This window comes from Labrys monachus, from assembly GCF_030814655.1.
GTDB classification, from domain to species: Bacteria; Pseudomonadota; Alphaproteobacteria; order Rhizobiales; family Labraceae; genus Labrys; species Labrys monacha.
The window spans coordinates 5,082,094-5,195,846 of the sequence record NZ_JAUSVK010000001.1 but is presented as its reverse complement, the minus strand read 5'-3'; the positions used below and the strand labels follow the sequence as shown (position 1 = coordinate 5,195,846).

Sequence of the window (113,753 nt, the reverse complement as noted above, 5' to 3'; positions counted from 1 at the left end):
CTGAAGGGCGAGGGCGAAGAGGCCGACAATATCGTCGGCGGGCCGGAATGGTCGACGCTGGCGAACGACGCATTCCCCTCGCGCGAATTCGATTTCATGCTGTCCAATCCGCCCTATGGCAAGAGCTGGAAGAGCGACCAGGAGCGCATGGGCGGCAAGGCGGGGATACGCGACCCGCGCTTCGTCATCGACCATGCGGGCGATGCCGAATACAGCCTCGTCACGCGTTCCAGCGACGGGCAGATGCTGTTCCTTGCGAACATGCTGTCGAAGATGAAGCACAGCACGCCACTCGGAAGCCGCATCGCGGAGGTCCACAACGGCTCGTCGCTGTTCACCGGTGACGCCGGCAGCGGCGAAAGCAATGTGCGGCGCTGGATCATCGAGAACGACTGGCTGGAAGCCATCGTCGCGCTGCCGCTGAACATGTTCTACAACACCGGCATCGCCACCTATGTCTGGGTGCTGAGCAACCGCAAGCCGGGCCATCGGCGCGGCAAGGTGCAACTCATCGACGCAACGGCGTGGTTCAAGCCGCTGCGCAAGAATCTCGGCAAGAAGAACTGCGAACTGGCCGACGCCGACATCGGGCGCATCGTCGAGACGTTCCTGGCGTTCGAGGAGACGGAGCAGTCGCGCATCTTCGACAATGCCGAATACGGCTACTGGAAGGTGACGGTCGAGCGGCCCTTGCGCGCCACGGGAATCGACGCGACTCGCGCCTATGCGCCGAAAGAGATCAAGGCGCTGAAGGAGGAGGGACGGATATCGGAGGATGGCAAGCCTGTCATCCGGCGCGTTCACAAGCCCGGCAAAGTGACAGCCGATCCGCTGCGCGGGCTGTTCCCTGTGACGATCGGCGGCAAGCGCTGCGTGGTGGAATATGAGCCCGACAGCGATCTGCGCGACACCGAGACGGTGCCGCTCAAGGAGCCCGGCGGGATCGAGGCGTTCATCCGCCGCGAGGTGCTGCCGCACGCGCCGGACGCCTGGATCGACGAGGCCAAGACCACGATCGGCTACGAGATCAGCTTCACCCGCTATTTCTACAAGCCGCAACCTCTGCGCCCGCTGGAGGCGATCCGCGCCGATATTCTGGCGTTGGAGCGCGAGACCGAGGGGCTGATGGCCGACATCATCGGGGTTGGGCGATGATCGATGGGTTGCGCCCCTATCCTGAGATGAAGCCGAGTGGCGTGGATTGGCTCGGTGAAGTGCCCGTCGGTTGGGATGTTCACCGCGCGAAATACGCTTTCCGTGAGGTCGATGACAGATCCGAGCAGGGCGACGAGGAATTGCTTTCGGTTTCGCACAAGACCGGTGTGACCCCTCGCAGCCTGAAGAACGTCACGATGTTCATGGCTGAGAGCTACGAGGGCCACAAGGTCTGCCGGCCGGGGGACATCGTGGTGAACACGATGTGGGCATGGATGGCGGCTCTCGGTATCACCCGACAGATCGGTATTGTAAGCCCAGCCTATGGGGTTTATCGGCCTCGAAGCTCGGCCCATTTTGAACCCAGGTTTCTCGATTACCTGCTTCGGACGGATGTGTATCGGGCCGAGTACGTGCGCAGTTCGCGCGGCATTACGACATCCAGGCTGCGCCTCTACCCGCCGGACTTTCTCGATATTCCTTTCATTCAGCCCCAGCTCGACGAACAGCGGCTGATCGTGCGGTTTCTGGATTGGCATGGGGCGCAGACGGCGAAGCTGGTCCGCGCCAAGAAGAAGATCATCGCGCTGCTGAACGAGCAGAAGCAGGCGATCATCCACCGCGCCGTCACTCGCGGTCTCGACCCGAACGCCAAACTCAAACCATCGGGCGTTCCCTGGCTGGGCGATGTGCCGGAGGGGTGGGAGGTGAAGAGGCTCCGCAACATAAGCCGAAGCATTACGAGTGGCTCGCGCGGTTGGTCGCGCTATGCCGCAGATCAAGGCCCTTTGTTTATTCGAATCGCCAATTTGTCTCGAACAGGCCTTCATCTTCGTTTTGACGACGTTGTACGCCTAGCACTGCCCGCCGCCGAACTCGGTGAAGCGGCACGCACGCGAACGTCGGCCGGTGACCTGCTGCTCTCCATCACAGCTTATATCGGGTCGGTGGCGATTGTGCCCGATGACATTGGGGAGGCCTACGTCAGCCAGCATGTCGCTTGCTGCCGGCTCATTCCCCAGGTGAACGCTCGTTGGATTGGATATGTATTACTATCGCCGGTCGGGCAAGCCCATGGCACCCTGTCGATGTATGGGGGAACGAAGCAAGGCCTGTCTCTAGGTGATGTCAAAAATTATATAGTCCTTCTACCGCCTGTAGAAATGCAAGACAACATTGCGGATTGGATTGATAAAGCCACCCGTCAAATTTCAGACTCTATTTCCGCGTTTGAGCACGAAATCGCCCTCATCCAGGAATTCCGCACGCGCCTGATCGCCGATGTCGTCACCGGCAAGCTCGATGTCCGCGCCGCCGCGGCCCGCCTGCCCGAGATTGCCGAGATTGAGCTCGTCGACGATCTGACCGAGGGCGACGACCTCGACGAAGCAATCGACGATACCGAGAACGAGGAGGTGGCCGCCTGACCATGCCCGTTCCGGCCCACCCGAAAGTCTACCACATCGTCCATGTCGACAACCTCGCGTCGATCATCGCGGAGGGCTGCCTGTGGTCGGACGCGGTGATGGTTCAGCGGCAGGGCGGCACGGTCATCGGCATGGGAAATATCAAGCAGCGCCGCCTTGGCCTTCCTGTCTCCTGCCACCAAGGACTGCACGTTGGTGATTGCGTGCCATTCTATTTCTGTTCTCGATCGATCATGCTCTATGTCATCCATTGCGCGAACCATCCAGAACTTGCCTACCAAGGCGGCCAGCAGCCGATCGTCCATCTGGAGGCCGATCTGCATGGCGTCGTGCAATGGGCGGCGGCGAGCGGGCGGCGCTGGGCGTTCTCGCTGTCGAACGCGGGGGCTTTCTATACCCAATTCCGCGCGGAGTTGGCGCAGTTGGGCGAGATCAACTGGGACGCCGTCGCGGCTTCCGATTTCCGTCCGGCGGATGTCAAGGAAGCCAAGCAGGCCGAGTTTCTGGTCGAGCGTTCGTTTCCCTGGCACCTTGTCGAGCGTATCGGCGTGCATTCCCAGGCCATCGTGTCCAGGGTGGTGAACGCCATGCAGGGGACGACATATCGGCCGGTGATCGAGATCAAGCGGGACTGGTACTACTGAAGGGAGATGGCGATGATCGAATTCACGACCGGAGACATCTTGCGGGCCGACGCGGAAGCGCTGGTCAACACCGTCAATTGCGTCGGCGTCATGGGCCGCGGCATCGCCCTTCAATTCAAGAATGCCTTTCCCGCGAACTTCAGAGCCTATGAAGCCGCCTGCGTGCGGGAGGAGGTGCAGCCGGGCAGGATGTTCGTTTTCGAGACCCGCACCCTGGGCAATCCGAAGCTCATCATCAACTTCCCCACCAAACGCCATTGGAAGGGCAAGAGCCGGATGGAGGACATCGACTCCGGTCTGAAGGCGCTGGTGGAAGAAATTCGCAATCGCGGCATCCGCTCCATCGCCATCCCGCCGCTCGGCAGCGGCCTCGGCGGGCTGAACTGGGCAGAGGTGCGACCCCGCATCGAGGCGGCGCTGCGCGGGTTCAACGATCTCCACGCCGTCATCTTCGAGCCGAGCAGTGTGCCGGTAGCGACGAAGTCGCGCGAAGTGCCGAACATGACGCCCGGCCGCGCCGCGCTGGTCGTGCTGATGAATCGCTATCTCGGCGGCCTGATGGACCCGTTCGTGACGTTGATCGAGGTCCAGAAGCTGATGTATTTCATGCAGGAGGCCGGCGAACCGCTTCGGCTGAACTACGTCAAACACCATTACGGCCCCTATGCCGACAATCTGCGCCATGTCCTGACGAAGATCGAAGGGCATCTCGTGTCCGGATATCACGATGGCGGCGACGCACCCGACAAGCAGCTTGAGCTGGTTCCGGGGGCCGTGCGGGACGCCGAAGCCTTCTTGGCGGAAGACAGCGACACGCGCGGCCGCTTCGATCGGGTGGGCAGGCTGGTCGAGGGGTTCGAGACGCCGTTCGGGCTTGAATTGCTGGCGACCGTCCATTGGGTCGCGACGCGTGAGAACGCGACCGACCCGGAAGATGCAGCGGCAAAGGTCTATGCCTGGAACGAGCGCAAGAAGCGCTTCTCGCCGCGTCAGATCGGGATCGCCTTCGAGACCCTTCGTATGAATGGGTGGCTGGCGGCGGCATGAAAACCGATACGTCGGAAAAGGGCCTGGAAGCTCTCATCGTCGCCGACATGACGGGCCGCGCGGTGGTCTCGGCCGGCGTCGGCTTTTCCGAGGAGCCGGAGCCTTTCGTCGGGCTGCACAATTGGCTCCTGGGCGATCCGAAGGCCTATGATCGGGCATGGACTATCGATCTTGTCCAACTGCGCGCCTTTGTCGCGGCGGCGCAACCGCTCATGCTTCCGGCGCTCGATCTCGATAACGACGGCCCGATACGCCAGAAAGCTCTCGCCCGCCTGCAAGGCGAGATCGGCAGACGCGGCGTGATCGACGTGCTGCGACATGGCATCAAGCATGGCCAATACGATTTGGACCTGTTCTACGGCACTCCGTCACCGGGCAATTCGAAAGCCGCCGAGCGCTTTGCGCTGAACCGCTTCTCCGTCACGCGCCAGCTTCGCTACAGCCGGGATGATACCGCCCACGCGCTGGATCTGGCGCTGTTCATCAACGGCCTGCCCGTGGCGACGTTCGAACTCAAGAACAACCTGACCAAGCAGACCGTCGAGGACGCAGTCGAGCAATACAAGCGCGACCGCGACCCGCGCGAGAAGCTGTTCGAATTCGGCCGGTGCATGGTGCATTTCGCCGTGGACGACGCCCAGGTGATGTTCTGCACGCATCTCAGAGGCAAAGCATCCTGGTTCCTGCCCTTCAACAAAGGCTGGAACGACGGCGCCGGCAATCCGCCCAATCCGAACGGCTTGAAGACGGACTACCTCTGGAAGGACATCCTGACGCCGTTGGGGCTGACCGATATCATCGAAAACTATGCGCAGTTCATCGAGCGCAAGGACGCCAAGACCGGCAAGGCAAAGCGCGATCAGCTCTTCCCGCGCTTCCACCAGCTCGATGTCGTCCGCAAGCTGCTGGCCGACGCCCGGTCGAAGGGCGCCGGTCGGCGCGTGCTGATCCAGCATTCCGCCGGCTCGGGAAAGTCAAACTCGATTGCATGGCTGGCACATCAGTTGGTCCGCCTCGCCAATGACGCGGCCCAGGTGTTTGATTCAGTGATCGTCGTAACCGATCGGCGGATACTCGATCATCAGATCCGCGACACCATCAAACAGTTTGCCCAGGTAGGCGCGACGGTGGGGCATGCCGAGCATTCCGGCGATCTCCGGCACTTCATCGCCGATGGGAAGAAGATCATCATCACGACGGTCCAGAAATTCCCCTTCATCCTGAATGACATCGGTACCCAGCATAAGGACCGGCGTTTCGCGATCATCATCGACGAGGCCCATTCCAGCCAGGGCGGCAAGGCTGCCGCCGCATTGAACGCCGCCCTGACCGGGGCGGATGATGGGGACGAAGACGAGACCGTCGAGGACAGGATCAACGCGATCATGGAGCGGCGCAAGATGCTCCCCAACGCGAGCTATTTCGCCTTCACCGCAACGCCGAAGAACAAGACGCTTGAGATATTCGGCGAATCCTGTCCCGAAGGCGACAAGGTCAAGCATCGCCCTTTCCACAGCTACACCATGAAGCAGGCGATCCAGGAGGGTTTCATCCTCGACGTGCTTCGTTATTACACGCCGGTCAACAGCTATTACCGGCTGGTCAAGACCGTCGAGGCGGACCCAGAGTTCGACACCAAGCGCGCCACGAAGAAGCTGCGCCGCTATGTCGAAAGCAACGACCATGCGATCCGCCTCAAGGCGGAGATCATGGTGGATCACTTCCATGAGCAGGTGCTGGCACTCAACAAGATCGCCGGCCAAGCTCGTGCCATGGTGGTGACCTCCGGCATCGAGCGGGCCGTCCAGTATTTCCGGGCGATCACCGCTTACCTCGTCGAACGCAAGAGCCCTTACCGCGCCATCGTCGCATTCTCGGGCGAACATGAGGTCGGCGGAGCCAAGGTCACGGAAGCTGGCCTGAATGGTTTCCCGTCGGCGGACATCGTCGATCGGATCGAGAAGGACCCGTATCGGCTCCTCATCTGCGCAGACAAGTTCCAGACAGGCTACGATCAGCCCTTGCTTCATACGATGTATGTCGACAAAGCTCTCTCCGGCATCAAGGCGGTACAAACGCTTTCGAGGCTGAATCGGGCGCATCCCCAGAAGTACGACACCTTCGTGCTCGACTTCATGAACGATGCCGACACCATACGGGCATCTTTCGAGACCTTCTACCGCACGACCCTCCTCAGTGACGAGACCGACCCCAACCGGCTGCACGATCTCGAAACGGCGCTGAAGAGATGCGAGGTCTATCGGCCGTCCCAGGTAGACCAGCTTGTCGAACTCTATCTTGCTGGTGCCGATCGCGATCGGCTGGACCCGATACTGGACGCATGCGTGGCGGTCTATAATGCGGATCTGGACGAGAGCGGACAGGTCGATTTCAAGGGAAAGGCAAAGGCCTTTGCCCGAACCTACGCCTTCCTTTCATCGATTCTGCCCTTTACGAGCGCGAACTGGGAAAAGCTTTCGATCTTCCTGAATTTCCTGATCCCGAAATTGCCCGCGCCCCGCGAAGAGGATCTTTCGAAGGGCATTCTCGAAGCGATCGACATCGATAGCTACCGGGTCGAGAAACTGGCCGCCCGGCACGTGCAATTGGCTGATCAGGATGTGGAGATCGACCCTGTTGCCGCCGATGGCGGCGGCGGCAGATCAGAACCGGAACTCGATCGGTTGTCCCATATCATTCAAAGTTTCAACGACCTGTTCGGGAATGTCACCTGGGAAGACGCCGACCGCATCCGACGATTAATCGCCACCGAAATTCCGGACAAGGTGGCCGCGAACGCCGCATACCGCAACGCGAAGCAAAATTCCGACAAGCAGAATGCGCGGATCGAGCACGACCGGGCGCTGGGGAGCGTTATCGTCGGGTTGATGAAGGACGATACGGAGCTGTTCAAACAATTCAGCGACAATCCAGATTTCAGGCGGTGGTTGGCCGACACGATTTTTTCGGCGACTTACGATCGCTCGTCATCTTCGTCGTAGAACTTTCCAGCTTCCCTCCAGTGCCCGCTTGCCCCTGCCCGCCCTCATCCCCGGGCCGTCATCTCTCGTGCCAGCCGGCTGTCCTCGTTCATCCGCGCCACCAGCGCGTCGATCGAATCGAACTTCTCCTCGCCGCGGATCCAGCCGACGAAGGTGATTTCGAGGGTCTTGCCGTAGAGGTCGCCGCCGAAATCGAACAGATAGGTTTCGAGCAGGGGCGGGCCGTTGTCGAAGGTCGGGCGGCGACCGAAGCTGGCGACGCCCGGGCGGACGACGCCGTCGACGACGGTTCGCACCGCGTAAATGCCGTGGGCGAGGCCGCAATCGGGGTCGAGCGCCATGTTGGCGGTGGGAAAGCCGAGCTCGCGCCCGCGCTTTTCCCCGTGCACGACGGTGCCGAGCACCGACCATTCATGGCCGAGCAGCCGGTTCGCCCTGATGATGTTGCCTTCGCCGAGCGCCCGGCGGATGGCGGAGGAGGACACGGCCTCGCCGGCGTCGCGGGTCGGCGCGACGATGGCGATGTCGAGCCCGAGCGTGCGGCCGTGCCGGACCAGGAATTCCGGCGTGCCGCGGCGGTCCTTGCCGAAATGGAAATCATAGCCGACGGCGATGGCGTGGGCGCCGAGGCGGCGGACCACCAGCTCCTCGAGGAAATCCTCCGCCGTCATGTTGGCGAGCGCGCGGTCGAAGGTGAGGGTGACGAGCGCCGCGAGGCCGGCGCGCTCCAGGAGGAGGGCCTTCAGGGCGGGCGGCGTCAGGCGGAACAGCGTCTCGTCCGGACGGAACAGGCGGCGGGGATGCGGCTCGAAGCTGAGGGCGATCGCCGGCCGGTGCCGGTGCGGTGCTCCCGGCTGGGGCGGCGTCGGCACGGGTTGCGGCGGACCGGCCTGCGTCTCCCGGGCCTGCATGCCCCTGGCGAGCGCTTCGGCCGCCTCGATCACCGCCTGATGCCCGCGATGGACGCCGTCGAAATTGCCGATCGCCACGGCGGCGCCGTGAAGATGGGCAGGCAGGCTGACGGGATCGAGGAATTGCTCAAAAGCCATGATGGTCCCATTTACCAGATCAGGCGCGGCATCACCGCGTCGGGAACGACGCCCTTGTCGCGCAGGAAGGCGGCGAGCGCCACGGGATCGACCGCGCCGTCGCCATGGCCCGCCTCCAGGGCGTGGATGCCGCTGGCGATGAACAGCGCGCCGCAGCCGATCGCCGCCGCGCCCGTGAGGTCGGTGCGCACGGAATCGCCGATGGCGAGCGTTCGCTCCGGCGGCGTCGGGCCGCCCCGGATGGTGGCGGCGACCGCGAAGGCGGCGTCGTAGATCGGCTTGAACGGCTTGCCGCAGATGATCGCCTCGCCGCCGATGGCGCGATAGGCCTCGGCGATGGCGCCGGCGCAGTAGATCATGATGCCGCCGCGGTCGACCACCAGGTCCGGATTGGCGCAGATCATCGGCACCTTGCGGGCGAGCAGGGCCTCCAGCATCGGCCGGTAGGTCTCGGGCGTCTCGGTGGTGTCGTCGAACAGGCCGGTGCAGACGACGATTTCGGCATCGGCGGGGCCGGCGAAGGCGATGTCGAAGCCGTGGAAGAGCGGCCGGTCGCGATCGGGCCCGAGATGGAAGATCTTCTGAGCGGCGACGGCGCCGATATGCGAGCGCGTGACGTCGCCGGAGGTGACGATGGCGTCCCAGGTGCTGCGCGGCAGGCCGAGGCCGTCGAGCTGCGGCACCACCGATTCGGCCGGGCGCGGCGCGTTGGAGACCAGCACCACAGTGCCGCCGCCCTTGCGGTAGGCGGCGAGCGCCTCGGCGACGCCGGGGAAGACGGCGCGCCCGTTATGGATGACCCCCCATATGTCGCAGAAGACGAGGTCATAGGCCGGCGCGATGTCGCGGAGGCCGCTGAGGAGACGGGGCGTTTGAGGCAAGTCGAAGCCTTTCGAGGATGGAGGCCGCCTCTTCCATAGACCGTGAGGGCGAGCGTTGAAAGTCATCATCTCCGCTCCAGCAGGGCGGCCAGCCGGCGCTTCAACTCGTCCTTGGCCGGCCGCGCCAGGCGGAATATGGCGCTCGACAGGGCGAAGTCGAGGCCTCCGAAGGCGCCGACATTCGGCCGGATCAGGATATCCGGGCGGTGGCGCAGCATCTTTTCCTCGATGATGGCGGCCTGCATGATCTGCAGTGCGCCGAACAGCGCCGCCCAGGCGCCGGGCGGGCCCTCGGAGCGCGGGGAGGAGCCCGCGCCCGTCACGTCGATGCCGACCAGGATGTCGGCCTTGCCGGCGATGTGGTCGATCGGCAGCGGGTTGGTGGTGGCGCCGTCGATCAGCACGTCGGAGCCGATGGTCACCGGCCGCACCAGGCCCGGGATCGCCATCGAGGCGGCGACGGCGCGGCGCAGCGGGCCGGCGGTGAAGACCTTTTCCCGGCGCGCATGGAAATCGGTGGCGACCACCGTCAGCGGAATGGTGCAGCGCGCGAAGTCCTGCGCCACCGCCTCGGGCAGGAAGGCGTCGCAGAGGGCTTCCGCATCCACCATCACCGGATTTCCCATATGCGAGAAGAGATCGGCGAAGCGGCCGCTGCGGGCGGCGAGCAATTTGCCGCGCAGGCCGCGCCTGTCGGCCAGCAAGGCGAGCGTGTGCTCGCGGATCTCGGCGGCGCTGAGGCCGCTGGCATAGGCCGCCGCGAAGATGGCGCCCATCGAGGTGCCGGCGAGGGCGACCGGCCTGACCCCGAGCTCGTCGAAGGCCTCCAGCATGGCGACATGGGCAAGGCCCCGCGCCCCGCCGCCGCCCAGAGCGAGCGCGACCGTCGGGCCGGCGGGCGCTGCCCCCATCGCCGTCAGCCGCGCCCGACCGCCCGCCAGCCGATGTCGCGGCGGCAGAAGCCTTCCGGCCAGTCGACGAGGTCGACCGCCTCATAGGCGCGGTGCTGCGCCTCGGCGACCGATGCGCCGGTGGCGGTGATGCCGAGCACGCGGCCTCCGTCGGCGAGGATGCGGTCGCCGCTGCGCCTGGTGCCGGCATGGAACACCAGCACGTCGTCGATCGAGGCGGCCTTGGCGAGGTTGCGGATTTCCGATCCCTTGGCCACCGGGCCCGGATAACCCTGGGCCGCCATCACCACGCACAGCGCCGCCTCGCTCTTCCAGCGCAGCGAGACATTGGCGAGCACGCCGTCGGCCGAGGCGATCAGCGCCGGCAGGATATCGGACCGCAGCCGCGGCATCAGCACCTGGGCCTCGGGATCGCCGAAGCGGACATTGTATTCGATCAGCTCCGGGCCGTCCTTGGTGATCATCAGGCCGGCGAACAGCACGCCCTTGAATGGCGTGCCGCGCGCCGCCATGGCGCGGATGGTCGGCCGGATGATCTCGGCCATGACGCGTTCCTCCATCGCCGCGGTCATCACCGGCGCGGGGGAATAGGCGCCCATGCCGCCGGTATTGGGGCCGAGATCCCCCTCGAAGACGCGCTTGTGGTCCTGCGCCGAGGCCAGGGCGATGGCGTCCTTGCCGTCGCACAGAGCGAAGAAGCTCGCTTCCTCCCCTTCGAGGAAGGCCTCGACCACCGCTTCGGGGCCCGATGCGCCCACGGCGCCGGCGAAGATCGCGTCGAGCGCGGCCTCAGCCTCCTCGACCGTCTGCGCCACCACCACGCCCTTGCCGGCAGCGAGCCCGTCCGCCTTGACGACGATCGGCGCGCCGGCGGCGCGGACATGGGCCTTCGCCGCCTCGGCTTCGGTGAAGCGGCGGTAATCGGCGGTGGGGATGCCGAATTCGCGGCACAGATCCTTGGTATAGCCCTTGGAGCCTTCGAGCTGCGCCGCCTGGCGCGACGGCCCGAACGCCTTGATGCCCGCCGCGGCGAGATCGTCGACGAGGCCGGCCACCAGCGGCAGCTCGGGGCCGATCACCACGAAGTCGATGGCATTGGCGTGGCAGAAATCGATGAGCGCGTCATGGTCGCTGCCGTCGACGCCGACGCAGACCGCGCATTCCTCGATGCCGGGATTGCCCGGCGCGGCGAACAGCCTGTCGCAGAGGGGGCTCGCCGAAATCGCCCAGGCCAAAGCGTGCTCCCGCCCTCCCGAGCCGACCAGAAGAATATTCATCTCAACCGCCTGACAAGATGGCACCGGCCGCAGGAACGGCACCGCGCCCTTTCGGCGACCTTTGCCCGATCGCCCGCGCGGACGCAATGCGACGCCGCTGCGATTGTCGCACAAAACGGCATGCGGACGACACGCTTCCCTCCTTGGGGCGGCTTCCTCCGGCGCCCGTCAAAGCGTCGTCTCCACCACCCACCAGCCGGGTCTCGCGGCGCGGATCGCGTCCTGTGCCGCGCGGGCGGCCTGCGGCGTCTCGAACAGGCCGAACACGGTGGCGCCGGAGCCCGACATGCGGGCGAGGCGGCAGGCCTCCTGCGCCCGCACCACCGCGAGGGCCTCGCCGATGACGGGGCGGAGGGCGATCGACGGCGGTTCGAGGTCGTTGCGGCCATGCGAGAGCAGTTCGATCAGTTCGGCGGCGCCGTGCGTCGCCTCGACCGCCCGTCCCACCGTTTCCGGATAGGGCGCGGCGCAGCCCGCCTCGAGCCCCAGCGCCTTGAAGATCTCGGCGGTGGGGGTCGCCACCCTGGGGTTGACCAGCACGGCCGGCAGCGGCGGCAGCTCGATCGGGCGGGAGAGGATCTCGCCGGCGCCGCGCATCCAGCGCGGCTTGGCCTCGAGGCAGACCGGCACGTCCGATCCGGTCGCGAGCGCCGCCTGCATCACTGCCGCATTGGCAAGCGGGAGGCCGTTGGCGCGCGCGAGCAGGCGCAGCGCCGCCGCAGCGTCGGCCGAGCCGCCGCCGAGCCCGGCCGCGACGGGAAGATTCTTGATGAGGTGGAAACGGCCGAGCGTGAGGCCCGGCCTGAGGCGCGCCAGCGCATGGGCGGCCTTCAGCACCAGATTGTCGGCGAGGATGCCGGCGTCGGGCGCCGTCGGCCCCGCCACGTCGAGCGACAGCTCCGGCCCGGGCTCGAAGGTGAGCTCGTCGGCGATCGTGGCGAACACCACCAGACTGTCGAGGATATGGTAGCCGTCCCGGCGGCGTCCCAGCACCGCCAGGGTCAGGTTGACCTTGGCCGGTGCTTTTTCATGCAGCCGCATGGCCCGGGTCAGCCGCCATTGCCGCTGGCCGGCGCAGCCGGTTTGTCCGGATCGACCGGCTTCTGCGGGGAGGCAGGCTTTTGCGGCTCCGCCGGTTTGGGCGGCTCGGCGGGCTTGGGCGTCGCCGGCGGGGTGACCGGAGCCGGCGGCACGCCGGCCGGGTTGGGCGCGTCCGCCGGTTTGGGCGTATCGGCCGGCTTGGGGGCGTCAGCGGGTTTGGGCGTATCAGTGGGTTTGGGCGCCTCGACCGGCTTGGGCTTGTCCGCCGGCTTGGACGTATCCACCGGCTTGGAGGCGTCCGGCGCCGCGGGGGCAGGCTGGACGGAGACGGGCTTGGCCGTTTCCGGCGGCGTGCCGGCTTGCTCGGGCTTGGCGGGCTCGGCTGGCTTCGCCGTGCCGGCAGCGTCGGCCAGCCCGTGCTCGAGCTTGGACTGGAGCTTGGCCTTTTCGTCCGGCTCGGGCTTGGAATCGAGCGCGTGGTGCCATTGGAACGTCGCTTCGAGCTTGCGGCCGGCCCGCCAATAGGCATCGCCGAGATGGTCGTTGATCGTCGGATCGCCCGGCTTCAGCGCGACGGCGCGTTCGAGCTGCTCGACCGCCTCGTCATATTCGCCGAGCGTGTAATGCGCCCAGCCGAGGCTGTCGACGATATAGCCGTCGTCGGGCCGCTGATCGACGGCCTTCTTGATCATGTCCATGCCCTCCTGGAGGTGCATGCCCTTGTCGATCCAGGAATAGCCGAGATAGTTCAGCACCGAGGGCTGGTCGGGATAGAGTTCGAGCGCCTTCTTGAAATCCGCTTCCGCCTTCGGCCACTGGTTGGTGCGTTCATAGGCGATGCCGCGGTAATAGAAGGTCGACCAGTCGCTGCGCGTCGGCGTGCCGACGACGTCGAGCGCCTGGCTGAAGGTGGCCGCCGCCTCGTCCCAGCGCTTGCGGCTCTGGTAGAGGCCGCCCAGCGAGATGATGGCGTCGAGGTCCTTCGGATCCCGGGCGATGATCTTCTTGAGATGGTCGACGGCTTCGTCGGTCCGGTCGAGCTGGTCGAGCACGGTCGCCAGCTCGATCTCGGCATTGCGCTTGAGCGGCGAGGTGTCGGGCACCGCCTGGAACAGGTCGTCGGCGATCTGGGGCTGCTTCAGGTCGGTATAGAGCTCGGCGAGGCCGATGAGCGCCGCCGCATTGTTCCGGTCGAGATAGAGCGCGAGGCGGTAGAACACCACCGCGTAATCGGCGCCGCCCTGCTTGGAGATCGCGGCGGCCACCGAGATCAGGATGTCGGCCGCGCCCTGCTGGGCCGAATCGACGGCCGGGCCGATGCGCTTGCCGGCCCGGATGTCGGCGGCGAGCGCCGTGACGACCGGCTGGCGCGGGATCTTGGCGCTGTAGGCGTCGAGGATGGCGAGCGCTTCGTCCTTCCTGCCGGCGCGGGCGAGGGCGCGCGCCAGGGCATCGGTGATGGTGACGGCGTTGGAATCGTGGTCGTGCGCATCCTTGAGGCGGACGATCGCCTCGTCATGCGAGCCGGCGAGATCGAGCATCATGCCCGCCGAGAAATTCTTGAAGGTCGAGAAGCCCTCGTCGCTGGAGATGTCGTCGGTGGCCTGCACGCCGCGCTTGGTCTGGCCGGCGCCGGCATAGGTCCAGGTCGAGATCAGCGGCGTCGCCAGCTGGAGGATCGGCTTGTCGACGGTGGCCTTGAGCTGGGTGCGCGCCTCGGCATATTGCCGCGCGCGCAGGGCCCGCACGCCGAGCACCAGATTCGCGATCGGGTTGTTCTTGTCGATGGCGATCATGCGGCGGGCGAAGACCACCGCCCTGTCCATGTCGCCGGACGAGAGCAGCGCGATGAAGGTGCGGTTGATCAGGTCGGGATTGCCCGGATTGCCCTTGAGCGCCGCGGCATAGAACAGCGCGGCCGCGCTGTCGTCGCGCAGGCTCGAAGCGAGGCGCCCAGCCAGGAAGCTGCCGGCGACGGATGTGGGCCGGAATGCGGGGCTGTCCGCCGCCGTCCTGCCCGCGAAGGCCGGGACGATGGCCGTGGTCGACAGGCCCAGGACCGTCAGGGCAGCGAAAAGGGAAGTGCGGAAAGACAGGGGCACGGGCAGTTACACTCCGAATCAGGCAATCGCCATTCGCAATGGCACAGCCATAAAGCATTTTCCGTTACCATGGCCGCTTTGAGGCGTGCGAACAACCCATCGATCCGGCCTGGTACTTCATTTCGCCGCCATGTGCGGTCGCATCTGCGTGATCGCCGATGTCGATCTCCTCGGCGCCGGGCCTCGGCCACAGTCGCCAAGGGGAGGGGGGGCGCCGGGCTCACATGTTGGGATAATTCGGGCCGCCGCCGCCTTCGGGCGTCGTCCAGTTGATGTTCTGCGCGGGGTCCTTGATGTCGCAGGTCTTGCAGTGGACGCAGTTCTGGGCGTTGATGACGAAGCGGGGGTCCTTCTTCGCGGCCTCGTCGCCATAGACGACTTCGTAGACGGCTGCCGGGCAATAGAGCCGCGCCGGCTCGCCATAGAGCGGCAGGTTGCGCTCGACCGGCACCGACGGGTCCTTCAGCTTGAGATGGACCGGCTGGTCCTCCTCGTGATTGGTCGCCGACAGGAAGACCGACGACAATTTGTCGAAGGAGAGCCGGCCGTCGGGCTTGGGATAGCGGATGGGCTTGGCCTTGGCGATCGGATCCAGGGTGGCATAGTCCGGCTTGCCGTGCTTGAGCGTGCCGAACAGCGAGAAGCCGAGCCTCTCGTTCATATGCATGTCGAGCCCCCCCAGGGCGACGCCGCCCCACAGGCCGAGCTTCGACCACAGCGGCTTGACGTTGCGGACCTTGGCGAGGTCCCGCCCGATCTCGCTCCCCCGCCATGCGTTCTCGTAGGAGAGGATCTCGTCATGCTCGCGGCCGGCGGCGAGGGCTTCGGTGAGGTGCTCGGCCGCCAGCATGCCGGACAGCACGGCATTGTGGCTGCCCTTGATGCGCGGCACGTTGACGAGGCCCGCCGAGCAGCCGATCAGCGCGCCGCCCGGGAAGGACAGCTTCGGCACCGACTGGTAGCCGCCTTCGGTGATGGCGCGGGCGCCGTAGGCGATGCGCTTGGCCCCCTCGAAGGTCGGCGCGATCAGCGGATGGTGCTTGAAGCGCTGGAATTCGTCGAAGGGCGAGAGGTTGGGATTGGTATAGTTGAGGTGGACGACGAAACCGACCACCACCTGGTTGTTTTCGAGGTGGTAGAGGAAGGAGCCGCCGCCGGTCTTCCAGTCGAGCGGCCAGCCGAAGGAATGCTGGACCCGCCCCGGCACGTGCCGGGCGGGGTCGATCTGCCAGAGCTCCTTGAGGCCGATGCCGTATTTCTGCGGCTCGCGGCCCTCGTCGAGCTTGAAGCGGGAGACCAGGATCTTGGTCAGGCTGCCGCGGGCGCCCTCGGCGAAGAGCGTGTATTTGCCGCGCAGCTCCATGCCGCGCGTGAAGCCGGGCTTGGGCTTGCCGTCGCGGCCGACGCCCATGTCGCCGGTGGCGATGCCGGCCACCGCGCCCTTGTCGTCATAGAGGACTTCGGCGGCGGCGAAGCCGGGATAGATCTCCACGCCCAGCGCCTCGGCCTGCACTGCCAGCCAGCGGCAGACATTGCCGAGCGAGCCGACGAAATTGCCGTGGTTCGACATCAGCTTCGGCATGCCGAAATTCGGCAGGCGGACACCGCCGGAGGGGCCGAAATAGTAGAAATGATCCTCGACGACGGGCGTCACCAACGGGCGGTCCGGCGCCTCGCGCCATTCCGGCAGGAGGCGGTCGAGGCCGATGGGATCGATCACGGCGCCGGACAGGATGTGGGCGCCGACCTCCGAGCCCTTTTCCACCACCACCACGGTGGTCTCCGGATTGAGCTGCTTGAGACGGATCGCCGCCGCCAGGCCGGCAGGTCCGGCTCCCACCACGACGACATCATATTCCATCGCCTCGCGGGGGCCGAGATCGGCGCTGTCGCTCATCGGTAAGTCTCCAATCCCGGTACGGCCGGACGCTGTGTTTGATCCGCCCCGCTTTTTTCACGTTTTTGGAATGGGTGCAAACCCGTGCCGCAGCGATTTTCCGGGAGCGCGGGCGAGATGCTCCTATGCGCCGACTTTACCGGGCAGGCGCGGTGATGGAGGGGCGATCACCGATCGCCCCTCCTGGAAACGCCGCGTCTGCCGGAGAGGAAGAGGTCGATCGGTGATCCACCCTCCAGGCAGGGCGCGGTGATGGAGGGGCGATCACCGATCGCCCGTCTTGGAAACGCTGCATCTGCCGAAACGGAAAAGGTCGATCGGTGATCGCCCCTCCGATCGTGAGCTTTGAGTCAGTACAGCGGGCGTCTCGCCCGCGTTCCAGGCGGCTCGCGAGGCGTTACTTCATTCGGCCGCGTCCTTGATCGGTTCGGGCGGCGTCCAGCGCAGGATCGGCTGGCGGGCAGCCCGCGTTTCGTCCATGCGCCGGCGCGGGGCGTGGTAGGGCGCACCCGAGAACCGCTCGGTCTCGCCGCGCCTGGCGGCCATGGCGAGGTCGCGCAGCGTGGCGATGAAGAGATCGAGCGAGGCCTTGGATTCGCTCTCCGTCGGCTCGATCAGCATCGCGCCATGGACGACGAGGGGGAAATACATCGTCATCGGATGATAGCCCTCGTCGATCATCGCCTTGGCGAAGTCGAGCGTGGTGACGCCGGTGTCCTTCAGCCAGCTGTCGTCGAACAGCGCCTCATGCATGCAGGGCTGGTCGCCGAACGGCGCCGACATCAGGTCCTGCAGGCTGGCGCGAATATAATTGGCGCTGAGCACGGCGTCCTCGGAAGCCTGCCGCATGCCGTCGGCGCCGTGCGAGAGCATATAGGCCATCGCGCGGGTGAACATGCCCATCTGGCCGTGGAACGCCACCAGTCGGCCGAAAGGTTCGGTTCCCTGGGGCGCCTGGCTCTCGTTCTCGACCAGCCGGCCCTCCGCCAGGAAAGGGAAGGGCGCGTAGGGTGCGAGCTTGTCCGACAGCACCACCGGCCCGGCGCCGGGGCCGCCGCCGCCATGCGGGGTGGAGAAGGTCTTGTGCAGGTTGATGTGCATGGCGTCGACGCCGAGATCGCCCGGGCGCACCTTGCCGACGATCGCGTTGAAATTGGCGCCGTCGCAATAGAAGTAGGCGCCGGCCTCGTGCACCGCCTCGGCGATCGCCTTCACATCCTTCTCGAACAGCCCGCAGGTGTTCGGATTGGTCAGCATGATCGCCGCGACGCTCGGGCCGAGCGCCTTGCGGACATCGGCGGGATCGACAGTGCCGTCGGGCCGCGCCGGAATCGGCTCGACCGTGAAGCCGATCAGCGCGGCGGTGGCCGGATTGGTGCCGTGGGCCGATTCGGGCACCAGCACCACGGTCCTGGTTTCGCCTTCCCCGCGCGCCGCGATGGCCGCCTTGATCGCCATCATGCCGCAGAGTTCGCCATGCGCGCCGGCCTTGGGGCTCATCGCCACGGCGGGCATGCCCGTCAGCGTCTTGAGGTAATGGGCGAGGCGGTCGATCAGCTCGATCGCGCCGGGAACGGTGGAGACCGGCTGCAGCGGATGGATGTCGCCGAAGCCGGGCAGCCGCGCCATCTTCTCGTTGAGGCGCGGATTGTGCTTCATCGTGCAGGAGCCAAGCGGAAAGAGCCCGGTGTCGATGCCGAAATTCTTCTGGCTGAGGCGTACGAAATGGCGCATCGCCTCCGGCTCGCTGAAGCCGGGCAGGCCGATCGGCTCCTTGCGCTCGAGCCCGCCGAGCCGCGGCGTGAACGCGCCGGCCTCCTCGATGTCGACGCCGGTGACCTCGACGCGTCCGGTCTCGAACAGGAGCGCTTCCTCGATCAGGAGGGCGCGATTGCCGGTGAAGGTCGGGTGGAGGACGTCGGCGCCCTCGCCCGCGGCGGAAGGGCGTCCCTGGCGGTTCAACATCACGCAAGCTCCTTCAGCGCTGCGGCATAGGCCGCTCTGTCTTCATCGGTGTTGACTTCGGTGGAGGCGACGATGAGGAGATCGTCATGGCCGCTGCCGGGGGCGAGGCGCGCATAGGGGACGCCGCCGAGGATGCCGCGGGCGGCGAGCCTTTCGGTCAGCGCGGCGGCATTGCCCGGCACGCGGAGGGTGAATTCGTTGAAGAAGGACCGCTGCAGGACCTCCACGCCCGGCACCTCGGCCAGCAGGTCGGCGAGCTTCACGGCATTGGCGTGGTTGAGGAGGGCGAGCCGGCGCAGGCCTTTTTCGCCCAGCAGCGCCATGTGAATGGTGAAGGCGAGGACGCACAGGCCCGAATTGGTGCAGATGTTCGAGGTCGCCTTCTCGCGGCGGATATGCTGCTCGCGGGTCGAAAGGGTCAGCACGAAGCCGCGATCGCCTTGTGCATCGACCGTCTGGCCGCAGAGGCGGCCCGGCATCTGCCGTACATATTTCTGCCGGGCGGCGAAGAGCCCGACATAGGGACCGCCATAGGTCAGCGCGTTGCCGATCGACTGGCCTTCGCCGACGACGATGTCGGCACCCATCGCGCCGGGCGGCATCACCAGCCCGAGCGAGACCGCCTCGGTGAAGACGGCGATGAGCAGGGCGCCGGCCTTGTGTGCCGCCTCGGCGATGGCAGTGAGGTCGCGCAGATTGCCGAACACGTCCGGTGTCTGAACCACCACGCAGGAGGTATCGGCGTCGATGCGGGCGACGATGTCCTCGCTCGCCGTCACGTCGGCCGGCAGGGCGTCGACGGTGTGGCCGCCCATCTGCGAGAGGGTGCGGACGACGCCGGCATAATGCGGGTGAAGCCCGCCCGACAGCACGGCCTTGCCGCGGCGGGTGACGCGATGGGCCATCAGCACGGCCTCGCCGGTGCCGGTCGAGCCGTCATACATCGAGGCGTTCGCCACATCCATGCCGGTCAGCAGCGCGACCTGGGTCTGGAACTCGTAGAGATATTGCAGCGTGCCCTGGGCGATCTCGGGCTGGTACGGCGTGTAGGAGGTCAGGAATTCCGAGCGCTGGATGAGATGGTCGACCGTGGCCGGCACATGGTGCTTGTAGGCGCCGGCACCGACGAAGAAGGGTACGGAGGAGGCCGCGACGTTCTTCGCGGCGAGGCCGCCCATGATGCGCTCGACGGCGAGCTCGCCCTTGGCGGACGGCAGGTCGGGCGCGGAGGCCAGGAGCGCGTCCGCCGGCACGTTCGCGAAGAGGTCGTCGATATGGTCGACGCCGATCTTCGCCAGCATCAGGCCGCGGTCGTCGGCGGTCAGGGGGAGATAGCGCATGCGGTCAGGCTCCGATATGGGCGGCATAGGCCGCTTCGTCCATCAGGCCGTCGAGCTGGCCCGGGTCGGCCAGCTTCATCTTGATGAACCAGCCCTTGCCGAGAGGATCCTCGTTCACGGTGCCGGGCGCGTCGGGCAGGCTCTCGTTGACCTCGATGACGGTGCCGGACACCGGGGCGTAGACCTCGCTCGCCGCCTTCACCGATTCGACGACGGCCGCCTCGTCGCCCTGCTTGAGCGTCTTGCCCTTGGCCGGCAGCTCGACGAACACGACGTCGCCGAGCTGCGACTGGGCGTAGTCGGTGATGCCGATGGTGGCGATGTCGCCCTCGACCGAAACATATTCATGATCGGTGCTGTATCGGATGGTTGCCATGAGACGGGATTCCCCTAGGTGGCCCGGAACGGGCATTGGACGATGGAAAAGCGGAATTCAGGCGCGATGGAAGCGGTGCGGCGTGAAGGGCAGCGCCGCGACCCGGGCAGGCACGTTCCGGCCGCGCAGATCGACGAGGAGATCGGTGCCGATGGCGGCATAGGCCGGCGGGACGAAGCCCATGGCGACGGGGCCGCCGACCGTCGGCCCGAAGCCGCCCGAGGTGACGACGCCGATGGTCTCGCCGCCGGCGTTGCGGATGACGGCGCCTTCCCGCACCGGCGAGCGGCCTTCCGGGACGAGGCCGATGCGCATGCGAGCCGGACCTTCGGCGAGTTCGCGCTGGATCCGGGCGGCACCGGGAAAGCCGCCCTGTTCGCGGCGGCGCTTCTGGATCGACCAGGCGATGCCGGCTTCGACCGGCGACGTCGTCTCGTCGAGTTCGTGTCCGTAGAGGCACAGCCCCGCCTCCAGGCGCAGCGAATCGCGGGCGCCGAGGCCGACGGGCTTCACGCGCTCGTCCCGAAGCAGGATCCGCCACAGCGCGCCGGCCTTGGAGGATTTGACCGAGATCTCGAACCCGTCCTCGCCGGTATAGCCGGACCGCGAGACCGCGATGTCGATGTCGCCGAAACGGCTGGAACGCGCGCCCATGAAGGGGAGGGCGGCGGCCTCGGGACAATGATCGGCCATCACCGCCGCTGCAAGGGGGCCCTGCAGCGCGATCAGCGCCCTGTCCTGGACGATCAGGAGGCTGGCCCTGTCGCCGATCTTTTCCTTGATGAGGTCGTAATCGGCCTGTTTTCGCGAAGCGTTGACGACCAGGCTGAGCGAGCCGTCATCGGCCGGATCGACCGGACGGCTGACCATCAGATCGTCCAGCGTGCCGCCCTCGGCATTGAGGAACTGGGTGTAGCGCTGGCGTCCGCGGGGAAGATTGAGAATATCGGCGGGAACCAGCGTTTCCAGCGCGGCGGCCACAGCGGCATGGTCGTGGGCCGTCAGGAAAGCCTGCCCCATGTGGGACACGTCGAAGAGCCCGGCCGCCTGGCGGGTGTGGTTGTGCTCGGCGATGATGCCGGCTGGATATTGCACCGGCATGTCGTAGCCGGCGAACGGCACCATGCGAGCCCCGAGCGCGACGTGATCGGCATGGAGAGGGGTCTTCAGAAGTCCGGCAGGTGATTCGGCCATGATGGCTCCGACAAAAGGTTGCACCCCGGACGAAATCGCCCGGTTGTGCCCCCTCTGTCGCGGTTACCTGAGAGATTTCGCGACTCCACACCCTGAAGCGTTCTGCAAGCTGCCGGAATCGGCGAGAATCACAAAAACGCGTCGAACCAAGAGTGAGAGCAAAATGGCGTTTCTGCGAAACGCGTTTTGCTCCAGGAGCTGCTTACGCCCGTCGGTGAGCCCGAGCGTTTGCACGCTCGCGCCGCTTTCCAGAGTTTCGTTCCCCCGCGGTCCGGTTGCCTGAGAGTTTCCGGGGCGGTTGCTCCTTCGGCGCCAGCCACCGACCTCAAAGAGGTCGGGCCGGACTCTTCCGCGGGGATCGACCGAATGACCGGAAGCTAGCCTCCGGCCGGCGCGTCGTCAACTGCGCAGAATGCGACGCTGCGGGAAAAGTCAGCGCCGGTGCTTTTTCTTGGTCGGGGGCTCGAGCGCCCCCTTGTTGTCGAAGCCGATCTGGATGTCGTAGGAATTCAGCGGTTGCTGAACGCCGATCACGATCGGCGTGGAGGTGTCGACGACCTCGAACGAACCCTGGTCCTCGCCTGGCGGCACCGAGGCGGCGACGCGCAGCACCTTGGTGTAGGCCGTATGCTCGTCCCGGTCGCGGATCGTGATCCGCAGCGGCGCCGAATAGGTGCCGGCCCCGCCCTGCTTCAGGATCGCCAGGCCCTTGATGCCGATCTTGATCGTCACCGATGCCGGGCCGGAGAGATCGCATTCCCGAGCGAATTTCGAGATCGTCATCTGCGCGCCGCCGCTCGTATAGAAGGAGGCGCCGTTCGGCACGTTGATGACGGGACATTCGGCGTCGGGATCGAAGTCCACGCGCGTCGGGGCGCTGGGCGTGCTCGGCGTAGAGGACGACTCCGCTTCGGTCGGCGTGCCATAGACGCCCGTGATGATGCTGTTGGAACAGCCGCCGAGGGCCGCGAGGCCTGCCAGCAAGGCTCCGCGAGCCGCCCAAACGCCAAACTGCCTGCCAACCATCGAAACGCTCCTGCTGGTTCTCCGCGGCGGCGGCCCCGGCCGCGGGGAAATCTCGAATTCGCAATGCCGTCGCAGGTGAGAAACGGCGGGCTGCGCCTGCCCGGTCCTCTCCGTCGCCCGCATGTGGCGCCGAGCGCCCTTATAGCATGCGGCACGTCTTCGGCCAGTCCGACGGAGGCGTTCGGACCTTGTGCACAGGGGATTTCAGGCCGAAATCGTCGCCCTGCCGAGCGACCAATCGTCCTGCAGGAAGCGGCGGATGATGTGGTGGGAATAGAAGCTGGCGACGAGGCCGAGGAAACGCGGAAAATCGACATGGGCATTGTCGTCCGCGCTGTCGGAAATGATGCGCAGGACGGCGAAGGGCACGCCGTAATCGTGGCAGACCTGCGCCACCGCGCCGCTCTCCATCTCGATGGCGAGCGCATCCGGAACATCGGCGCGCAGGGCGGCGACGTCGGCATGGCCGTTGACGAAGCGGTCGCCGCTGATGACGAGGCCGCGATGCAGGGCCGGCGAGGCGAGGCTGAACTGGGCGCGGATGTCCGGCGCCAGTGCCGGCAGGTCCTCGGCCAGGAAGGCCTGCGTCGCCCGGGCCAGGCTGGCGCCGAGGACGGCGTCGGCCGCGAATCGCGACATGCCCGTCAGCGGCACCTCGAAACGGGGAAAGATCGGCCGTGCATCGAGGTCGTGCTGCAGCATGGCGTCGCCCACGACGATGTCGCCGACATGCACGGATGCCGCCGCCCCGCCGGCCACGCCGGCGTTGAGCACGGCGCCGACCCCGAATTCGTGGACGAGACCGGCGGTCGCCGTCGCGGCGGCGACCTTGCCGACGCGCGACAGAGTGAGGACGCAGTCCCGCCCGAACAGGCTTCCGCTGTGATAGTCCCGACCGCCGAGGCGCCTGGTCTGCGTGGCCCCGTCCTGCCGCATGAGCGCGAACAAGGCCTCCGCCTCCTCGGCCAGGGGAACGAGGATGCCGAGCGGCGGGGAGGGCAGGGCTGTCATCGGTTGATTCCCAAAGCATTTTACAGAAAAGCCGATCGGCTTTCCGATTGGAAAATGCGTCAAAACAACAGGTTGGAGAAAACCGTGATTCGATGGAATCGCAGTTTGCGCCGGGCGACCCTAGCTCGTGAAGCCGCCGGCTTCCAGCCCGCATCCCGGCACCTCGTCCGGCCCGGACGGCGGCAGGCGCTCACGGCCGCAGGCCATGCGCAAAAGAAAGGCCGGGACGAGCCCGGCCTCTTCGTTGCCCGAGAAGGATCAGGGGCTCACACCGCGATGCGTTCGTCGATCTCGCTGGGCTCGCGCAGCACATAGCCGCGGCCCCAGACGGTCTCGATGTAGTTCGTGCCGCCGGTGGCGTTCGCAAGCTTCTTGCGCAGCTTGCAGATGAAGACGTCGATGATCTTCAGCTCCGGCTCGTCCATGCCGCCATAAAGGTGGTTCAGGAACATTTCCTTGGTGAGCGTGGTGCCCTTGCGGAGCGAGAGCAGCTCCAGCATCTGGTATTCCTTGCCCGTCAGGTGCACGCGCGTGTTGTGCACCTCCACCGTCTTGGTATCGAGATTGACGATGAGGTCGCCGGTGGCGATCACCGACTGGGCATGGCCCTTGGAACGGCGCACGATCGCATGGATACGGGCGACCAGCTCGTCCTTGTGGAAGGGCTTGGTGAGATAGTCGTCGGCGCCGAAGCCGAGTCCCTTCACCTTGTCCTCGATGCCGGCGAGACCCGACAGGATCAGGATCGGCGTCTTGACCTTCGCCACCCGCAGGGACCTGAGCACTTCGTAGCCCGACATGTCGGGCAGATTCAGATCGAGCAGGATGATGTCGTAGTCGTAGAGCTTGCCTAGATCGACGCCCTCTTCTCCGAGGTCCGTCGTATAGACGTTGAAGCTCTCCGACTTGAGCATCAGCTCGATGCTTTGCGCCGTGGCGCTATCGTCTTCGACAAGAAGTACGCGCATATCAATCCCCCACTGCGGCCTCAGAGGGTCGACCGCCGTCGCGAATGCGCAGGCAGCACGGTAAATTCACCTCATCGATGATCGCTCGTGACGCTACGCAGGAATGGTTAACAAATTGTGATTCTCTCATGCAAGCGAAACCTGAAGGGAGGTGTGAAACTCTCTGTAACACATTGCCCGAAAGACAAAATTGCCGTGGAACGGACATCAACATAAACATGAAGAAATCCAGATAAGCGACTCTCCGGACTCACGCATTCGCCAGGAGGAGGCTCCAGGCTGTGTGCGGGTTCATCAATCGCGTTAGGGATCATTAACGAGCCGGGTAAATTAAAGGTTACGAGCCGGCGGTCCTCTTAGCGAATTTGGCCGAATCATCGGCGGTCGCGGGGCGGCGGCACAGCCGGGCATCCGGCGGCCGCGGCGTCTTTGCCGAGCCCGCATGCCAGCCGGGAGGGGACCAGGATCCGAGGAGTTTGTTACTTAAAATCAATTGGATATGGAGAAAATCCCATGGCTGCGGACGCGCCGGCTGCCCGCTCCGGCCACGGTTCTCGGCCCCGTGGAGAGGAGAGCCTGGTCGACCCGGCGCACCGCGCAGGCGACGCCGAATATATTAAGGAGCGACGCCCCCGGCCATGTTTCGCCCCATGGCGGCCGCGGAAGCGGCGCGCTTCCGGCGCCTCGTCCTGCGTTCGGGGCCCGCTTCGCGGCTTTTCTGCGGCAGGTAAGGAAGAATTCACCGCCATGCAGGATGGTTGTGTCTCCGCCGGAATGTTCCGTGGCGGTCCTGTCCTAGGCGGCCGGGTCTTCCCCGGCCGATGCGGCTGATGGAGTAACGAGTAATGAAGTCGCGCGACACCCTCATTCGTCTGAAGCGTTTCCAGGTGGACGAGAAGCGCCGTCAAGTCGTCCAGATCGAAACCATGGTCGCCGAATTCGAGCGGATGGCGGCCGATCTGGACCGGGAGATCAAGACCGAGGAGGTGAAGGCCGGCATCACCGACACCAGCCATTTCGCCTACCCGACCTATGCGAGGGCGGCGACGGCGCGGCGCGACAACCTGCTCGGTTCGGCCGAAGACCTGAGGATCAAGCTGGAGGATGCGAGGACGGCCCTGGCCGACGCCGTCGAGGATCTCAAAATGGTGGAAATTCTCGAAGACCGCGAAAGGGCGACGGAGCGCGGCCTCGCCCCGCAGAGCTGAGATTTCGCCGCCGGCGGCGTCACTGCTTCGGTGTCGGCGGCTTCGTCGTCACGCAGCGCAGATCCTTGCGGACGCAGGCGATGCCGGGCGTCGAGCACATCGCCTTGCCGCCCACCACGGCGCAGATGAGGCATTCGTCGGTGAGTTCGGTGCAGTCGGGGTGGGCCTGCAGGAAGGAGAGGATCGAGGTGTCCGGCGCCACCGGCGTGGAGGGCGTGGGCAGCGGCGGGGCCGGCTTGTCCTGCGCCAGCGCGGGAGAGAGGCCGAGGACGAGGCCGAGAACCACGCTCGAGACGATGCCGGGAAGAATGCCGCGCATGGCGCCCTCTTTCAGATGTGGCGCCCGCATAGGCGCCGGTCCACACGGATCAGCCGCGAAAGGCGGTCGCTTCGATCTCCACCTTCATCTCGGGCTTGATCAGGTCGCAGACGAGCATGGTGGCTGCCGGCCTTATATCGCCGAAAACCCGTCCCGTGACGGCGAACACGTCGTCCGCCAGGTCGGCCCGCGTGATGTAGTAGTGCACCCGCACGATGTCCGTCAGGGCGAAGCCCGCCTCGACGAGCGCCTTCTCGATGGTCGCGAGCGCGTTTTCCGCCTGCGCCGCGATGTCGTCCGGCATGATCATGCGGGCATAGTCGTAGCCGGTGGTGCCCGCGACGAAGCACCAGTCGCCCTGGACGACGGCGCGCGAATAGCCGGCCGCGCGTTCGAAGGGAGACCCTGTCGAGATCAGCCTGCGCTTCATGTTCGATCCTCTGCAATCAGGCTCGCCGGCCGCTTGCGGACGGTCCGGGAGCGGCCTCGGCCGTGCCGTGCCGGTCGGGCCGCGCTCCGTTTCGCCGCTCTGTATAAGCCTGTTTGAAAAACCCGCAACGCCGGCAGGCCTGCGTCAGGCCGGCGTCGCGCCGATCCTCACGCCGCCGTCGACGGCCTGGACGCGGACGGCCATCGATGCGGCGCGCGATATCAGGCCAGCGTAGTAGGGCTGGATCGCGTGGCTGTCGAGCGTGCCGCTTTCCGGCTCGCCCGCCAGCAGGCTCGTGAGCCCGGCCGGAATGCGCGAATGGCTGCCGAGCGCCAGGATGTCGAAGGTCGGCGCCTCGGCATCACCGGTCACCCTGGCGTCGATGGAGCCGCCGCGCGGAATGGTGGAGCCCGCGACGACGAGGAGGTTCAGCAGCAGCTTGACCTTGTTCTTGGGCATGAACACCCGCGGGGCCGACCATTTGAGCGTGACCTTGTCGTCCTGGATGAAGCCGCGCGCGACATTCTCGGCATCGCCGAGGTCGATGGAGGAGCCGGCCGAGCCGGCGGCGCCGAAGGCGATGCGGGCGAACTGGAGCCTGGCCGAAGCCGTACGGGAACTCTTCTTAATGAGGTCGAGGGCAAAGGCCTTCATCGAGGCGTCGTCCTCGTCCTCGAGGACCTCGAGCCCATTGACAATGGCCCCGACGGGATTGATCACGTCATGGCACACGCGCGAGCACAGCAGGGCGGCAAGATCGAGCGCGTCGAGTTGAAATCCGGCGGTCATCGCAGCGTCCCCGCAGTTCCGTAAAAGAATCACGTCCATCATACGAGGTTCCAGATAGACGCTGCCGCTTTCGATGTGAAGCGCTTGCTCGGCGGCGCCGGCCGACCGGCGCCGCCTGGAACCTGCCCCTCAACGGCCTGCCGACGGCCACTGCAGAACGAGAATCGACCTTGCCACACGAGAACGACGTCCTCGCCCGCGAATTTTCCAGCATAGCCCGGCAGGCGGGCGCAGCGATCATGGCGGTCTATGCCACCGGCACGGCGGCGCGGTTCAAGGAGGATCGCTCGCCGGTGACCGAGGCCGACGAGATCGCCGAGGCGATCATTCTCGACCGTCTGGCGGCGCTGCTGCCGGATGTCCCCGTGGTGGCGGAAGAGAGCTGCTCCAGGGGCATGGTGCCGCAGGTCGGCTCGCGCTTCATCCTGGTCGATCCGCTCGACGGCACCAAGGAATTCCTCAACCGCAACGGCGAGTTCACCGTCAACATCGCATTGATCGACGCCATGGCGCCGGTTGCCGGCTGCGTCTTCGCGCCGGCGGTCGACGCGCTCTATGCGGGCGGAGAGACGGCCTGGCGCATCATCGGCGCCGACGAGGCTCCGATCCGCACGCGGCCCTATCCCGCCGAGGGGCTGACGGCCTTGTGCAGCCGCTCTCATCCCGACGCGAAGAGCGAGGCGTTTCTCGCCGGCTACCGGATCGCCGACCGCCGGGAGGCCGGATCCTCGTTGAAATTCTGCCGCCTCGCCGAAGGCCAAGCCGACGTCTATCCGCGCTTCGGCCCGACCATGGAATGGGACGTGGCGGCCGGTCACGCCGTGCTCGCCGCCGCCGGGGGCGCCGTGCTGGCACCCGATGGCGCACCCTTCGCCTATGGCAAGACGGCAGCCGGCTTTCGCAACGAGGCTTTCATCGCCTGGGGGCAGCGGGCGCCGGCGAGCCCCTGATGGCCCACCGATGCGGCAGATATCCGGTCCGCAGGCAAATCGAAGGACTTTGTTAACGCTGTTGCGGCACAGATTGGGGCCGGGTGAGGGTCGACGGCTCGAATCTGACTTTCGGCGAAGAACCGTCAGATTCAGGCCACAAAAGAGTAATTCGTGGTCCGCAGCCGGTCGATCGCTGCCGTAGCGGACCATCTGCCAGAGAGGCTCGACATGAATGCTCCCATCCGCCGTCGCAGGGCCATGGCCACCCTGGCAGGTCTTGCGATCTGCGCCGCCGCTTCCCTCGCTCCAGGTCTCGCCTTTGCGCAGCAGGAGGAAAGGCCGCAGCGCATTTCGTCGAACGAGCTGATCGATTCCGGCCACCGCTTCTTCGGCAGCGTGTCGCGCGATTTGGCGCTGGCGATCCAGAAAGCCGTCAGCCGCTGGGGAGAGCCCAACGGCTATATCCTCGGCCAGGAGGGGTCCGGCGCCTTCATCGGCGGGTTGCGCTATGGCGAGGGCACGCTGTTCACCCGCAATGTCGGCGACCGCAAGGTCTTCTGGCAGGGCCCCTCGGTCGGCTGGGATTTCGGCGGCGACGGCGCCCGCACCATGATGCTGGTCTATAATCTCTCGCGTGTCGACGGCGTCTTCAGCCGTTTCGGCGGCGTCGCCGGGTCGGCCTATATCGTCGGCGGCTTCGGCGTCACCGCGCTCGGCGACGGCGACATGATGGTGGTGCCGATCAAGTCCGGTGTCGGGGCGAGGCTCGGCATCAATCTGGGCTATCTCAAATTCACGCCGACCGCGACCTGGAACCCCTTCTGAAACGCTGCCCGCGGTGGACGGCACCAGCGCCGCGCCGCTGGACATCCCCTTGGATTTGGTCGCAATATTGCCGGCAATCCGGGATAAGTCTGCTTTCTCTTGGTCAGGGGCAGGTCTGGACCGTTGCTCGATTACGCCATCGCCTTTTTCCTGGGGTTGGTCTTCGCAGCCCTGGCCGCTCTGGCCATGCTGCCGGCGGTGTGGGCGCGTGCGCGCCGGCTGATCCGGCGGCAGATGGAAGTGGCCCTCCCGCTGTCGATGACGGAAGTCCGCGCCGCGCAGGATCACATGCGCGCGGCGGCTGCGGTTGCGCGGCGGCGGCTCGAACAGCGGATCGAGCGCGACCGCGAGCGGCACCATCGGCTGATGGCCGATTACGGCCGGCAGAGCGAGAGGCTGAGACGGACCGAGGCGATGCTCGGCGTCGATGCCGAACGGCTGGCGGCGGCCGAAGAGAGCGCCGCGTCCGCGCAGAGGCAGGTCCTCGCCGGCCAGCAGGATATCGCTTCCCTCAAGGCTGAACTCGCTGCCGCCCGCGTGACCATCGCGCTGCGCGAAGACATGGCGGACGAGTTCGAGCGCGACATCAACGCCGCCGTCATGGACAACGACAATCTTCGCGTCGAGCTGGTGGCGCTGCGCACCAAGCTGGGTGCGGCCGAGGACAGCGCGCAGATGCATCGGCGCGAACTGCGCCTGGTGCAGGAAAAGACCGCGGAACGGGAAGAGCGCCTCGCCGCCCAGGCCGCCGAGCTGGAGCGCGCCGGGACTGCGATCGCCGCCCTCGAAGCGCGGGTGGCCTCGCTCGGCGACAGGCTGCAGGCGATGACCCGCAAGGAGGAGGCCGCCGCGATGGCGAAGTCGGATCTGGAGACGCGCCTTTCCGTCCTTTCCGGCGAGCTGCGCCGGAAGGACGCGGCGCTGGCCGAACGTGACGCCCGGCTCGCCATCATGTCCGGCCGCGAGGCTGAACTCGTCGCCGAACTCAACCGCCTCAAGCGGGAGGCGCCGCGGTCGGGTGCGGTCGACAACGAGATCACCGCGCTCAAGGCGACGAGGGCCCGCCTGCAGGCCGAACTCGCCGCGCTCCGCCAGGAGGCGCATGATTCCTGGCTCGCCATCGAGGCGGACAATCGCCTGCTGCGCCGCGAGATGGCGCAGATCGCCGCCGACATCGCCCGCGAGGTCGCCAGCCGACAGTCGGGGGCGGCGGCGCATGGGACGGAGCGCGTCGCCGCCAACGACCAGGCCGCATCCCCCGCGGCCCTGCCGCGCGGATAGCCGGGAACGCGGACATCCCTGTCCGCCTCTTCTTTCCCGTCGGCACCGCGCCATGGCGCCGGGACAAAAGGATCCGGCGACTACAGCGCGGCCGCGATCCTGGCGGCGAGGCGGGCATTGTTCTCCACCAGGGCGATATTCGCCACCAGGCTGCGCCCTTCGGTCAATTCGAGCATGCGCGAGAGCAGGAAGGGCGTCAGCGCCTTGCCGGAGACCCCGAGCGCGTCGGCCTCGGCGATGGCGGCTGCGATCGCCGGGTTGATCTCGCCGGCCGCGATCTCGTCGCCGGGCGGGATGGGGTTGCCGACCAGCACGCCGCCGTCGAGCCGCAGATCCTGCCGGGCGCGGATCAGGGCGGCGATATCGGCGGGCTCGTCGAGGCGCAGCGGAGCGGGCAGGCCGCTGCTGCGGCTCCAGAAGGCGGGAAACTCGTCGGTGCCGAAGCCGACGACGGGGACGCCCAGCGTCTCCAGCGTCTCCAGGGTCTTGGGCAGGTCGAGAATGGCCTTGGCGCCCGCGCATACCACGCAGACCGGCGTGCGCGCGAGCTCGTGGAGGTCGGCCGAGATGTCGTAGGTCTTCTCCGCGCCGCGATGGACGCCCCCGATGCCGCCGGTGGCGAAGACGCGGATGCCGGCCCGGTCCGCCGCGATCATCGTGGCGGCGACGGTGGTCGAGCCGTTCATGCGCCGGGCGACGGCATAGCCGAGATCGGCCCGGCTGAGCTTGAGGAAGCCCGATGCGGCGCCCATCGCCTCGAGCTGGTCGTCCTCGAGCCCGGCATGGATGACGCCCTGCAGCACGGCGATGGTGGCGGGCTCGGCGCCTTCCGCCCGCACCGCCGCCTCGACGCGCCGCGCGGTCTCGACATTGTGGGGCCAGGGCATGCCATGCGTGATGATCGTCGATTCGAGCGCGACGACCGGCCTTCCGGCCTTCAGGGCGGCCGCGACGGCCGGAGAATGGGTGACAGGGATCATCGGGATATCGTTTCGGTTCGGAGGGAAAGGTCGAAGCGGGCCAGCATGGCCTCCATGCTCAAGTCCCGGCGCACGGTTTCCATGGCTTCCACCGTGAGAGCGGCGGCGGCCATCGCCCGTGACGCCGCGGCGATGAAATCGTCGCCGGCCGCCAGGCGCGCCAGCGTGCCGGCCGCCAGGGCGTCGCCCGCCCCGTTGACGTTGACGGGGCGCGACGGCAAAGCGGGGATCTGCGTCACGCGGTCCTCCTCCCATGCCAGCGCGCCGTCCGGGCCGAGCGTGAGCAGGCCCTTCTTCACCGGCCCGGCGGCGAGGCCCTGCGCGAGCGTCGCTGGCTCGCCGCCCTCCCGGCCGAGCAGCGTCGCCGCCTCGTAGCGGTTGAGGAAGAGGATGTCGAGGTCCGGCAGGATCGCCGCGAACCGCGCGAGCTTCTGGCGGGAGACCGGCACCGCCGCGAGCATGCGGCCCCGCTTGGCCCTCGCGACGGCTTCGAGCGTGGCGGCCGGCAGGTTGGCGTCGACGAAGAGGAGCGTGTCGTCCGATGCGGCCGCGAGCGCGGCCTCGGCCGCGGAAGGGGCGATGGCGTCGAAGATCGCCATGTCGGCGAGACCGATCACGAGTTCGCCGGCGCCGTTGAAGATGGCGGTGTAGGATGCCGTCGCAGCGCCCGTCATGACGACGACGCCCTGCGTGTCGATGCCCGCCGCCCGGCTCGCCGCGACGGCCCGCCGCCCGTCCGCATCCTCGCCCACCGCTGACACCAGGCCGACGGGGACGCCGAGCCGGGCGAGATTCTCCGCCACATTGCGGGCGACGCCGCCGATGCCGCTGCGCATGCGGCCGATATTCGACGTATGCAGGCGCTCGCGAGCCTCCGTCGTTTCGCCGATGCGGTCGACCACGCATCCGCCCATGCACAGAACCGAACGATACCGCATGCGTCCTCACCTTGCGGGGCGCATCCCTGGCACAGATTTTCCGGGGCAACAATACGCGGTCCGATTTGCCCTCGATTCCGCTTGTTTCTCAACACGTTTGCAGCAATACAGCCGCAGTTCCCCCCGTGAAGTCTTCGCCCGAAACGCCGCCGCCACATTTTGCGCACTCTTCTTTGCCTAGTGTGGCCATCCTCCCCTTCGAGAACCCTCCATGCGCACCGCCCCCCTTCTCGCCGCCCTGATGATGTTCGCCGCTGCGCCGGCCCTGGCCCAGTCCTGCAAAGACCCGTCCGGCTTTCCGGCCTGGCTCGACGGCATCAGGAAGGAAGCGGCTGCCGATGGTATCGGCTCGAAGGGATTGGCGGCGCTCGACGGCATCACCTACGACCAGAACACCATCTCGCATGACCGCGGCCAGAAGGTGTTCAAGCAGAGCTTCGAGGAGTTCTCGGGCCGCATGGTCAACACTTTCCGCATCAATCGCGGCCGGGCGCTGATCAAGAAATACCAGGCGGTGTTCAGCAAGGTGGAGGCCGATACCGGCGTCCAGGCGCCGGTGATCGCCTCCCTCTGGGGGCTGGAGACCGATTTCGGTGCCAATATCGGCAATTTCCAGACGATCCGTTCTCTGGCGACGCTCTCCTATGACTGCCGGCGTCCGGAGAAATTCCATCCCGAACTGATCGACGCGCTGCGCATCGTCGACCAGGGCGACATTCCGGCCTCGGAAATGCACGGGGCCTGGGCGGGCGAACTCGGCCAGGCCCAGTTCATGCCGTCCAACTACCTGAAATATGCCGTGGATTTTGACGGCGACGGCCGCAAGGACCTGCTCAGGAGCGCGCCGGACGTCATCGCCTCCATCGCCCGCCTGCTGCAGGCGGCGGGCTGGCAGCGCGGCGCCGGCTGGGAGCAGGGCGAGCCCAATTTCACCGTGCTGCAGGCCTGGAACAACAGCGAGCTCTATCGCAAGACGGTCGCCCTGCTGGCGACCCGGATCGCCGGCAAATAGGTTTTCCCGAAGGGGTGAGATTTTCTGGGAGGCCGGTCTCGCGACCGGCCTTTTTTGCCTGTTCGCCGGCCGGCACGCATGGCAATGTCGGGCCTCTTCCATCCGCCACGGAGCTTCCCGATGTTTCGCCGCCAGTTCCTCGGACTCGGTGCCGCCGTCCTCGCCTTCGGCCTCTCGCTTTGCGGAACGGCGGGCGCCGACCCCCTGCCGGACCTCAAGGGACGCACCATCGTCGCCGTCACCGAGAACGCCTATTTCCCGCTCAACTTCACCGATCCCAAGACCGGCGAGGGCATCGGCTGGGAATATGACGCGATGAACGAGATCGCCAGGCGGCTCGACGCCAAGGTCGAATGGAAGACCTCCTCCTGGGACGCCATGATCCAGGCGGTGCAGGCCGGGCAGTTCGATATCGGCATGGACGGCATCTCCATCACCGACGAACGCAAGAAGCAGGTCGATTTTTCCGATCCCTACATGGTGTCCGAGCAGTTCATGCTGGTGCGCGCCAACGAGAACCGCTTCACCGATGCCAAGAGCTTTGCCGCCGACCCCAAGCTCTTCGTCGGCGCGCAAGCGGGGACCACCAATTATTTCGTCTCGGTGTCGGACCTGCTCGGCGGCGACGACAAGAGCCCGCGCCTGAGGCTGTTCGAGACCTTCGGCGCCTCGGTCCAGGCGCTCAAGGTGGGTGACGTCGACACGGTGCTGATGGACAAGGCCGGCGCCGAGGGCAATATCGCCGCCTCGCCGGACAGGTTCAAGATCATCGGCAACGGCCTCGGCCATGACGAGTTCGGCTTCATCCTGAAGAAGGGATCGGACCTGCTCGCTCCCGTCGACGCCGCGCTGGCGGCGATGAAGGCCGACGGTACGCTGAAGGCGCTCGACAAGAAATGGTTCTACGACTACAGGGCCGCGCACTGAACGGGCGCAGGGCCATGACGGTTCGACGCGTCTTGCCGGGCCTGCCCCCGGCGAGCCAGGCAGACCGCCATCGCGGGTACTGACGGGAAGCTGGATGCCCGGGACAGGCCCGGGCCACACAAGATCGCATTCTTCCGCTCATTCTCGTGCCTGTGCCCGCAGACACGCCCTCCAATCCGCCCGGGAGCTTCCACGTCCTGACCATGCCGTCGCCGCCGCCGCCATCCGTCCTGTCGCGCCTGCCATGGTGGCTGGTCATCCTCGGCACGCTCGGTTTCCTCCTCGCTCTGCTCGGCCTGTGGGACGAGCAATACCGCGCCATCTTCGTCGTGGTCGGACGCGGGCTGTTCGTCACCGTCCGCGTGACGGTGATCGCCTTCGCCGCGGCGCTTCTGCTCGGCACCGCGATCGCCCTCGGCCTCGTCTCGCGGCTGCGCTGGCTCGCCGAGGCGATCCGCGCCTATGTCGAGGTGATGCGGGGCGTGCCGATGATCGTGCTGCTCTATTACATCGCCTTCGCCATCGGGCCGGCGCTGATCGACTTCTATTCGGCCGCGTTCGGCGGGGCGGTCGCGGCCGGCCTGCTGCCGGCGATCACCATCCGCGACTTCAGCTTCGAATGGCGGGCGATCTTCGCGCTGACGCTGGCCTATTCGGCCTTCATCGCCGAGATCGTGCGCGGCGGCATCCTCTCGGTGCCGATCGGGCAGTGGGAGGCGGCGCAGGCCCTCGGCCTGTCGCGCTTCAAGACGCTGAGCCTCGTCGTGCTGCCGCAGGCCTTCAAGACGATGACGCCGCCGCTCGGCAACGACCTCGTCTCGATGCTCAAGGATTCCTCGCTCGTCTCCGTGCTCGGCATCGCCGACATCACGCAGAACGGCAAGACCTTCACGGCCTCGACCTTCCTGTTCTTCCAGACCTATACGGTCGTCGCCTTCCTCTATCTCGTTATGACCATCGGCCTGACGCTGCTCGTGCGCCGGCTCGAAAGCCGCATGCGCCGCAACGAGAAGATTTGAGGAAGTCTGCGGCTACCGGCTGTGCGTCGACGGCCCGACGCACTCATGCCGCGGCCGTGGCGCCGTCCCTGGCCTTGACCTGGATGTGAATGTCCATCGGCGGGCGCTCGAAATAGCGCAGCAGGGCCGGACAAAGCCAGCCCTCGCTGCCGAATTCGGAGGAAAGATAGATGTTTCCCGAGCCGTCCTCCCGCTGCCATTTCAGGTGGAAACGGCTGCCGGGAAAGGGCGCCCCCGAGAAAACCATGATGAAGCCCGCTGCGGCGTCCGGCAGCGCGGCGACCGCCTGGTCGATCAGGAGATCGGCGCCGCCGACGAAGGGCTCCTGCACCAGCCCCACCTTGGGATCGTCGAAGACCCACATGCCGAGATAGCGATAGGGCGCGATGACATTGATGGCATTCATGGCGAGTGTCCCGGATCCGGCGGCGCCAGGCTTCCCGCCGCCGGCCCCACCATAAGGGGGAACCCCTCATCGGCCCAGCCCGTCATGCCGCCGATCATCACCTTGACGCGGCGCCCGAGACGGGCGAGCCGCAAAGCCGCCCTGTCGGTGCCGTTGCAATGCGGGCCGGCGCAATAGACGACGAAGAGCGTGTCCTGCGGCCAGTTTTCCATCTTCGAGGCCGTCATCTTGCCGTGAGGCAGGTTGATCGCGCCGGGGACATGCCCCCTCTCGTAGAGCTTCGGCCCGCGCACGTCGAGCAGCACGAAATCGTCGGCAGCGCCGCGCAGCGCTCCGTGCACGTCGGCGCAATCGGTCTCGAAGGCGAGGCGGCGGGCGTAATGGGCCGCGACCTCCTCGGGCGGTGCGGCTTCGAACTCGGCGACGGCACTCGGCATGGCTCTCTCCCATGGGGCTGCGGCGTCCGCGGATATCGCGGCGCTTCCGGACGGGTGCCACTATGCCGACGCGCCCCTTGCGCGGAAGTGGCGGGAATGCCAATCTCCGTCAAGATCATGCCAGACACCGCTTCCACGACCGGCCCGCTCGTTGCGGTCCTCGCCTATGACGGGCTCTGCACTTTCGAGTTCGGGGTGGCCTATGAGGTTTTCGGCCTGCCGCGCCCCGAGATGGGGCCGGGCTGGTACGGCTACGTCGCCTGCGCGATCGAAGCCGGGCCGCTGCATGCCGCCGGCGGACTGACGGTGGTGGTCGATGCCGGCCTCGACAGGCTGGCCGGGGCGGACCTGATCGTCGCGCCGGGCTGGCGCGGCATCGATGCGCCGGTGCCGCCCGACCTGGTCGCGGCTCTGCGGCAGGCGCATGCCAGCGGTGCCCGCATCCTGTCGCTGTGCTCCGGCATCGCCGTCCTGGCGGCGGCGGGGTTTCTCGACGGCCGGCGGGCGACCACCCATTGGCGCTATGCCGAGGCGATCCGTGCCCGCTATCCGGCGATAGACCTCGATCCGGCGCGGCTCTATGTCGACGAGGGGGATGTGCTGACGGCGGCCGGCAGCGCCGCCGGGATCGATCTGTGCCTGCATGTGGTCAGGCGGGACTTCGGCCCCGACGCCGCCAATTCGGTGGCCAGGCGCCTGGTGGTGCCGCCGCACCGGGAGGGCGGCCAGGCCCAGTTCATCGAACGGCCGATGCCGCGCGAGCGGGCAGGGACGCGCCTCGGGCCGCTGATCGACTGGCTGCGGGCCAATCTCGCCGCCCCGCACAGCATCGAGACGATCGCCGCCCGCTCCGGCATGAGCGCCAGGACCTTGCAGCGCCGCTTCGAGGAGGCGACCGGACTGCCGCCCGGCGAATGGCTGGTGGCCGAACGCGTCGGCCTGGCGCGCGAGCAGCTGGAGCGGAACGGCGGCGCGACGGTGGCGGATATCGCCTTGGCCTGCGGCTTCGGCACCGTGGAGACGATGCGGCATCATTTCCGGCGGCGGGTCGGTGTCAGCCCGGCGGCCTATCGGGCGCGGTTCGCGGCGTGACCGGGGTGCTACTCCGCGAATTGCAGGACGGATTGCAGCAATCCCGGGAATTTCTCCTCGATTTCCGGGCGCAGCGCCACGAAGCAGCGCGTGCCCTCCTTGCGGTGGACGACGAGGCCGGCTTCCCGCAATTGCTTGATGTGATGGCTCAAGGTCGAATTGGCGATGTTGCAGTCGAATTCGGTCGACCCCTTCTCGCCTTCCCGGATCAGGGTGGCGACGATATTGAGACGCACGGGATCGCCCAGGGCGGCGAGCACGCCGATCAGGTGGATCTCCTTCACGTCGGGGTGAGGGTGTTGCTTCATGCGCCCGCTTGCCTATATTCGATTTCCATCGAACTTTGAGAATTGAGTGTCAGGGCATCAGAACCGCAAATGTGGCGGAATGGCAAACGATGCCGTGGCGCGAACTCCGATCGATTGAACAAAGATGAGGTTTTTCCGATGCCGACCCTGCAGGATCCGATCCGGATCGGTGCGCTCGATCTTCCCAACCGTATCATCATGGCCCCGCTGACGCGCACGCGCGCCAGCGAAGGACGCGTCCCCAACGCACTGATGCGCGACTATTACGTACAGCGTGCCTCCGCCGGCCTCATCATCACCGAGGCGACCTCCGTGACGCCGATGGGCGTCGGCTATCCCGACACGCCCGGCATCTGGTCCAGGGAGCAGGTCGAGGGCTGGAAGGCCATCACCCGGGCCGTTCACGACGCCGGCGGCCGCATCGCGCTGCAGCTGTGGCATGTCGGCCGCATTTCCGACCCGGTCTATCTCGGCGGGGCGCTGCCGGTGGCGCCGAGCGCCATCGCGGCCGCCGGCCATGTCAGCCTCATCCGGCCGGAGAAGCCCTATGTGACGCCGCGGGCGCTCGACCGCGAGGAACTTCCCGGCATCGTCGAGGCCTATCGCCTCGGCGCCGCCAACGCGCTGGAGGCCGGCTTCGACGGCGTCGAGCTGCACGGCGCCAACGGCTATCTGCTCGACCAGTTCCTGCAGGACTCGACCAACCGGCGCACCGACGACTATGGCGGCTCGATCGAGAATCGCGCCCGCCTGATGATGGAAGCGACAGACGCGGTGGTGTCGGTCTGGGGCGCCGACCGCGTCGGCATGCATCTGGCGCCGCGCGGCGATAGCCATAGCATGGGCGATTCGGATGCGCCGGCCCTGTTCACCTATGTGGCGAGGGAGCTGGACGCCCGCAAGCTCGCCTTCATCTGCACCCGCGAATCGACCGACAAGCCGGCGATTTCCCCCCTGATCCGCAAGGCGTTCGGCGGCGCGTTCATCGCCAACGAGAAGTTCACCCTCGAAAGCGCCGAGCAGCTGGTGGAAAGCGGCGGGGCGGACGCCGTTGCCTTCGGCAAGCTCTTCATCGCCAATCCGGACCTGCCGCGGCGCTTCGCCGAGAGGGCCGAACTTAACGCCTGGAACGCCGCCACCTTCTACGCCAAGGGCACGGAAGGCTACACGGACTATCCGGCCCTCACCCCCGAGACGGTCTGACCCGCAGCCGCGGCGGGCCTTTCATGCCTGTCGTCGGCCGATCGCTATCGCGCAGCTCAGCGCGATAGCCCCCTTGCGGCGGGAGGCGAGAACGGCGAGAGTCGCGCCGCGGCGTGTCGACCCCGTCCGCGGAGGGAAGTTGCCTTGAAGGATATCGATCCGACCCAGCCCGACGCCGCGATTATCGAGGATATTCCTGCAGCCGACGAGGCCATCCGCGTCCTCCTGCTGACGCGCCCGGGCGAAAAAGAGTCCGAGCCCGACTACGGTTTTCCCATTCTCGAAGTGGCCGATGGCCGCAGCCGCTCGCGTTCCGGCTTTGACCGCAGCGAGGTGATCGAGGCGGCGCGAGACGCGATCCTGCGCTGCGTGCCGGGAATCACGGTGCAGGACATCGAACCGGAAATGACAACGACCAATCAGGTCCAGGCCGTCGACGTCGGGTTCGAGATCATCCAGTCCGGCAAGACCGGCCGGGTCCGCGTCGAACTGCCGATATAGGACGGACCGGGCCTATTTCGGCTTCTTCACATCCTTGATGTCGGCGAAGACGATCGCCGGCGAGCGCTCGCCCTGGTAGCGCAGGTCGAAGGCCGATTTCGCCATGAACACGGGATCGCCGTCGAGATCCTCGGCGATCGAGAAGCTGTGCGAGGTCACGAAGCTCTCGAGTTCCTGCTTGGTCGGCGCCGAAATCCAGCGTGCCAACGCGAATTCCGAAGGCTCGAAGCGGATCTCCAGGCCATATTCGGCCTCGAGCCGGTTCTGCAGCACGTCGAGCTGCAGCGCGCCGACGACGCCGACCAGCGCCGGCGAGCCGTCGCGCGGCCGGAACACCTGCACCACGCCTTCCTCCGCCAGGTCCTGCAGCGCATCCCTGAGCTTCTTGGCCTTCATCGCGTCGGGCAGGCGCACGCGGCGCAGGATTTCCGGCGCGAAGCTGGGCACGCCGAGGAAGGCGATGTCCTCGCGCTCGGTCAGCGTGTCGCCGATGCGCAGCGCGCCGTGGTTGGGAATGCCGACGACGTCGCCGGCATAGGCTTCCTCGGCCAGCGCGCGGTCCTGCGCGAAGAAGAATTGCGGGGCGTTCAGGCTCATCGACTTGCCCGTCCGCACCTGCTTCACCTTCATGCCGCGCGTCAGCTTGCCCGAGCACAGGCGCACGAAGGCGATGCGGTCGCGGTGGTTGGGATCCATGTTCGCCTGGATCTTGAAGACGAAGGCGGAGAGGTTGTCCTCGGTCGCGGCCACCATGCGGGTGGCTGCGGCCTGGTCGCGCGGCGGCGGAGCATAGTCGCCCAGCCCCTTCAGCAGGTCGCCGACGCCGAAATTCTTGATCGCCGAGCCGAAGAACACCGGCGTCATATGGCCTTCGCGGAAGGCGGCGAGATCGAATTCGCCGCAGGCCTCGCGCACCAGCGCGATCTCCTCCGCCGCCGTATCGGCATCGATCGAGGGCACCGCGGCGGCGAGCGCGGCGCTGTCGCCGGCCGTGACCGGAATCGGCGCGGTGTCGCGGTCGAGCAGGCGGACATGGCCGGCCTGCAGATCATAGGTGCCGGCGAAATCGCGCCCGCGCCCGAGCGGCCAGGTCATCGGCACGGTGGAGAGCGCCAGGGTCTTCTCGATCTCGTCGAGGAGATCGAAGGGGTCGCGGCCCTCGCGGTCCATCTTGTTGATGAAGGTGACGATCGGAATGTCCCGCAGGCGGCAGACCTCGAACAGCTTGCGCGTCCGCGCCTCGATGCCCTTGGCGGCGTCGATCACCATGACGGCCGAATCGACGGCCGTCAGCGTGCGGTAGGTGTCCTCGGAGAAGTCCTCATGGCCCGGCGTGTCGAGCAGGTTGAAGACGAGGCCCTGATATTCGAACGTCATCACCGAGGTGACGACCGAAATGCCGCGCTCGCGCTCGATCGACATCCAGTCCGAACGCGTGTTGCGCCGGTCCGCCTTGGCCTTGACCTGGCCGGCGAGCTGGATCGCGCCGCCGAACAGCAGCAGCTTCTCCGTCAGTGTCGTCTTGCCCGCATCCGGATGGGAGATGATGGCGAAGGTGCGCCGGCGCTCCACCTCGCGTGCGAGGGGGCTGGACGTGGAGGCATGGGAAAGGTCGTTCAAGGCGAAACCGTTCTAAAAGCCGAAACGCGCCGGCAGCATGGAGATTTGGCGCGCTTTTGCCACGAAACCGCTGCCGCGTCACCCAACGATTGCAAACAGCGACGGGGATGAAAGGCCGTCCCGTAAAATTTCTGCCATTTGCCTGTTGCAATCCGCGGCTGCGTTTGGCATAGGAGCGGCCGTCGGCGCTGCCGACACGCATCGGACGATGTGATGCGGGAGTAGCTCAGGGGTAGAGCACAACCTTGCCAAGGTTGGGGTCGAGGGTTCGAATCCCTTCTCCCGCTCCAATCCTTCGAAAGAGGGGTTGAAGCCAAAAAACGGTCCTTCGGGGCCGTTTTTGCGTTTGGGGCTCGTTTGGGTGCTGTCTGATCGGCCGCCCCTCTTGCTGCTCCAGGGTGTTGGACCTTCCCGTATCGAGACAGCGTTCAGGATCGCCGTACAGCATTGGCATGCGGCGTCTGCTCCGCGATGATGCGCAGTCTCTCCTGGAGCCGTGGCGCGACGAAATCCAGGAAGGCGCGCAGCTTCAGCGGCTGCTGCTGCTGTGCGGCATGCACGAGGTGCACGGGAAAGGGCGGCGGCGCCCAGTCGGATAAGAGGGGCACCAGCGTTCCATCGCGGATGCCTGCCGCTGCCTGATACGACATCACACGCGCGATTCCGAGACCGGCCACGGCCCCGCCGATCACCCCTTCCGCCGTGTTGACCGAAAAGCGGGGGGTGACCGCGAGCTGGTGGATTGTCCCTTCGCTCGCAAAACTCCAGTCGCGATAGCGTTGCAGCCCTTCGAGCGCGATGAAGTCATGACCTTGGAGGTCGGCGAGCGCCCGCGGCTCGCCCCGCCGGCGGAGATAGTCCGAGCTGGCGCATACCACCCATCGGACCTCGCCGACACGCCGCGCGAGCAAAGCGCTGTCCGGCAACCGTCCAATCCTCACCGCGACGTCGATGTGGTTCTCGATGAGATCGATGACCCCGTCGGACAGGACGAGCCGCACGGTGACCTCCGGATAGGCCGCAAGGAAGTCGTGAACGACCGGCGCCACGTTCAGCACGCCGAACGCGATTGGCGCCGTAACCAGGACTTCGCCACGCGGCGCGCGATATTCTCCCGACGCCGCCCGCTCCGCCTCGGCCAGTTCCTCCAGCACGCGACGCGACGATGCGACGAAAGCCGCGCCGGCTTCGGTCAGCAGGAGCCTGCGGCTGGTGCGCACCACCAATTGCGATCCCAGATGGGCTTCGAGGTCGGACACCCGGCGGCTCACCGTCGGCAGCGGCACCGCCAAGGTTCGCGACGCGGCGGAGAGGCTGCCGCCGTCGACCGCGGCCACCAGCGTGCGCATCGCCTCAAACCGATCCATCCCGCCTCTCATATTATGGAAGTCTGACTTCCAGCGATAACGCCTACTGCCGCTTTGCGGAAGGCAATATCCCTTTGTGCAGCAGCCGATCGCGGCTCAGCCGACCAGGAGCGAAGGCCCATGTCACGAATTCCGGTCCCCGCCGTCGAGCACGTATCTGCCGAATCGCAGGCGCTGCTCGCCGGCGTGAGGAGCCGGCTCGGCGCCGTGCCGAACATGTACCGCATCATCGCGAACAGCCCTGCGGCGCTGGAGGCCTTTCTCGGCTTCTGCAATGCGCTCGACAAGGGCGGCGTGGACCGGCTTACCCGCGAGCGCGTCGCGCTGGCCGTCGCCGAGGCGAACGGCAGCGACTATTGCCTGTCGGCGCAGACCTACCGCGTCCGCAAGGCCGCGATACTCGATGACGCGGAGATCACGGCCAATCGGAATGGCGCGTCGAATGACATCAAGGCGGATGCGGCGGTCCGCTTCGCCGCAAGGCTCGCCCGCGAACGGGGGCAGGTCGGCGAAGCGGACGTCGAGGCGATGAAGCGAGCCGGCTACTCCGACGCGGATATCGTCGAGGTCATCGCCACCGTCGCCATCAATGTATTCGCAAACATCATCAACGAAGCGCTGAAGACCGACATCGACTTCCCGCGCATAAGCGCCCGCAGAGCCGCCTGATCCGCTGCAGTTCAAGCACAGCAACGAAGGCGCGTCTGCGCGCGTCGGCGAACCCTTTCCCACGCCCTCAACCCAGGAGACCTGCCATGTCCGTTCATTTCAAGACCGCCGATGTCGACGGCCTCGAAGTCTTCTACCGCGAGGCCGGTGATCCCGCGCGACCCGTCGTGCTTCTGCTTCACGGCTTCCCCAGCGCAAGCCATATGTTCCGCGACCTGATCCCGCAGCTGGCCGACCGCTACCATGTGGTGGCGCCCGACCTTCCGGGCTTCGGCATGACCGAGCAGCCGGCGCGGGACCGGTTCGCCTACACCTTCGAGAACATCGCCAACGTGGTCGGCCGTTTCACCGAAGTCCTCTGCCTCGGCAAGTTTGCGCTCTACGTCTTCGACTATGGCGCGCCGGTCGGCTTCCGCCTGGCAGTGAAGCATCCCGAGTGGATCAGCGCCATCGTCACCCAGAACGGCAACACCTATCTTGAGGGCGTCTCGGATGCCTTCGCGCCGGTTCAGGCCTACTGGAAGGCGCCGACGCAGGCCAATCGCGACGCGCTGCGCGGCTTCCTGACGCCGCAGACGACGCTGTTCCAGTACACGCATGGCGTCGCCGATCCCAGCCTGGTCTCGCCCGACGGGCGCAATCTCGACGACTTCTATCTGGCGCGGCCGGGCAATGACGAGATCCAGCTCGACCTCCTGCTCGACTACCAATCGAATGTCGCGCTCTACGACACGATCCAGGCCTATCTGCGCCGGCATCAGCCGCCTGTCCTGGCCATGTGGGGCAAGAACGACCCGTTCTTCATTCCGCCCGGCGCGGAGGCGTTCAAGCGGGACGTGCCCTCGGCCGAAATCCGTTTCGTCGAGAGCGGCCACTTCGCGCTGGAGACCCATGCGCACGAGATCGGCGCGGCGATGCGCGCGTTTCTCGCCAGGCATATCGGCTGATGCCCTGTCCGGGCGCCGGCGGCGCCCGGATTTCTCTGTTTGCCCCGGGCGGTCGCCCGCCCGCCATCACCCCTGAAGGAGACCGACAATGAACACGCCCACCGAAATCATTCGCAGCTTCTACGACAAGCTCGCGTCCGGCGACGCTCGCGGAGCCTTGGGCCTGATGGCGCCCGACATCGAGTGGATCACGATGTGGCACTATCAGGTCAACGGCCGCGGCCCCGAGCGCGTGGCTGAGGACCTGTTCAAGCCGCTGATGGCGGAGTGGTCGAGCTTCGCTTTCGTCCCGACGGAGTTCATCACCGAAGGCGACACCGTGGTGTCGCTCGGCGAGTTCACCGGCGTCCATGCCATGACGGGCAAGAAAGCCGACGCCCGCTATGCTCACGTCTGGACTGTCGGGGACGGCAAGATCGCCCGCTTCCGCCAGTATATCGATACGCGGGCCGTTGCCGAGGCGCGCCGGTCATGAGCCGCGTCGCCATCGTCACGGGCGCGAGCCGAGGGATCGGACGCGCAACGGCCATCCGCCTGGCCCGAGACTTCGGTGCCGTGGTGGTGGTGGCACGCAGCGCAGAAGCGCTGGCTGTAACCGCCGACGCGGTACGAGCGGTGGGAGCGGAGCCTTTGGTCCTCGCACGGGACCTGCGCGAGCCGGAGGCCGGCGAGGCGGTCGTCCGGGCCACGCTCGACCGGTTCGGCCGCATCGATGCGCTGGCCTGCATTGCCGGCGCCGTGCCGCAGCTCGACCTGTTCGAGCTGACCGACGAGCAATGGGACGATGGCCTGGCCTTGAAGTTCCATTCGGCGCGGCGCCTGACGATCGCCGCCTGGGAGGCGCTCAAGGTCTCCCGCGGCTCGGTCGCGATCACCTCGGGGACCTCTGCCTATGCGCCCAAGGCATCGCTGGCGGCCGTCGGCACCATCAATGCGGCGATCCTGGCGCTGGCAAAGGCTTTCGCGGACCGCGGCATCAAGGATGGCGTGCAGGTCAACACGATCCTGCCGGGATCGGTCATGACGGACCGGCGCCGCTCCATGCTGCAGGGCTATGCCGACGCTCACGCGCTGGCGCTCGATGCGGCGACCGAGCGGTTCGCCACCGAGGTCGGAATCGCCCGCTATGGGCAACCCGACGATATCGCCAACGCCATCGCCTTCCTGTTCGCGCCCGACAGCCAATGGGTTACGGGCGCGGCGATGCGGATCGACGGCGGAGAAACGAAGGTCCTGTGATGGCCGCGACCGACGCCGGCGGGCGGTCGGGGTGTGGCGGCGGACCTGTCGACATGATCCCGATGCCCGGCGGCGGCAATCGCGAGACTATGCCGGAAGGCGGCTCCGGGCTGCCGCCAGGTAGAGTTGGCGGTAGGCGCCGACCAGTTGATCGAGAGAGAAGGCGCGGTTTCGTCCGCTGGGATTGGGCAGGACCCAAACGGCGGCACCGCCGAAGGCGGTCGGCTGAGGCCCCCAGCCGATCTCTCTTTGACCGGATAATACGGAATAGGCGGCCTTGCCGAGAAAGCCGACGTAGCGCGGCGCATAATGCGCGATCTTCTGCTCGAAATGCGCAGCAGCCGCGATGAAGTCCTGTGCCGACAATTGATCCGCCCGCGCCGTCGGGCGGTCGACCACCGTCGTCAGCCCATATCCGTGCTGCAGGATGGTGCGATCGTTCTCGGGAAGGATTTCCTCCGGAGTGAAGCCGGCGAGGCGGATCACGCGCCAGAACCGGTTGCTCCTGCCGGCAAAATGATGCCCCGCGGCGGCCGCGGTCATTCCGGGATTGATCCCGCAGAAGACCACCGCGAGGTGTTCGGCGAGGATGTCCGGGAGCGCGTCGGCCATGATGCTTCACAGATCCAGAGAGAGCCCAGATGAAGCTTTCGGTGCTCCCCGGCAAATCCACAAGGGCCGACGGCATCGGGATCTTACGACCCGCCAGCCGCCATAGTACACAAGGCTGGCTGGGACGCAGGTCCGCAAAATGGCGGCCTGCCATATTTTCCCTTGCCGAGCGTTCGTGATCGGGGCGGCATGGACGGCCAGAGTGCCCCGGCACGGAGCAGCCCGGCCTCAACGACGGGAGCGGGAGTGGCGGCATGGACGAGAACGGGATTCGAGCGGCGCTGGATCGCCACTGGGCCACCTCGGACACCAATGATGTCGATGTCGAGCACGAGATCTACCGGGAGGACGCCGTGCTCGAATATCCGCAATCGGGCGAACGCATCAGGGGCCGGCACAACATCCAGGCCTCACGCGTCGCGCAGCCGAGCGCGAAGCGCTTCACGGTGCGCCGCATCGTCGGCGCGAAGGATCTCTGGATCACGGAATTCATCCTCACCTATGACGGTCGGCCATCCTATTGCGTGAGCGTCATGGAGTTCGTGGACGGTAAGGTGGCCCGCGAGACCCAATATTTCGCCGATCCGTTCGAGCCCGGGCCCTCGCGCGCGCAATGGGTCGAGCGAATGGGATGAAATCGGCGCGGCAGTGCGACGTCCCGTGTTCGACCGGGCAGACGTCGCCCATCGACATCGCTTGAAGCCGCTGGTTCGACGGCGGAACCGAGGCAAGCGGAACGCGGCGCATCCCTCTTTTCGCGACGAATCCCCCCAAGGAGCAATCCATCTTCCTCGCCCGGCGTCGGCCGGTTTTGACGGCCTGCCGAAGAGCTGAGGGAGGGATCCGGCCAAAAATGCATCGGAGGCCTTGCCAAACCGTATCGTCGGAATAAATGTACATGTGAACATATATATTGGAAGCGGATCGCCGCATGCGTGAAAACTCGCAGAGGCCCCGGCCGAGAGGCCGCCGAACGAAGGACATGCCGGCCGGCCGCGAGGCCCTGCTGGCTGCCGCAAGGCGCGCCTTCGCCTCCCAGGGCTTCGACGCGGCCGATGTGCGCAGCATCGCGGCGGAGGCGAACGTCAGCCCGAACCTCGTCCGCGTTCATTTCGGCAACAAGGCGGCGCTCTGGGAGGCCTGCCTCGATGCGATCGTCTCGGAGTCGCGGCCCGTCATGGAGGCGATCCGTCGCATCGCCACGGACCCGTCCCGCGCTCTGGCCGAGCGGTTGCGCGAGACGATCTTGAGGGGCGGCGAATTCTATGCGGCACACCCCGATGTCCGGGATTTCGTCACCCGCAGTTCGACCGACATGCCCGAACGTGCCGAGCGGCTCAACACGCTTCTGTTGACGCCCGCCTATGAATCGAGCCGGGAGCTGTTCGCGGCCGGGATCGAAGCGGGCATCATCCGCAGCAGCCACCCGGCGCTGTTCTTCGCGCTAGTGACGGCCGCCCTCAACCAGCCGCCAGCCTTTCCCGCGCTGCTGAACCGCCTGGCCCCGGAGATCGATATCGCCTCGGCGCGGGACCGGATGATCGAGACCGTCGTCGCCACCCTTCTCCATCTTTCGCCTGTCGATCCGTCCGATCAACCGCAGCAACGGAGCCGCGCATGACGGACACCGACAACCGGATCGACGTCCCTCCTCACCCGATTCCTCCGGCTTCGCTCGCCGCATGCAGGGGAGGGGCATGACGGAACCGGCCGACCGCGCCCGCAACCGATGATTCCGAAACCGGCTTGGGAGTTCCCTGATGAAAACGCGACTTGCTCTTGTCCTGCTGGCTGCGACCGTGACGCCGGCACTCGCACAGTCGATCCCGACCGAGGCCCAGCAGCGGCAGGCCTGTAAGGGCGATGCCATGCGCCTGTGCGCCGCCGACATCCCCAACATGGATCGGATCAGGAGCTGCATCATATCTCAGCACGACCAGCTCAGCCCTCCATGCCGCGCCGTCGTCGATGCGGGCCTGAGAGCCCGGGCGGCGTCCAGGGCCCCGCAGCAGTAATTGGTGCGAAAGGACGGTCCTCATGATCGAACAGCCAACCGCCATTCCCCAGCCCAGGCCGATGCCTCTCATCGGCAATCTGCCTGACATCGACGCCAAGGCGCCGGTGCAGAGCCTGATGCGGCTTGCCAGGGTTCACGGATCTATTTTCCGTCTCACTGTGGCCGGCACGACCGTCACCATTCTCGGTTCGCAGGAATTCGTGAACGATGTCTGCGACGAGAGCCGTTTTGCCAAGAAGGTCCACCGGCCTCTGCAAGTGCTCCGCGACCTCGGAGGAGACGGCCTTTTCACCGCCTATAATGAGGAACCGAATTGGGCCAAGGCGCACCGGCTGCTGATGCCGGCCTTCGGTCCCCTCGGCATCCGCTCGATGTTCGACAAGATGGAGGACATCGCCGGGCAGATGATGCTTCGATGGGAACGGTTCGGACCGGACGCCACCATCGACGTCGCCGACAACATGACCCGCCTCACGCTCGACACCATCGCGCTGTGCGCGTTCGACTATCGTTTCAACAGCTTCTATCAGGACCAGATGCACCCCTTCGTACACGCGATGGTGGGTGCCCTCGACGAGGCCGGCGCCCGGGCTCGCCGCCCCGACCTCGTCTCGAAGCTCATGCTCCAGACGACACGCCGCTACGAAGCCGATAGGACCCTCCTGAATCGGGTCGCCGACACCCTCATCGCCGAGCGCAAACGCGATCCCGAGGGGAAGACGCGCCATGACCTGCTGAACTTGATGCTCGAAGGCCGCGATCCGGAAACCGGCGAAGGGCTGTCGGAAGAAAATGTCCGCTATCAGATGCTGACATTCCTGGTGGCCGGCCACGAGACAACGAGCGGCCTCCTGTCGTTCGCCCTCTATCTTCTCCTGCGCAATCCCGAGGTTCTTCAGAAGGCGAGAATGCAGGTCGACGGGGTGCTCGGCGACGAGACGCCCCGGATCGAACATCTGGCCAGGCTGCGCTATATCGAGCAGATCCTGCAGGAAAGCCTGCGGCTCTGGCCGACGGCGCCCGCCTTCGCGGTCGCGCCGAAGGCACCCACCCTGCTTGCGGGCCGCTACCCGGTCACACCCGACGACACGCTGTTCGTGCTCACGCCGATCCTGCATCGAGATCCCAAGGCGTGGGGCGAGGATGCCGAGGCGTTTCGCCCCGAACGTTTCGATCCCGCCGTCGCGGCGGCATTGCCTCCTAATGCCTGGAAGCCGTTCGGCAACGGCATGCGATCCTGCATCGGGCGCGGCTTTGCGCTGCAGGAGGCGCATCTGGTCCTCTCGATGATCCTGCAGCGCTTCGATCTGACCGAGGCCGATCCCGGCTACAAGCTGGAGGTGGCGGAGACGCTCACCCTGAAGCCGCACGGGTTCCGCATCCATGCGCGCCGTCGCAGCGACGTCGCGGTTAGGCCGCGCACCGCCACCCCTTCCGCACCGCCGCGCAAGCTCGCACCCCGCTCACCCGCGCAGAACTCCTCGGAGGCGACCACACCCTTGCTGGTGCTCTATGGCAGCAACACGGGCTCGTGCCGGGCCTTCGCCGAGCGGATTGCCGGCGAGGCCGCAGCCCAGGGCTATGCGGCGCAGGCTGCGCCGATGGACGACTATGTCGAGCGCCTTCCCAAGGATGGTGCTGTCATTGTCGTCACCGCCTCCTATGAAGGCCAGCCGCCCGATAATGCCCGGGGCTTCCTGGCCTGGATCGAGAGTCTGGGGCCGGATGCGCTTGCGGGTGTGCGGTTCGCGGTGTTCGGCTGCGGCAACCGCCAATGGGCTCGCACCTATCAGGCGATCCCGAAGCGGACGGACGCCGCCTTGGAAAAGGCCGGCGCCACCCGCGTCAAGGCACGCGGAGAAACCGATGCCGGCGGTGATTTCTTCGGCGGGTTCGAGGCTTGGTCGACCGATCTGTGGGCCGCCCTCGGGAGGGCGCTCGGCAAGGAGACTGCGGCGCCGGCCGCAGCGGGCCTGGACGTCGAGATCATTCGTTCCGGCCGGGAAGCGTCGCTGCGCCTGAGCGATCTCGACCAGGGCCGCATCGTCGAGAACCGTGAACTGGTCGACATGTCCTCGCCGCTGGCGCGCTCCAAGCGCCATATCGAGATCGTGCTGCCCGAGGGCATGACCTACCGCGCCGGCGATTATCTTGCCGTGCTGCCGCGCAATCCTTCCCAGGACGTCGCACGCGCCCTGCGCCGCTTCAGCCTCGCGCCGGATACGCAGGTCGTCATTCACAAGGGGCCGGGGATATCGAGCGCGCTGCCCGGCGACTATCCGATCGCGATCGGCGAGGTGCTGTCCGCCTATGTGGAACTGGCTCAGCCCGCCACCCGAGTTCAGGTCAGGCAACTCGCGGAAGCGACCCGTTGCCCCCCGGATCGCAAGGCTCTCGATTCGCTCGCCCAGCCCGAGCGATATGAAACGGAGGTGCTGGCACAACGAGCGAGCGTTCTCGATCTGCTGGAGCGGTTTCCGGCCTGCGAGTTCGGGCTGGGCGCCTTTCTTGCAGCCCTCCCGCCCATGCGGGCGCGGCAATATTCCATTTCCTCCTCGCCGCTGCGCGACCCGGCGCGGTGCTCCCTGACGATTTCGATCCTCGATGCACCTCACCTGAGCGGCGCGCGCCGCCATCTTGGCGTGGCATCGACCTATCTCGCCGGCCTCGAATCCGGCAGCCGCCTCTCGGTCGCGGTACGTCCCTCCCAGGCGGCCTTCCACCCGCCGGAAGATCCCTCCACGCCGATCATCCTGGTCTGCGCCGGCAGCGGGATTGCGCCGTTCCACGGTTTCTTGCAGGAGCGGGCGATCCAGAAGGCGGCCGGGCGCGACGTCGGTCCGGCATTGCTGTTCTTCGGCGTCACGCATCCGGATGTCGACTATCTCTATCGTGACGAGATGGCCGCGTGGCAGAGGAACGGCGTGGTCGAGGTCCATCCGGCTTTCTCAAAGGCCCCCGACGGCGATGTTTGCTATGTGCAGCATCAGGTATGGGAGCGTCGAAACGAGATCGCCGACCTGTTCCGGCAGGGCGCAACGGTCTTCGTGTGTGGAGACGGCGAGCATATGGCTCCCAATGTCCGGGCGACATTCTTGCGCATCTACAGAGAAGCCACCAAGGCCAGCGCCGAGGAGGCCGAGGCATGGGCCGACAAGATGGAGCGTGCGTATAGCCGCTACGTCGCCGACGTCTTTGCCTGAGGGAGCGCGATATCGGGCAGGCCGACGCGCTCAAGCGCGAATTTGGTCGGAAATCAGCCGCATCCAGTTGCCATGGGCAAAGCCGGCTTTCGCCGCCTCGCCGAGGCCGCAATTCTCCAGGAAGCGCCGGGCGTCGCGGCCGGTCCGGTATTGATAGGGGAAGTCGGTGGAAAAGAGCAGGCGATCGGCGCCGACCGTCGCCAGCGCCCGTTCCAGATAGTGGGGAAGGAACATGCCGCTGGCCGTGACGTAGAGGTTCCTGCGCAGATAGGTGGCGATGGGATGAGCGAGGCCGGCCACCCGGTCCAGCGCGGCGAGGCGTTCGGCATAGAACAGCACCAGTTCGCCCCAATGGCCGAGGATCACCTGAAGGCCCGGCATGCGGTCGAAGGTGCCGGCCAGGACCAGACGCAGAAACTGCACGCCCGCGTCATAGTGCCAGCCAAGCCCATAGGTGGCGAAGGCGGCGTCGACCTGCGGGCTGAAGCCCGAATAATACGCCGTTCTCACCGCCATCTCCGGCACCCGGGGATGAAGCAGGATCGGCGCATTCAGGCAAGCCGCGCTGCGCAAAACGGGCAGGAGGTCGGGATGGTCCAGGTTGCGGGTGCCGACCCGCCCGCACAGCATCGTCCCCTTGAAGCCGAGCGCCGTGATGCAGCGCTGGAGTTCGAGCGCGGCTTCGTCGGGCATCGCCACCGGCAGCGTCGCCAGCGCCTGGAAGCGATCGGGATGTCTCGCGACGGCCTCCGCGACGGCATCGTTGACGCGCCGCGCCAGATCGACGGCTTGCGGTCCGAGGTCGTGGAGCGCCGGCGTGGTGAGAGACAGGACCTGAACGTCCACCCCGCTCTCATCCATGAGGGCGAGGCGTTGCTCGGCGAGGTCGAGGAGACGCCGCTCCAGCGTGCCGGAATGAAAAGCGACGCTCGGGTCCGACGCGTCCAGGCCGATCGCATGCCAGGCGTCGCGAATCTCAGCCGTGAGAAAATGCTCTTCGATACCGATCAGCTTCATCACGATCACGCTCTCACCAGGGCACGGTGCGGCCGAGATAATCGAGATATTCCAGGCCCGGCCTTTCCCGCTTCGACAGGAGAACGTTCACCAGACTCGGGATGCTTTCCTCGATGCTCAGCCTTGCGTCCGGTCCCCCCATGTCGGTCCGGACCCAGCCGGGGGCCATAATCGCCATGGCCCGCGATGTTCCGGCGTGACGGGCGGCGAAACTGCGCATGAACATGTTCAGGGCCGCCTTGCTGCCGCGGTAGACCTCGCGCTGGCCGGTCTCGTTGTTGGCGATGCTGCCCTGTCCGGACGACATCACGCCGATCAGCCCCGTCGCAGGGACGTATCGCTCCAGGCTCTCGATGACGCGCATCGGGCTCAGCGCATTGGTGACCATGATTCTTATGAACTCGTCGGTCGTCACATCCGCGATCGTTTCGGCCGGGTTGTTGGTCACGCCCGCATTGACGAACAGCATATCGAATATCCTGCCCGACAGCCGGTCGCGCAACGCCGCGACCTGATCGGGCTCGCAGATGTCCAGGATCTCGATCTCGACCCGGCCTTCATTGTCGTCCGCGAGGTCGTGCAGCCTGGTTCGGCTTCCGCCGCCTCGGACCGTGCCGAGGACGTTCCATCCCTTGTTCAGGAATTCGGCAGCCATCGCGTGGCCGAGACCGCGGGATGCGCCGATGAGCAGGATTGTAGGGGAGGGTGCAGTCGAAACGCTTGCCGGCATGGGTCGATCTCTTTCGCGGGCTAGGGTGTTCGGGATTATGACCGGCCGGGCGAAAGGCGCCAGACGCATCGAGGTCAAGATATCCTTGCATCAGACGCTATGTCAGACGGCGCGGATGGCATAGGGTCGGTCCATGCACAATTCGGATGTGGACCTGAACCTCCTCCTCGCGCTGGACATATTGCTCGCCGAAGGCAGCGTCACCGGCGCGGCCCGCCGTCTCGGCTTGAGCGCCTCCGCCATGAGCCGGACGCTCGCGCGGCTTCGGTCGGCAATCGGAGACCCCCTGCTGGTGCGGGCCGGGCGCGGGCTCGTGCCCACGCCGCGCGCCGCCGAATTGCGCGATCGCGTCCATGAACTCAGCCGGGAGGCGCGCGCGGTTCTCCGGCCGCACAACACGCAGGTGGACGCGGCAGCGCTCGAAATGACGTTCACCATCCGCGTCAGCGAGGCGTTTCTGGAATTCCTGTCAGGCCCGGTCGTCACCGCCGTGGCGCAAGCGGCGCCGGGCGTCCGCCTGCGGTTCGCGCCCAAGCCCGACAAGGACGCGCGTCCGCTTCGCGAAGGTCTGGTCGATCTCGAAATCGGCCTGCTCGGGACGTCCGCGCCCGAGATACGCACCCAGTTCCTGTTCCATGACAGACGCGTCGGCGTGGCCCGTGTCGGGCATCCGCTTCTGGCCGGCGAAGGCGTTACGCCCGAGCGCTATGCCGCCTGCAGACATGTCGTGGCATCGCGGGAGGGAGATGTCGTCGAGCCGATCGACGGCGCCCTGGCGACGCTCGGCCTCAGGCGGGCGGTCATGGTCATCGTACCCGGCTATCCCGATGCGATGCGGATCGCCCGCCAATCGGACCTCGTTGCGCTCGTACCCCGATCCTGCCTCGGCAATGCCATGGCGAACGACCACCCGGCCATGTCCGGTCTTGCGAGCTTCGAGCCTCCGCTTCCCCTGCCGTCGTTCAGGATATCGGCGATGTGGCATCCCCGCATGGATGCCGACCCGGCACATCGCTGGCTGCGGAACATGGTGATGTCGGTCTGCCGGACGGCCTATCCCCCGAGGTGACGTTGGGAGAAGCCGCAGGGCGAACGTCCCGCATCACCAGGCAATCGTGCTGTTTTCCCAGCGCGTGAACGTCCCCGTCGGACCGTCCTTGCCCAGCAGCGCGACGCGCACCGCCTCGCGGGCCCCCTCCTCGACGGTCTCGGTGCCGGCATAGCCGTTGAGGTTCGTCCGGGTGAATCCCGGGGAGACGGCGTTGACCCTGATCCCCTCCGGCTCCAGCTCGATCGCCATGGCGACCGTCAAGGCGTTGAGCGCCGTCTTGGACGCGGGATAGACCGGGCCGAAGATGGAGCGGTAGGCGAAGGCGGGGTCCGAATTCGTCGTCAGCGAGCCGACGCCGCTCGACACGTTGACGATGCGGGCACCCGGCGTCTGGCGCAGCAGCGGCAGCATCGCCTGGTAGACGGCGAGGACACCGAACACGTTGGTCTCCCACACCGCGCGCATTTCATCGAGCGACACGTTGCTCGGACGCGTCGTCCTCGCATAGTCCTCGACGGTCTGGCCGGGCCGCTTGCTGGTGTTCGAGATCGCCGCGTTCTGGATGAGCACGTCGAGGCGCCCGAACGCGCTGCGGACCCGCTCCGCCGCTGCGGCGATCGAGGCCGCATCCGTCACGTCGAGCTGGAGCGCATGGGCGTCCGGGCCGACCTCCCCGGCCGCAGCCACGCCGCGCTCGAGATTGCGCGACCCCACCAGCACGGTGAAGCCATGGGCCACGAGATCCTTCGCGATCTGGAGGCCGATCCCCTGATTGGCCCCGGTGACCAGGGCGACGGGTTTGTCCTGCATCGTCATCTCCTTCGAATGGGTATTGTCCGCCCGGCAATCTCGCCACTCGCGTGGCTCCGGGCGCCGGCCTTCGGGATCATGCCGCGGCGCGGGCGCCGGCTGGCCGACGGCGCAGATCGCTCTTCAGGATCGCGGGCGGACGATAGGCGGCCTCGTTCAATCCGGCATCGGTTCCGGGCGGGACGATCTCATCGATCCGGTCCAGCACGTCGTCGCCGAGGCGGACCTCGGCGCCGGCGAGCAGATCGTCGAGATGCTGCATCGTGCGCGGCCCGAGAATGGCCGAGGTGACGCCCGGGTGGGCCATCACGAAAGCCATCGCCATATGGGTGAGCGACACGCCCGCCTCTTCCGCCACCGGGATGAGCTGCTCGACCGCCTCCAGGCTGCGCGCATCGGACATCTGCCGGGGCATGTATCTCACGCGCAGGCTGTCGGGCAGCGGCTGCCCCTTGCGGTAGCGGCCGGTGAGCATCCCCTTCGACAGCGGGCTCCAGACCAGGACGCCCATGCCGTAGCGCTCGCAGGTGGGCAGCATGTCGAATTCGATGCCGCGATCGAGGATCGAGTAGGGCGGCTGCTCGGTCCGGAAACGCGCGAGCCCGCGCCGCTCGGCGGACCACTGCGCTTCGACGATCTCCGACACCGGGAAGGTCGAGGAGCCGATCGCTCGAACCTTGCCCGCACGCATGAGATCGGTGAGCGCCGACAAGGTCTCTTCGATGTCGGTGTCCGGCGCCGGCCGATGGATCTGGTAGAGGTCGATGCAGTCCGTCTGCAGGCGGCGCAGCGAGTTGTCCACTTCCTGCATGATCCAGCGCCGCGACGTACCCTGCTGGTTCGGATCCTCGCCCATCGGCCCGGATATCTTGGTCGCGAGCACGATCTTGTCGCGACGCCCCTTGAGCGCCTTGCCGACGATCTCTTCGGACTCGCCGGCGCTGTACCGGTCGGCCGTGTCGATGAAGTTGATGCCGAAGTCCAGAGCCTTGTGGATGATGCGGATGCACTCGTCGTGATCCGGGTTGCCGATCCCGCCGAACATCATGGCGCCCAGGCAATAGGGGCTGACCTTGATGCCTGTCCGGCCCAATGCGCGATACTGCATGGTCTCTCCTCAGCAGAATTTTCGGGCCCATCCGACGGATGGACCGGAAAATTGCTGCGTCCCTTCAAGAGTATTGCAGCGATAGGCCGATGCCGCATGGCCCTGCTGCTGTGACGCCAAAGCGGAACTATGTTCCGATTTAATACGGAACGTCGTTCCGATTTGCAAGCGGGGTGTGCGGAGAACATTTCGGCGGCGGCAGGAGGGGACGAGACCGGCGACCCAGCAGCATGCGGTCGTCCCGGCCGGTCAGATCGGCGGCCGGATATCCTTCCAGGGCCTGACCGCTTCGAACGCAGCCGCGGCCTTCAGGACCGTTGCGTCGTCCAGGTGACGTCCCATGATCTGCAGCCCGACGGGAAGGGCCTGTCGGGACCAGCCCGCCGGCACGCTGGCGGCGGGCTGGCCGGTCAGGTTCGCGGGGAAGGCTGTCGGCGTCCACGCATCGTCATCGACCGGCCTTCCGTCGATCTCGCCCGGACCGTCGCGATCGATCGGGAAGGGCAGGGTCGATACGGTGGGCGTGAGGAGCAGGTCATATCCGGCCATGAAGCGCGCCATGGCATTGGCCGCAGCCTTACGGCGAAAATTGGCGGCGATGAACGCCTCCGCCGTCCAGGCCGCGCCCAGCAGGCGGGCGAGCCCGGCCGACAGGGCCGGGTTGCCCTGTTCCGCCCGGAGCCTCCTCAGGCCTTCGAGGTCGGTATCCATCGCCACGACGGCCCGGAACGTTTCGATCTCCCATCCGAACGGCGGCGGCTTCTCTTCGACCGTGCAGCCGAGATCGTCGGCGAACGCCCGTGCCGCTCTTGCGCAGATGTCGCGGACTTCGCGGTCGAGAGGCCGCCCGCCCCAATCGGCGCAATAGGCGATGCGCAGGCCGAGATGCCGGCCGGGCGCCGGCAATGCCCAGTCGACGTCGCCGCCGGGTATCGAATGGCGGTCCCGGGGATCGGGGCCGGCGATGACCGAGAGCATCAGGGCGGCATCCGCCACGGTCCGGGTGATGGGGCCGATATGCTCGATCGTTTCCCATCCGGAAACGCCCGGCAAGCCCTCGTCGCGGCAGCCGGGCCAGAGCGGCACCCGGCCCATCGACGCCTTCATGCCGAAGAGACCGTTGAAGGCCGCGGGCAATCGGACGGAGCCGCCGCCATCGCTGCCGACGGCCATCGGCGCGATGCCGGTTGCGACGGCAACGGCGGACCCGGCGCTCGAACCGCCCGATGTCAGGGCCGGATTCCACGGGTTGCGCGTGGTCGGGAACAGGGGATTGTGCCCGAATCCGCCGAAGCCGAATTCCGAGACATTGGTCTTGCCGATGATGATCGCGCCGGCGGCCCGCAGCCGTTCGACGACGATATCGTCCGCGTCGGGGATGAAGTGCTCGTAGAGCCGCGAGCCGAATGCGGTTCGCATGCCGCGCGTCAGCACGAGATCCTTGACCGGGACGGGCACGCCGGCGAGCGGCCCGGCCCGCTCACCCTGCATGATCGCCGTCTCCATCGCCCTCGCCGTCGCCAGGGCCTCGTCGGCGGCGATGGTGACGAAGGCATGGAATCTCGGATTGAGGGCCTCGATTGCCGCGAGCGAGGCTTCGGTCACCTCGACGGGTGAGCGACGCCGTGCGGCGACGTCGGTCGCGATCGTCCGTGCGTCGAGCGACGCAAGTTCGGCTGTGGTCAGCATGATGCCTCGGCGGGAATGAGATCAGGAAGCCGCCACGGCCGGCGCCGCGGCGGCTTTGTCCTATTTCTTGCGAGACAGCGTGCGGTAATCGAGGGTCAGGTGGAACCAGTAGGTATAGCCTTCGATGGCCGGCTGCATGGCGACGTCGCGGTAGTCCTGGGCGAGCGGGATGCGCGGAACGTCGTCGAAGGCCTTCTGGATGAAGCCCTTGACCTCCGCGTCATAGGCGGCCTTGTCGGTCTCGAAGCGAGCCTTCTCGATGAGGGCATCCATGTCGGGGTTGACGTAGTTCATGTCGTTGAAGACTGAATTGTTGATGCCGTCATACGTCCAGTAGAAATAATAATCGGGATAGTTGAGCCATGCCTTGAAGCTCATGATGAGGAACGGCATCTTCTTCTGGCCGAGCCTGGTATACCAGTCGGCGCCCGGCACCTTCTCGATGCTCACATCGACGCCGATCTTCTTGAGGCTGTCCTGAATGAGCAGGGCGATCGGCTCGCGCGTGGATGCGGTGCTGACGTCGTAGGAGATCGTCGTCTTGAAGCCGTCCGGATAGCCTGCCTCCGCGAGCAGCGCCTTGGCCTTCCCGATATCGGTCACATAGGGCGACGGCTGCGGCCAGGCGGTCGTCGTCACCTGCTTCGACCCGCCCGACATGACGGTGCCGCGGCCGTAGAGCGCGTTGCTCATGATGTCGCCATACGGGATCGCATAGGCGATGGCCTGGCGGACCTTCGGGTTGTCGAAGGGCTTCTGCGTCACGTTCATGTCGACATAGAGGAGCTCGCTGTCGACGGGCGTGCCGATCACCTTCAGTCTGCCTTCCTTGACGAGTTCCGAGAAATCCTTCGGCGGCAGGTTGAAGGAAAGGTCCGCATCGCCCTTTTCAAGCAGCGCCCGGCGCGTGCCGGCCGAGGCGATCTGCCGTTCGACGATCTTCTCGAAGGCCGGAAGCGGCCCGGACTTCCATTGGTCGAAGCGCTTGAAGTCGATCTCGCTGCCCGGCTTCCATTTCGCCACCTCATAGGCGCCGCCACCCGCGTCGTTCTTTCCGACCCACGCCATGGCCCACGGATCCGCCGCGGTCGCGTGCTGCCTGGCCAGCTCCGAATTCACGATCTGGGCCACCGGGACGGCGAGATTGGCCAGGACGAGCTTGTTGGGCTTGGGGAAGTCGACCTTGATCGTGTAGTCGTCGACGACGACGAACTGGTCGGGCGAGGTCATCTGGCTCGCCCCCATCTGGATGGCGGGAAAGCCGCCGGCCGCGATGGCGCGATCGAGGGACCATTTCACGTCCTTGGCGGTGACCGGCTTGCCGTCGTGAAATGTGGCGTCCTTGCGGAGATGGAAGGTGACGCTGCTGTTGTCGGCGGCGAGATCCCAGCTTTCCGCGAGTTCCGGCGCGAACCGCGTGTAATCGTAGGAGAAGGTGCCGTCGGGCAGCTTGATTCTCGGATGCGTGATCAGCCGGTCATAGACGTTCCAGGAGACCTCGTGGGTCGGGACGTTGGCGGTGCCGCCATGGATGTCCAGCGTGGCGGGACCCTCCTCGGTCACGACGACGAGGGTGTTGTCGGGACTCTTCGCCAGCGCCGGAAAGGCGGCCGTAGCGGCGAGGCTGATCAGCGTGGCCTGAAGTGCGGGCCGGAGAAAGCCGGCTGCTTTTTGAGCGGGGCGTACCAATTCCGTCTCCTGTGGTCGAATCTGAAAGCGGTGAGGGCGTGCGAGCGATATGCAGGTGACTTTAATGCAAGCTACATGCCAATCACGCACTAACTTGATTATTCGGCATGGGAGCGAAGCTCGGCGACAAGGCGAGCGGAACATGCATAAAAATCATGCACATCCATGCCGTTTTTCGTATCCGGCGCCACCGAATTAGGCTTCCGCGTCGTGCGGCCGGCCGAGAGCATAGCTCCGAGCCGTGAAAATTCATGTGGCACCCATCTTGCATGCATGAAAATCAAGTGAATCCGGATTCTTGATCGATGACCCGCCTCATCCTCAGCCGCCTCCTGAGCGCATTGCCCAATCTGGCCGGCGTGGTGCTGCTCACCTTCATTTTGACCCGGATGCTGCCGGGCGATCCGGCCGCCTATTTTGCCGGCCCGGCCGCCACGCCCCAATCCATCGAGCAGGTGCGCCAGCAGCTCGGCCTCGCCCGAAGCGCGCCCGAGCAGTTCTACGGCTACGTCCTGCAGCTGGCGCGGGGCGATCTCGGCAAATCCCTGACCTCGGGCCAGACCGTGCTGGACGATCTCGTCGCCCGTCTTCCGGCCTCGCTCGAATTGACGGTCGCCGCCTTGCTGCTGGCGAGCCTGGCGGGGATCTCGCTCGGGGTCGGGGCTGCCGTCAGGCCGGGGGGCGTCGTCGACCACCTCTGCGGCCTCCTGTCCGCCCTGGGGCAGGCCATGCCGACCTTCTTCCTCGGCCTGCTGCTCGTCTTCGTCTTCTATTATTTGCTCGGATGGGCGCCGGCGCCGCTCGGCCGGCTCGACATCGGCTATCCGTCGCCCGACGACATCACGGGCTTCTGGCTGATCGACACGCTGCTCGAAGGCGACTTCGACGGCTTCGTCGGGGTCTTCAAGCAATTGGTGCTGCCGGTCGTCACGCTCGGCCTGTTCGGTATCGGACCGATCGCCCGCATGACGAGGGCCGGCATGATCGAAGTGCTCGGCAGCGACTTCGTGAGGACCGCGAGGGCCGCCGGCCTGCCGCCCTGGAAGGTGCTCTGGGTCTATGCCTTCCGCTCCGTCCTGGTACCGGTCCTGAATACCATCGGCATGGTCTTCTCGTTCATGCTCGGTGCGAATGTCCTGGTCGAGAAGGTCTTCGGCTGGCCGGGAATCGGCGCCTACGCCATCGACTCGGTCCTGGCCTCGGACTTCGCGCCCATCCAGGGCTTCGTGCTGCTGATGGCGGCGCTCTACGTCCTCATCAACCTCCTCATCGACATCGTCGCCGTTCTCCTCGATCCACGGGTAAGATTTGATGGCTGAGCTCGTTGTACTCAAGCCCGGATCGCAGGCGAAGCCGCGCCCGCGGATACGGCTCGCGATCGCGGTCGCATGCATCTTTCTCTTTCTGGCCGCCGCCGGTCCGGCGATCGCCCCCTACGACCCCTTGCGCATCGACGCGTCCGTGGCGCTCGCCCCGCCCTCGCTGTCCCACTGGTTCGGCATCGATCAGGTCGGAAGGGACATCTTCTCGCGGGTGCTGGCCGCCACGCAGATCGACCTCCTGACCGCGCTTCTCGCCGTCGCCTCGTCGTTGGCGGTCGGCACCGCCATCGGGGCGTTCGCCGGCTGGGCCGGCGGCTGGGCGGATGCCCTGATGTCCCGCCTGCTCGATACCATCATGGCCTTCCCGCTCTTCGTGCTGGCGGTCGGCATCGCCGCCGCGCTCGGCAACTCGATGTCGAGCGTCGTGCTCGCCACCGCCGTCGTCAACCTGCCCTTCTATGCACGCCAGGTGCGCACCGAGGTCAATCGGCGCCGCAGCGCCGGCTACGTCGAAGCCGCGCGGCTTGCCGGCATCGGGCCGGTGACGATCGTGGTCGGCCACATCCTTCCGAACCTGCTGCCGCCGCTCATGGTCCAGTCCTCGCTCAACATGGGCTGGGCGATCCTCAACGCGGCGGGCCTGTCCTTCATCGGGCTCGGCATCCGGCCGCCGCAGCCCGAATGGGGCATCATGGTCGCCGACGGCGCGTCCTACATGATTTCGGGAGAATGGTGGGTCTTTGCCTTCCCGGGCGTGACATTGATGCTCGCCGTGCTGGGATTCTCCCTGATCGGCGACGCGCTGCGCGACCATTTCGATCCGCGGAGGGCATAGGCATGTCGACGCTCCTGGCCCTCGACGGCTTCTCCATCACATTCCCCGGCAATCCGGCGGGAAACGCCACCGTCGACGGCGTCAGGCTGTCGATCGGTAAGGGCGAGATCCTCGCTTTGGTCGGGGAAAGCGGATCGGGGAAATCGCTCCTCGCCCATGCGATCGCCGGCATCCTGACCGGCGCCGCGCGGATCGAGGCCTCGACCTTCACCTTCGGCGGCATCGACCTGCGCGACCGGTGCGCTCCGGGCTGGCGGGATCTGCGGGGACGTGAGATCGGCATCGTCTTCCAGAATGCGCGGGCGGCGCTCAATCCGGTCCGCAAGGTCGGGCGGCAGATCGCCGACGTGCTCGCCGAGCATCGGCAGCTGCGGGGCAAGGCTCTGCGCCAGGCTGCGATCGAGGCCCTCAAGGCCGTCCGGATCCCCGACGCCGAGCGCCGCTGGCATGCCTATCCCGGGGAGCTGTCGGGCGGGATGTGCCAGCGCGTGATGCTCGCCATCGCGATGGCCGGCAACCCCGCCCTGCTGATCGCCGACGAGCCGACGACGGGGCTCGATACCACGACGCAGGCCGCCATCCTCGACCTGATCCTGGCGCAAGCGAGGACCCGCCGCATGGCCTGCATCCTGATCACCCACGATCTCGCTTTGGCGATGCAACGCGCCGAACGCGTGATCGTGATGCATGCCGGCCAGGTGGTGGAGGAGGGCGCGGCGGCGACGCTCCTCCACCGACCGTCCCACCCCTACACGCAGGCGCTTATCGGGGCCACGCCCGCGGCCGCCCGCACCGTGGGCGAGCTTGCGGGCATCCCCGGCAGCTTTCCGAACCTTGCCGAAGAGGTCGCCGCCTGCCGTTTCGCCGGCCGGTGCGAGCGCGTCCTCGCACGGTGCCGCCTCGATCGCCCGAGCCTTGCCGGCGCCTCCCACCAAACGGCGTGCTGGAACCCGCTCTGATGCCCCTTCTCGAAGTCGAACAACTGAGCAAGAAATTCCCCGTGGGCGGCCGGCGCATGCTCCATGCCGTCGACGATGTGAGTTTCGAAGTCGATGCCGGCGAAAGCCTCGGGCTGGTCGGCGAAAGCGGCAGCGGCAAATCCACCATCGCCCGGCTGGTTTCCAAGCTCGTCGACGCGGACAGCGGCGCGATCCGTTTCGAGGGCCGCGACATCGGGCCGATCCCGCCCCGCCGGTTCGCCGGCGACCCCGCCAGGCGCAAGATCGGCCTGGTGTTCCAGAACGCCGGCGATGCACTCAATCCGGCCTTCAACGCCGCCCGGAACATCGCCATCGGTGCGGGGACCGGGAATGTCGACGCCGCCCGCATCGCCGCGAAAGCCGCCGAGGCGGGATTGGCGCGCGAATTGCTCGATCGAAGGCCGCACCAGCTTTCCGGCGGCCAGCAGGCGCGGGTCGGGATCGCCCGGGCGCTGATGTCGGAGCCCAGCCTGCTCATTCTCGACGAGCCGACGGCGGCTCTCGACGTCTCCGTCCAGGCGGCGGTCCTGAAGCTGATCGATGCTCTCAGGCGGGAGAAGGACCTGGCGCTGATCTTCGTGTCGCACGACCTCGAGGTCATACGCCTCATGTGCAACAGGGTGATGGTCCTCTATCTCGGACGCGTCGCCGAATATGGACCGGTTGCCGATCTGCTCGAGAGACCCGCCCACCCCTATACCCGCGCGCTCATCGCCGCCAGCCCGGGGAAGCCGGCAGGCGCCGCGCTCCAGGGCGAGCCGCTGAGCCCGATCTCCCCGCCCGGGAATGCCTGCCTCTTCCATTCGCGCTGTCCGCTGGCGATCGAACGCTGCCTCGCGGAGCGGCCGGCCCTGCGCGACATGCCGTCCGGACGCCGGGTCGCCTGCCACCGGGCCGAGGAAACGACGGCTGCGGCGCCATCGTCAGGCTTGCGAGCGGATTGACGCCGGCGGTCTCAATGGATCTGAGGCGTGTTGACCCAGACGATGCGGGCGACCTCCGAGCCGTTGTTGCGGTAGCTGTTCTTGAGATAGGCCTTGAAGAAGAAGGTGTCGCCCTTCCTCATCGTATAGACGGTGCCGTCGATGGTCAGCTCGATCTCGCCTTCGATGAGATAGCCTGTCGCCTCGCCGTGATGGGTGATGTCGTCGGTCTTCTCGCCGCCGGGCTGCACGACATGAATATTGGCCTCCAGCAAGTTCCCGGCTGCGAGCGGTACGATGCGCTCATAGTTGACGCCCTTGCCGCCGCGTAGCGCGTCCCCCGCCACCAGCACCCTGTCGGCGCTCGTCTGCACCAGCTTGTGTTCGTCGATCTCGAGCCCGAAGAACGAGGCGAGGTCACGATCGAGGGCCGTCACGATCTTGTTCAACATCGGCAGCGACGGCATGACCTTGCCGGACTCGATCTTGGAAATCATGCTTTCGTCATAGCCGACCTTCTCGGCAAGGTCCTTCATGCGCATGCCTTTGAGCACCCGAGCATGCCTGATACGCACGCCGACATGTAGCTGCACCGCATCGGCGTCTTTGGTCTTTGCCATACGCATCCTGTCCTTTGATGTGCGGAAACTTAGAGGGAACGGCGTATTACGCAAGTGCAGAGAACGAAATTCACGTGACATGCAAGGCTGAAACGTACGTCCCGGCAGCCCGTCCCCGTCGTCGCGAGGCGGCATCGGGAGATCCGGATCGGCCGATCGAAGGGATCGCGGCCGGCCGCCCGCACGATCGTTCAAGACGGCCGCTGCCGCTTCGAAATAACGTCGCTTTCCCGGAAGGAATTCGGCGGGCGGTCCGCTCGCCATGGCGAGCGACGAGCGTCCTCGATGGATCGCCCCTGTGTGCAATCGGATGGTGGGGAGTGAGCAGGCATGAGCGTCGAATCGGTTCGAGCCTTCCTGGCCGAAAAGGCACCGGATATCGCGATTGTCGAACTGGATCGGAACAGCGAGACGGCGACGCTCTCGGCGGCCTGGAACATCAAGCCGGCGCAGATTGCCAAGACATTGTCGCTGAGGGTCGGCGACTGCAGGCTCCTGCTGGTCGCATGCGGCGATTCCCGCCTGGACAACAAGAAGATCAAGGCCGCGCTCGGCGGTAAGGCGAGGATGCTCCCCGCCGAGGAGACCGTGGCCATAACCGGGCATCCGGTCGGCGGCGTCTGCCCGTTCGGGCTTGCCACTCCCCTGCCGATCTATTGCGATGTCGGCCTGAAGGCTTTCGACATCGTGGTGCCGGCGGGCGGTTCGACGCACACCGCCATGCGCATCGATCCCCTTCGCCTGGCGGCGTTGGTGGGAGCGGCGTGGGTGGACGTCTGCGAGGGGTAGCGCGTGGCGTGGGCCGGGCCGATGCGCCAACCGAGCCGGCGAGGCCGGGACCGGATGCCCGCCGGGAATTGACATTCGCACGATGCTTTGCGCTTGCTGGCCGTCCATTCGAGGACGCGGGCCGCCGCGGCCGGACGGTTTTCGGACATGTCTCCGATCGGCGGCATCCGGCAGGGAGCAAGGTGAAGACAATCCTGGTCTGCACGGCGAGGATCGATCCCGGGCTGGAGCTCGTGCAAGGGCGGCTGCTCGATCTGCTGGACGACGCCGAACGGGCGTCTGCTGCGCGGTTCGCCTTCGAGATCCATCGGCGCAGCTACATCGCGGCCCATGCGCTGAAGCGATTGGCCCTGTCGATGGCGGAGCCGCGGCGGCCCGCCGATTGGCGCTTCGATCCGGGTCCCTGGGGAAAGCCGCGGGTGCGGTCCGTGCCGGATCTGCACTTCAACATCTCCCATTGTCCCGGCCTGGTCTGCTGCGCCGTCGCAAAGACATTGGAGGTCGGTGTCGACGTCGAGCAGGTGCGCCTCGCGCCTCCGTTCGAGATCGCGCCGAGCGTATTTTCCGCTTCCGAACGGCGCTGGCTGCAGGACCTGCCGGCAGCGGAGAGGCCGCGCGGGTTCTGTCGCCTCTGGACGCTGAAGGAGGCCTTCGTCAAGGCGAGCGGGCGAGGGCTGACGCAGCAGCTCACCGATTTTTCCTTCTTCTTCGAGCCCTTGCGCGTATCGTTCTGCGATCCGGCGCTGGGTGACAGCGGCAAATGGTGCTTTCACCAACGTGCTGCGGATGATGCGCATTTCCTGGCGCTTGCCTGGTATGGCGCGGCCGACGCCGTCGTCGAGTGGCGCCCGGTATCTCCTGCGGACCTGCTCGCCGGGGCCTGAGCGAACAGTTTCCGGCAAGAACGTCGGCGGCCTCGGAACCGTTCTGAAGCGACACGCAGGTGACGGCAGGCAGCCTTTCCGGAGCCTGAGCTCAAGCTCTGCCCGACCACGGCCGCGCTATCCTCCACATGCCGTAGCGAAAGGTTACCAGAATACCAGGCCCGACAGCCCCGCCGGTATGGGTTACATCGCCTGTACCCGGTGTTTCACATCGCTTGCACGTCCATTCATAAAAATATGTCAAGGAACGTCTAGGCTTACGGCCCTATCTATGTGGCGCAGATCCTTCGTGTCTTCGGTGGCGGGGCGGCAGGGAAGAAAAAGCCCCGCGATAGAGAATCAAAAATCGGAATTGCCTTCGATGCTGAATTTAGTTGCTTTCGTATGATTTTTGTCGAAAGCTGGCATTCGATAAACTCTGAAATGTTTGAGATGAGCTGCCGCCTGGAGCGGGCTGCGGCTGTAGATCTGCGGGGGCGGATGCATGAATATCCATCGTGGCGGCCAGATTGCTGAAAATATCGTCGAGTCCACTCGGCAGGCTGTAGCGGTCATCGGGATAGGTTGTCGGTTTCCCGGCGCGATCCATGACGCTGAGTCGTACTGGAATTTTCTTCTGGAGAAGAAATGCGGCATCGTCGATATTCCGGCCGATCGCTGGAACATCGACGCCTTCTACGATGCGGATCCTGACGCGCCGGGAAAGATGCGCTCGCGCTGGGGCGGCTTTCTCGGCAACGATGTCTTCGGATTCGACCCGAGTTTCTTCGACATGTCGCCTCGGGAGGTGACATCGATGGACCCGCAGCAGCGCCTGGCGCTGCAGGTGGCCTACGAGGCCGTCCAGGACGCCGACCGCACCCTGGCCGATCTGCAGCGGGTCCGCACGGGAGTGTTCATCGGCATATCCACCAATGATTTTGCGCAGAACCTGCGCCGGGGGCGCACGAGCGGCGGCGATATCTTCGCCGGCACGGGCTCTGCGTTCTCGATCGCGGCCAATCGGATATCGCACCGATTCAATCTGAGAGGGCCGAGCATCGCGGTCGATACCGCATGCTCGTCGGCGCTCGTCGCCCTCGACCAGGCCGTGCGCCACATGAGCATGGGCACTTGCGACATGGCCTTGGCCGGCGGCGTCAACTGCATGCTCGATCCGGGCCCGTTCGTCGCCTTCTCCAGCGCCAACATGCTCTCGCCGACGGGTGGCATCTATACGTTCGACGAAAGGGCCGACGGCTTCATCCGCGGCGAAGGCTGCGGGCTCGTCCTGCTCAAGCTGCTCGACCGCGCCATCGCGGATGGTGACCGCATCTATGGGGTGATCCGCCATTCGATGGTCAACCAGGACGGCTATACGCCGACGCTGACGGCTCCGAGCGGTGTGGCGCAGCAGGCGATGCTGGAGGCGCTCATGGACGGCGCTTCCGTCGATCCCTCGGATGTCGACTATGTCGAGGCGCATGGTACCGGCACGCCGATCGGCGACCCCATCGAGGCGACGGCCATCGGCCGTGTGTTCGGTACGAGCTCCCGGCCGGGGCCGATCCATGTCGGATCGTTCAAGCCCAATCTCGGCCATCTCGAATCGGCGTCCGGCATCGCGGGGTTCATCAAGACCCTGCTGACCGTCGGGCACGGCGTCGTGCTGCCCAACCGGAATTTCGAGCGGCCGAACCCCAATATCCCCTTCGACGCGCTCAACATGACCGTCGCGACGAAGCCGGTCCCGATTGATCATCGCGGGCGGCCCGTCCTGGCAGTGGTCAACTCTTTCGGTTTCGGCGGCACCAATGCCTCGATCGTCGTCGAAGAATGGCAGGGGCGCGCCGCTGCGGCGGTCCGGATGCCGAGATCGGCAGAGGTCGGCCATCCGATCGCCCTTCCGGTCTCGGCCGGCAGCACGGCGGCCTTGGAGCTTTGGGCCGGCAGCCTTGCGGACGCCTTGGAGGACGGCGGGTCCCTGCAGGACACCTCCGTCGAGGACCTCGCCACCCATATGCGCAGCGCGCGCGACAATTTCGCCCAGCGCGCCGCGCTGGTCGTCGAGCCGGAGCGCTCGGCGGTCCAGGCCCAGCTGCGCGCCCTGGCGAAAGGCAGCCTCGATCAGAATGCCACCGGGCCGACCATCATCACCGGCCGGGCCTCCAATCGGCGTCTCGCCGTGGCGTTCTCCGGCCAGGGCGGTCAATGGTGGGCCATGGCACGCCGCCTCCTCAAGGAGGACGCCGCGTTCCGCCGGACGGCCGACATGTTCGACGAGGTGCTCCGGCCGATGGTCGGGTGGTCGACCGTCGAGGAGATGCTGCGGGACGAGACGAAGACCCGCATCAACGACGCCGATGTCACCCAGGCCTCCATCTTCGCCACGCAGATCTCGCTCTACGAGCGCTGGAAGAAGATGGGCGTCCGCCCGGAACTCCTGATCGGCCATAGTTTCGGCGAGGTCGCGGCGACCTATGTTTCGGGTATCATCGATATCGAGACGGCGGCCCGCATCATCGCCACGCGCGGGCTCATCCCGCTCAAGAGCACGCGGCGCGGCGCGATGGCCACGATCGGCCTGACGGTCCAGCAGCTCGCTCCCTTCCTGCCGGGCGACGACAGCGTGGTCATCGCGGCCTATAACGGCCCGATCGCGCAGACCATCTCGGGCATGGAGAACGGCGTCGTCGAGGTGCTGGCCAAGGTCGCGGAAGCCTATCCCGACGCGATGGCCCGCCGCATGACCATGGATTTCGGATGGCACAGCGCCCATCTGGAAGACTGCAAGGAGTGGTTCCTCGGCGAACTCGGTCCGGTGGCCTGGAAGGGCGGCAGCCTGCCGATCGTCTCCACCGTCACCGGCATCTTCGAAACGAAGTTCGACGCTGCCTATTGGTGGGACAATCTGCGCCAGCCCGTCAGCTTCACCAAGGCCCTGGATTTTACCCTCGATTTCGGCATCAACACCTTCCTGGAAGTCGGTCCGCACCGCACGCTGACGCCGCTCATCCGGGGCATCTCGCAGGAACGCGGCGCTGACGTCGTCGCGGCGAACTCGCTGGATCGCACCGCGGACGATTTCTGGACGCTGGCACGGGCCGAGGGCAGGCTGTATGTCAGCGGCGTCGAGTTCGAGCGGCCGAAGGCGCCAGGCGGCCACGTCGCCGCCCCCAAGCTGCCCTGGAACAACCAGCATCTGCTCAGCCTCTCCGAGGAAACCAAGAGCTTCCTTTTCGATGCGCCCCGCCATCCCCTGCTCGGACGGCGTGATTTCACGGCCGGTCCGTCCTGGACGAACGAGATCTCCCTCCGGGGCTTCAAATATCTGGCCGACCATCGCGTCAGCGGCGACTGCCTATTTCCGGCCGTCGGCTATATCGAAGCCATGGGTGCCGCGCTGCGCGAGTATTTCGGCTCCGAATCCGTGGAATTGCGCGATTTCAAGCTTTACGAAGCCCTGTCGATCGCCGAAGACGACGTCATCATCTTCACGACGACGTTCGACCCGGTCGGCAGCCGCCTGCGCATCTCGACGCTCCACCGCGGTTCGGAAGACGGCTGGCGGACGCGTGCCGAAGCCTATGGTTTCAGCCACAAATATGATCTCGCACCGGCGTCGGACGACATTCTCCACGATTGGCCGTCCCTGACCGACAAGACGGAATTCTATCGCCTGGCGGAACGGCACGGCCTCGAATACGGCCCGACCTTCCAGTCGCTGAATGCGCTCCACATCGACGGCCACCGCCTGATCGCCAGGCTGTCGAGCCGGGAGCCGGAACCCGCCAAGCATTATTTCGCCTTCCCCGGATTGCTGGACGCCGTGCTGCAGGCAGGCATCGGCCTTGCTTCGCATCTGGACGGCTCATGGACGCCAGGGGAGCCGCTCCCGCCCGCGAACGAGGACAAGACCCAGTATCAGCTGCGCCTGCCGACAGGCGCCCGCAAGATCCAGCTGGGAGCCCCGCTGACGGCCGAGGTGATCGTCGGCATCCAGCCCGGCCTGGACCAGGACTCGATGCAGTTCAGCGTGTTCTCTCCGGAAGGAAAGCCGCTGATCGTCATCGACAATCTGCAGACGAAGGCGCTCGGCAAGATCGGGGGCGGCCGCACGAAGCATGCCGCCGGCTCGGGCGCCAGCGTGTTCGAGGAGCATTTCCAGAAGCAGGAGCCAAAGCCCCCCGCGCCGTCCGTGCGGTGTGCGCACTGGCTGGTGGTGGGCGATGGAACGCAGCGCCTCGAAGCGACCCTCGCCGAACTCGTCAGGCGCGGCGCGACGGTGGAGATCGCCGATGCCGCGCCGTTCCTGACCCTCGACACCGATGAAGCTCTCGCCATCGTCCGCGCGTTCACGGCCAAGTCCGAGCAGAGCGGAGGCATCCTCTTCAGTGCGGCGGCCGGCGGGACGCCCACCGAGGGAACCGGCGGCGAAGAGCTGATGGCGGCGATCACCCCGGTCGTCCATCAACTGATCACCCTGGCGAAGGTCTTCGACCGCCTGCAGGCCCTGCCCGATCCCCGTCCGGAACTGGTCGTCGTCACCTCGGGAAGCCGGGTGGTGGAAGGCGACGGGCCGATGAGCCTTTCCGGCCTGGGCGAGAGCGCCCTGATCGGCGTCGCCCGCACCATAGCCAACGAATGCAAGGGCCTGAGCCTTCGCCTCGTCGACGCCGACGGCGCCGCCCTGCAATCGGGAAGCTCGGTCTCGGATGCTGTCCTGGAGGATACAGCGGAAACGGAATTCGTCCTGCGCGGCGCCGATCGTTACGTGCCTCGCCTGGAAAGGCTGGCATTGCAGGAACTGGCGCCGTCGCGGCGGACATTGGAGACCCGGCGCGATCCCTCCAACTTCGCCGTCACCATGACGGCGCCCGGCACCATCGACAACATCGTGCTGCGTGAAATCGCCGATCCGGTTCTTGCGGCCGACGAGGTGATGGTCGAGGTCGCGGCGGTCGGCCTGAACTTCCGCGACATCATGGCGGCGACGAGCATCCTGCCGGACGAACTGGAGAATGACGAGGCGTATTGGCGCAATCTCGGCCTGGAATTCGCCGGCACCGTCCGCGAGGTCGGCCATGAGGTGACCGACCTCAAGCCCGGCGATCGCATCATGGGCATCGGCAAGGGCTATCTCAGGCGCTTCGCCAAGATCGGCGCGGATGTCGTCATGCGCGTGCCGGACGGTATCGACCTGATCGACGCCGCGACCCTGCCGACCGCCTTCCTGACCGCGCACTATGCCCTCACCCATGTCGGCAGGCTGGCCGAGGACGAGACCGCCCTCATCCATCTGGCGTCGGGCGGTGTCGGCCTCGCCGCCATTCAGGTCGCGCGTGATGTCGGCGCAAAGGTCTTCGGGACGGCCGGCAGCGACGCCAAACGCGCCTTCCTCAAGACATTGGGCGTGGACGTGGCGATGAACTCCCGCGCCCTCGACTTCGCCGACGAGGTACGCGCCCTGACGCGCGGCCACGGCGTGGACGTCGTGCTGAACGCATTGTCGGGCCATGGCATCGACAAGAGCCTCGAATGCCTGGCGCCCTTCGGCCGCATGGTCGAGATCGGCAAGCGCGATCTCGCCGACGACAAGCCGATCGGGCTGCGCTCGCTCTATCGCAACAACGCCTATTCGGTCATCGATCTCTCGACGCTTCCCGTGGAGCGGCCGAAGCTCTTCAGGCAATTGCTGGCGGAAGTGGCAGGGAAGGTTGCTTCCGGCGCCTACAAGCCGCTGGAGGCGACGCGCTTTCCGGCCTCGCGGGCGGCGGAAGCCATGCGCATGCTGTCTCGCGCCCAGCATATCGGCAAGGTCATCGTCACCTTCGACGAGCCCTCGCTGGACATCGAACTCGATCTCGGCTCGGACTTCGCCGTTTCCGCCGAGGCCTCCTATCTGGTGACCGGCGGGCTCAAGGGCTTCGGCGTCGCCATCGCCGACTGGCTCAGCCAAAGCGGGGCGGGAACCCTCATCCTGGCCAATCGAAGCGGCGAGCCCGACGCCCAGGCGGCGGTCGCCATCGAGGCCATGGAGCAGCGGGGCACCCGCGTCGTTCGCGCCGCGCTCGACGTGACCGACGCCGCGGCCGTCGACAGGCTGGTCGCCGAACATGGCGGGGGCATGCACCCGCTGCGCGGCATCGTGCACGGCGCGGCCGTGATCGAGGACGCCTTCGTCTCGCAGCTCGACGCCGACAAGATCGACCGCGTGCTGCGGCCGAAGATCGCGGGCGGATGGAACCTGCACGCCGCCGTGGTCGCGCATGGCATACCCCTGGAATTCTTCGTGAATTTCTCGTCGATCGCCCAGGTGATCGGCTCGTCGGGGCAGGCCAATTACACCGCCGCCAATTCGGTCCTGAATGCGATCGCCACCTATCGCCGGGGCCGCAGCATGGCCGCGTCCTCCATCGCCTGGGGCATGATTGCCGGCAGCGGATTCGTCGCCCGGTCGGAGGCGATGACCAATTATCTCGACAGCGTCGGCATCAAGCCGGTGCAGGATTCCGAGGCGGCTGCGGCTTTGGCGATCCTGTTGCGCGCCCGGTCGGAAAATCTCGGCTTTGCCAATATCGACTGGGCGGCCATTGCACGCACGAATCCGGGAGCCGCGGCCAATCCGAGGATCTCGCAGCTGCTGGGCGAAAGAAGCGGGGGACGCTCCCGTATCCAGGCCGAGCTGGCGGCCGCTCCGCGCGAGGCGTGGAACGACCTGCTCGCCGACATGATCCGGCGCGAAGTCGCCAAGGTCCTGAAGGTCGAGGCGAGCGCCCTGGCGGACGACCGCAAGCTCAGCGAGCTCGGGCTGGATTCCCTGTCGTCGTTCGAGCTGAAGAACCGCGTCGAGGCGCAGGTCGAGGTCGACATACCCGTCGCCAAGTTCCTGCAGTCGCCGACGATCGCGGGGCTCTCGCGCCTCGTCGCCTCGGCATTCGAGGCCAAGCTCAAGGCGGCTGCGGTGCAGGCGTCCGCGGCGCGGACGAGTGCGGCCGGCGGCGTGGCGCAGGAGAGCTTCCGGCCGCTCGGCCGCCAGGTCCACGCCATCATGCTCGACACCCGGCCGATGTCCTCGGCCGTCGCCATGGCCGACAACCAGGTCTTCGGCGAGACGAACGTCGCGCCCGGCACCTCGCTCGCCGCGCTGGCGGCAAGGCTGGCCCGTCTGGTCGCGAGCAACGACGCCCTGCGGATGACGGGCGCGGTCTCGGCGTCCGGGGCGGTCGAGATCGGCTTCGACGGCGATCCCGCCCTCGAAGTGCTCCTGCCGGGCACACGCCTGGCCATGGTGACGCTGCCCGGTCCGTTGTGGCGGGTCGGCCTATGCGCGCGCCAGGACGGCAGCCACGACCTGCAGGTGCGCGCCCATCGGGCGGCGGCCGACGCCTTGTCGGTGCATCTCCTGCTCGCAGGGCTGGCGCGGGAGGATGAAGACGCCGTCGAGACGGGCGGCGGTTTCGGCGCCTATGTCCGCGGGGCGTATCCCGAGCCCGGATCGGCCGAGCACCGCCGCGACCTCTCCTATTGGAAGGAGATCCTGCATCACGCACCAGCCATCGCGCCGATCCCGGGGCGTCGTCGTGCCGCATCTCCCACCGGCATGGGGTCGAACCGCGGCGATATCGCCATCATGCAGAGCATCATTCCCGCCGCTTCCTTCGCGGGGACGCCGGGGCTGTCGAGCGAGCGCTTCCTGGCCGCTTACGCCAAGGCCCTGGCCGGCCGCTTCGCCCTCGGATCGATCGTCGTCGACAAATGGTTCACCGAGCGCGGGAACGGCGCGCCGGCCGGCCTGATCGGCCCTCTGGACGGCTCGTATCCGATCGTGCTGCGCGCTGTCGATCAAGCCGGCGAGGATCTGGTCAGGCGGATCGGGCGCGCCGACGCCAACGGCCGCGCGCACCGTGCCGTCGATACCTCCTCCCTGGAACAGGCGTTCGAGGAGAGCTTGCGCATTCGCCATGTGGCGCTGCGCCAGTTCGGCTTCGCCTTCATCGGCAGCGGCGAGATCACGGCGCCCGGCACGCCCGACGATCCCCTCGACGCGGTCGCGGTGTCTGCGCACGAGATCCAGCTCGCCGTCGCAGTCGACGACGCGGGTGTCCTGTGCCGGCTGGCCGTGGACAGCGACGTGGTGACGGAAGCGACGGCGCAGCTCCTGTTCGAGGACTTTCTCGGCGAGCTTGCGGGGCTGCTGGAAACGCCCGGCCCGCTCGTGCCCGGCAGCGTTCGCTGGACCGTCCGCGAATGGTCCGGCCAGCAGCCGGCGGGGGCGGAGGTCGAGCGCTCTCCCCTCGACGGCCTGCCCAACGTCGAAAGAGAGATCCCGGTGACCAGCACGCAATTGGGGGTGCTGTACCTGCAGGATCATCCGGACGCGAATGCCTATGCGCTCGGCACCGGCCTCGTGAGCAAGGAGTTCAAGATTCGGCCGCAGATGGACGTCGACCGCCTCAGGCGGGCCCTCGAGACGGTCATGGCGCGGCACGAAGTGATGCGCACCCGCTTCTTCCGCAAGGCGGGCGGCTACGGCGCCTATCTGGAGAGGGCGCCGACGCAGTTCCTCAAGGTCGAAGAAGTCGCCGACGAAGCGGCCGCGCTGGAACGGGCGAGCGAGCTCGCGCAGGAACATATCGACATCGACGCGCCGATGTTCCGCACCACCGTCATCCGGTTCGGCACGGAGAGCGACATCATCGTCGCCAAGGCGCATCATCTCGTCATCGACGGCTATTCCCTCGGCCTCATCGTCGAGGAGACCGTCAAGGCCTATCTTGGCCTGCCGCTCAACCCGGTGGAGATGGACATCGACCGCTTCATCCGGGATTTCGACCATGTCGGAAAGCCCGGTTCGTTCGAGCGGCGCGAGGAATTCCTGCACAAGGTCTTCGCCGAGCCCCTGCCGCCGATTCCCAATCTCGGGCGCAAGGCGAAGGGATTGCCGACGAACGTGAATTTCTTCGACGGCAGCGCCGGCGGCCTGCTGACGATCACGATACCGACCGATGAGCGGGATGAACTGCGCAGGCGGGCCAGAATTGCCGGCACCACGGAAACGGCCATGATCATCGCGGCGTTCGCCCAGACGGTCGGTGCGCGCGGCGGCGTCGACGACATGATCCTGCAGGTCCCAGCGGCCTTGCGCCATGACCGGCGGCTGGAGAACTACGTCAACTTCGTCGCCTCGGACGTGCCCGTCCGGGCCTATCTGGCCCGGTTCGACACGATCGAAGCGCTGGCCGTCTCCCTGGGAGAAGGGGTCGACGAGGCCATCCAGTTCGGGCCCTTCATGGACTCGAACTTCGTCGGCGCCTTCCATGACGACGTCGTGGCCAAGGGCTCCTACACCGCCCTCTTCCTCGCCGGCAACCAGACGGTGGAACGGTGGACGCAGGCCACCCAGTCGGCTCCGCTGCAGAGGGCCCATGCCAGCGGCGAACTCGATCTCGGCATGGTGAAGGTGACGCCGCTGCCCGACATGCGGCGAGAAAGGCCGACGCTCTACGAGCTGGATGTGCGAACCTATCCGACGGAGAATGGCCTGGGGCTGTTTTTCATATACGATACGCGCGGCTATGACGAAGCGGAGGCGCGCGACATCCTGCATGAAATCGTCGAGCGGCTCCTGGCGGGACAATCGAAAGCAGATGCGGACGAACAGGCGGCGGTTTGACGTGGGTCGATGCCGGAATTGGGGAGCCGGCCCACGCCGGCGCGGGTAAGAGTACGTGGTTCGCTACATCTTTCTCTTTCTTGTCGTTCTGGCGGCGGCCGGCCTCTTTTCCGGCTGGTATGTCTGGCCCGCCGACGTCGAAGCCTATGTCGTCCAGCAGCGCCCGGTCGTGCGCGAGATCGCCGGTCCCGGCCTGCTGGGATCGAACAACCAGGTCGTGGTGACGGCGCGCATCCAGGCGTTCCTGGCCGAGGTGCGCGTCGACCAGAACGATGTGGTGAAGGCCGGCGACATCCTGGCCACGCTCAACTCGACCGAGCTCGAATACCAGCTCGCCTCCGCGGTCGCCACCAGCCGTGCTGCGGAGGAGACGGTGCAGGAGTCGCAGCTGGAGGGCGACCGGCTAGCCATCGCGGCCGCGACCGCGATGGCGGACCTCAACCGCAGGAAGGCGCTGCTCGGCAAGCAGACGGTTTCCAAATCCGAATTCGACGCCGTCGAGAGCGCCCAGAAGCAGGCGGCCTCCCAGGTGCTGCGGGCGGGCGTCACCGTGGAACGCGCCAAGGCCCAGGCCGCGGCCGCGGCCGCCGATGTCGAGCGATTGCGCAGCCGCCTCGCCGAAACCACCATCCGCTCCCCCATCGACGGCGTGGTGGTGTCCCGCAGCCGCACGGTGGGCGATCTGCTGTCGCCCGGCGTCGAGCTCATGCAGATCGTCGACCCCAAATCGCTGCTGGTGTTTGCGCGATTCGACGAATCCGCGATGGCCTCGCTCCACCCCGGACAGGTCGCCAGGGTGGCGTTCTCCTCCAATCCGCAGCGGCCTTATCCCGCTTCGATCCTGCGGATCGGCCGGCAGGTCGACCAGGAGACGCGCGAGTTCACGGTCGATCTGAAACTGGACGAAGTGCCGGCGAGCTGGGCGGTGGGGCAACGCGCGAACGTCGTCATCGAAGCCGGATCGCCGTCGCCCGGCATCGCCGTTCCGCAACGCTTCCTGGCCAGGAGCGAAGGACGCGTCGGCTTGTGGGTCGCGCATGACGGGCGGGCCTATTGGTCGCCGGTTTCGCTGGGTTATGCCAGCGGCACCGATATCGAGATCACGCGCGGCCTGAACGCCGGCGATGTCGTGCTGAACCCGGCCGGCCGGTTCCAGTACCAGTCCGTCGCCATCCGGACGGCGGGCAAGTGAACCTCGCGGTCAAAGATATCCGCCACAACATGCTGAGGTTCGTCCTCACCGTGTTCGGCGTCGGCCTGCTCATGGCATCGACGATCGGCATGCTGGGCATGTATCGCGGCATCGTCTACGAAGCGCTCGTCGTCATCGACGGCGTCGGCGCCGACCTCTGGGTCGTCGAGGGCGGCAAGTCCGGTCCTTTCGCCGAATCCTCCGCCGTTCCCGCCAATCTCGACCGCCGTGTCGCCGGCGTGTCGGGCGTGGCGGCGACGCGGCGCTTCATCCAGTACAACCAGCAGTTCGAATTCGACGGCCTTCCCTTGCGCATGTCGATCACCGGCGTGGATTTTCCGAGCGACCGCGGCAGCTGGATCCCGCTGATCGCCGGCCGCTACTTCCAGTCGAACCGCTATGAGGCCATCGCCGACAAGACCCTGGGCTTCGCGGTCGGCGACGAGATCCGGCTCGGCAAGGACACCTACACCATCGTCGGCGTGTCGACCGGGCAGGTCGACATGAGCGGCGACGGCCTGCTGTTCGTCACCATCGCCGATGCGCAGGTCATCAACCAGCTCCTGCCCAGCGAGGCGATCCTGCTCAACCGGGCGGCCAAGGAGGGCAGGGACCGCATGGGCCTGGGCAACGACACCGGCAGTATCGCCGCGGTCATCGTCGAGACCCTGCCGGGTGCCGACAAGGACGTCGTGCGCGATTCGATCAAGCGCTGGGGCGATGTGGAAGTGCTGACCAAGCAGGACGAGGAGGAGATCCTGCTCAACGGCCGCCTCGGCAAGCTGCGCGTCCAGATCCTCGCCTTCACCACGATGATCCTGCTCATCTGCTGCGCCGTCATCGCGATGACCATCTATACGATGACGATCGAGAAGGTCGCGCAGATATCGCTGTTGAAGCTGATCGGGGCGCGTGACCGGGTGATCGTCGGCATGATCGCGCAGCAAGCCGCGCTGATCGGCTTTTGCGGCCTCATCCTGGCCATCGCGATCTCGTTCACGATCTATCCGAGATTCCCCAGAACCGTGCTGATCACGGCATCCGACCTCGGCGTGCTGTCCCTGGTGCTCATGGCCCTCAGTCTCGCCGCCAGCTGGTTCGCCATCCGCCGCGCCCTTGCCGTCCGCGCCCAGGAGGTACTGGCCTGATGTCGCCGCGCCGCCTGGCCACCTTGGAGGTCCGCAATGTCAGCAAGATCTATGACAGCGGCGGAACGCCGGTCACTGCGCTGGCTTCGGGGTCGCTGATCCTGAAGCCCGGTGCCGTCACCGGCATCGTCGGGCCCAGCGGCTCGGGGAAGACGACGCTCCTGATGATCGCCGGCCTGCTGGAGACGCCGACCGCGGGGGAGGTTCTGTTCGACGGCAAGGTGATTTCGCGTCCCGGTGCGAAGCTCAACGATTTGCGGGCTTTCAGGCGCACCCATCTCGGCTTCGTGTTTCAGAAGGCGAACCTGATTCCCTATCTGACGGCCGCCGAGAACGTGGCGATCGCCATGCAGATCAACGATGTCGGCCGCAGGCAGGCGCAGAAACGCGCCGCCGAGCTGCTCGGTGCGCTGGGCATGGGGCATCGCGGCACCAACTATCCCTCGCAGCTGTCCGGCGGCGAGCAGCAGCGCGTTTCGATCGCCAGGGCTCTCGCCAACGATCCTACCGTCATCCTCGCCGACGAACCCACCGCCGCGCTGGACGGCACGCGGGCGGAGATGGTGATGAAGGTCTTCAGGGCGCTGGCGGACAGCCGCAACGTGGCGCTCTGCGTCGTGACCCACGACACGCGCTGGATGAAATATTTCGATACGATGCTCGAACTCGAGGACGGACGGGCCCGAGAGAGCCCGCCCTCCGCCGCCAAGGCCCACGAATAGACGGCATGTCTGCTATATCCGGCACGCCTTGCCGCTCGCCTTTTTCCCGTGCACACATCCAATTCATTCATGACGCCGGTTTGTTCGGGGCGTCCGCGAGCGCCCTGAAGCCGACCCATCCCCAATAGACGCGATGATGGGCGATGAGTCCGTTGGCGATGTCCATGGCTTCGACGAGGTCGACCTGATCGTCCTCAGGCGTCTGGCGGGGATACTCCCAGATCAGTTGCCGACCGTTGGAGAAGAACGTTCCCGTTCGATACCACCGGCCGAGGCCGCCCGGCAGCGTGCGAAATCCCGCCTCGAAAAAGGGCTCGATTTCGGCCTTGCCCCTCAAGATCCCCTCGCTCCTGTCCTTCAGGGTCGCCAGGATCAAGGGGCTCTCCAGAACGGCGTCGTCGGCATAGAGCGCCATCAGGCCCTCGAGATCGCGGCCCAGGATCGTCTCGTGCCACCGTTCATAGACGTGGCGGATTTCGGCGTCGGTGTTTTCGGCCATGGTCGATCCTCGCGTGCATCGGACAGCCGTCACCTTACCGTCAGCCCGCAGCGGAATGCTTCGACGCGTATCGAAGCATTCGAGCAGATCCGCTGCTACCATCGCCGCGTCCAGCCGGAAACCGAACCATGAGTGAGCAACCGAATATCGCTTCCGCCGCTTTCCTGATCGCCGATCCGACCCGCGCCGCCATCCTCACGAGCCTGCTCGATGGGCGAGCTCGGCCCGCCGGCGAACTGGCCTTCGCGGCCGGCGTGACCGCACAGACGGCCAGCTCGCATTTGGCCAAGCTCCTCGCCGGCGGACTTCTCGCCGTCGAGGCGCAAGGACGACACCGTTATTATCGTCTGGGCGGCTCTCACGTCGCTCTCGCGCTGGAATGCCTCGCCTCGATGGGGCCGGCGGGAACGGTGCGCCGAAAGCCACTCGGTCGCGAGGCGCAGAGCCTTCGGTTCGCGCGCTGCTGCTACGACCATCTGGCCGGCCGCGTCGGTGTCGCCCTGACGAGCGCCTTGCAGGAACGGGGCTTCCTCATCGCTGCTGCGGGCAAGCGCTTCGAGGTCCCGTCGGACGGCGTCGAATGGTTCGGAGCCGTGGGATTGGATGTGGCAAAGCTGAAGCGCGGCCGGCGCGGTTTCGCCCGGCAATGCCTCGACTGGACAGAGCGCGAACATCATCTTGCCGGCCCTCTCGGGGCCGAGTTCATGACCCTGTTCTGCGCCAGGGATTGGCTGCGGCGTTCGAAATCGTCGCGCGCCGTTCAGGTCACGCCGAAAGGGTGGGCCTGGCTGGAAGCACAGCTCGGGATCGACGAGAGGTCGATCGTTGGCGCCGCATATTAGGATTCCAGCTGGGGCAGGAGAGCGAGGTATCTTTCGACCGCGGTGGCGAATTTCGCGGTCCAGATCTTCTGTGCCCGCTCCAGGGCCCCCTCGCTGATCGCCATGAACAATGCCATGACGTAGTTCCTGGCATCGCCTTCCCGATCCGAATAGACGATTTTCAGCACATTGTTGAATCTCTGGACCTCGGCGGTGAGTTCCAAGAAATACCGCGCCGTGCGGGGGAGATTCGCCGCCTCGATGATGGCGTATTGGAATTCGAGGTCATTCCGCACGCTGTCCTCCTGGCTGTCCCGCTGGGAATACAGGATCGCGTTGTTGGCCAATTTCTTCAGATGCTTTAGATCTTTGGAACTGATGCCTCCGCCCGGTCCCAATAGATGACGGAGCGCAATCTCGCCGAGGGCCGAACGGATCTCGTAGACCTCGAGAATACTTTCTGCCCTGAGGCTGGTGACGACGGCTCCTCGGTTGAGGCGCATCTCCACGAATCCTTCGCGGCTCAGGATGCGCAGAGCTTCCCGGACGGGATGTCTCGATATGCCGAGCTGGTCCGTCAGCTGCTTTTCGACCAATCGTTCTCCCGGCTTCAGGGAACCCGTGACGATCGCCTCTCGTATCTGATCGGCTGCGCGATCGGCACTTTCCATGGCCGGAATCGGCGTCAGCTTTGCCAGGGCTCCCCCCACTTTCGGCACCTCTATCCTCCATCAAGACACGACCAATGGCTGGTGCGCTTCGCCGACCAGTCCGAAACCTACCCGCCGTCAGGGTCGCCAAGCTCTACGTGGTTCAGACCCGACTTTCAACGATCCCCGACGATTGGTTGAAGACTATCTACAATCGATCCCCGCCGCTCGCCACCGGGCCAGGCCAGCGCGCACGCGGGCCACACCGCAAATAGCGGCTTGACAGATTGGAGATTATCTACAATCTGTTCGCTGTCTCGGAATGGTCGCGAGGCGGCCGGCTTCCGGATTTGGGAGGCTTGCCAGCCTCCGTTCGCAGGCGACGTTCGCTTTTCTTCGGAGCGAAGGCCGGCATCGGCATGTGACGACGAGACGGAAGCGTCCGGACGAGGCGCCAACAAACGAGGGGAAGTCAGACATGAAATACCGATTGACCGCGGCCACCCGAAGGTTGGCAGGCGCTGTCGTGCTGGCCGGCGCCATGGCGTTTGCACCTGGCCTCGCCCGGCCCGCGCACGCCCAATCAGCGCCCGGAAACTGCATGATCGACAAGTGGCAGCATCAGGGCTTCGTCACGCTCGGCATCGCGACCGGTTCGCCCCATACGTTCAAGGATCCCAAGACCGGCAAGTGGAGCGGCATCGCGGTCGACATTCTCAACGCGTGGGCGGCGACGATGCACATCGAGCCGCGCTATGTCGACACCACCTGGGACAACATGATCGCCGGCCTGGTCGCATCGCGATACGACATCGGCGTCTCCACGACGCCGACACCGACCCGCGCTCTGGCCGTCGTCTTCACCGAGTCCTACTTCACCGATCATGCCACGGCGGTCGTCCGCAACGATGCGCCGGTCGCGAGCCTCGAAGACATGAACAAGGCCGGAATGAAGATCGCGACGACGGCCGGCACCGTGCAGGAAAAGGCCCTGACCGACTACGCGGCCAAGAACCATCTCGACAATTTCAAGATCGTCAGGCTTCCGACCAACGACGAGGTCATCCTGGCATTCCAGAGCAAGCGGGCGGACGCGATGTTCCTCGACGTGCTGGGCAACCGCAACTACCACACCCTGCATCCGGACAATACGAAAGTGGTGGAGCCCAATCCGGCCCTGAGCGTCGCCGGTTCCGCCTTCTCGATGCGCAAGGATGCCTGCTTTACCGATATCGCCGCCTTCAACGTCGAGATCACCGACCTCTTGAACAACGGGGAGGTCGAGGCCTTCACGCAATCCTACATGAAGTGACGGCGCTTGGCGCTCGAGGTCTGGAGGCCAAGCGATGTCTCTCGTCGTCCTTTCGGGGCTGTCGGTCTCATACGGCACTTTCAAGGTTCTGGATGGGTTCGACCTGGCCGTCGAGCGCGGACAGGTGATCGCCCTCGTCGGTCCAAGCGGCTCGGGAAAGACCTCGGTCCTGCGCAGCATCGTAAGGCTCATCGATCCGGACGAGGGGAAGATTCTCATCGACGGCGAGGCATTCGAGCGCCAGCCTCGCGGGTTCGAGCTCTTCGATCGCGCCCGGATCGCGCGCTGGCATCGCATAAAGCGCCGCATCGGCATGGTTTTTCAAGGCTATAGCCTCTATGGCCACATGACGGTGCGGCGCAATCTCACGCTGTCGCCGGTGCTGACCGGGCGCCTGTCCCGGCCGCAAGCCCAGGAAAGGGCGCGGGAACTGCTCGCGCAAATGGGGCTGTCCGACAAGCTCGAGAGCTATCCCTATGCCCTGTCCGGAGGGCAGCGCCAGCGGGTCGCGATCGCCAGGGCCTTGATGATGGATCCGGAGATCATGCTCTTCGACGAAGTCACCTCCGCCCTCGATCCCGAGCGGACGGCCGAAGTGCTCGATGCGATGCGGGATCTCGCCCGCCGCGGCATGACCATGATCGTCGCCAGCCATGAGATGGACTTCGTCAAGGAAGTCGCGGATCGCGTCGTCTTCATGGAGAACGGGCGCAAGCGTTTTGACGGTGACACGGCTTCCTTCTTCGCAGGCGGCGGCGATGTCCGCATCCGCAACTTCACCAACCGCCTGCGCGCCTAGAGCGTTTTCCAGAAGAGCCGATCGACTTCTTGATCAATAAAAATACGTCAAAACAATAAGTTATGGAGAAATTGCGATGCGATGAAATCGCAATTTGCTCTGGAAGGGCCATACGCGACGCGGCCGGGCTGCAACCCGTGCGCAGACCTGAAACCGCAATGAATCGAGAGGTGCGACAGTGGATTGGCAGTGGAACGCTGTTGTCCCCTACATACCCGAACTCGTCCAGGGGCTGATCCTGACGATCGAGATCACGATCGCGAGCGTCGCCTTGGGATTTGCGCTCGGCGTGCCCGTCGCCTTGTGCCGGATGTCGTCCTTCTGGCCCGTCCGTGTCCTCGCCACCGGCTATGTCGAATTCTTCCGGGGAACGCCGGTGTTGATCCAGCTCGTCTGGGTCTATTATGCGCTTCCCATCGTGACGGGACTGCAGATCGCCGACGTCCCCTCGGCCGTTGCCGCGCTTTCGCTCAACGCGGCGACGTTTTACGGCGAAACCTATCGCTCCGGCCTGCAGAGCGTTCCCAGGGAGCAGCGGGAATCGGCCTATGTGCTCGATCTCAGCGGCATGCAGACCCTTCTCCATATAACGCTGCCGCAGGCCATGCGGGCAATGATTCCGGTGTTCGTCAGCCTCAGCGTCAGCCTGTTCAAGGAAAGCTCCCTGGTGTCCACTCTGGGGATCCTCGATCTCATGTATCAGGCGCGCCTGATCGCGACCAACACATACCGGCCCTTCGAAGTGCTGACGACCGCCGCCGCGATGTATTTCGTCATCGCCTACCCGGTCACGATGCTTGCCCATTGGCTGGAGAAATACTTGCAAAGCAAGCAGCAGCGCTGACCGTCGACAAGGTCCGGCGCCTTCCATTCCACCTTACCAGTCCGCCGCGGAGCCTTTCATGACGATATTTGCCACCTATCCCAGCCTCGCGAGCAAGGTCGTGCTGATTACCGGCGGGGCATCCGGCATCGGAGAAGCGCATGTGGAGCATTTCTGCGCGGCAGGCGCCCGCGTCGGCTTCATCGATCGCAACATCCAAGCGGCGGAATCGCTGGTCGCCAGGATCGTCGCTGCGGGCGGCAACGCCCCCCACTTCCTTCATGCCGACCTTCGCGACATCGAGGCAACCCAGGGGGCGATCGCCGGGTTCGCCGCAGCGCATGGCGATGTCGACGTCCTGATCAACAATGCGGCGCACGACGAGCGCCATGACATCGAAACCGTGTCCGTCGCCTATTGGGACGAGCGCATCGCCCTCAATCTGAGGCATCTCTTCTTCTGCGCGCAGGCCGTTACGCCGGGCATGATCCGCAAGGGCGGCGGCTCGATCGTCAATGTCGGCTCGTTCAGCTGGCGGGTGGGGCTCGGCGGCATGCCGATCTATGTGGCCGCCAAGGCGGGCATCGAGGGCCTGACGAGAGGGCTCGCCCGGGACTTGGGCGCGCACGACATCAGCGTCAACACGCTGGTTCCCGGATGGGTGATGACGCAGCGCCAGATCGACTTGTGGGTTACGCCGGAGGTGGAGGAGGAACTGGCGCAGCGCCAATGCCTCAAGAGCCGGGTGACGCCGGCTGACATCGCTCGCATGGCTTTGTGGCTGGCGGCGGCGGACAGTCGGATGTGCACGGCGCAGAGCTTCGTGGTCGACGGCGGCTGGAGCTGAGCGCCGGCGGAGCGCGCAGTCTCGAACAGCGCGATTTTGTCTTGACGGATTGTAGATAATCTACAATCATAACGGCATTGGAGCGATCGGGAAGGGCCGATGGATACCAGCATCGAGGACATCTTCCGCCATTCCATGCGGCGCTTCGCGACGACCGTCAGCGTCATCACTTGCGCGAGGGGCGGCGTTCGCCACGGCATGACGGCGACCGCCGTCACCGCGCTCTGCATGGAGCCGGCGTCGCTTCTCGTCTGCATCAACGCCCGGGCGTCGCTGCTCACCCCGCTCCTGCAGGAGGGCGCCTTCTGCATCAATCTGCTGCAGAGCAACCAGGCTGGGATCTCCAGGCTGTTCGGCGGCAAGGCGAAGGGAGAAGCGCGGTTCGCCGAAGGATCATGGCAGGCGGACGAAGCGGGCATTCCATTCCTCGCCGACGCCCAGGCCAGCATCTTCTGCCTCGTCGACGGCGTCATCCCCTACGGAACGCACAGGATCATCATCGGGCGCGTCGAGCGCGGCCACTTCTCTCCCGCCTTTCAACCTCTGATCTATCAGGACGGAACATACATGACCTCGCGCAGCCTCTCCGCACAGGGCGTCGGCGCCTGAAGCGTCCCGCTCCAGGTGCCGCGGAGCGCAGGCGGATTGCCGCCCTGTTCGGTCGGGCGGCGCACGGGACGCGCGAGCCGATCATCTTTTCCGGGCCTCGGCGCCGGGTGAACCAAAAAGGATTACTGGAATGAAATTCGGCCTCTTCAGTCTGATGACGCTGCGGGACCATCCGGACGGCGCCCGGGGCGTCATGGCGGATACGCGGCAAATGGTCGAGCAGGCGGAGGAAGCCGGTTTCGACATCGCCTGGTTCGCCGAGCATCATTTCGCCAATTATTCGATGTCGCCGTCTCCCCTGATGATGGCCGCCCACGCCGCCGGCTGGACGCGGCGCATCAAGCTCGGCGCCGGCGTCATCGTGCTTCCGCTCTACAACCCCCTGCGCGTGGCGCAGGAGATCGCCATGCTGGACATCCAGTCCGACGGACGGGCTGTCGTCGGCATCGGAACGGGATATCAGCAGTTCGAGTTCACACGCTTCGGTGTTCCCATCGAAGAAAAAGTCGAGATCTTCCTGGAATATTGGGATGTCGTCGAGATGGCCCTGACGCAGGGCGTTGTCGAGCATCACGGCAAATATATCTCGGTGCCCAAGACGACATTCGCCGTGCGGCCGATGCAGCAGCCGATGCCGCCGGTCTATTTCGTCTCGTCGCAGGTTCCCATTCTCCGGCGCTTCAAGGACACCGACGCAGTGTCCTGGATCGCCGCAAGCACGCTCGGCTCTCCCGTCCTGTACAAAATGGCCGACGCGCTGAACCAGAATTGGCGGGTGGCCGGCTGCGACCCCGCGACCAAGCCGCTCGCCATCATGCAGTATATCAATATCACCGACAGCAAGGCGGAGGCGCTGGAGGCCGGCGAGCGTGCCCGCTATGTGGGCCGCATGGCCCATCACCTGCGTGTCGGCGAACTGCCGATGGACGGCACCCTGATCCGGGATGAGCCCTTTGCGGGAGAGGGGACGATAGAGGACTACGCCCGCAATACGATCGTCGGCGATCCGCATCACGTCGCGGCAAGGATGGTGGAAGACATAAGGCGTCTCAATCCGAGCCACTATGCCTGCAATTTCCAGTTCGGATGCATGCCCCTGGAGCGGGCCAGCCGTTCCCTGCAGCGCTTCCGCGCCGAGGTGGTGCCGCTGATCGAACGGGAATTGGGGCCTGTCGCGTCGCTGGGCGAGGTCGCTCGCGTGCCACATGCCGCGCAATGAGAGGGAGGCGGCATGAAGGCGGCCATGGATTCTCCCGCGACGGGCCTATGAAAGTCGATCCCGGCGCCGGGGGTAGCCTGCGCCGGGAATGAAATCACCCGTCCGGATCGACAAGGCAGGCGAACGCCGCCATCCGCATGGGTCGATAAGGTGCGCAAGGACCAGATTTGCGTGCGATGGACTGCACCATACACAAAGGGGATAGGACTATGCCGTCATTCATACGAAGCATCCGGGCAACGTTCGTCGCGGCTGCGACCTTCGTTGCCGTCATCGCTGGTTCCGGCGTCGCCTCGGTCGACGCCCGGTCTCTGGACGAGATCATCAAGAGCGGGACGATCCGGATCGGCGTCCTGCCGAACTCCCCGCCGCAGTCCGCATTGGGCGAAACCAACGAGATCGAGGGTTTCGACGTCGATGTCGGCAAGAAGATCGCCGATACGCTGGGCGTCAAGCCCGACTTCGTCATGACGGAAATCGCCCAGCGCGTGCCGTTCCTGGTGAGCGACCGGATCGATATCTCGCTGGGCGGACTCACCCGCACGCCGGAGCGCGCAAAGCTCATCGCCTACACCGTGCCGCTGCACACCGAATCCATGGCCGTGCTGACGACGGACAAGGTCCAGGCGAAATCGTGGAAGGAATTGAACGACGAGAAATACACCCTCGTCCTGATCCGCGGCGTGTGGACCGTCGATTTCCTCAAGGAAAACCTGCCCAAGGCCAAGATCCTCCTCGTCGACACCATGGCGGACGTGACACGTTCCATCGCCCAGGGGCGGGCCGATGCGCTGGTGGAAAATATCGACTTCTACATGGCGTTCACCAAGAACTATCCGGACGTGAAGTGGCGCGTGATTCCCGAGGTCATCAATACCCACTATGACGGTATCGGGGTCGCCCAGAACAACGACGCCCTGGTCCGCTATCTCAACATCGTCCTTTACGACCTGCACACCGGCGGCTTCGTCGAAGATACCTGGGAGAAGTGGTTCAAGGCGCCGATGACGGTGAAGATCGTGCCAAATCCCTATTTCTGAGGCCTCGGCCGTCGTTCGCTCGGCACCGCCCTTCGTCTTGAGGACCGACCCCGTGAACTACACTTTCCAATTCGGCGAGGTCCTCAAGCATTCTCCGGAGCTGATGCGCGCCTCGCTGACCACGCTCGAAATCGCCTTCGCTGCGTTCTGGGGCGGCTGCCTTCTCGGCATCGCCGGTGCGATGGGGAAGGTCTACGGAAACAAGGCCGTCGTGCTGGTCGTACGGATCTATGTCGGGTTCTTCACCAACACGCCGTCCCTGATCCAGATCTTCGTGCTCTTCTACGCGCTTCCCGACTACGGAATCATGATGTCGCCGCTGACGGCATCGATCATCGGCCTGACCTTGAATGCCGGTGCCTATCTGACCGAGATCATGCGGGCCGGCGTCATTTCGGTTCGACGCAACGAAATGGAGGCCGCCGAAGCCCTGGGCATGAGCGGCCTCCAGAGCTTCTGGTATGTCATTCTCCCGCATATCGCGCGCACGATCTATGCGCCCCTGTCCAACATGTTCATCTGGCTGGTGCTCGGCAGCTCGATCGCCGGACTGTTCGGCGTGTCCGAACTCACGGGAACCGCGATCGATATCGGTGCAAGCACATTCAGGACCATAGAAGTCTTCCTGATCGCCGGAGGCATCTATGTCATGCTGACCGTGGTCGCGAGTGTCACGCTCTATTTGGTCGGCTTGTGGTGCTTTCGCGTCAGAGCGAGGATTTTTTGACCATGGCCGCCTTGCTTGCCGAACTGCCACGTCTGTTCACCTATTATAACATCGTCTTTCTGCTCACCTCGGCAGGCGTCACCTTGGCCCTGACCGTGGCAGGTTGCGTGGTCGGCCTCGCGGCGGGCTTCGTCGTCGCGGCCATGCGGCGCACACGCGCGGCATGGCTGCTGCCGGTCCGGCTCGTTCTCATCCTCTTCGCCGAGCTTTTCAGGCGCATTCCCTTCATCGTCACGCTGTTCCTGGTGTTCTTCATCTCGCAGGGAGCGGGATACAACCTGCCTTTGTTCGTCATCGCGCTGGTCGCGGTCTGCATCATCGCGTCGGCCTATCTCGCCGAGGTTTTCCGGGCCGGCTTCAGTTCCGTGCCGCGTCTGCAGATCGAAGCGGCGGAGGCCATGAACTTCTCGGCGGCGCGGATCCTCTTTTCGGTCATCGTGCCGCAGGCGTGGCGCGTCGTCCTACCCGCGGCCGTCGCCTTCATGGTCTCCCTGGTGAAGGATACCGCGCTCGCCTCGCAGCTGGGCGTGATCGAGCTGACCTTTGCCGGCAAGGTTCTGGTGACCCGGGGCTATTCCTCGCTGCTGGTCTACGGCGTCGTGCTGGTCGGATATTATCTGATGTCCTATCCCCTCGGCCGGTTCGGCGCTTATCTGGAGCGGCGCCTGTCCGGACGGGGCCACCGGCCAGCCCTCCCGGAGCCGGGAGCCGCGTGAAATCGGCATCCCCCTACCGGCACCGCTGCGCCGTGCTCGCTGCGGACGCCCCTGTCCGTGCCGCGCTGCCGATCCCGACGAATTGGAGCAAAACATGTCGTATGTCGTCATCAACGGGCTTGCTTGCGCCTATGGCACCGTCAAGGTCCTCGAGGGAATCGACCTCTCCATCGAGAAGGGCGAAGTCGTCAGCCTCATCGGATCCTCCGGATCGGGCAAGAGCACTTTGCTTCGCGTGCTGATGGGATTGACGCCGCCGAGCGCCGGAGCGGTCAGGATCGGAGGCGTCGACGTGAACTATCGCTCGAAGGAGGATTTGCGCACATTGCGCGACCGCACGGCCATCGTCTTTCAGCAGTACAACCTCTTCCAGAACATGGACGTCCTGCGCAACGTCATGGTCACGCCCGTCAAGATCAAGAAGCGGCCGGCCAAGGAGGTCGAGGCGGAAGCGCGGGCCCTTCTGGAAAAGGTCGGCCTCGCCGGCCGGATCCATGCCTATCCCGACGAGCTCTCCGGCGGCCAGCAGCAGCGCGTGGCGATCGCCAGGGCCCTGGCGCTTCATCCGGCGATCCTGCTTCTCGACGAAGTGACGTCTGCTCTGGACCCGGAACTGGTCACGGAGGTTCTCGACATCATCCGCACTCTCGCCCGAGAAGGCATGACCATGCTCATCGTGTCGCATGAAATGTCGTTCGTGCGGGAAGTATCGAGTCGCGTCGCCATGATGGACCAGGGCCGCATCATTGAGACCGGGACGCCGCAGCAGATCTTTGCCCAGCCCCGAACGGACCGGACGCGCGATTTCGTCGGCAAGATCCTGCATCAGCGGCTGAAGGAAGCGGTCTGACGCAGTGAGATAGGCAGGGATGATCGTGCGCGACCGCGCCGCATCCATGCCATCGGGATCTTGCATTTTCTCCAGCGACGCTATGCCGTCGGCACCAGCCAAGAGAGCGCTACCAGCCGAATCTGCATGCCCTCCATGGACCGCCATGTCATGAACCGCTTTGGGGGCATGCGCATCACGGGGGCGCTTCGAGCCGGAACCGGTGTCCCGCGAGCCCGCGCACCGGGGCGGGGAACGAGATCACGCGTCCCGTCTCCGTCACGCCGCCCTTGGCCACCGAAAGGCTGGTGACGAAGATGCGGTCGAAGTCCGGCCCGCCGAAGCAGAGCATGGACGGCGCCGCCACCGGCAGGATGTAGCGCTCGGCCAGCGTGCCGTCGGCCGCAAAGCGGTTGAGGCAGCTCGCAGAAGCGCCCGCGCTCCAGTAACAGCCCTCGGCGTCGATGGTGCCGCCGTCGGGCCGTCCCTCGCTGTCGGAAAGCCGCGCCAGCGTCCTCGCGCCGGAAATGTCGCCGGTCGCGGGCTCGTAGTCGAAGGAGCGCAGCGTCTCCCCCCGGCTGTCGGAATGAAACATGCGCCGTCCGTCCGCCGACCAGGCGAGGCCGTTCGAGGTGATGATCCCGTCGAGGACGCGGGTCCAGGCGCCGTCCGGGTCGATTCTGAACAGGCCGGCTGCGGCACGACGCGGCGTCGACAGATTCATCCCGCCGACCCAGAACCGTCCTTCGGGGCTCGCCTTGCCGTCGTTCAGCCTGTTTTCGGAGCCCTCCGGCTCGGGACGGGCGAACAGCCTGAGGGCCCCGCTGCCGAGATCCAGGATGAACAGCCCGCCGGCGAGCGCCACGATCGCCTTGCCGTCGGTCTCGCACAGCGCGAAGCTGCCGATCGCCTCCGGCATCGGCCAGACGGTCTTCTCGCCGGTTTCGGGGTGCAGGCGGATGAGGGACGGGGCCGCCATGTCGACGAGCCACAGATCCTGGCCCGAACCGTCCCAGAACGGGCATTCCGCAGCCTGCAGCCCGGTGAGGTGCTCGGTCACCTCCTCGCGGCCGATCCGGATGACGCGCGGGGACGGACCGGCCTGGCTGCCCGGACGTGAGGCGGATGTCACCGGTCTCCGCTTTCCGAAGGGTCGAGCGCATGGCCGCCATGCGGCGGAACGCGCGCTTGCCGCGGGCCCGCTCCCGGCTTCATCGGAGCCGCCTCGTCGAGGGCGATGATCGCGGCTGCATTGCCGACGCTCGTTGCGAGGGTGTTGATCACGCCGGTGCGCAACGCGCCGAGGATCACGGCCGTCTTGCCCGGCTCGGAGGCCACCGCAACCACATTGGGGATGGGCCCCAGCTCGGGCAGAGTCAGGCCGATCACCCTGCCTTCGATGATGCCGCCCGCCCGCTGGCCGTCGATGCGGATGAAGTCGTGTCCCATGACGTCTCCGACGGTGCCGGCGACGCGAGCCATGGTGATCTCCTGCGGCGTGAAGAGTCCCATCCGGATGAGGTTGCTGTCCTCGGAGAGGTCGCCGAGGCCGATCAGCGCGATATCCGAGCGGCGAGCCCGGTCGAGCGTCTCCTTCACGGTCTCGTTCTCGACGAGCGCCTCCCGCAATTCGCGCGTGGCGACCACGGCCGGCGCATAGAGCGTCTGGCTGCGGCCGCCGAAGCGGGCCGCCAGATGGCGCGCGATGTGGTCCGAATTGATGGTCTCGCCGCCCCTCAGCGCACCGCCGATCGACGAGGCGAAGGTGACGTTGCGCGGCGACGGGCTGCCCGGCGCGTCGGCGATCGCCGCCAGGTTCCGGCCCATGCCGACCGCCACCGTCATCCCGTCCCTCAGGACGCTGTCGAGATAGGCGGCCACCAGCGATGCCACGACGCTTCGCTGCGCATCCTGCGTGGGCTGGTCGACGGCGGCGAGAAGCCGGTTCAGTCCGAAGCGCTGCTGAAACTCGCGCTCGAACTGCCAGGACAGGTTCACGTTGCTGCGGACGTTGATCTCGACGACGCCCATTTCACGCGCCCGCTTGAGGATGCGGCTCACGCGCGATCGCGACGTGTTGTAGCGCCGGGCCAATTCGTCCTGCGTGACTTCCTGAAGGTAGTAGAGCGCCGCGATCTCTGTCATTTGGTCGATGTCAGGATCGTGTATCGGATTGCCCATACCCTAGTCACCCCGTGAAGATGTCGTTGCACCGATGGTCGAGCCGACGTCGTCGATGGCGGGCTGGTCCGGATGGCGCATGGCGGCGAGAATGGCATCCAGGCGCGGAATCGAGGTCTGGGCCCCGTGCACGGTGCAAGCGAGGGACCCGCCGGCGACGGCGCGCCGGAGCGCCGTCGTCAGGTCCTCGCCCGCGTCCAGGGCGGCGGCGAAGGCGCCGGTGAAGCTGTCGCCGGCACCGGTGGTGTCGAGCACGGCGACCTCGGGCGCGGCGACGGGAACAGCCGATCCCCGGTGATAGGCGACGGCTCCCCGCGGGCCGAGCGTGACGATCGTGCTGCAGCCGCAGCGGTCATGGATCGCCCTGGCGGCCTCTTCGGGCTCGGTTGCGGCGAGGCCGAGAGCCTTGGCCACGACCATGGCCTCGTGCTCGTTGACGATGAGGAAGTGGAGAGCCGACAGCGTGGCGCCGTCCACCGGTCCCGCCGGCGCGACGTTCAGGATGACCCGCGCCCCGCGTGCCTTGGCGAGGCGCACGGCGGCGACATTGTCCTGGAGCGGCACTTCCATCTGCAGGACGAGCGTGTCCCCGGAGCCGAACGCCACCGCTTCGAGCTGCGAGACGCTGGTGTCGAGATTGGCCCCGGCCGCGGCGATGACCGTGTTCTCGCCATCCGCCGCGACGGCCACCAAGCAGATCCCCGTCGCCTTGTCCGACAGGGCGATATGCGACAGGTCGACCCCTTCGGCACGAAGCGCGGCGGTGGCGGCCTCGGCATAGCCGTCGCGGCCGACACTGGCGACATGCACGACGCGGGCCCCGGAGCGTGCGGCTGCAAGCGCCTGATTGCCCCCCTTTGAGCCGGCGACGGGCGTATAGCAGGGCGCCTGCAGGCTCTCCCCCGGGCGGGGGATATGCGGCACATTGACCACGAGATCGACGGCGACCGACCCGAAAACAACGATCATGGCACTTTCTCGTAGTTCATGAACGGGAAGAGAGGAAGGACGGGGCCCGAACGGCCCCCGTCCGTGTCGGCGGGTCTATTTCTTCTGGCGGAAGGACAGAAGCTTGTCGACGTTGTCGGTCGTCACCTTGGTCCACGGCACATTATAGGTCTTTTCCTTGCCGTCGCCCCACTTCATCTCCGGATATTGCTGCCAGATGTCGGATTGCGGCTGATAGCTGGGATCCGCGAGCTTGGCCGCGACGTCGAGCGATCCCTGCGCCTGCGCCCGCGCATCCTGCAGGATCGAGGTCATCTCGCCGGCCTTCACGGCGAGAAGGCCGTCGGTGATGCCGTCGATGCCGGCGATGGCGAAGTCCGAGGTGTTCATGCCCTGGCTCTTGATCGCCTCGATGGCACCGAGGGCCATCTCGTCGTTCTGGCCGATCACGCCCTGGATCTGGCCCGGGAAGCGGGTCAGCCAGTCTTCCATGACGGACTGGGCTTCCGCTCGCGACCAGTTCGCGGTCTTTTCGGCGAGGACCTTCACCTGTCCGGCGGGGCACTCGGCGAGAGCCTTCTTGTTGCCTTCGCTGCGCTGGATCTGCGCGGAGATGCCGATCGGTCCGTCGATGATGACGACGTTGCCCTTGCATCCGATCTTGTCGAGCACCGACTTGGCTTCCATGTAGCCGGACAGCGTATCGTCCGAGCCGACATAGGACGCGAGAAGGTCCGTGTTGGCCCTGGTGTTGGTGCCGACGACGGGAATACCGGCATCATGCGCCATCTTGACGGCGGTCGCGCCGGCATCGGCATCGATCGGCGCGAAGATGATCGCATCGTAATGCTGGCTGATCATCGTCGAGAACTGGTCCTGCTGCACCAGCGGATCGTAGCGGCCGTCGAGCACGGTGACCTCCACCATGCCGTTCTTGACGGCCGGGCTTTCCTTGACCGCGGCAGCCCAGAGCTGCATGAACTCGGCCTTGAGGCCGTACAGGGTCACGCCGACCCGGATGGGCTTGGCCTCGGCGGCCATTCCCGAGGCCATCAGCGCGAGCGCGCTCACGGCGCCTATGACGAAGCGCTTCATTGTAGTCTCTCCTCCATTGAATTTTGAACGTTGAACTTTCTTGGACCCGGCTGATCCTTGGGGGCTCACTCGGCCTCCTTCCTGCGGGACGTATCCAGCAGCACGGCAACCACGATCATCAGACCCTTGATGATCTGCTGGTAGTTCGAGTCGACGCCGAGCAGGTCGAGCCCGTTGTTCATCACCGCGATGATGAGCGTGCCGAAGAGCGATCCGGTGACGGTGCCTATGCCGCCGGAGAGACTGGTGCCGCCGATCACGACCGCGGCGATGGCATCGAGTTCGTAGGACAGGCCGGCCTGGGTCAGGCCTGCGCCGGTGCGGGCGGCCAGGAGGACGCCGGCGATGCCCGCCAGCGCGCCCGACACCGCATAGACCGAGAACCGGATCCACGGCACGTTGATGCCGGACGTCGCCGCGGCGCGCGGGTTGCCGCCGATGGCGTAGACGTAACGGCCGTAGCGCGTCTTGCCGAGCACCCACCAGCAGATGGCGTAGATGACGAGCAGGAGGATGATCGGCGTGGGAACGCCGAGAACCTCGCCCGTGCCGATCCAGCGGAAGGACGGGGTGAGGCTCGGGATCGGGCGACCGCCGGTGTAGAGCATGGCGAGCCCGCGCGCGGAAGAGAGCATGCCGAGCGTGACGACGAAGGAGGGCACCTTGAAGCGCGAGACGACGGTTCCGGATACGGCACCGGCGAGAAGGCCGACGACGATGGCCGCCAGGATGCCCACGATCGCCACATAGGGAGCTCCGGGCAGGCCGGCGACCGACGATGTGGTGACGAAGCTCGCCCCGACCACGCCCGCGAGCCCGACGAGGGAGCCGACCGAAAGATCGATGCCGCGGGTCAGGATGACGAAGGTCATCCCCATCGCGAGAATGCCGTTGATCGACGACTGGCGCAGCACGTTCAGCAGGTTCTGCGTCGCCAGGAAGTAGGGCGACGCCACACTGAGCGCGATGCAGAGCACCACGAAGGCGACGATGATGCCATATTGCTGCAGGCGCCTGCGCCACCCCGCGGAGACGGGCCGCGCCGCTTTGGCGGGCGAAGAAGTCGAGCGATCGTCTATATTTGCCATATCGTTGATTCCGGGGCTTTTTCTTTGCGCTCAGCTGGCGAGGTGAAGCAGCGCGGCCTGATCCGCTACGGCCCGGTCGAACCGGCCGGCAACCGCTCCGTCGCGCACCACGACGATGGTGTCGGACACGCCGAGGATCTCGTCGATTTCCGAGGAGACCATGAGGACCGCTCCGCCTTCCTGGACGAATTCCGAGATCAGCGTGTAGATCTCGCGCTTGGCGCCGACGTCGACGCCGCGCGTCGGCTCGTCGAGAAGGAGCACCCGAGGTTCGGTCAGGTGCCACTTGCCCATCACGACCTTCTGCTGGTTGCCGCCCGACAGCGAGGAGACGCCGATCTCCTGGGAGGCGGCCTTGATGCGGAAGCGCTCCGCGGCGCGCTCGGCGAGCGCGGCCTCCCGCCGGCGGTCGACGACGCCGGCCGCGTCGCTGAGCTTGGGCAGGATCGCGAGCGACAGGTTGCGCAGCACTGAATCGTTCATGATGAGGCCGCTCTGCTTGCGGTCCTCCGTCACCATGGCGAGTCCGGCGGCCATGGCGTCGCGCACCGAGCGGATATGCACGGGGCGTCCCTCGATGCGGATCTCGCCGCTCCACCCCTTGCGAAGCCCGAAGAGGCATTCGAGGAACTCCGTGCGGCCGGAACCCATCAGGCCGTAGATGCCGACGATCTCGCCGGCGTGCAGTTCCAGGCCGATATCCTCCAACTGCCCGGGCAGCGTCAGGCCGCGCACCGACAGGATGGTGCGATCCTGGGGCGTGTTGTCCTTGATATATTCGTCCGACAGCTCGCGCCCGGCGATCATGCGGATCAGGGACAGCCGGTCGATGCCGGCAAGGGCGCCGGAGGCCACGAAGCGGCCGTCGCGGAAGACGGTGTAGGTGTCGGCGATGTCGAACACCTCCCGGAGCCGGTGGCTGACATAGATGATGCCCTTGCCGAGATCGCGCAGCCGCCGCATCACCCCGAACAGCAGGGCGACCTCCTTCTCGCCGAGGGCGGACGTGGGCTCGTCCATGATCAGGATCTCGGCGTCGCGATTGAGCGCCTTCGCGATCTCGACGAGCTGCATCTGGGCGACGGAGAGCGCCTGCATCGGCGTGGTCGCGGGGATGGCGAAGCCGAGTTCCTGAAGAAGCCGGCTCGCCGTCTGGTTCATGGTGGCGAAATCGACGCGCCCGAAGCTCTTCGTCGGCTCCCGGCCGAGAAAGATGTTCTCGGCGATCGTCATGCTCGGGACCGGGCTCAGCTCCTGCTCGATGATCGCGATGCCGGCATCGAGAGCTTCCTTGGGGCCGGCGAAATGCAATTCCTTGCCGCGCACGCGAACGCTGCCGGCATCCCGCGCGTGGATCCCCATGATGATCGACAGGAATGTCGACTTGCCGGCTCCGTTGCCGCCGCAGAGGGCATGGATGGAGCCGTGCTTCAGATTGAAGCGTCCATCCGACAGGGCCGCGACGCCGCCGAATTCCTTGCGGACACCGGAAGCGGCCAGAAGCCAGCCGTCCTCCGCTTCGGCATGCGCACCCACCATCGCAGCTCTCTCCCATCGGTCGTTTCGGTCCGGTCGCCAGACCGTCGCTGCGGCGATACCGAACCGGTGCGCTGCAGCCCTGATTTACGGACACGCTAGATGAGAAATAATGCACCGGTCAACACATTTGTAGCGGCGCGATCGAGCGAAATTCGACATGGTAGGGCTGTCATTCCAAAGCTGGGCGGGAATGGCGTGCAATTTGGATCACGGTACGATCATTTTCTCGTTTGATGCGGCGACGTGAACGGCTCTCACTGGAGGAACGGAGCGAGGATGATGGGATGCTGTCGAAGGGCGGGGAGGCGCCGGGCAGGGCGTCCTGAACCTCGCCGGCCGATGGAGAACCGCCGCGTTCCGGCCGCTCTCCCGTGCATATTCGTGGCCAACGCCGCCATGCCGGGTTAAATGGTCAGGGAACGTCCCCCCGGATTTCGGGGAGCCATGTTCCGTTTGGCGGGCGGAGATGTCGGGAATGAGCACGGAGGCGGCCGGGCAGGGCGATGACGCCGTCCACGAGGACGCGAAGCCCCGGCGCGTGCGAGCCGATGCGCAACGCAACACCGACGCGCTGCTGGAAGCGGCGCTGGCGGTGTTCGCGGTCTCCGGCGTGGATGCGCCGGTGCGGGAAATCGCGGAGAAGGCCGGCGTCGGCATCGGCACCGTCTATCGGCATTTTCCGCAGCGTTCGGACCTTGTCGTCGCCGTCTTCCGCCATGAAGTCGATGCCTGCGCCGATGCCGCGCCGGCGCTGGCGTCCGCTTACGGGCCGGGCGAGGCGCTGGCGCGATGGATGCGCCGATATGCGGCCTTCATCGGGACCAAGCGCGGCTTGGCCACGGCCCTGCATTCGGGAAACCCGGTGTTCGAGACCTTGCCCGCCTATTTCCAGCAGCGGCTCGAACCCGCGCTTCGGGGACTGCTCGAAGCCGCGGCCGCCGCCGGCCAGGCTCGCAGCGATGTTTCCGCGGAGGACCTCCTGGGAGCGGTCGCGAGCCTGTGCATGCACGCTTACAGGCAGGGGCCCGAGCACGCCCGGCGCATGGTGGATCTGCTCGTCGACGGGCTGCGCCACGGCGCGAGCCCCTCGGGGACGGCGCCGGGCTGAAGCGCTTGCGACGCGACGGCGCCGGCGGGACGATCAGGACGAGAGACGCATCGTCTCACGCGGGGATCGTTGTCCGCTCGGCGGCCTGGCGGGCAAGGACGCCGAGCGCCGTGGTGATCAGCCGGGCGAGCGTGAAGGCGCCGATGTCGTCGACGTCGCGTTCGGGCATGAATTCGACGAAATCCATGGCCGCGATGCTGCCGCGCCGCGCCGCCCCTCGGATGAGATCGACCACCTGGTAATAGCTGAGGCCGCCCGGTGCGCGGCCGATCACGCCGGGCACGAGTGCGGGATCGAGGGCGTCCGCGTCGATGCAGAGCACGATGCGGCTGCCTTCGGGGATGAGGCCGAGCACGGCGTCGACGCCCGTCCTGTGCAGGTCATAGGCCGTCACGAACCGGACGCCCCATGCGACGGCGTCCTCGTAATCCGTGGTCGCCGCCGATCCGATGCCCCGGGCGCCGACCTGGATGATGCGTTCGACATGGGGCATTTCGGAGGCGCGCCGCATGGTCGAGGACAGGCCCAGCCGTTCGCCCATATGGATCTCGCGCCAGTCGATATGCGCGTCGATCTGCAGGATGGTGTATTTGTAGCCGTCTCCTGCCGCTCCCAGTGCCTCGATCATCGGGATCGGGATGGAATCGTCGCCGCCGAGCAGCACCGGCACCGCGCCGCGCTGGAGGACCTTCGCCACCGCGCCGCGGATGGCGTCGCGATTGCCGGCCGGGTCGGCCTCGTCGAAAGGCAGGTTGCCGCAGTCGACCGCCCTCAGATCGGGCACCGGGAATACCGGGCCGGCATTGTCGAAATCATGCCGGTCGATATTGGCGGTCAACGACGCCGTCGCTCGCCGCAGCGCGTCCGGCGCGTGGCGGCAATAGGCGCCGACCGAGGCGTAAGGCGTGGCGCAGGGCGCGCCGATGAGGGCGATCGGCGCCGACAGGGCGTCCAGGTCGGGGCAGGCCGCGAGGCCGAGAAAGGTGCGGGTGTCCGCGGCCGCGCCGAAGAGCGCACCGAGATTGGGTTTTTCGTTCATGGCATCTTTCCTTCGCCCGGCACCGAAAGGCCGGGCGGCTGACGAGGAGGTGGCGAGAGAGGGATGGCGAGGGGGAGGCGGGATCGGCGGTCCATGGTCAGCCCATCCGCTCCTGGAGGTAGCCGGCCCAGCGCCGCTGGACCAGCTGGAAGGCGCTGACGAGCACGAAGGTCATGGCGAGATAGATCGCGGCAGCCGTCACGTAGGGCTCGAACTGGATGTAGTCGTCCAGCGTGATCTGGCGGGCGACGCTGGTGATCTCGACCAGCGTCACCGTGCTCGCCAGCGAGGTGGCGTGCAGCATCATGATCATCTCGTTGCCGTAGAGCGGCAGGGAGCGCGTCAGCATCGAAGGGATCAGGATGCGCCTCGCCCGCGTCCAGGCCGACATGCCGTAGGCGTGCATGGCCTCGATCTCCCCGGCCGGGATATGGCGCAGGCCGCCGGCGAAGATCTCGGTGGTGTAGGCGGTGGAGTTGAGGACGAAGGCGGCGAGCACGCACACCATCGGGCTCGACAGCCATGGCCAGAAGATGCTCGCGCGGACGAGCTCGAACTGCGAGAGGCCGAAATAGATGAGGTAGATCTGGACCAGCAGCGGCGTGCCGCGGAAGACGAGGGTGTAGGCCAGCACGGCGTTGCGCAGAAGCGGCGTGCGGCTGTTGCGGGCGAAGGCCAGGGGCATGGCCAGGAAGAACGAGACGAGGAGCGAGGCGCCGGTGAGCAGCAGCGTCAGCCGCGCGCCCTGCGCATAGGCGCCGAGATTGTCGGCGATCACGTCCCAATTCATGGCTCGAACGCCTTCGTGCCGAGCTCGAAGCGCCGCGCCGCATGGACGAGGAGCGCCATCGAGGCGAGGGTGACGGCCAGATAGAAGCCGGCGGCGACGAGATAGAAGGTGAACGGCATCGCCGTCGCCTCGGCGGCGCCCTTGGCGCGGAACATCACGTCCTGGAGGCCGATCAGCGAGACGAGCGCGGTCGCCTTCGCCAGCACCAGCCAATTGTTGGTGAAGCCCGGCAGCGCGAGCCGGACGAGCTGAGGCAGCACGATGCGCAGGAACAGGCGGCGGCGGCTCAGGCCATAGGCCATCGCGGCTTCGATCTGGCCCTTCGGAATGTTCTGGAGCGCCGACTTGAAGGTTTCCGTCATATAGGCGCCGAAGATCAGGCCGAGCGTCGCGACGCCGGCGACGACCGGCGAGAACTCGAACCGGATGTCGAAGCCCAGCGCATCGGCGAATTGGTTTAGGAGCGCCGGCAGGCTGTAATAGACCAGCAGCATGACGACGAGGTCGGGGATGCCGCGGATGACGAACGTATAGAGGCCGGCGGCTCCGCGCAGCACGGGGCTGCGCGAGAGCTTGGCGAAGGCCGCCGCGAAGCCGAGCACGATCGCCACGAGCAGCGACGAAAGGGCGAGCAGCAGGGTGGTGGGCCCTGCTGCGAGGATCGTGGCGACATAGGCTAAGGTCATCGCCGCTTATTGGCCCAGATATTTGGCGTTGAGCGCGTCGAGCTTGCCGCTCGCGCGAACGGCGGCCAGACCCCTGTTGATGTCGTCGAGCAGCTTGGTGTTCTTCTTGCCGACGGCGATGGCGACGCCTTCGCCGAATTCCTTGGCGTCCTTGCCGGTGAGTTCCGGCCCGACGAGGGCGAAATCCTTGCCGGCATCGCCCTTGAGGAAGCTGTTGACGATCTGCGCCTGGTAGCTGATGTGGAGATCGGCGCGGCCGGCGGCGAGCTCGAGATAGGGCGCGCTGCCCGAATCGTAGCGCTTGATCGTCGCCTCCGGGAAGTGGGCGGTGACATAGGCGTCCATCGGCGTGCCGGTCTGGACGGCGATGGTCTTGCCCTTGAGCCCGCCGGACGCGAAGTCGAAGGACGTCCCCTTCCTGGCGACGAAGCGGAAGACCGGATGCTCGTAGATGTCGCTGAAGGCGATGACCTTGCGCCTCTTCTCGGTCACCGTGAGCTGGGAGATCAGGGCGTCGTATTTGCCCGCGATCAGGCCGGGGATCATGCCGTCCCACGCCGCGCCGAAGATGTTGCAGTCGAGCTTGGCCGCATCGCAGACCGCCTGCATGAGCTCGATGTCGTAGCCGACGAGCTTGCCGCTGGAATCGACGGATTCGAAGGGCGGAAAGGTCGCATCGGTGGCGATCGAAACCCTGTCGGCCGCCTCGGCCGCGCTCGCAGCCCCGGCGAGCGCCAGCGCGGCGGCGAGCGAGATCAGTATCGTTCTCATGGTCTTCCTTTCTGGTTGGCGTTGCTTGCTTTTGGTTGCGCGGGGCGGCGGCTCAGTGCTTCAGCCGTCCGGCGAGAAACTGGCGCAGCCGGGTGCTGCGGGCCTGGGTGAAGATCGTTCCCGGCTCGCCTTCCTCCTCGACCAGCCCCTGATGGAGGAAGACGACGCGGCTCGACGCCTGCCGCGCGAAGCCCATCTCATGGGTGACGACGATCATCGTCCTCCCCTCCTCGGCGAGCGCCTGCATCACCTTGAGGACTTCGCTCACCAGTTCGGGGTCGAGGGCGGATGTCGGCTCGTCGAAGAGCATGACGTCGGGATTCATGCTCAGCGCCCGGGCGATCGCCACGCGCTGCTGCTGGCCGCCGGAAAGATGCGCCGGATATTTGGCGAGAACGTCGAAGCCCAGGCCGACTTTCGCCAGGTTGGCCTTCGCCCGCTCGATCGCCTCGGGCTTGCGCACGCCGAGGACGCTGATCGGCGCCTCGATGACATTGGAGAGAACCGACATGTGCGACCAGAGGCAGAAATTCTGGAACACCATGGCGAGCTTGCTGCGCATCCGCTGCAATTGCGCCCGATCGCTCGCCCTGAGCATGCCGTCGCGGTCCTTGACCGTCGCCAGCACCTCGCCGTCGACCGCCACCCGGCCGGCGCTGGGGCGTTCGAGGAAATTGATGCAGCGCAGGAGGGTGCTCTTGCCCGATCCGCTGGCGCCGATGATGCTGATCACGTCGCCTGCCGCGGCCTCGATCGAGACGCCCTTCAGGACCTCCTGGCCGCTGTAGGATTTATGAATGCCGCTGACGGCGAGCTTCAGCATGCCATTCCCTTGTTCCGGCCGCTCGGCCCTGTTTCGTCCCGAGGGCTTGCGGCGAAGCGCAGGCCCTCGGCCGGATGCCTATTTGTTCGCCATCTACAGGCATGACGGATTTTTGCTCAAATGATGATTCCTCATCCGACAGATGACGGAATTTCATCTTTTGACCCCTGCGACCGGCCGGCACGACGGCGCGGCCGTTCCGGTCAGGAAGCCGGGCCGCGCGGGTGGTGCAGGTCGGGGATCGAGGCCCATGCGTCATCCCGGCCGAAGGCGGCGAGCAGCCAGCGCAGGAACTGGCGCGCGCTGGCCCGGCCGAGGCCGGCATGGCTGCACAGGACGTGCCAGCCGCCGAAGGCGTCGATGGAAAAGGCGAAGGGACGCAGGAGCAGACCCTTGCGGATGTCGGTGGACGACAGGGTGTCGCTGACGAGCGCGACGCCGGCGCCGTCAATGGCGAGGTCGATCGCCATGCCGAGGTCGCTGCAATAGAGGTGGCGCGCCTTCTGGCCGACATCGGCCGAGCCTGCTTCCGACAGCCAGCGCCTCCATTCCGAGCCGTCGTCCCAATGCAGGAGAATGCTATGCGCGAGATCGGCGGGCGTGGCGATCGTCCGCCCGATGCTCTGGAACAGCGTCGGGCTGCAGACGGGGGTTATCTCGACATGGGCGAGCAGCGCCGACCAGCGGTCCGCCCATCCGCCCGGGCCGAAAGCGATGGCGATATCGGCGTCGCCGAGTTCGGCTGCCCGCTGGTTCTCGACCAGACGGATATGGCATTCGACGGTCGGGTGATCCCGGCAGAAATCCTTCAGATGCTTGGCCAGCCATGCGCTGGCGAACATCGGCGGGCAGGCGATGTCGAGCCGTCCGCCGACCTGATCGGCTTCCGACAGGCGGATCGCCGCCGCCAGGATCTCCTGCAGCGCGGCGGCGACGGTCTTGGCGAAGGCGCGCCCGGCTTCCGTCAGCACCACGCCGCGGCCGGCCTTGCCGAAAAGGTCGTAGCCGAGCGCCTCCTCCAGCCGGCGCAGCTGGTGGCTGACGGCGCTGTCCGTCAGGTTGAGCTCCGCCGCGGCCTTGGAGAGGCTCTGATGCCGCGCGGCCGCCTCGAACGTCCTCAGCGTCGGCAGGGGCAGATTGCGTAGATCGGCCATGATCGCCCCTGGATTGGCGGTCCCACCCGCAAGAGCCTCATTCGTATAACGGGAGACGCACTATCGGGTCCATCCCCGGCAGGGTCCAGACCGCCCTTCACCCGCGCGGCGTCAGATGGATGCCGGCGAGGGTGCAGCGGACCGAGCCGCCCGCCCGCTCGATGGTGGGTATGTCGAGAGCGAGGAGCATGGCGCTGTCTTCGATCGCGGCGATCTGCTCGCGCTCGAGCGCGGCGAGGGCGGTCGTCGACAGCGCGAGGATGCGCCCCTGCCGGCCCTGCAGCTCCAGCGCGTTGCCGGCGAAGCGCGCGATCTGGTCGGTGGTGAGGGCGACGACGCGGCGGCCCGAGCGCTCCAGCCTGGCGACGATCTCCTGGCGCCGCGTCGCGTCGGTCAGCATGTCCAGGCCGATCAGGGCGAAATCGGTGGCGACGCACATCAGGACATTGGTGTGGTAGACGGCAATGCCGTCCGCGTCGCGGGCGTCGAACACCATCGGCTCGAAATTGAAATGCGTCGAGAAGCGTTCGAGCGCGATCGGGTCGGTGCGGTCGGAGCGCACGGCATAGGCGACCCGGTCGATATGGTCGAGGACCATGGCGCCGGTGCCTTCGAGGAAGAGGCCGTCGGGTTCGAGGCCGGAATAGTCGATCACGTCCTGCACCCGGTAGCGGGCCTTCAGCATGTCGATGACGTCGCCGCGCCGTTCGCGCCGGCGGCTGGGAGCCTTCATCGGATAGAGCGCCACATGGCCGCCGGCATGGGTCGAGAACCAGTTGTTGGGGAAGACGGAATCGGGCGTCTGCTCCCCGGTATCCTCGAACAGATGCACGGCGACGCCGTGGCGCTCCAGCGTCTCGGCCGCCCGGGTGATCTCGTCATAGGCCCGCCGCGCCAGATCCTCGCTTGGTTCCTGGCCGGTCTGGAAGCGGTTGTCGGCCGCGGTCTCGGTGTTCACGGTGAAATGGTGCGGCCGCACCATCACGACGGCGGCCGGCGCCTGGATCGAATAGGTCGAACTCTTCGGCATCATCGCGTCGCCGCCTTCGCGCGCTGCAGCATGCCGAACAGATCGCGCGGATCGTCGGGATCGGCGATCATGTCGAGAGTCTCGTAGAAATCCGTGCCGGCAAGCCGCTCGCGCACATAGCGCAGGGCGGAGAAGTCCTCGACGGCGAAGCCGACGCTGTCGAACAGGGTGATCTGCCGGGGATCGCGGCGCCCCGGCGCCGCGCCGGTGACGACCTGCCAGAGCTCGGTCACCGGAAAGTCCGGCGCCATCTGCTGGATCTCGCCCTCGATGCGGGTCTGCGGCGGATATTCGACGAAGACGTCGGAGCGGCGCAGGACGTCGCGGTGCAGCTCGGTCTTGCCCGGGCAGTCGCCCCCGATCGCGTTGATGTGGACGCCGGGGCCGACCATGTTGTCGGTGAGGATGGTCGCGAACTGCTTGTCGGCCGTGCAGGTGGTGATGATGCCGGCCCCTTCGATGGCGTCCTGGGCCGAGGCGCAGGCGAACGTCCGCAGGCCGGAGCCGGCGAGGTTGCGCATGGTCTTGCGCGTCGCATCCGGATCGACGTCGTAGAGGCGGACGGTGTCGATGCCGCATACCGCCTTCATCGCCAGCGCCTGGAATTCGGCCTGGGCGCCGTTGCCGATCATCGCCATGATGCGCGTGCCCCTCGGCGCGAGGTGCCGCGCGGCCATCGCCGAGGTCGCCGCCGTCCTGAGCGCGGTCAATATCGTCATCTCCGACAGCAGGACGGGATAGCCGGTCGCCACCTCGGCGAGCAGGCCGAAGGCGGTGACGGTCTGCAGCCCCGCCGCGATGTTGCGCGGATGGCCGTTGACATATTTGAAGCCGTAGATGGTGCCGTCGGAAGTCGGCATCAGTTCGATGACGCCGGTGCGCGAATGGCTGGCCACGCGCGGGGTCTTGTCGAAGCTCTCCCACCGCCGGAAGTCGGCCTCGACGGCATCGGTGAGTTCCGCCAGCACGGTTTCGACGCCGAGATGATGGACGAGGCGCATCATGTTCCCGACGCTGACGAAGGGCACCATGGCCCTGGCGGACGGAAGCGGTGAAAGCATCGGCTGGTTCCTGCACGGAGCGGAGATGCAGGAGGCTAGCGGTCGCGGACGTTGGTCGAAATCGCAAACCTGTGTTATTTCCGGCAGATGATCGAGCAATATGATCAGCGGGATTGTACGATATGCTCAGAGCTGTAACCGGGGGCACGGCCATCGCCAAATACACGCCCGACGATCTGGACCGCCGCATCATCGCCCAGCTGCGCACCGACGGCCGCGCTTCCCTGTCCAAGCTCTCGGCGGCGCTCGGCATCGCGCGCGGAACGGCGCAGAACCGACTCGATCGCCTGATGGAGACCGGCACGCTTCTCGGCTTCACGGCGCGCGTGAGGGAGGATTACGACGTCGATACCGTCCGCGCCGTGATGATGGTCGAGGTCGTCGGCAAATCGACGACGCAGGTCATCCGCAAGCTGCGGGGCATCCCCGAAATCCACACCCTGCACACCACCAACGGCAATTGGGACCTCGTCGCCGATATCCGCGCGGCGAACCTGTCCGAATTCGACCGGGTCCTGCGCGAGGTCCGCATGATCGACGGGGTGGCGAACAGCGAGACCAGCCTTCTGCTCAGCAGCGTCTGAGCCGGCCGGCCGCTCTCGCCGTCGCGTCCTGTCTGTCGATGTCGGACATTTGCCGTCCCTCCCAAGACGCCTCGCGCGATCCGGCCATGGCTGTCGCCGCGTTCGTCGAAAGGTTCAGCATGGCGGCGTGCCGGAGCCGGCAGCCTCGGTGCGGCGACGCTTTCGCAGCGAGCCTCACGAGATCACCGCAGGCAATTGCGGCAACCCGCCAACTCAATCATGCGGAGGTTGCCTGCGGTGATACCGCATATAGGACGGCAATGGACGCCAAGTACGCTGCAGTATTTTTGACCACATATTCAAATTATCAAGGGGCAAGCCGAGAGGAACATCGGGGAGCATGATTTGCCTCCGGCGTATCTCGACCAATGAGGAAGTCACGATGTGGACCAGATAGGCTTTTTCTTGGGTCGAGAAGCTCCGATAGGCGTCCCTCATCTGTCGGGGAGAGGTATCGTGAAAAAGCGCCCGGACCAGCTCGATGACGATCTCGCGATAATGCCGATTGGGTGGTGACCTGCCCCGCTCGGCCGCGGAGCGAAAATTCAAGATCTCCGCCACTGCTTCAAGCATTTCGAGAATGTCTTCCGGTAGAATCCACTGCAGTCCTTCATCTCCGTCAACAGAGAGGACATTGGTCTGCCGTTTGATTCTTAGAAGGTCTTCTTCCATTTGTTTGCCGTGGCGAACGTTGAAATAAGCTTGGTATTGGAGGTCGTCTCACCTTCGAAAGGATTATTATCCAAAAGAAATTTTCTATATATTCCACCATAAATTTGCATATCAAAAGTATATTTAATATATTAATTTAATGAAAAATTCAACTTTTGAAAAATATGTAGTATATATATTAAGAATATTAGCCTCGTTCGTCGAATGATCTGAACTTAAATCGACAAAAAGCCAAATAAGGACGACGACGAAAATTAAAACAAAGACGATAACGGCCGTCATGAGTTTGGCTAATTCAGATTCGTTCAGCCGCACTGAGAATATCTCTTTGGATGCAATCTGTAGTTGCTGCAATTGATAATTGCACGAAAAATCATGTCAAATAGAAATTGTAAAGTTTCCAAATTTAAAGTCCCTTGCCCCGCCTGGGTGCAGAAATGCGAACGATAAAGCGGCGTGTTGCGGCGACAATGCATTGATTCACCCTGCAGCCGCATTTCGTATCTTCGATGCCGCGTCTCCCTGAACATCTGTCACGGAACTGCCGATCGAGGCTTTAAGTATCCCTCTACGAGCAAGCCGGTACAAAGGAAGCAGCCGTGATTATATTGTCACCGAGGCCATCTTCCGGAACTGAGAGAGGTCGGATAACTAAAATCCGCCGCAATATGATCGAGCGGGACTGCGTTGCCCCAGCGAGCCGGCGGATGCCACGCGGGCGGGAACAAGCGCACGGTCGATGTGCACGAGATCGTCCACGGGCTGATATATATATTCTGGGCACGGGGCGGCGTTGCCGAAAGGCCTGCCGTTGCGCAGGACGGCCGACCGCTATTTCATGCGCCGGGATCATGGCCGCACGCCAGGCAGGCCGCATGATGCCCTCGAGGTCCGATGTCCGCCGATGCATCGAACCCAGCACGTTGGGATGGCATGCGGGTAGTCGAGGGGAGGCCCTGTCTGGTCGGATGCGGCGGCTTCGCCATCGCTCCCGGGAGAACGATCTGCCGCTCTGCTTTGAACTCATCCGGGGCGGATGCAGGCCGCGCGGAGGCCGCGGTGGAGATCGAGCCTTTCATCGCGGAACGCCGACGGCTCACTGGCATATTCTGGACGATGAGGCGAACAGCGATGTGCGCGGCGGCCGGAACGAAGCGGCCGGACATGGATGCATCCGGTTCCCAGCCCGATCTCTGTCTGGCGGCTACGCCCCCGCAACGCCGGCGGAGGCGGGCCGGGCCAGGTCGCCGGCCGCATCGCCGCCGGCGGGCAAGGTATCATTACCGCTTTCGTAGCGTGCGAGAAGATCGCCGAGGGCCGGAATATCGGCGATCCCGGCCATGTCGATCCGACCGACGATCCGGCCTCCCGACAGGACGACGACCTCGTCCGCCGCGTCGAATATCTCCTGTACCTCGGTGCAGAACACGACGACCGCCCGGCCCGAGGCGGCGAAATCCCTCAGCAGATCGTAGATGTCGGCCTTGCTGGAGATGTCGACGCCGCGAGTCGGCTCCTCGATGACTATGATGTCGGTGTTCTGCTCCATGGCGGCGCCGAGCACGACCTTCTGCTGGTTGCCGCCGCTCAGCGAGGTGATCGGCAGCCGCGTTCCGCCGGTCTTGACGCGGTAGCGGGCGACGCTACGCCGGGCCAGGGCCTCGATCCTGCCGGTATCGAGCAGAGGTGCCCATCCGTGGAGGGCCTTTCCGCCCAGCCGCGCCGCGAAATTCTCGCCGACGCTCATATTGTGGAAGACGGTATGCCGCCGGCTCGCCGCCAGATAGGAGACCGATGCGCGGTGGCGCAGGACGGCCCCGTCGGCCGCCTGCATCGGGCGGAAGGCGCCGATCGCCTGCGCCAGTTCGCGCGCGCCGGAGCCCTCCACCCCGGAAAGGGCGATGATCCGGCCCGGCATCAGGTCGAGCGAGACGTCCCCGAAGGCGCCGAGCCGGTCGGCGCAGCGCTCGAGCCGCAGCACGGGCGTGGAGGATTGCACCGCCCGGTCCGGGCGGCCGGGCCGGCTCGCGGCGTCCATCTCGCGGGCATGGGTGGCCGTCAGCTGCGCGGCGATCGACGTCTCGCTGACCTCGGCGCCCCTGAGCTCGCCGCTGATGCGTCCGTCGCGCAGGACGAGCACGCGCTGGCAGCTGCGGGCGAAATCGTTGAGCCGGTGCGTGATCAGCAGGACGATCCGGCCGTCGCGCGCCAGCTCGCCCATCGTGCTGAACAATGCCTCGGATTCCTGTTCGGTCAGGGCCGAATTGGGCTCGTCGAACAGATAGACGTCGGCGTCGCTCAGCATCGCGCGGGCGATCTCGACGCGCTGCTGCACGGCGAGCGAGAGATCGGCGAGCTCATAATGCGCGAAGGAGGCGATGCCGAGCCGTTCGAGCACGGCATTCGCCGCGCTCCTGTCCGGCGCGACGCGGCCGAACCAGCGTCCTTCCCGGCCGACGGCGAGATTCTGCTCGACTGTCATGTTGGGCCAGACATGGGGCTCCTGGTGCACCACGGCGACGCGGCGCCACACCTCTTGCACCGGCCCGTCCGGGCGGGTCAGCACGATCTCGCCGCTGTCGGCCTTCTCCTCGCCGGCGAGCATCCGCATGAGCGTGCTCTTGCCGGCGCCGTTCGGGCCGGCGATGCCGATGATCTCGCCGGAGGTGATGTCGAGATCGAGCCCGTCGAGCGCCCGGGTGGCGCCGTAGCGCTTGGTGATGCCCTTGCCGGTCAGGCGGATCATGCCGCCGCTCCCGCGCCGGCGCGGGCCGAGCGCTGCCCGGCGCTGCGGATCAGCCTCTGCGACACGAGGTCGAGCCACACGGCGCCGATCGTCACCAGGCCGATGAACAACAACTGGACGAAGGAGCCTACGCCCAGCAGCGCGAGGCCGTTGTTGAGGAGCGCCAGCAGGATCACGCCCAGAAGCGTGCCGACGATCGTGCCGCGGCCGCCGTTCAGGCTGGCGCCGCCGATGACGACGGCCGCGATCACCTGGAACGACAGCGAGCTCGACTGGGTCGGGCCGACCGAGCCGACATAGGAGAAGTCGATGATGCCGGCGAGGCCCGCCATCAGGCCGCTGAGCAGGAAGACGAGATATTTGTATTTGCGCAGCGGCAGGCGGGCGACACGCGCCGCTTCGGCATTGCCGCCCATCGCCACCAGGCGGAAGCCGAAGACGGTCCAGTGGCGAAGGATCCAGAACAGAGCGAACGCCGCCAGCAGCCAGAGCGTCTCGACCGGGATGTCGTAGGGCATCAGCGCACCCCCGAGGCCGTGGAAGAACGTCAGTTCCCAGGCCGGCGGCAGCGGATCGTTATAGGCGGGCGTGAAGGTGGTGGCATTGCTGATCATCAGCGACAGGCCGTCGGCGACGTTGAGCATGCCGAGCGTGGTGATGAAGGAGGGCAGGCCGGCCTTCACCGTCAGGAAGCCGTTCACGAGGCCGGTCAGCAGCGCGACGCCGAGCCCGGCCGCCAAGGCGACGAGCAGCGGCGCGGTGAAGGGCAGGCTGCCGCCGCCGAGCCAGAGCGTGGCCGCCACCGTGCCGGCGAGCCCGTAGACCGCGCCGACGGACAGATCGATCTCGCCGAGCAGGATCACCAGCATCTGCGCGAAAGCGACCATGCCGAGCGCGACCATGGAGCGGACCAGCGTCAGCAGGTTCTCCAGGCTGAGAAAGGCCGAGCGCTGCGACTGGACGATGCAGGCGATCAGCACGATGGCGAGGGCAAGCCCCAGCGCTCTGAGGCTGTTCAGGACTTTTTGCGTGCCCAGGAGGGCGGAAAGGGTCTGCGGCATGACGGCTCCGGGCAACGATGGCAGAGAGCGTAGAAGAGCGGCGCGGAGATCCTGCGATCTCCGCGCCGGCGATCGGACGAGGACCCAGCCTCGCTCAGTGCGCGGCCTTCAGGCGCTGGCGGCCGGCGTCGACGCTCAGCTCGCCCTCGCCGCCTGCCTGCGTGATGACGATCGGACGAAGATATTGCAGCGGATCGGCCGGCGTCTCGCCGGTGGCGAGGTATTTCGCGCATTGCTCCACCGGCGCCTGCGCCTGGTTGTCGAAGCCCTGGTCGATGGTCACCAGGGTGGTGCCGTCGCCGATGGCGTCGAGGATCGCCCCGCTGACGTTGAAGCCGGAGGTGAACACCTTGCCGTTGAGCTTCAGGTTGCGGATGACGTTGCCGACGCCCTCGACCCCCTGGTCGGTGTGGAAGAACAGCGTGACTTCCGGATGGGCGGTCAGGAACGGGGTGACCGAATTCAGCACTTCCTGGGTGGTGAAGTTCTTGCCGGTGGGAATGCCGCTCTTGACGTCGTTGAAGAACTTGGCGTCCGGGAAGACCGATTTGTAGCCGGCCTCGAAGCCCTGCATGCGCGCCTGCGCCCAGGGCTGGTCGGGAGCGCCGCTCCCCATGGCGATCTCATTGACCGCGATGCCCTTCGCCTTGATCAGCTTGGCGGTCGCCTCGCCGTTGATGGTGCCGGCCTGGACCTCGTTGAGCGCATAGAAGGCGAAGCGCTTGGCCTTCGGCGCGTCGATGTTGAGCGTGAAGACGGGAATGCCGGCATCGGCATATTTGTTGATGATGCCGGTGAACTGGTTCGGCAGCGGCGGCTGCAGCGCCAGGCAGTCGACCTGGCCGGAATTCAGCAGCGTCTCGAGTTCGGCGAGCTGCTTGGTGGTGTCGGGGTTGACCGGGCCGACCATGCGGCAATCGGCCGGAAGCTCCTTGTTGGCGGCCTCGCAGCCCTTCTTCGTCCCGATGCGCATCTCGGCGCCCTGGATCGGGATGCCCGTGCCTTCGATGCCGACGACGATGTTCGCCTTCTCCCCGGCCTCGATCTTCTTGACGATCCGCGGCGCCAGCTTGAACGCCCCCCACGGCATCTGGTGCGTCTTGGCGGCGTCGGGGACGGTCTTTTCGGCGGCATGGGCCGCCATGCCTGCGCCGGAGGCGCTGGAGAGCAGGGCGAGGCCGGCCATAGCGAGCATGGGCGTTCGAACGATGGACATGGAAAGCTCCGTTCTCATCTGGATTTTGTTCTGCTATACAGAACGATGTTTTGTACTCTAGAACTGTATCGGAGCAAGCCGTGTTGTCAATATGAAGTGCCGCCCATTTTGTGGGCGCGGCGCGGCCGTCGGGCCATGTCGAAGGCAGCCGGCAGCCGGCAGCCGGCAGCCGGCAGCCGCCGCTGCCGCGTTTCCTCGCGACAGCGGCGGTTTCGCAGATGCCTTCGGCCTTGCGGGCCGGTCAGGGGAGGGGAGGCAGGGCGGAATGCGCCGGCCCGCCCAGCAATTGGCTGATGCGGTCGGCATAGGCGCGCACGGCGGAGCCGAGCTGGTGCAGGTCTTCCTCGCTGCGTCCGAGCTTCATGCAGGTGACGCTGATTGCCGCGACCGCGTCCCCCGTCCGGTCGTAGACGGCCGCACCGACGCAGACGACGCCGATATTGTCTTCCTCATTGTCGAAGGCGTAGCCGCGGGCCGATATCGCCCGGAGATCGGCGATCAGCGCGGCCTGCGAGGTCAGCGTGTGCTCGGTGCGGCGCGGCATGCCGAGACGGGTGAGGATCGCCATCACCTGCTCGCTCGGCAGGCGCGCCAGCAGCGATTTGCCGACCGAGGAGCAGTGCGGCAGCTCGCGTCGGCCGAGCGAGGCCGTCATCCGGAACGGTCCGGGCGCGTCGACGCGCCCGATCGCCACGGCATAGCCGTCGTCGAGCACCGCCAGGCGCGAGGTCAGCTGCGTCGCGTCGGTCAATTGCTGCAGGATCGGCGTGGCGATCTGGGTGATGCCCATTTCGGCCACGGCGCGATCGCCGAGATGCACCAAAGCGAGGCCGAGCCGGTAGAGGCGTGCCCCGCCGATGCGCGTATCCGCGACGAAGCCGCGCGCCACCATGGTCTGCAGCAAAGTGAAGGCGGTCGAGCGCGAGACGCCGATGGCTTCGGCGATCTCCCCGACGCTCATGCCCTTGCCGCTGCCGGCGCCGAGTGCCTGCAGCACGTCCAGCGCGCGGCCGACGCTGCGCAGCGGATATTTGTCGTCTGAAGTCTCGTTGGATTCCGACACGCGGTGCCTCCCTCTTCGCCATGCATTTTGGGCTTCCGCGCAGGCGTCGAACTCCCGCTCCGATGGCGAGAGGTCGGTTGACAATCCCCGCAGGCTGCCCTAACGATTTGTACAACAGAATGCCGTTTCGTATAGCGGAACAATAACACAGATCCAGGCGCGAGCAATGGCCGACATGAAGAAATTGAGATCCCAGGCTTGGTTCGGCGGCACCAGCAAGGATGCCTTCATGCATCGCAGCTGGATGAAGAACCAGGGCATGCCGGCCGACGCCTTCGACGGCCGGCCGGTGATCGGCATCTGCAACACCTGGTCGGAGCTGACGCCCTGTAACGCGCATCTGCGCGATCTCGCCGAACGCGTGAAGCGCGGCGTCTACGAGGCCGGCGGGCTGCCGCTCGAATTTCCGGTGATGTCGCTCGGCGAATCCAACATGCGCCCGACGGCGATGCTCTATCGCAACCTCGCCTCGATGGATGTGGAGGAATCGATCCGCGCCAATCCGCTCGACGGCGTCGTGCTCCTGGTCGGCTGCGACAAGACCACGCCGGCCCTCGTCATGGGCGCCGCGTCCTGCGACCTGCCGACGATCGTGCTCTCCGGCGGCCCCATGCTGAACGGCAATTATCGCGGCGAGAGCATCGGCTCCGGCACCGTCGTCTGGCGCTACAATGAAGAAGTGAAGGCCGGGCGCATGAGCGTCGATGAGTTCATGGCCGCCGAGGCCGGCATGAGCCGTTCCGCCGGCAGCTGCATGACCATGGGCACCGCCTCGACCATGGCCAGCATGGCCGAAGCCCTCGGCATCGCGCTGCCCCAGAACGCCGCCATTCCCGCCGTCGACGCCCGCCGCCACGCGCTGTCGCAGCTGACCGGCCGGCGCATCGTCGAGATGGTGCAGGAGGACCTGACCCTCTCGAAGATCCTGACGCCGCAGGCCTTCCAGAACGCCATCCGCGTCAACGGCGCGATCGGCGGCTCGACCAACGCCGTGCTCCACCTCATCGCCATCGCCCGCCGCGTTGGCCTCGATCTCGGCCTCGACGATTGGGACCGCTTCGGGCGCGACGTGCCGACGATCGTCGACCTGCAGCCCTCGGGCCGCTTCCTGATGGAGGAGTTCTACTATGCGGGCGGCCTGCCGGCCGTCATGCGCGCGCTCGGCGAGCACGGCCTGCTCAACCGGGACGCGCCGACCGTCACGGGCCGGTCGGCCTGGGAGAATGTCGCTGACGCGCCGAACTACAATCGCGATGTCATCCGCGATTTCGACAATGCGCTGGCGGAGCAGGGCGGCATCGCCGTCCTGCGCGGCAATCTCGCGCCGCAGGGCGCCGTGCTGAAGCCGTCGGCCGCCACGCCGGCGCTGATGACGCATCGCGGCCGCGCCGTCGTCTTCGAGACCATCGAGGACTACAAGCGCCGCATCGTCGATCCCGATCTCGATATCGACGCGGACTGCGTGATGGTGCTCAAGAATTGCGGCCCGCGCGGCTATCCCGGCATGGCCGAGGTCGGCAATATGGGCCTGCCGCCGAAGCTTCTCGCCCAGGGCGTCTCCGACATGGTGCGCATTTCGGACGCGCGCATGTCCGGCACCGCCTACGGCACCGTGGTGCTGCATGTCGCGCCCGAGGCCGCCGCCGGCGGGCCGCTCGCCCTGGTGCGGGAAGGCGACATCGTCGAGCTCGACGTGCCGGGCCGCCGCCTCCATCTCGAGGTGTCGGACGAGGAGCTGGCGCGCCGGCGTGCCGGCTGGCAGCCGCCGGTGCCGCCCGCCTCCGGCTATCAGAGCCTCTACGTCCAGAATGTCCTGCAAGCCGACGAAGGCGCCGATTTCGGCTTCCTCGCCGGTCCTCGCGGCGCTGGCATCCCCCGCAATTCCCATTGAGCGCGTCGCGCCCCGCGCACGCCGTTTCCCTTCACAGGTCTGGAGTTACCATGCGTCTCGTGCAGTTCAAGAGCCGTTCGGGCGAGCGGAAGGTCGGCATTCCCGACGAGAGCGGCGCCCTGGTGGTGCCGCTCGCCGGTCCGGCCACCGTCTACGATCTCGCCACCCGCGCCATCGAACGCGGCGAGAGCCTCGCCGAAGCCGTCCGCGCGGCGCCGCAGGAGGCGCCGGAAAGCTATGACGGGATCGTCGCCGAGGGCCGCCTGCTCGCCCCGCTCGATCATCCCGAGCCGGCGCGCTTCTGGATCACCGGCACCGGCCTGACCCATATCGGCAGCGCCGATGCGCGCGACAAGATGCATGAGATCGCCCACGGCGCCGACGCCGACATGACCGATTCCATGAAGATCTTCCGCATGGGCCTGGAGGGCGGCAAGCCGGCCGAGGGCGAGGTCGGCGTGCAGCCCGAATGGTTCTTCAAGGGTCTCGGCACCTGCGTCGTGCCGCCCGAGGCCGACCTGCCGATGCCGGCCTTCGCCCTTGCCGGCGGCGAGGAGG

At 66.2% G+C, this 113,753-nt stretch carries 102 protein-coding genes, 1 tRNA gene and 1 riboswitch (2 of these 104 only partly in view); of the genes, 50 read left to right on the top strand and 53 right to left on the bottom strand.

All coding sequences use genetic code 11. The annotated features are described in order from the left end of the window. The 5 genes in view from J3R73_RS23775 to J3R73_RS23755 are tightly spaced (at most 6 nt apart) and all read left to right on the top strand, a layout consistent with a single transcriptional unit that may run on beyond the window. Positions 1-1,155: the 3' portion of a type I restriction-modification system subunit M gene (locus J3R73_RS23775; RefSeq protein ID WP_307433045.1), read on the top strand. The gene continues 828 nt to the left of window position 1, outside the view; 1,155 of the gene's 1,983 nt are visible here — the last part of the coding sequence; its start codon lies off the left edge, out of view; it ends in the stop codon at positions 1,153-1,155. Continuing rightward, positions 1,152-2,582, top strand: a complete 1,431-nt coding sequence (locus tag J3R73_RS23770; protein WP_307433042.1) for a restriction endonuclease subunit S — start codon at positions 1,152-1,154, stop codon at positions 2,580-2,582. The genes J3R73_RS23775 and J3R73_RS23770 overlap by 4 nt, the downstream gene beginning before the upstream one ends. A 2-nt stretch (positions 2,583-2,584) precedes the next feature. Further along, positions 2,585-3,226: a type II toxin-antitoxin system toxin DNA ADP-ribosyl transferase DarT gene (gene darT, locus J3R73_RS23765; protein WP_307433039.1), complete on the top strand. Its 642-nt coding sequence runs from the start codon at positions 2,585-2,587 to the stop codon at positions 3,224-3,226. Positions 3,227-3,232: 6 nt separating this feature from the next. After that, a complete protein-coding gene (gene darG / locus J3R73_RS23760; RefSeq protein ID WP_307433036.1) occupies positions 3,233-4,273 on the top strand; it encodes a type II toxin-antitoxin system antitoxin DNA ADP-ribosyl glycohydrolase DarG in 1,041 nt (346 codons plus the stop codon). Continuing rightward, positions 4,270-7,275, top strand: coding sequence for a type I restriction endonuclease subunit R (locus J3R73_RS23755; protein ID WP_307433032.1), 3,006 nt, complete (start codon positions 4,270-4,272; stop codon positions 7,273-7,275). The genes darG and J3R73_RS23755 overlap by 4 nt, the downstream gene beginning before the upstream one ends. A gap of 44 nt (positions 7,276-7,319) precedes the next feature. On the opposite strand, the gene J3R73_RS23750 is transcribed toward J3R73_RS23755, so the two are convergent. The 14 genes from J3R73_RS23750 to ctrA form a co-directional block, all read right to left on the bottom strand. Beyond that, on the bottom strand, positions 7,320-8,324 hold the full coding sequence (locus J3R73_RS23750) for a bifunctional riboflavin kinase/FAD synthetase (protein ID WP_307433029.1): 1,005 nt from the start codon (positions 8,322-8,324) through the stop codon (positions 7,320-7,322). Between the two features lie 11 nt (positions 8,325-8,335). Beyond that, a complete protein-coding gene (locus tag J3R73_RS23745) occupies positions 8,336-9,205 on the bottom strand; it encodes a TIGR01459 family HAD-type hydrolase (protein WP_307433026.1) in 870 nt (289 codons plus the stop codon). A 65-nt stretch (positions 9,206-9,270) separates the two neighbouring features. Further along, positions 9,271-10,116, bottom strand: coding sequence for a patatin-like phospholipase family protein (locus tag J3R73_RS23740; RefSeq protein ID WP_307433023.1), 846 nt, complete (start codon positions 10,114-10,116; stop codon positions 9,271-9,273). A gap of 5 nt (positions 10,117-10,121) precedes the next feature. Continuing rightward, positions 10,122-11,393 (bottom strand): phosphoribosylamine--glycine ligase, encoded by a 1,272-nt coding sequence (gene purD / locus J3R73_RS23735; protein WP_307433020.1) that lies wholly within the window; start codon positions 11,391-11,393, stop codon positions 10,122-10,124. A 168-nt stretch (positions 11,394-11,561) separates the two neighbouring features. Beyond that, complete coding sequence (locus J3R73_RS23730) at positions 11,562-12,434, bottom strand: 4-(cytidine 5'-diphospho)-2-C-methyl-D-erythritol kinase (RefSeq protein ID WP_307433018.1); 873 nt, start codon at positions 12,432-12,434, stop codon at positions 11,562-11,564. Between the two features lie 8 nt (positions 12,435-12,442). Further along, on the bottom strand, positions 12,443-14,536 hold the full coding sequence (locus J3R73_RS23725) for a tetratricopeptide repeat protein (RefSeq protein WP_307433016.1): 2,094 nt from the start codon (positions 14,534-14,536) through the stop codon (positions 12,443-12,445). A gap of 220 nt (positions 14,537-14,756) precedes the next feature. Then, on the bottom strand, positions 14,757-16,433 hold the full coding sequence (locus J3R73_RS23720; RefSeq protein ID WP_307433012.1) for an electron transfer flavoprotein-ubiquinone oxidoreductase: 1,677 nt from the start codon (positions 16,431-16,433) through the stop codon (positions 14,757-14,759). Between the two features lie 402 nt (positions 16,434-16,835). After that, a complete protein-coding gene (gcvPB, locus tag J3R73_RS23715; protein ID WP_307433009.1) occupies positions 16,836-18,398 on the bottom strand; it encodes an aminomethyl-transferring glycine dehydrogenase subunit GcvPB in 1,563 nt (520 codons plus the stop codon). Beyond that, positions 18,398-19,738, bottom strand: a complete 1,341-nt coding sequence (gene gcvPA, locus J3R73_RS23710) for an aminomethyl-transferring glycine dehydrogenase subunit GcvPA (protein WP_307433006.1) — start codon at positions 19,736-19,738, stop codon at positions 18,398-18,400. The genes gcvPB and gcvPA overlap by 1 nt, the downstream gene beginning before the upstream one ends. Positions 19,739-19,742: 4 nt before the next feature. Continuing rightward, entirely contained in the window at positions 19,743-20,114 is a 372-nt protein-coding gene (gene gcvH, locus J3R73_RS23705; RefSeq protein ID WP_307433003.1) for a glycine cleavage system protein GcvH, read from the bottom strand. A gap of 57 nt (positions 20,115-20,171) precedes the next feature. Further along, a complete protein-coding gene (gene gcvT / locus J3R73_RS23700) occupies positions 20,172-21,308 on the bottom strand; it encodes a glycine cleavage system aminomethyltransferase GcvT (protein WP_307433000.1) in 1,137 nt (378 codons plus the stop codon). A 257-nt stretch (positions 21,309-21,565) separates the two neighbouring features. After that, a riboswitch (glycine riboswitch) is annotated at positions 21,566-21,670 on the bottom strand. A 70-nt stretch (positions 21,671-21,740) separates the two neighbouring features. Continuing rightward, the gene (locus tag J3R73_RS23695) at positions 21,741-22,334 is read right to left on the bottom strand and encodes a hypothetical protein (RefSeq protein WP_307432998.1); all 594 of its coding nucleotides are present in this window, start codon (positions 22,332-22,334) and stop codon (positions 21,741-21,743) included. A gap of 204 nt (positions 22,335-22,538) precedes the next feature. Next, positions 22,539-23,345: a 5'-methylthioadenosine/adenosylhomocysteine nucleosidase gene (locus tag J3R73_RS23690; RefSeq protein ID WP_307432996.1), complete on the bottom strand. Its 807-nt coding sequence runs from the start codon at positions 23,343-23,345 to the stop codon at positions 22,539-22,541. 266 nt (positions 23,346-23,611) lie between these two features. Further along, on the bottom strand, positions 23,612-24,313 hold the full coding sequence (gene ctrA, locus J3R73_RS23685; RefSeq protein ID WP_307432994.1) for a response regulator transcription factor CtrA: 702 nt from the start codon (positions 24,311-24,313) through the stop codon (positions 23,612-23,614). 845 nt (positions 24,314-25,158) lie between these two features. Here ctrA and fliJ point away from each other — a divergent pair. After that, positions 25,159-25,521, top strand: a complete 363-nt coding sequence (fliJ, locus tag J3R73_RS23680; RefSeq protein WP_307432991.1) for a flagellar export protein FliJ — start codon at positions 25,159-25,161, stop codon at positions 25,519-25,521. A 19-nt stretch (positions 25,522-25,540) separates the two neighbouring features. On the opposite strand, the gene J3R73_RS23675 is transcribed toward fliJ, so the two are convergent. The 3 genes from J3R73_RS23675 to chpT all read right to left on the bottom strand — a co-directional run bounded on the left by J3R73_RS23675 (position 25,541) and on the right by chpT (position 27,059). After that, on the bottom strand, positions 25,541-25,840 hold the full coding sequence (locus tag J3R73_RS23675; RefSeq protein ID WP_307432988.1) for a hypothetical protein: 300 nt from the start codon (positions 25,838-25,840) through the stop codon (positions 25,541-25,543). Positions 25,841-25,889: 49 nt separating this feature from the next. Continuing rightward, positions 25,890-26,270, bottom strand: a complete 381-nt coding sequence (locus tag J3R73_RS23670; RefSeq protein ID WP_307432986.1) for a RidA family protein — start codon at positions 26,268-26,270, stop codon at positions 25,890-25,892. A gap of 144 nt (positions 26,271-26,414) precedes the next feature. Further along, positions 26,415-27,059: a histidine phosphotransferase ChpT gene (chpT, locus tag J3R73_RS23665; protein WP_307432983.1), complete on the bottom strand. Its 645-nt coding sequence runs from the start codon at positions 27,057-27,059 to the stop codon at positions 26,415-26,417. A 170-nt stretch (positions 27,060-27,229) separates the two neighbouring features. Here chpT and cysQ point away from each other — a divergent pair, with 170 nt between their 5' ends. From cysQ to J3R73_RS23650, 3 genes are all read left to right on the top strand, one after another. Then, the gene (gene cysQ / locus J3R73_RS23660; protein WP_307432980.1) at positions 27,230-28,009 is read left to right on the top strand and encodes a 3'(2'),5'-bisphosphate nucleotidase CysQ; all 780 of its coding nucleotides are present in this window, start codon (positions 27,230-27,232) and stop codon (positions 28,007-28,009) included. A gap of 210 nt (positions 28,010-28,219) precedes the next feature. Beyond that, positions 28,220-28,816: a DUF1134 domain-containing protein gene (locus J3R73_RS23655; protein ID WP_307432977.1), complete on the top strand. Its 597-nt coding sequence runs from the start codon at positions 28,220-28,222 to the stop codon at positions 28,814-28,816. A gap of 123 nt (positions 28,817-28,939) precedes the next feature. Beyond that, the gene (locus J3R73_RS23650; RefSeq protein ID WP_307432975.1) at positions 28,940-30,097 is read left to right on the top strand and encodes a coiled-coil domain-containing protein; all 1,158 of its coding nucleotides are present in this window, start codon (positions 28,940-28,942) and stop codon (positions 30,095-30,097) included. Positions 30,098-30,177: 80 nt separating this feature from the next. On the opposite strand, the gene J3R73_RS23645 is transcribed toward J3R73_RS23650, so the two are convergent. Both J3R73_RS23645 and J3R73_RS23640 read right to left on the bottom strand, forming a co-directional pair. Continuing rightward, on the bottom strand, positions 30,178-31,077 hold the full coding sequence (locus J3R73_RS23645; RefSeq protein ID WP_307432972.1) for a pseudouridine-5'-phosphate glycosidase: 900 nt from the start codon (positions 31,075-31,077) through the stop codon (positions 30,178-30,180). Then, positions 31,074-32,015: a PfkB family carbohydrate kinase gene (locus J3R73_RS23640; RefSeq protein ID WP_307432967.1), complete on the bottom strand. Its 942-nt coding sequence runs from the start codon at positions 32,013-32,015 to the stop codon at positions 31,074-31,076. Before J3R73_RS23640 ends, J3R73_RS23645 begins: the two co-directional genes overlap by 4 nt. A gap of 211 nt (positions 32,016-32,226) precedes the next feature. Here J3R73_RS23640 and J3R73_RS23635 point away from each other — a divergent pair, with 211 nt between their 5' ends. The 3 genes from J3R73_RS23635 to J3R73_RS23625 all read left to right on the top strand — a co-directional run bounded on the left by J3R73_RS23635 (position 32,227) and on the right by J3R73_RS23625 (position 34,973). Next, complete coding sequence (locus tag J3R73_RS23635; RefSeq protein ID WP_307432963.1) at positions 32,227-33,027, top strand: lytic murein transglycosylase; 801 nt, start codon at positions 32,227-32,229, stop codon at positions 33,025-33,027. Positions 33,028-33,147: 120 nt separating this feature from the next. Beyond that, positions 33,148-33,954 carry a transporter substrate-binding domain-containing protein gene (locus tag J3R73_RS23630; RefSeq protein ID WP_307432961.1) on the top strand — a complete coding sequence of 269 codons (807 nt, stop codon included), beginning with the start codon at positions 33,148-33,150 and terminating at the stop codon, positions 33,952-33,954. A 146-nt stretch (positions 33,955-34,100) separates the two neighbouring features. After that, a complete protein-coding gene (locus J3R73_RS23625) occupies positions 34,101-34,973 on the top strand; it encodes an amino acid ABC transporter permease (RefSeq protein WP_307432956.1) in 873 nt (290 codons plus the stop codon). 43 nt (positions 34,974-35,016) lie between these two features. Here J3R73_RS23625 and J3R73_RS23620 read toward each other — a convergent pair whose 3' ends face one another. Both J3R73_RS23620 and J3R73_RS23615 read right to left on the bottom strand, forming a co-directional pair. Next, positions 35,017-35,379, bottom strand: a complete 363-nt coding sequence (locus tag J3R73_RS23620; protein WP_307432953.1) for a DUF6717 family protein — start codon at positions 35,377-35,379, stop codon at positions 35,017-35,019. Continuing rightward, positions 35,376-35,816 (bottom strand): rhodanese-like domain-containing protein, encoded by a 441-nt coding sequence (locus J3R73_RS23615; protein WP_307432949.1) that lies wholly within the window; start codon positions 35,814-35,816, stop codon positions 35,376-35,378. The genes J3R73_RS23620 and J3R73_RS23615 overlap by 4 nt, the downstream gene beginning before the upstream one ends. Positions 35,817-35,912: 96 nt before the next feature. Between J3R73_RS23615 and ftrA the strand changes: the two genes are divergently transcribed. Then, complete coding sequence (gene ftrA / locus J3R73_RS23610; RefSeq protein WP_307432946.1) at positions 35,913-36,908, top strand: transcriptional regulator FtrA; 996 nt, start codon at positions 35,913-35,915, stop codon at positions 36,906-36,908. 8 nt (positions 36,909-36,916) lie between these two features. Here ftrA and J3R73_RS23605 read toward each other — a convergent pair whose 3' ends face one another. Next, positions 36,917-37,216: an ArsR/SmtB family transcription factor gene (locus tag J3R73_RS23605; protein WP_307432943.1), complete on the bottom strand. Its 300-nt coding sequence runs from the start codon at positions 37,214-37,216 to the stop codon at positions 36,917-36,919. Positions 37,217-37,354: 138 nt separating this feature from the next. On the opposite strand from J3R73_RS23605, the gene J3R73_RS23600 reads away from it, so the two are divergent. Next, positions 37,355-38,419: an alkene reductase gene (locus tag J3R73_RS23600; RefSeq protein WP_307432941.1), complete on the top strand. Its 1,065-nt coding sequence runs from the start codon at positions 37,355-37,357 to the stop codon at positions 38,417-38,419. A 144-nt stretch (positions 38,420-38,563) separates the two neighbouring features. Continuing rightward, complete coding sequence (locus J3R73_RS23595; RefSeq protein WP_307432937.1) at positions 38,564-38,920, top strand: GPW/gp25 family protein; 357 nt, start codon at positions 38,564-38,566, stop codon at positions 38,918-38,920. Between the two features lie 12 nt (positions 38,921-38,932). Here the strand turns inward: J3R73_RS23595 and J3R73_RS23590 are convergent, their stop codons facing one another. Further along, positions 38,933-40,540, bottom strand: a complete 1,608-nt coding sequence (locus J3R73_RS23590) for a peptide chain release factor 3 (protein ID WP_307432934.1) — start codon at positions 40,538-40,540, stop codon at positions 38,933-38,935. 215 nt (positions 40,541-40,755) lie between these two features. Between J3R73_RS23590 and J3R73_RS23585 the strand changes: the two genes are divergently transcribed. Continuing rightward, positions 40,756-40,830, top strand: a tRNA-Gly gene (locus tag J3R73_RS23585). Between the two features lie 138 nt (positions 40,831-40,968). Here J3R73_RS23585 and J3R73_RS23580 read toward each other — a convergent pair. After that, a complete protein-coding gene (locus J3R73_RS23580; protein WP_307432932.1) occupies positions 40,969-41,907 on the bottom strand; it encodes a LysR family transcriptional regulator in 939 nt (312 codons plus the stop codon). A gap of 120 nt (positions 41,908-42,027) precedes the next feature. Between J3R73_RS23580 and J3R73_RS23575 the strand changes: the two genes are divergently transcribed. From J3R73_RS23575 to J3R73_RS23560, 4 genes are all read left to right on the top strand, one after another. Next, entirely contained in the window at positions 42,028-42,576 is a 549-nt protein-coding gene (locus tag J3R73_RS23575; RefSeq protein WP_307432929.1) for a carboxymuconolactone decarboxylase family protein, read from the top strand. A gap of 86 nt (positions 42,577-42,662) precedes the next feature. Then, positions 42,663-43,523, top strand: a complete 861-nt coding sequence (locus J3R73_RS23570) for an alpha/beta fold hydrolase (RefSeq protein WP_307432927.1) — start codon at positions 42,663-42,665, stop codon at positions 43,521-43,523. Positions 43,524-43,611: 88 nt separating this feature from the next. Then, positions 43,612-43,998 (top strand): nuclear transport factor 2 family protein, encoded by a 387-nt coding sequence (locus tag J3R73_RS23565; RefSeq protein ID WP_307432925.1) that lies wholly within the window; start codon positions 43,612-43,614, stop codon positions 43,996-43,998. Beyond that, positions 43,995-44,762 (top strand): SDR family oxidoreductase, encoded by a 768-nt coding sequence (locus tag J3R73_RS23560; protein WP_307432922.1) that lies wholly within the window; start codon positions 43,995-43,997, stop codon positions 44,760-44,762. Before J3R73_RS23565 ends, J3R73_RS23560 begins: the two co-directional genes overlap by 4 nt. 87 nt (positions 44,763-44,849) lie before the next feature. On the opposite strand, the gene mug is transcribed toward J3R73_RS23560, so the two are convergent. Next, complete coding sequence (gene mug / locus J3R73_RS23555) at positions 44,850-45,374, bottom strand: G/U mismatch-specific DNA glycosylase (RefSeq protein WP_307432919.1); 525 nt, start codon at positions 45,372-45,374, stop codon at positions 44,850-44,852. 254 nt (positions 45,375-45,628) lie between these two features. On the opposite strand from mug, the gene J3R73_RS23550 reads away from it, so the two are divergent. From J3R73_RS23550 to J3R73_RS23535, 4 genes are all read left to right on the top strand, one after another. Further along, positions 45,629-46,009, top strand: a complete 381-nt coding sequence (locus tag J3R73_RS23550) for a nuclear transport factor 2 family protein (protein ID WP_307432916.1) — start codon at positions 45,629-45,631, stop codon at positions 46,007-46,009. Positions 46,010-46,356: 347 nt separating this feature from the next. Beyond that, positions 46,357-46,995, top strand: coding sequence for a TetR/AcrR family transcriptional regulator (locus J3R73_RS23545; RefSeq protein WP_307432913.1), 639 nt, complete (start codon positions 46,357-46,359; stop codon positions 46,993-46,995). A 139-nt stretch (positions 46,996-47,134) separates the two neighbouring features. Beyond that, positions 47,135-47,389 (top strand): hypothetical protein, encoded by a 255-nt coding sequence (locus tag J3R73_RS23540; RefSeq protein ID WP_307432911.1) that lies wholly within the window; start codon positions 47,135-47,137, stop codon positions 47,387-47,389. A 22-nt stretch (positions 47,390-47,411) separates the two neighbouring features. After that, the gene (locus J3R73_RS23535; RefSeq protein ID WP_307432909.1) at positions 47,412-50,594 is read left to right on the top strand and encodes a bifunctional cytochrome P450/NADPH--P450 reductase; all 3,183 of its coding nucleotides are present in this window, start codon (positions 47,412-47,414) and stop codon (positions 50,592-50,594) included. 30 nt (positions 50,595-50,624) lie between these two features. Here J3R73_RS23535 and J3R73_RS23530 read toward each other — a convergent pair whose 3' ends face one another. Together J3R73_RS23530 and J3R73_RS23525 are read right to left on the bottom strand one after the other, a co-directional pair. Continuing rightward, positions 50,625-51,611: an amidohydrolase family protein gene (locus J3R73_RS23530; protein WP_307437644.1), complete on the bottom strand. Its 987-nt coding sequence runs from the start codon at positions 51,609-51,611 to the stop codon at positions 50,625-50,627. A 13-nt stretch (positions 51,612-51,624) separates the two neighbouring features. After that, on the bottom strand, positions 51,625-52,341 hold the full coding sequence (locus tag J3R73_RS23525; RefSeq protein WP_307432907.1) for an SDR family NAD(P)-dependent oxidoreductase: 717 nt from the start codon (positions 52,339-52,341) through the stop codon (positions 51,625-51,627). A gap of 133 nt (positions 52,342-52,474) precedes the next feature. Between J3R73_RS23525 and J3R73_RS23520 the strand changes: the two genes are divergently transcribed. Further along, positions 52,475-53,410 (top strand): LysR family transcriptional regulator, encoded by a 936-nt coding sequence (locus J3R73_RS23520; RefSeq protein ID WP_307432903.1) that lies wholly within the window; start codon positions 52,475-52,477, stop codon positions 53,408-53,410. Positions 53,411-53,443: 33 nt separating this feature from the next. Here J3R73_RS23520 and J3R73_RS23515 read toward each other — a convergent pair whose 3' ends face one another. From J3R73_RS23515 to J3R73_RS23500, 4 genes are all read right to left on the bottom strand, one after another. Then, a complete protein-coding gene (locus J3R73_RS23515; protein ID WP_307432900.1) occupies positions 53,444-54,202 on the bottom strand; it encodes an SDR family NAD(P)-dependent oxidoreductase in 759 nt (252 codons plus the stop codon). A 76-nt stretch (positions 54,203-54,278) separates the two neighbouring features. Continuing rightward, positions 54,279-55,310 (bottom strand): aldo/keto reductase, encoded by a 1,032-nt coding sequence (locus J3R73_RS23510; protein ID WP_307432897.1) that lies wholly within the window; start codon positions 55,308-55,310, stop codon positions 54,279-54,281. Between the two features lie 249 nt (positions 55,311-55,559). Then, positions 55,560-56,999 (bottom strand): amidase, encoded by a 1,440-nt coding sequence (locus J3R73_RS23505; protein ID WP_307432894.1) that lies wholly within the window; start codon positions 56,997-56,999, stop codon positions 55,560-55,562. Between the two features lie 60 nt (positions 57,000-57,059). Next, the gene (locus tag J3R73_RS23500; RefSeq protein ID WP_307432891.1) at positions 57,060-58,688 is read right to left on the bottom strand and encodes an ABC transporter substrate-binding protein; all 1,629 of its coding nucleotides are present in this window, start codon (positions 58,686-58,688) and stop codon (positions 57,060-57,062) included. A gap of 305 nt (positions 58,689-58,993) precedes the next feature. Here J3R73_RS23500 and J3R73_RS23495 point away from each other — a divergent pair, with 305 nt between their 5' ends. Genes J3R73_RS23495 through J3R73_RS23480 form a run of 4 tightly spaced genes read left to right on the top strand, consistent with a single transcriptional unit; the run spans position 58,994 to position 62,769 of the window. After that, complete coding sequence (locus tag J3R73_RS23495; protein ID WP_307432888.1) at positions 58,994-60,007, top strand: ABC transporter permease; 1,014 nt, start codon at positions 58,994-58,996, stop codon at positions 60,005-60,007. Further along, entirely contained in the window at positions 60,000-60,845 is an 846-nt protein-coding gene (locus J3R73_RS23490) for an ABC transporter permease (protein WP_307432886.1), read from the top strand. The genes J3R73_RS23495 and J3R73_RS23490 overlap by 8 nt, the downstream gene beginning before the upstream one ends. A 2-nt stretch (positions 60,846-60,847) precedes the next feature. Further along, the gene (locus tag J3R73_RS23485; protein ID WP_307432883.1) at positions 60,848-61,804 is read left to right on the top strand and encodes an ABC transporter ATP-binding protein; all 957 of its coding nucleotides are present in this window, start codon (positions 60,848-60,850) and stop codon (positions 61,802-61,804) included. Beyond that, positions 61,804-62,769, top strand: coding sequence for an ABC transporter ATP-binding protein (locus tag J3R73_RS23480; protein ID WP_307432880.1), 966 nt, complete (start codon positions 61,804-61,806; stop codon positions 62,767-62,769). Before J3R73_RS23485 ends, J3R73_RS23480 begins: the two co-directional genes overlap by 1 nt. 11 nt (positions 62,770-62,780) lie before the next feature. Here J3R73_RS23480 and J3R73_RS23475 read toward each other — a convergent pair whose 3' ends face one another. After that, on the bottom strand, positions 62,781-63,368 hold the full coding sequence (locus J3R73_RS23475; RefSeq protein ID WP_307432877.1) for a cupin domain-containing protein: 588 nt from the start codon (positions 63,366-63,368) through the stop codon (positions 62,781-62,783). A gap of 330 nt (positions 63,369-63,698) precedes the next feature. Here J3R73_RS23475 and J3R73_RS23470 point away from each other — a divergent pair, with 330 nt between their 5' ends. From J3R73_RS23470 to J3R73_RS23445, 6 genes are all read left to right on the top strand, one after another. After that, positions 63,699-64,157 carry a YbaK/EbsC family protein gene (locus J3R73_RS23470; protein WP_307432874.1) on the top strand — a complete coding sequence of 153 codons (459 nt, stop codon included), beginning with the start codon at positions 63,699-63,701 and terminating at the stop codon, positions 64,155-64,157. A 182-nt stretch (positions 64,158-64,339) separates the two neighbouring features. Then, on the top strand, positions 64,340-65,041 hold the full coding sequence (locus tag J3R73_RS23465; RefSeq protein WP_307432872.1) for a 4'-phosphopantetheinyl transferase family protein: 702 nt from the start codon (positions 64,340-64,342) through the stop codon (positions 65,039-65,041). Between the two features lie 484 nt (positions 65,042-65,525). Further along, positions 65,526-74,696: an SDR family NAD(P)-dependent oxidoreductase gene (locus J3R73_RS23460; protein ID WP_307432869.1), complete on the top strand. Its 9,171-nt coding sequence runs from the start codon at positions 65,526-65,528 to the stop codon at positions 74,694-74,696. Positions 74,697-74,751: 55 nt separating this feature from the next. Further along, the gene (locus J3R73_RS23455) at positions 74,752-75,888 is read left to right on the top strand and encodes an efflux RND transporter periplasmic adaptor subunit (RefSeq protein WP_307432865.1); all 1,137 of its coding nucleotides are present in this window, start codon (positions 74,752-74,754) and stop codon (positions 75,886-75,888) included. A gap of 29 nt (positions 75,889-75,917) precedes the next feature. Then, positions 75,918-77,036, top strand: a complete 1,119-nt coding sequence (locus J3R73_RS23450) for an ABC transporter permease (RefSeq protein ID WP_307432862.1) — start codon at positions 75,918-75,920, stop codon at positions 77,034-77,036. Continuing rightward, positions 77,036-77,758 carry an ABC transporter ATP-binding protein gene (locus J3R73_RS23445; RefSeq protein WP_307432859.1) on the top strand — a complete coding sequence of 241 codons (723 nt, stop codon included), beginning with the start codon at positions 77,036-77,038 and terminating at the stop codon, positions 77,756-77,758. Before J3R73_RS23450 ends, J3R73_RS23445 begins: the two co-directional genes overlap by 1 nt. 67 nt (positions 77,759-77,825) lie before the next feature. On the opposite strand, the gene J3R73_RS23440 is transcribed toward J3R73_RS23445, so the two are convergent. Then, entirely contained in the window at positions 77,826-78,257 is a 432-nt protein-coding gene (locus tag J3R73_RS23440) for a nuclear transport factor 2 family protein (protein WP_307432856.1), read from the bottom strand. Positions 78,258-78,385: 128 nt separating this feature from the next. Between J3R73_RS23440 and J3R73_RS23435 the strand changes: the two genes are divergently transcribed. After that, positions 78,386-79,099: an ArsR/SmtB family transcription factor gene (locus J3R73_RS23435; RefSeq protein ID WP_307432853.1), complete on the top strand. Its 714-nt coding sequence runs from the start codon at positions 78,386-78,388 to the stop codon at positions 79,097-79,099. Here the strand turns inward: J3R73_RS23435 and J3R73_RS23430 are convergent. Next, positions 79,096-79,797: a GntR family transcriptional regulator gene (locus J3R73_RS23430; protein ID WP_307432850.1), complete on the bottom strand. Its 702-nt coding sequence runs from the start codon at positions 79,795-79,797 to the stop codon at positions 79,096-79,098. The genes J3R73_RS23435 and J3R73_RS23430 overlap by 4 nt on opposite strands. Before the next feature lie 532 nt (positions 79,798-80,329). Between J3R73_RS23430 and J3R73_RS23425 the strand changes: the two genes are divergently transcribed. From J3R73_RS23425 to J3R73_RS23380, 10 genes are all read left to right on the top strand, one after another. Then, the gene (locus J3R73_RS23425) at positions 80,330-81,040 is read left to right on the top strand and encodes a substrate-binding periplasmic protein (protein ID WP_307432846.1); all 711 of its coding nucleotides are present in this window, start codon (positions 80,330-80,332) and stop codon (positions 81,038-81,040) included. A gap of 34 nt (positions 81,041-81,074) precedes the next feature. After that, positions 81,075-81,839 (top strand): amino acid ABC transporter ATP-binding protein, encoded by a 765-nt coding sequence (locus tag J3R73_RS23420; protein ID WP_307432843.1) that lies wholly within the window; start codon positions 81,075-81,077, stop codon positions 81,837-81,839. A 178-nt stretch (positions 81,840-82,017) separates the two neighbouring features. Continuing rightward, complete coding sequence (locus J3R73_RS23415) at positions 82,018-82,683, top strand: amino acid ABC transporter permease (protein ID WP_307432840.1); 666 nt, start codon at positions 82,018-82,020, stop codon at positions 82,681-82,683. 58 nt (positions 82,684-82,741) lie between these two features. Beyond that, complete coding sequence (locus tag J3R73_RS23410; protein ID WP_307432837.1) at positions 82,742-83,509, top strand: SDR family NAD(P)-dependent oxidoreductase; 768 nt, start codon at positions 82,742-82,744, stop codon at positions 83,507-83,509. A gap of 99 nt (positions 83,510-83,608) precedes the next feature. Further along, on the top strand, positions 83,609-84,118 hold the full coding sequence (locus tag J3R73_RS23405; RefSeq protein WP_307432833.1) for a flavin reductase family protein: 510 nt from the start codon (positions 83,609-83,611) through the stop codon (positions 84,116-84,118). 130 nt (positions 84,119-84,248) lie between these two features. Continuing rightward, positions 84,249-85,337 carry an LLM class flavin-dependent oxidoreductase gene (locus tag J3R73_RS23400; RefSeq protein ID WP_307432831.1) on the top strand — a complete coding sequence of 363 codons (1,089 nt, stop codon included), beginning with the start codon at positions 84,249-84,251 and terminating at the stop codon, positions 85,335-85,337. A 209-nt stretch (positions 85,338-85,546) separates the two neighbouring features. After that, positions 85,547-86,377: a transporter substrate-binding domain-containing protein gene (locus J3R73_RS23395; RefSeq protein WP_307432828.1), complete on the top strand. Its 831-nt coding sequence runs from the start codon at positions 85,547-85,549 to the stop codon at positions 86,375-86,377. A 52-nt stretch (positions 86,378-86,429) separates the two neighbouring features. Continuing rightward, positions 86,430-87,104 (top strand): amino acid ABC transporter permease, encoded by a 675-nt coding sequence (locus tag J3R73_RS23390; protein WP_307432825.1) that lies wholly within the window; start codon positions 86,430-86,432, stop codon positions 87,102-87,104. Between the two features lie 2 nt (positions 87,105-87,106). Then, complete coding sequence (locus J3R73_RS23385) at positions 87,107-87,820, top strand: amino acid ABC transporter permease (protein ID WP_307432822.1); 714 nt, start codon at positions 87,107-87,109, stop codon at positions 87,818-87,820. Positions 87,821-87,914: 94 nt separating this feature from the next. Further along, complete coding sequence (locus J3R73_RS23380) at positions 87,915-88,670, top strand: amino acid ABC transporter ATP-binding protein (protein ID WP_307432818.1); 756 nt, start codon at positions 87,915-87,917, stop codon at positions 88,668-88,670. 175 nt (positions 88,671-88,845) lie between these two features. Here J3R73_RS23380 and J3R73_RS23375 read toward each other — a convergent pair whose 3' ends face one another. From J3R73_RS23375 to J3R73_RS23350, 6 genes are all read right to left on the bottom strand, one after another. After that, positions 88,846-89,781 carry an SMP-30/gluconolactonase/LRE family protein gene (locus J3R73_RS23375; protein ID WP_307432814.1) on the bottom strand — a complete coding sequence of 312 codons (936 nt, stop codon included), beginning with the start codon at positions 89,779-89,781 and terminating at the stop codon, positions 88,846-88,848. After that, positions 89,778-90,794 carry a sugar-binding transcriptional regulator gene (locus J3R73_RS23370; RefSeq protein ID WP_307432809.1) on the bottom strand — a complete coding sequence of 339 codons (1,017 nt, stop codon included), beginning with the start codon at positions 90,792-90,794 and terminating at the stop codon, positions 89,778-89,780. The genes J3R73_RS23375 and J3R73_RS23370 overlap by 4 nt, the downstream gene beginning before the upstream one ends. Before the next feature lie 39 nt (positions 90,795-90,833). Beyond that, positions 90,834-91,799 (bottom strand): ribokinase, encoded by a 966-nt coding sequence (locus J3R73_RS23365; protein WP_307432805.1) that lies wholly within the window; start codon positions 91,797-91,799, stop codon positions 90,834-90,836. A 75-nt stretch (positions 91,800-91,874) separates the two neighbouring features. After that, positions 91,875-92,873, bottom strand: coding sequence for a substrate-binding domain-containing protein (locus tag J3R73_RS23360; protein WP_307432802.1), 999 nt, complete (start codon positions 92,871-92,873; stop codon positions 91,875-91,877). 65 nt (positions 92,874-92,938) lie between these two features. Then, entirely contained in the window at positions 92,939-93,961 is a 1,023-nt protein-coding gene (locus J3R73_RS23355; RefSeq protein WP_307432798.1) for an ABC transporter permease, read from the bottom strand. Positions 93,962-93,991: 30 nt separating this feature from the next. Further along, positions 93,992-95,500, bottom strand: coding sequence for a sugar ABC transporter ATP-binding protein (locus J3R73_RS23350; protein ID WP_307432794.1), 1,509 nt, complete (start codon positions 95,498-95,500; stop codon positions 93,992-93,994). Positions 95,501-95,975: 475 nt separating this feature from the next. Here J3R73_RS23350 and J3R73_RS23345 point away from each other — a divergent pair, with 475 nt between their 5' ends. Then, on the top strand, positions 95,976-96,608 hold the full coding sequence (locus J3R73_RS23345) for a TetR/AcrR family transcriptional regulator (protein ID WP_307432791.1): 633 nt from the start codon (positions 95,976-95,978) through the stop codon (positions 96,606-96,608). 55 nt (positions 96,609-96,663) lie between these two features. On the opposite strand, the gene J3R73_RS23340 is transcribed toward J3R73_RS23345, so the two are convergent. From J3R73_RS23340 to ocd, 8 genes are all read right to left on the bottom strand, one after another. Further along, positions 96,664-97,647 (bottom strand): arginase family protein, encoded by a 984-nt coding sequence (locus tag J3R73_RS23340; protein WP_307432788.1) that lies wholly within the window; start codon positions 97,645-97,647, stop codon positions 96,664-96,666. Positions 97,648-97,744: 97 nt separating this feature from the next. Then, positions 97,745-98,437, bottom strand: a complete 693-nt coding sequence (locus J3R73_RS23335) for an ABC transporter permease (RefSeq protein ID WP_307432784.1) — start codon at positions 98,435-98,437, stop codon at positions 97,745-97,747. Next, on the bottom strand, positions 98,434-99,123 hold the full coding sequence (locus J3R73_RS23330; protein ID WP_307432781.1) for an ABC transporter permease: 690 nt from the start codon (positions 99,121-99,123) through the stop codon (positions 98,434-98,436). The genes J3R73_RS23335 and J3R73_RS23330 overlap by 4 nt, the downstream gene beginning before the upstream one ends. Before the next feature lie 6 nt (positions 99,124-99,129). After that, complete coding sequence (locus J3R73_RS23325; protein WP_307432778.1) at positions 99,130-99,894, bottom strand: transporter substrate-binding domain-containing protein; 765 nt, start codon at positions 99,892-99,894, stop codon at positions 99,130-99,132. A 52-nt stretch (positions 99,895-99,946) separates the two neighbouring features. Beyond that, positions 99,947-100,717 carry an ABC transporter ATP-binding protein gene (locus J3R73_RS23320; RefSeq protein ID WP_307432775.1) on the bottom strand — a complete coding sequence of 257 codons (771 nt, stop codon included), beginning with the start codon at positions 100,715-100,717 and terminating at the stop codon, positions 99,947-99,949. A 203-nt stretch (positions 100,718-100,920) separates the two neighbouring features. Continuing rightward, on the bottom strand, positions 100,921-101,871 hold the full coding sequence (locus J3R73_RS23315; RefSeq protein ID WP_307432772.1) for a LysR substrate-binding domain-containing protein: 951 nt from the start codon (positions 101,869-101,871) through the stop codon (positions 100,921-100,923). A 97-nt stretch (positions 101,872-101,968) separates the two neighbouring features. Then, positions 101,969-102,904 carry a citrulline utilization hydrolase CtlX gene (gene ctlX, locus J3R73_RS23310; RefSeq protein WP_307432769.1) on the bottom strand — a complete coding sequence of 312 codons (936 nt, stop codon included), beginning with the start codon at positions 102,902-102,904 and terminating at the stop codon, positions 101,969-101,971. Further along, positions 102,901-103,962 (bottom strand): ornithine cyclodeaminase, encoded by a 1,062-nt coding sequence (gene ocd / locus J3R73_RS23305; RefSeq protein WP_307432766.1) that lies wholly within the window; start codon positions 103,960-103,962, stop codon positions 102,901-102,903. Before ocd ends, ctlX begins: the two co-directional genes overlap by 4 nt. Before the next feature lie 122 nt (positions 103,963-104,084). Between ocd and J3R73_RS23300 the strand changes: the two genes are divergently transcribed. After that, positions 104,085-104,546: an Lrp/AsnC family transcriptional regulator gene (locus J3R73_RS23300; RefSeq protein ID WP_307432764.1), complete on the top strand. Its 462-nt coding sequence runs from the start codon at positions 104,085-104,087 to the stop codon at positions 104,544-104,546. Positions 104,547-104,759: 213 nt separating this feature from the next. Here J3R73_RS23300 and J3R73_RS23295 read toward each other — a convergent pair whose 3' ends face one another. From J3R73_RS23295 to J3R73_RS23275, 5 genes are all read right to left on the bottom strand, one after another. Beyond that, complete coding sequence (locus J3R73_RS23295) at positions 104,760-105,218, bottom strand: hypothetical protein (RefSeq protein ID WP_307432761.1); 459 nt, start codon at positions 105,216-105,218, stop codon at positions 104,760-104,762. Between the two features lie 1,204 nt (positions 105,219-106,422). Continuing rightward, positions 106,423-107,964 (bottom strand): ATP-binding cassette domain-containing protein, encoded by a 1,542-nt coding sequence (locus J3R73_RS23290; protein ID WP_307432758.1) that lies wholly within the window; start codon positions 107,962-107,964, stop codon positions 106,423-106,425. Beyond that, complete coding sequence (locus J3R73_RS23285; protein ID WP_307432754.1) at positions 107,961-109,025, bottom strand: ABC transporter permease; 1,065 nt, start codon at positions 109,023-109,025, stop codon at positions 107,961-107,963. Before J3R73_RS23285 ends, J3R73_RS23290 begins: the two co-directional genes overlap by 4 nt. A gap of 94 nt (positions 109,026-109,119) precedes the next feature. Further along, the gene (locus J3R73_RS23280) at positions 109,120-110,241 is read right to left on the bottom strand and encodes a sugar ABC transporter substrate-binding protein (protein ID WP_307432751.1); all 1,122 of its coding nucleotides are present in this window, start codon (positions 110,239-110,241) and stop codon (positions 109,120-109,122) included. 241 nt (positions 110,242-110,482) lie between these two features. Then, a complete protein-coding gene (locus tag J3R73_RS23275) occupies positions 110,483-111,304 on the bottom strand; it encodes an IclR family transcriptional regulator (protein ID WP_307432748.1) in 822 nt (273 codons plus the stop codon). A gap of 166 nt (positions 111,305-111,470) precedes the next feature. Here J3R73_RS23275 and araD point away from each other — a divergent pair, with 166 nt between their 5' ends. Then, positions 111,471-113,195 carry an L-arabinonate dehydratase gene (gene araD / locus J3R73_RS23270; protein ID WP_307432745.1) on the top strand — a complete coding sequence of 575 codons (1,725 nt, stop codon included), beginning with the start codon at positions 111,471-111,473 and terminating at the stop codon, positions 113,193-113,195. 50 nt (positions 113,196-113,245) lie between these two features. Continuing rightward, a protein-coding gene (araD1, locus tag J3R73_RS23265) for an AraD1 family protein (RefSeq protein WP_307432742.1) crosses the window boundary here: on the top strand, positions 113,246-113,753 show its 5' portion. 488 nt of this gene lie beyond the right edge of the window; 508 of the gene's 996 nt are visible here — the first part of the coding sequence; it begins with the start codon at positions 113,246-113,248; the stop codon falls past the right edge of the window.

Excerpts from the sequence above, each read along its gene's own strand:
- J3R73_RS23770 (WP_307433042.1), top strand. The coding sequence starts at position 1,152 with ATGATCGATGGGTTGCGCCCCTATCCTGAGATGAAGCCGAGTGGCGTG.
- darT (WP_307433039.1), top strand. The coding sequence starts at position 2,585 with ATGCCCGTTCCGGCCCACCCGAAAGTCTACCACATCGTCCATGTCGAC.
- darG (WP_307433036.1), top strand. The coding sequence starts at position 3,233 with ATGGCGATGATCGAATTCACGACCGGAGACATCTTGCGGGCCGACGCG.
- J3R73_RS23755 (WP_307433032.1), top strand. The coding sequence starts at position 4,270 with ATGAAAACCGATACGTCGGAAAAGGGCCTGGAAGCTCTCATCGTCGCC.
- J3R73_RS23750 (WP_307433029.1), bottom strand. The coding sequence starts at position 8,324 with ATGGCTTTTGAGCAATTCCTCGATCCCGTCAGCCTGCCTGCCCATCTT.
- J3R73_RS23740 (WP_307433023.1), bottom strand. The coding sequence starts at position 10,116 with ATGGGGGCAGCGCCCGCCGGCCCGACGGTCGCGCTCGCTCTGGGCGGC.
- purD (WP_307433020.1), bottom strand. The coding sequence starts at position 11,393 with ATGAATATTCTTCTGGTCGGCTCGGGAGGGCGGGAGCACGCTTTGGCC.
- J3R73_RS23730 (WP_307433018.1), bottom strand. The coding sequence starts at position 12,434 with ATGCGGCTGCATGAAAAAGCACCGGCCAAGGTCAACCTGACCCTGGCG.
- J3R73_RS23720 (WP_307433012.1), bottom strand. The coding sequence starts at position 16,433 with ATGAGCGACAGCGCCGATCTCGGCCCCCGCGAGGCGATGGAATATGAT.
- gcvPB (WP_307433009.1), bottom strand. The coding sequence starts at position 18,398 with ATGTTGAACCGCCAGGGACGCCCTTCCGCCGCGGGCGAGGGCGCCGAC.
- gcvPA (WP_307433006.1), bottom strand. The coding sequence starts at position 19,738 with ATGCGCTATCTCCCCCTGACCGCCGACGACCGCGGCCTGATGCTGGCG.
- gcvH (WP_307433003.1), bottom strand. The coding sequence starts at position 20,114 with ATGGCAACCATCCGATACAGCACCGATCATGAATATGTTTCGGTCGAG.
- gcvT (WP_307433000.1), bottom strand. The coding sequence starts at position 21,308 with ATGGCCGAATCACCTGCCGGACTTCTGAAGACCCCTCTCCATGCCGAT.
- J3R73_RS23695 (WP_307432998.1), bottom strand. The coding sequence starts at position 22,334 with ATGGTTGGCAGGCAGTTTGGCGTTTGGGCGGCTCGCGGAGCCTTGCTG.
- J3R73_RS23690 (WP_307432996.1), bottom strand. The coding sequence starts at position 23,345 with ATGACAGCCCTGCCCTCCCCGCCGCTCGGCATCCTCGTTCCCCTGGCC.
- ctrA (WP_307432994.1), bottom strand. The coding sequence starts at position 24,313 with ATGCGCGTACTTCTTGTCGAAGACGATAGCGCCACGGCGCAAAGCATC.
- fliJ (WP_307432991.1), top strand. The coding sequence starts at position 25,159 with ATGAAGTCGCGCGACACCCTCATTCGTCTGAAGCGTTTCCAGGTGGAC.
- J3R73_RS23675 (WP_307432988.1), bottom strand. The coding sequence starts at position 25,840 with ATGCGCGGCATTCTTCCCGGCATCGTCTCGAGCGTGGTTCTCGGCCTC.
- J3R73_RS23670 (WP_307432986.1), bottom strand. The coding sequence starts at position 26,270 with ATGAAGCGCAGGCTGATCTCGACAGGGTCTCCCTTCGAACGCGCGGCC.
- chpT (WP_307432983.1), bottom strand. The coding sequence starts at position 27,059 with ATGACCGCCGGATTTCAACTCGACGCGCTCGATCTTGCCGCCCTGCTG.
- J3R73_RS23655 (WP_307432977.1), top strand. The coding sequence starts at position 28,220 with ATGAATGCTCCCATCCGCCGTCGCAGGGCCATGGCCACCCTGGCAGGT.
- J3R73_RS23645 (WP_307432972.1), bottom strand. The coding sequence starts at position 31,077 with ATGATCCCTGTCACCCATTCTCCGGCCGTCGCGGCCGCCCTGAAGGCC.
- J3R73_RS23640 (WP_307432967.1), bottom strand. The coding sequence starts at position 32,015 with ATGCGGTATCGTTCGGTTCTGTGCATGGGCGGATGCGTGGTCGACCGC.
- J3R73_RS23635 (WP_307432963.1), top strand. The coding sequence starts at position 32,227 with ATGCGCACCGCCCCCCTTCTCGCCGCCCTGATGATGTTCGCCGCTGCG.
- J3R73_RS23630 (WP_307432961.1), top strand. The coding sequence starts at position 33,148 with ATGTTTCGCCGCCAGTTCCTCGGACTCGGTGCCGCCGTCCTCGCCTTC.
- J3R73_RS23620 (WP_307432953.1), bottom strand. The coding sequence starts at position 35,379 with ATGAATGCCATCAATGTCATCGCGCCCTATCGCTATCTCGGCATGTGG.
- J3R73_RS23615 (WP_307432949.1), bottom strand. The coding sequence starts at position 35,816 with ATGCCGAGTGCCGTCGCCGAGTTCGAAGCCGCACCGCCCGAGGAGGTC.
- ftrA (WP_307432946.1), top strand. The coding sequence starts at position 35,913 with ATGCCAATCTCCGTCAAGATCATGCCAGACACCGCTTCCACGACCGGC.
- J3R73_RS23605 (WP_307432943.1), bottom strand. The coding sequence starts at position 37,216 with ATGAAGCAACACCCTCACCCCGACGTGAAGGAGATCCACCTGATCGGC.
- J3R73_RS23600 (WP_307432941.1), top strand. The coding sequence starts at position 37,355 with ATGCCGACCCTGCAGGATCCGATCCGGATCGGTGCGCTCGATCTTCCC.
- J3R73_RS23580 (WP_307432932.1), bottom strand. The coding sequence starts at position 41,907 with ATGGATCGGTTTGAGGCGATGCGCACGCTGGTGGCCGCGGTCGACGGC.
- J3R73_RS23575 (WP_307432929.1), top strand. The coding sequence starts at position 42,028 with ATGTCACGAATTCCGGTCCCCGCCGTCGAGCACGTATCTGCCGAATCG.
- J3R73_RS23570 (WP_307432927.1), top strand. The coding sequence starts at position 42,663 with ATGTCCGTTCATTTCAAGACCGCCGATGTCGACGGCCTCGAAGTCTTC.
- J3R73_RS23565 (WP_307432925.1), top strand. The coding sequence starts at position 43,612 with ATGAACACGCCCACCGAAATCATTCGCAGCTTCTACGACAAGCTCGCG.
- J3R73_RS23560 (WP_307432922.1), top strand. The coding sequence starts at position 43,995 with ATGAGCCGCGTCGCCATCGTCACGGGCGCGAGCCGAGGGATCGGACGC.
- mug (WP_307432919.1), bottom strand. The coding sequence starts at position 45,374 with ATGGCCGACGCGCTCCCGGACATCCTCGCCGAACACCTCGCGGTGGTC.
- J3R73_RS23550 (WP_307432916.1), top strand. The coding sequence starts at position 45,629 with ATGGACGAGAACGGGATTCGAGCGGCGCTGGATCGCCACTGGGCCACC.
- J3R73_RS23545 (WP_307432913.1), top strand. The coding sequence starts at position 46,357 with ATGCCGGCCGGCCGCGAGGCCCTGCTGGCTGCCGCAAGGCGCGCCTTC.
- J3R73_RS23540 (WP_307432911.1), top strand. The coding sequence starts at position 47,135 with ATGAAAACGCGACTTGCTCTTGTCCTGCTGGCTGCGACCGTGACGCCG.
- J3R73_RS23535 (WP_307432909.1), top strand. The coding sequence starts at position 47,412 with ATGATCGAACAGCCAACCGCCATTCCCCAGCCCAGGCCGATGCCTCTC.
- J3R73_RS23530 (WP_307437644.1), bottom strand. The coding sequence starts at position 51,611 with ATGAAGCTGATCGGTATCGAAGAGCATTTTCTCACGGCTGAGATTCGC.
- J3R73_RS23525 (WP_307432907.1), bottom strand. The coding sequence starts at position 52,341 with ATGCCGGCAAGCGTTTCGACTGCACCCTCCCCTACAATCCTGCTCATC.
- J3R73_RS23520 (WP_307432903.1), top strand. The coding sequence starts at position 52,475 with ATGCACAATTCGGATGTGGACCTGAACCTCCTCCTCGCGCTGGACATA.
- J3R73_RS23515 (WP_307432900.1), bottom strand. The coding sequence starts at position 54,202 with ATGCAGGACAAACCCGTCGCCCTGGTCACCGGGGCCAATCAGGGGATC.
- J3R73_RS23510 (WP_307432897.1), bottom strand. The coding sequence starts at position 55,310 with ATGCAGTATCGCGCATTGGGCCGGACAGGCATCAAGGTCAGCCCCTAT.
- J3R73_RS23505 (WP_307432894.1), bottom strand. The coding sequence starts at position 56,999 with ATGCTGACCACAGCCGAACTTGCGTCGCTCGACGCACGGACGATCGCG.
- J3R73_RS23495 (WP_307432888.1), top strand. The coding sequence starts at position 58,994 with ATGACCCGCCTCATCCTCAGCCGCCTCCTGAGCGCATTGCCCAATCTG.
- J3R73_RS23490 (WP_307432886.1), top strand. The coding sequence starts at position 60,000 with ATGGCTGAGCTCGTTGTACTCAAGCCCGGATCGCAGGCGAAGCCGCGC.
- J3R73_RS23485 (WP_307432883.1), top strand. The coding sequence starts at position 60,848 with ATGTCGACGCTCCTGGCCCTCGACGGCTTCTCCATCACATTCCCCGGC.
- J3R73_RS23480 (WP_307432880.1), top strand. The coding sequence starts at position 61,804 with ATGCCCCTTCTCGAAGTCGAACAACTGAGCAAGAAATTCCCCGTGGGC.
- J3R73_RS23475 (WP_307432877.1), bottom strand. The coding sequence starts at position 63,368 with ATGGCAAAGACCAAAGACGCCGATGCGGTGCAGCTACATGTCGGCGTG.
- J3R73_RS23470 (WP_307432874.1), top strand. The coding sequence starts at position 63,699 with ATGAGCGTCGAATCGGTTCGAGCCTTCCTGGCCGAAAAGGCACCGGAT.
- J3R73_RS23460 (WP_307432869.1), top strand. The coding sequence starts at position 65,526 with ATGAATATCCATCGTGGCGGCCAGATTGCTGAAAATATCGTCGAGTCC.
- J3R73_RS23450 (WP_307432862.1), top strand. The coding sequence starts at position 75,918 with ATGCTGAGGTTCGTCCTCACCGTGTTCGGCGTCGGCCTGCTCATGGCA.
- J3R73_RS23445 (WP_307432859.1), top strand. The coding sequence starts at position 77,036 with ATGTCGCCGCGCCGCCTGGCCACCTTGGAGGTCCGCAATGTCAGCAAG.
- J3R73_RS23440 (WP_307432856.1), bottom strand. The coding sequence starts at position 78,257 with ATGGCCGAAAACACCGACGCCGAAATCCGCCACGTCTATGAACGGTGG.
- J3R73_RS23435 (WP_307432853.1), top strand. The coding sequence starts at position 78,386 with ATGAGTGAGCAACCGAATATCGCTTCCGCCGCTTTCCTGATCGCCGAT.
- J3R73_RS23425 (WP_307432846.1), top strand. The coding sequence starts at position 80,330 with ATGATCGACAAGTGGCAGCATCAGGGCTTCGTCACGCTCGGCATCGCG.
- J3R73_RS23420 (WP_307432843.1), top strand. The coding sequence starts at position 81,075 with ATGTCTCTCGTCGTCCTTTCGGGGCTGTCGGTCTCATACGGCACTTTC.
- J3R73_RS23410 (WP_307432837.1), top strand. The coding sequence starts at position 82,742 with ATGACGATATTTGCCACCTATCCCAGCCTCGCGAGCAAGGTCGTGCTG.
- J3R73_RS23405 (WP_307432833.1), top strand. The coding sequence starts at position 83,609 with ATGGATACCAGCATCGAGGACATCTTCCGCCATTCCATGCGGCGCTTC.
- J3R73_RS23400 (WP_307432831.1), top strand. The coding sequence starts at position 84,249 with ATGAAATTCGGCCTCTTCAGTCTGATGACGCTGCGGGACCATCCGGAC.
- J3R73_RS23395 (WP_307432828.1), top strand. The coding sequence starts at position 85,547 with ATGCCGTCATTCATACGAAGCATCCGGGCAACGTTCGTCGCGGCTGCG.
- J3R73_RS23385 (WP_307432822.1), top strand. The coding sequence starts at position 87,107 with ATGGCCGCCTTGCTTGCCGAACTGCCACGTCTGTTCACCTATTATAAC.
- J3R73_RS23380 (WP_307432818.1), top strand. The coding sequence starts at position 87,915 with ATGTCGTATGTCGTCATCAACGGGCTTGCTTGCGCCTATGGCACCGTC.
- J3R73_RS23370 (WP_307432809.1), bottom strand. The coding sequence starts at position 90,794 with ATGACAGAGATCGCGGCGCTCTACTACCTTCAGGAAGTCACGCAGGAC.
- J3R73_RS23365 (WP_307432805.1), bottom strand. The coding sequence starts at position 91,799 with ATGATCGTTGTTTTCGGGTCGGTCGCCGTCGATCTCGTGGTCAATGTG.
- J3R73_RS23360 (WP_307432802.1), bottom strand. The coding sequence starts at position 92,873 with ATGAAGCGCTTCGTCATAGGCGCCGTGAGCGCGCTCGCGCTGATGGCC.
- J3R73_RS23355 (WP_307432798.1), bottom strand. The coding sequence starts at position 93,961 with ATGGCAAATATAGACGATCGCTCGACTTCTTCGCCCGCCAAAGCGGCG.
- J3R73_RS23350 (WP_307432794.1), bottom strand. The coding sequence starts at position 95,500 with ATGGTGGGTGCGCATGCCGAAGCGGAGGACGGCTGGCTTCTGGCCGCT.
- J3R73_RS23345 (WP_307432791.1), top strand. The coding sequence starts at position 95,976 with ATGAGCACGGAGGCGGCCGGGCAGGGCGATGACGCCGTCCACGAGGAC.
- J3R73_RS23340 (WP_307432788.1), bottom strand. The coding sequence starts at position 97,647 with ATGAACGAAAAACCCAATCTCGGTGCGCTCTTCGGCGCGGCCGCGGAC.
- J3R73_RS23335 (WP_307432784.1), bottom strand. The coding sequence starts at position 98,437 with ATGAATTGGGACGTGATCGCCGACAATCTCGGCGCCTATGCGCAGGGC.
- J3R73_RS23330 (WP_307432781.1), bottom strand. The coding sequence starts at position 99,123 with ATGACCTTAGCCTATGTCGCCACGATCCTCGCAGCAGGGCCCACCACC.
- J3R73_RS23325 (WP_307432778.1), bottom strand. The coding sequence starts at position 99,894 with ATGAGAACGATACTGATCTCGCTCGCCGCCGCGCTGGCGCTCGCCGGG.
- J3R73_RS23320 (WP_307432775.1), bottom strand. The coding sequence starts at position 100,717 with ATGCTGAAGCTCGCCGTCAGCGGCATTCATAAATCCTACAGCGGCCAG.
- J3R73_RS23315 (WP_307432772.1), bottom strand. The coding sequence starts at position 101,871 with ATGGCCGATCTACGCAATCTGCCCCTGCCGACGCTGAGGACGTTCGAG.
- ctlX (WP_307432769.1), bottom strand. The coding sequence starts at position 102,904 with ATGATGCCGAAGAGTTCGACCTATTCGATCCAGGCGCCGGCCGCCGTC.
- ocd (WP_307432766.1), bottom strand. The coding sequence starts at position 103,962 with ATGCTTTCACCGCTTCCGTCCGCCAGGGCCATGGTGCCCTTCGTCAGC.
- J3R73_RS23300 (WP_307432764.1), top strand. The coding sequence starts at position 104,085 with ATGCTCAGAGCTGTAACCGGGGGCACGGCCATCGCCAAATACACGCCC.
- J3R73_RS23295 (WP_307432761.1), bottom strand. The coding sequence starts at position 105,218 with ATGGAAGAAGACCTTCTAAGAATCAAACGGCAGACCAATGTCCTCTCT.
- J3R73_RS23290 (WP_307432758.1), bottom strand. The coding sequence starts at position 107,964 with ATGATCCGCCTGACCGGCAAGGGCATCACCAAGCGCTACGGCGCCACC.
- J3R73_RS23285 (WP_307432754.1), bottom strand. The coding sequence starts at position 109,025 with ATGCCGCAGACCCTTTCCGCCCTCCTGGGCACGCAAAAAGTCCTGAAC.
- J3R73_RS23280 (WP_307432751.1), bottom strand. The coding sequence starts at position 110,241 with ATGTCCATCGTTCGAACGCCCATGCTCGCTATGGCCGGCCTCGCCCTG.
- araD (WP_307432745.1), top strand. The coding sequence starts at position 111,471 with ATGGCCGACATGAAGAAATTGAGATCCCAGGCTTGGTTCGGCGGCACC.